This is a genomic window from Bifidobacterium catenulatum subsp. kashiwanohense JCM 15439 = DSM 21854 (genome assembly GCF_001042615.1).
In the GTDB taxonomy this organism is placed as follows: domain Bacteria; phylum Actinomycetota; class Actinomycetes; order Actinomycetales; family Bifidobacteriaceae; genus Bifidobacterium; species Bifidobacterium catenulatum.
Genome location: NZ_AP012327.1, coordinates 1038085 through 1153427, shown reverse-complemented (window position 1 = coordinate 1153427; position 115343 = coordinate 1038085). Strand labels below are relative to the sequence as shown.

Annotated in this window: 109 protein-coding genes, 4 tRNA genes, 1 pseudogene and 2 riboswitches (2 of these 116 only partly in view); of the genes and pseudogenes, 21 read left to right on the top strand and 93 right to left on the bottom strand. The window is 59.4% G+C overall.

The window, feature by feature from the left end:
* The 3 genes from BBKW_RS04995 to mobC form a co-directional block, all read left to right on the top strand.
* Positions 1-425: the 3' portion of a ribbon-helix-helix domain-containing protein gene (locus tag BBKW_RS04995; protein WP_034255043.1), read on the top strand. The gene continues 7 nt to the left of window position 1, outside the view; the window shows 425 of its 432 coding nt (coding positions 8-432); the start codon falls outside the window, past its left edge; the stop codon is at positions 423-425.
* Positions 426-518: 93 nt separating this feature from the next.
* Positions 519-725 carry a hypothetical protein gene (locus BBKW_RS04990; protein WP_231858523.1) on the top strand — a complete coding sequence of 69 codons (207 nt, stop codon included), beginning with the start codon at positions 519-521 and terminating at the stop codon, positions 723-725.
* 12 nt (positions 726-737) lie between these two features.
* Positions 738-1181: a plasmid mobilization relaxosome protein MobC gene (gene mobC, locus BBKW_RS04985; protein WP_012471833.1), complete on the top strand. Its 444-nt coding sequence runs from the start codon at positions 738-740 to the stop codon at positions 1179-1181.
* On the opposite strand, the gene BBKW_RS04980 is transcribed toward mobC, so the two are convergent.
* From BBKW_RS04980 to BBKW_RS04970, 3 genes are all read right to left on the bottom strand, one after another.
* A complete protein-coding gene (locus tag BBKW_RS04980; protein ID WP_007057143.1) occupies positions 1143-2411 on the bottom strand; it encodes a type II restriction endonuclease in 1269 nt (422 codons plus the stop codon). The genes mobC and BBKW_RS04980 overlap by 39 nt on opposite strands.
* 45 nt (positions 2412-2456) lie before the next feature.
* Complete coding sequence (gene dcm / locus BBKW_RS04975) at positions 2457-3428, bottom strand: DNA (cytosine-5-)-methyltransferase (protein ID WP_007057142.1); 972 nt, start codon at positions 3426-3428, stop codon at positions 2457-2459.
* Positions 3429-3556: 128 nt separating this feature from the next.
* Complete coding sequence (locus BBKW_RS04970; RefSeq protein WP_033501929.1) at positions 3557-4339, bottom strand: Fic family protein; 783 nt, start codon at positions 4337-4339, stop codon at positions 3557-3559.
* Between the two features lie 117 nt (positions 4340-4456).
* Here BBKW_RS04970 and BBKW_RS10720 point away from each other — a divergent pair, with 117 nt between their 5' ends.
* Complete coding sequence (locus BBKW_RS10720) at positions 4457-5764, top strand: hypothetical protein (protein WP_033501930.1); 1308 nt, start codon at positions 4457-4459, stop codon at positions 5762-5764.
* A gap of 19 nt (positions 5765-5783) precedes the next feature.
* Here the strand turns inward: BBKW_RS10720 and BBKW_RS04960 are convergent, their stop codons facing one another.
* The 17 genes from BBKW_RS04960 to BBKW_RS04880 all read right to left on the bottom strand — a co-directional run bounded on the left by BBKW_RS04960 (position 5784) and on the right by BBKW_RS04880 (position 26748).
* Complete coding sequence (locus BBKW_RS04960; RefSeq protein ID WP_033501931.1) at positions 5784-7067, bottom strand: HipA domain-containing protein; 1284 nt, start codon at positions 7065-7067, stop codon at positions 5784-5786.
* Positions 7064-7378 (bottom strand): hypothetical protein, encoded by a 315-nt coding sequence (locus tag BBKW_RS10715; RefSeq protein ID WP_007056064.1) that lies wholly within the window; start codon positions 7376-7378, stop codon positions 7064-7066. Before BBKW_RS10715 ends, BBKW_RS04960 begins: the two co-directional genes overlap by 4 nt.
* Before the next feature lie 102 nt (positions 7379-7480).
* Positions 7481-8614, bottom strand: a complete 1134-nt coding sequence (locus BBKW_RS04950) for a hypothetical protein (protein WP_033501932.1) — start codon at positions 8612-8614, stop codon at positions 7481-7483.
* Entirely contained in the window at positions 8601-9554 is a 954-nt protein-coding gene (locus BBKW_RS04945) for a DUF4913 domain-containing protein (RefSeq protein ID WP_033501933.1), read from the bottom strand. The genes BBKW_RS04950 and BBKW_RS04945 overlap by 14 nt, the downstream gene beginning before the upstream one ends.
* The gene (locus BBKW_RS04940; RefSeq protein ID WP_033501934.1) at positions 9554-11362 is read right to left on the bottom strand and encodes a type IV secretory system conjugative DNA transfer family protein; all 1809 of its coding nucleotides are present in this window, start codon (positions 11360-11362) and stop codon (positions 9554-9556) included. The genes BBKW_RS04945 and BBKW_RS04940 overlap by 1 nt, the downstream gene beginning before the upstream one ends.
* An 81-nt stretch (positions 11363-11443) precedes the next feature.
* A complete protein-coding gene (locus BBKW_RS04935) occupies positions 11444-12085 on the bottom strand; it encodes a hypothetical protein (protein WP_033501935.1) in 642 nt (213 codons plus the stop codon).
* 101 nt (positions 12086-12186) lie between these two features.
* Positions 12187-13221, bottom strand: coding sequence for a hypothetical protein (locus BBKW_RS04930; RefSeq protein WP_033501936.1), 1035 nt, complete (start codon positions 13219-13221; stop codon positions 12187-12189).
* A gap of 104 nt (positions 13222-13325) precedes the next feature.
* A complete protein-coding gene (locus BBKW_RS04925; protein WP_033501937.1) occupies positions 13326-13805 on the bottom strand; it encodes a hypothetical protein in 480 nt (159 codons plus the stop codon).
* Between the two features lie 10 nt (positions 13806-13815).
* Positions 13816-14166 (bottom strand): hypothetical protein, encoded by a 351-nt coding sequence (locus BBKW_RS10710; RefSeq protein WP_033501938.1) that lies wholly within the window; start codon positions 14164-14166, stop codon positions 13816-13818.
* A 14-nt stretch (positions 14167-14180) separates the two neighbouring features.
* The gene (locus BBKW_RS04915) at positions 14181-15740 is read right to left on the bottom strand and encodes an ATPase (protein WP_081962307.1); all 1560 of its coding nucleotides are present in this window, start codon (positions 15738-15740) and stop codon (positions 14181-14183) included.
* A 53-nt stretch (positions 15741-15793) separates the two neighbouring features.
* Entirely contained in the window at positions 15794-17281 is a 1488-nt protein-coding gene (locus BBKW_RS04910) for an SCO6880 family protein (protein ID WP_033501939.1), read from the bottom strand.
* Positions 17282-17314: 33 nt separating this feature from the next.
* A complete protein-coding gene (locus BBKW_RS04905; protein ID WP_033501940.1) occupies positions 17315-19324 on the bottom strand; it encodes a proline-rich domain-containing protein in 2010 nt (669 codons plus the stop codon).
* Positions 19325-19332: 8 nt separating this feature from the next.
* The gene (locus tag BBKW_RS04900; RefSeq protein WP_033501941.1) at positions 19333-19635 is read right to left on the bottom strand and encodes a hypothetical protein; all 303 of its coding nucleotides are present in this window, start codon (positions 19633-19635) and stop codon (positions 19333-19335) included.
* A gap of 37 nt (positions 19636-19672) precedes the next feature.
* Positions 19673-20155, bottom strand: a complete 483-nt coding sequence (locus BBKW_RS10705; RefSeq protein ID WP_033501942.1) for a hypothetical protein — start codon at positions 20153-20155, stop codon at positions 19673-19675.
* Positions 20156-20168: 13 nt separating this feature from the next.
* Positions 20169-21389, bottom strand: coding sequence for a hypothetical protein (locus BBKW_RS10700; protein WP_033501943.1), 1221 nt, complete (start codon positions 21387-21389; stop codon positions 20169-20171).
* A complete protein-coding gene (locus BBKW_RS04885) occupies positions 21386-22024 on the bottom strand; it encodes a hypothetical protein (protein WP_016462873.1) in 639 nt (212 codons plus the stop codon). Before BBKW_RS04885 ends, BBKW_RS10700 begins: the two co-directional genes overlap by 4 nt.
* A 293-nt stretch (positions 22025-22317) precedes the next feature.
* The gene (locus BBKW_RS04880) at positions 22318-26748 is read right to left on the bottom strand and encodes an LPXTG cell wall anchor domain-containing protein (protein ID WP_231858522.1); all 4431 of its coding nucleotides are present in this window, start codon (positions 26746-26748) and stop codon (positions 22318-22320) included.
* A 45-nt stretch (positions 26749-26793) separates the two neighbouring features.
* Between BBKW_RS04880 and BBKW_RS10920 the strand changes: the two genes are divergently transcribed.
* Positions 26794-27138 carry a hypothetical protein gene (locus tag BBKW_RS10920; RefSeq protein ID WP_231858521.1) on the top strand — a complete coding sequence of 115 codons (345 nt, stop codon included), beginning with the start codon at positions 26794-26796 and terminating at the stop codon, positions 27136-27138.
* Between the two features lie 317 nt (positions 27139-27455).
* On the opposite strand, the gene BBKW_RS04875 is transcribed toward BBKW_RS10920, so the two are convergent.
* The 36 genes from BBKW_RS04875 to glmU all read right to left on the bottom strand — a co-directional run bounded on the left by BBKW_RS04875 (position 27456) and on the right by glmU (position 57408).
* On the bottom strand, positions 27456-28481 hold the full coding sequence (locus tag BBKW_RS04875; RefSeq protein ID WP_034255113.1) for an FIVAR domain-containing protein: 1026 nt from the start codon (positions 28479-28481) through the stop codon (positions 27456-27458).
* A gap of 76 nt (positions 28482-28557) precedes the next feature.
* A complete protein-coding gene (locus BBKW_RS04870; protein WP_034255111.1) occupies positions 28558-29595 on the bottom strand; it encodes a hypothetical protein in 1038 nt (345 codons plus the stop codon).
* Positions 29596-29636: 41 nt separating this feature from the next.
* Positions 29637-30521 (bottom strand): hypothetical protein, encoded by an 885-nt coding sequence (locus BBKW_RS04865; protein ID WP_016462866.1) that lies wholly within the window; start codon positions 30519-30521, stop codon positions 29637-29639.
* A 28-nt stretch (positions 30522-30549) separates the two neighbouring features.
* Positions 30550-30780: a hypothetical protein gene (locus BBKW_RS04860; protein WP_016462865.1), complete on the bottom strand. Its 231-nt coding sequence runs from the start codon at positions 30778-30780 to the stop codon at positions 30550-30552.
* Positions 30780-31034: a ribbon-helix-helix protein gene (locus BBKW_RS04855; protein ID WP_033501126.1), complete on the bottom strand. Its 255-nt coding sequence runs from the start codon at positions 31032-31034 to the stop codon at positions 30780-30782. Before BBKW_RS04855 ends, BBKW_RS04860 begins: the two co-directional genes overlap by 1 nt.
* Before the next feature lie 77 nt (positions 31035-31111).
* Entirely contained in the window at positions 31112-31705 is a 594-nt protein-coding gene (locus BBKW_RS04850; protein WP_016462864.1) for a ParA family protein, read from the bottom strand.
* A 132-nt stretch (positions 31706-31837) separates the two neighbouring features.
* Positions 31838-32206 (bottom strand): hypothetical protein, encoded by a 369-nt coding sequence (locus BBKW_RS04845; protein ID WP_016462863.1) that lies wholly within the window; start codon positions 32204-32206, stop codon positions 31838-31840.
* Positions 32203-32559 carry a hypothetical protein gene (locus BBKW_RS04840; protein ID WP_016462862.1) on the bottom strand — a complete coding sequence of 119 codons (357 nt, stop codon included), beginning with the start codon at positions 32557-32559 and terminating at the stop codon, positions 32203-32205. Before BBKW_RS04840 ends, BBKW_RS04845 begins: the two co-directional genes overlap by 4 nt.
* A 132-nt stretch (positions 32560-32691) precedes the next feature.
* Positions 32692-33168: a WhiB family transcriptional regulator gene (locus BBKW_RS04835; RefSeq protein WP_007052735.1), complete on the bottom strand. Its 477-nt coding sequence runs from the start codon at positions 33166-33168 to the stop codon at positions 32692-32694.
* Positions 33159-34529, bottom strand: a complete 1371-nt coding sequence (locus BBKW_RS04830) for a helix-turn-helix domain-containing protein (RefSeq protein ID WP_033501127.1) — start codon at positions 34527-34529, stop codon at positions 33159-33161. The genes BBKW_RS04835 and BBKW_RS04830 overlap by 10 nt, the downstream gene beginning before the upstream one ends.
* A complete protein-coding gene (locus BBKW_RS04825) occupies positions 34526-34726 on the bottom strand; it encodes a hypothetical protein (RefSeq protein ID WP_016462859.1) in 201 nt (66 codons plus the stop codon). Before BBKW_RS04825 ends, BBKW_RS04830 begins: the two co-directional genes overlap by 4 nt.
* Complete coding sequence (locus BBKW_RS10785; RefSeq protein ID WP_165501538.1) at positions 34713-34877, bottom strand: hypothetical protein; 165 nt, start codon at positions 34875-34877, stop codon at positions 34713-34715. Before BBKW_RS10785 ends, BBKW_RS04825 begins: the two co-directional genes overlap by 14 nt.
* Entirely contained in the window at positions 34874-35020 is a 147-nt protein-coding gene (locus tag BBKW_RS10695; RefSeq protein ID WP_022527636.1) for a hypothetical protein, read from the bottom strand. Before BBKW_RS10695 ends, BBKW_RS10785 begins: the two co-directional genes overlap by 4 nt.
* Positions 35008-35391: a hypothetical protein gene (locus tag BBKW_RS10690; protein ID WP_033501128.1), complete on the bottom strand. Its 384-nt coding sequence runs from the start codon at positions 35389-35391 to the stop codon at positions 35008-35010. The genes BBKW_RS10695 and BBKW_RS10690 overlap by 13 nt, the downstream gene beginning before the upstream one ends.
* Positions 35388-35729 carry a hypothetical protein gene (locus BBKW_RS04815; RefSeq protein ID WP_033501129.1) on the bottom strand — a complete coding sequence of 114 codons (342 nt, stop codon included), beginning with the start codon at positions 35727-35729 and terminating at the stop codon, positions 35388-35390. The genes BBKW_RS10690 and BBKW_RS04815 overlap by 4 nt, the downstream gene beginning before the upstream one ends.
* Before the next feature lie 132 nt (positions 35730-35861).
* Positions 35862-36104, bottom strand: a complete 243-nt coding sequence (locus BBKW_RS04810) for a helix-turn-helix domain-containing protein (protein WP_007054321.1) — start codon at positions 36102-36104, stop codon at positions 35862-35864.
* Between the two features lie 469 nt (positions 36105-36573).
* A tRNA-Asn gene (locus BBKW_RS04805) sits at positions 36574-36646 on the bottom strand.
* 117 nt (positions 36647-36763) lie between these two features.
* Positions 36764-37807: a tRNA (adenosine(37)-N6)-threonylcarbamoyltransferase complex transferase subunit TsaD gene (gene tsaD, locus BBKW_RS04800; protein WP_033501130.1), complete on the bottom strand. Its 1044-nt coding sequence runs from the start codon at positions 37805-37807 to the stop codon at positions 36764-36766.
* A 49-nt stretch (positions 37808-37856) separates the two neighbouring features.
* Complete coding sequence (gene rimI / locus BBKW_RS04795) at positions 37857-38417, bottom strand: ribosomal protein S18-alanine N-acetyltransferase (RefSeq protein ID WP_033501131.1); 561 nt, start codon at positions 38415-38417, stop codon at positions 37857-37859.
* Positions 38418-38426: 9 nt separating this feature from the next.
* On the bottom strand, positions 38427-39236 hold the full coding sequence (gene tsaB / locus BBKW_RS04790) for a tRNA (adenosine(37)-N6)-threonylcarbamoyltransferase complex dimerization subunit type 1 TsaB (protein ID WP_033501132.1): 810 nt from the start codon (positions 39234-39236) through the stop codon (positions 38427-38429).
* Positions 39237-39310: 74 nt separating this feature from the next.
* On the bottom strand, positions 39311-39937 hold the full coding sequence (tsaE, locus tag BBKW_RS04785) for a tRNA (adenosine(37)-N6)-threonylcarbamoyltransferase complex ATPase subunit type 1 TsaE (RefSeq protein ID WP_048349512.1): 627 nt from the start codon (positions 39935-39937) through the stop codon (positions 39311-39313).
* Position 39938: 1 nt separating this feature from the next.
* Positions 39939-40913: a DNA polymerase III subunit delta gene (gene holA / locus BBKW_RS04780; RefSeq protein WP_033501133.1), complete on the bottom strand. Its 975-nt coding sequence runs from the start codon at positions 40911-40913 to the stop codon at positions 39939-39941.
* A 33-nt stretch (positions 40914-40946) separates the two neighbouring features.
* Complete coding sequence (locus BBKW_RS04775) at positions 40947-42698, bottom strand: ComEC/Rec2 family competence protein (RefSeq protein WP_033501240.1); 1752 nt, start codon at positions 42696-42698, stop codon at positions 40947-40949.
* Positions 42695-43471: a ComEA family DNA-binding protein gene (locus BBKW_RS10835; protein WP_193786587.1), complete on the bottom strand. Its 777-nt coding sequence runs from the start codon at positions 43469-43471 to the stop codon at positions 42695-42697. The genes BBKW_RS04775 and BBKW_RS10835 overlap by 4 nt, the downstream gene beginning before the upstream one ends.
* A gap of 165 nt (positions 43472-43636) precedes the next feature.
* Positions 43637-46609: a leucine--tRNA ligase gene (gene leuS / locus BBKW_RS04765; protein ID WP_033501134.1), complete on the bottom strand. Its 2973-nt coding sequence runs from the start codon at positions 46607-46609 to the stop codon at positions 43637-43639.
* Positions 46610-46703: 94 nt separating this feature from the next.
* Complete coding sequence (locus BBKW_RS04760) at positions 46704-47561, bottom strand: transporter substrate-binding domain-containing protein (RefSeq protein WP_033501135.1); 858 nt, start codon at positions 47559-47561, stop codon at positions 46704-46706.
* A gap of 20 nt (positions 47562-47581) precedes the next feature.
* Positions 47582-48532 (bottom strand): magnesium transporter CorA family protein, encoded by a 951-nt coding sequence (locus BBKW_RS04755; RefSeq protein WP_003834895.1) that lies wholly within the window; start codon positions 48530-48532, stop codon positions 47582-47584.
* Positions 48533-48775: 243 nt separating this feature from the next.
* A complete protein-coding gene (locus BBKW_RS04750; RefSeq protein WP_081962274.1) occupies positions 48776-49558 on the bottom strand; it encodes a histidine phosphatase family protein in 783 nt (260 codons plus the stop codon).
* On the bottom strand, positions 49491-50435 hold the full coding sequence (locus BBKW_RS10115; protein WP_228429086.1) for a class C sortase: 945 nt from the start codon (positions 50433-50435) through the stop codon (positions 49491-49493). Before BBKW_RS10115 ends, BBKW_RS04750 begins: the two co-directional genes overlap by 68 nt.
* Positions 50436-50543: 108 nt before the next feature.
* Positions 50544-52223, bottom strand: a complete 1680-nt coding sequence (locus tag BBKW_RS04740; protein WP_033501138.1) for an isopeptide-forming domain-containing fimbrial protein — start codon at positions 52221-52223, stop codon at positions 50544-50546.
* 316 nt (positions 52224-52539) lie between these two features.
* Positions 52540-52944, bottom strand: coding sequence for a pyridoxamine 5'-phosphate oxidase family protein (locus BBKW_RS04735; protein WP_033501139.1), 405 nt, complete (start codon positions 52942-52944; stop codon positions 52540-52542).
* Positions 52945-53335: 391 nt separating this feature from the next.
* A tRNA-Ala gene (locus BBKW_RS04730) sits at positions 53336-53408 on the bottom strand.
* Positions 53409-53559: 151 nt separating this feature from the next.
* Positions 53560-54675: a hypothetical protein gene (locus BBKW_RS04725; protein ID WP_033501140.1), complete on the bottom strand. Its 1116-nt coding sequence runs from the start codon at positions 54673-54675 to the stop codon at positions 53560-53562.
* A 102-nt stretch (positions 54676-54777) separates the two neighbouring features.
* Positions 54778-55509 carry a histidine phosphatase family protein gene (locus BBKW_RS04720; protein WP_033501242.1) on the bottom strand — a complete coding sequence of 244 codons (732 nt, stop codon included), beginning with the start codon at positions 55507-55509 and terminating at the stop codon, positions 54778-54780.
* A 106-nt stretch (positions 55510-55615) separates the two neighbouring features.
* Positions 55616-56023 (bottom strand): ribosome silencing factor, encoded by a 408-nt coding sequence (gene rsfS / locus BBKW_RS04715; RefSeq protein ID WP_128832400.1) that lies wholly within the window; start codon positions 56021-56023, stop codon positions 55616-55618.
* 2 nt (positions 56024-56025) lie between these two features.
* Entirely contained in the window at positions 56026-57408 is a 1383-nt protein-coding gene (glmU, locus tag BBKW_RS04710) for a bifunctional UDP-N-acetylglucosamine diphosphorylase/glucosamine-1-phosphate N-acetyltransferase GlmU (RefSeq protein ID WP_033501142.1), read from the bottom strand.
* A 401-nt stretch (positions 57409-57809) separates the two neighbouring features.
* On the opposite strand from glmU, the gene BBKW_RS10915 reads away from it, so the two are divergent.
* A complete protein-coding gene (locus tag BBKW_RS10915; RefSeq protein ID WP_033501143.1) occupies positions 57810-58052 on the top strand; it encodes a cation:dicarboxylate symporter family transporter in 243 nt (80 codons plus the stop codon).
* Here BBKW_RS10915 and BBKW_RS11315 read toward each other — a convergent pair.
* The 4 genes from BBKW_RS11315 to BBKW_RS04685 form a co-directional block, all read right to left on the bottom strand.
* Positions 58049-58279, bottom strand: a complete 231-nt coding sequence (locus BBKW_RS11315) for a hypothetical protein (protein WP_048349511.1) — start codon at positions 58277-58279, stop codon at positions 58049-58051. The two genes, BBKW_RS10915 and BBKW_RS11315, sit on opposite strands and share 4 nt — an antisense overlap.
* A 166-nt stretch (positions 58280-58445) precedes the next feature.
* A complete protein-coding gene (locus BBKW_RS04695) occupies positions 58446-58856 on the bottom strand; it encodes a helix-turn-helix domain-containing protein (protein ID WP_033501144.1) in 411 nt (136 codons plus the stop codon).
* A gap of 159 nt (positions 58857-59015) precedes the next feature.
* Entirely contained in the window at positions 59016-59606 is a 591-nt protein-coding gene (locus BBKW_RS04690) for a 3'-5' exonuclease (RefSeq protein ID WP_033501145.1), read from the bottom strand.
* Between the two features lie 150 nt (positions 59607-59756).
* Positions 59757-60875 carry a GuaB3 family IMP dehydrogenase-related protein gene (locus BBKW_RS04685; protein WP_033501244.1) on the bottom strand — a complete coding sequence of 373 codons (1119 nt, stop codon included), beginning with the start codon at positions 60873-60875 and terminating at the stop codon, positions 59757-59759.
* 147 nt (positions 60876-61022) lie between these two features.
* On the opposite strand from BBKW_RS04685, the gene BBKW_RS04680 reads away from it, so the two are divergent.
* A complete protein-coding gene (locus BBKW_RS04680; protein ID WP_003834925.1) occupies positions 61023-62243 on the top strand; it encodes an NADP-dependent isocitrate dehydrogenase in 1221 nt (406 codons plus the stop codon).
* 156 nt (positions 62244-62399) lie between these two features.
* Positions 62400-63932 carry a substrate-binding domain-containing protein gene (locus tag BBKW_RS04675; RefSeq protein WP_033501146.1) on the top strand — a complete coding sequence of 511 codons (1533 nt, stop codon included), beginning with the start codon at positions 62400-62402 and terminating at the stop codon, positions 63930-63932.
* A gap of 141 nt (positions 63933-64073) precedes the next feature.
* Here the strand turns inward: BBKW_RS04675 and BBKW_RS04670 are convergent, their stop codons facing one another.
* Entirely contained in the window at positions 64074-65888 is a 1815-nt protein-coding gene (locus tag BBKW_RS04670; RefSeq protein WP_033501147.1) for an AMP-dependent synthetase/ligase, read from the bottom strand.
* A gap of 118 nt (positions 65889-66006) precedes the next feature.
* On the bottom strand, positions 66007-66618 hold the full coding sequence (locus tag BBKW_RS04665; RefSeq protein ID WP_033501148.1) for a M23 family metallopeptidase: 612 nt from the start codon (positions 66616-66618) through the stop codon (positions 66007-66009).
* Between the two features lie 174 nt (positions 66619-66792).
* Between BBKW_RS04665 and BBKW_RS04660 the strand changes: the two genes are divergently transcribed.
* Positions 66793-67170, top strand: coding sequence for a transcriptional regulator (locus tag BBKW_RS04660; RefSeq protein WP_193786588.1), 378 nt, complete (start codon positions 66793-66795; stop codon positions 67168-67170).
* Between the two features lie 33 nt (positions 67171-67203).
* On the opposite strand, the gene BBKW_RS04655 is transcribed toward BBKW_RS04660, so the two are convergent.
* From BBKW_RS04655 to BBKW_RS04645, 3 genes are all read right to left on the bottom strand, one after another.
* Positions 67204-67279: transfer RNA gene (locus BBKW_RS04655), tRNA-Asn, on the bottom strand.
* Positions 67280-67337: 58 nt separating this feature from the next.
* A tRNA-Asn gene (locus tag BBKW_RS04650) sits at positions 67338-67410 on the bottom strand.
* A gap of 98 nt (positions 67411-67508) precedes the next feature.
* Positions 67509-68210 carry an ABC transporter ATP-binding protein gene (locus BBKW_RS04645; RefSeq protein WP_033501149.1) on the bottom strand — a complete coding sequence of 234 codons (702 nt, stop codon included), beginning with the start codon at positions 68208-68210 and terminating at the stop codon, positions 67509-67511.
* 92 nt (positions 68211-68302) lie between these two features.
* Here BBKW_RS04645 and BBKW_RS04640 point away from each other — a divergent pair, with 92 nt between their 5' ends.
* Together BBKW_RS04640 and BBKW_RS04635 are read left to right on the top strand one after the other, a co-directional pair.
* Positions 68303-70084 (top strand): bifunctional ADP-dependent NAD(P)H-hydrate dehydratase/NAD(P)H-hydrate epimerase, encoded by a 1782-nt coding sequence (locus BBKW_RS04640; RefSeq protein WP_033501150.1) that lies wholly within the window; start codon positions 68303-68305, stop codon positions 70082-70084.
* 93 nt (positions 70085-70177) lie between these two features.
* Positions 70178-70813 (top strand): HAD family hydrolase, encoded by a 636-nt coding sequence (locus BBKW_RS04635; protein WP_033501151.1) that lies wholly within the window; start codon positions 70178-70180, stop codon positions 70811-70813.
* 222 nt (positions 70814-71035) lie between these two features.
* On the opposite strand, the gene BBKW_RS04630 is transcribed toward BBKW_RS04635, so the two are convergent.
* The 3 genes from BBKW_RS04630 to BBKW_RS04620 all read right to left on the bottom strand — a co-directional run bounded on the left by BBKW_RS04630 (position 71036) and on the right by BBKW_RS04620 (position 73049).
* Entirely contained in the window at positions 71036-71812 is a 777-nt protein-coding gene (locus tag BBKW_RS04630) for an SdpI family protein (protein WP_033501152.1), read from the bottom strand.
* 11 nt (positions 71813-71823) lie between these two features.
* Positions 71824-72126: an autorepressor SdpR family transcription factor gene (locus BBKW_RS04625; protein ID WP_033501153.1), complete on the bottom strand. Its 303-nt coding sequence runs from the start codon at positions 72124-72126 to the stop codon at positions 71824-71826.
* Positions 72127-72419: 293 nt separating this feature from the next.
* Positions 72420-73049: a sugar O-acetyltransferase gene (locus BBKW_RS04620; RefSeq protein ID WP_033501154.1), complete on the bottom strand. Its 630-nt coding sequence runs from the start codon at positions 73047-73049 to the stop codon at positions 72420-72422.
* A 293-nt stretch (positions 73050-73342) separates the two neighbouring features.
* Between BBKW_RS04620 and BBKW_RS04615 the strand changes: the two are divergent.
* Both BBKW_RS04615 and BBKW_RS04610 read left to right on the top strand, forming a co-directional pair.
* Positions 73343-73801, top strand: a pseudogene (locus tag BBKW_RS04615) (uroporphyrinogen decarboxylase/cobalamine-independent methonine synthase family protein); the annotation flags it as partial.
* Between the two features lie 34 nt (positions 73802-73835).
* Entirely contained in the window at positions 73836-74321 is a 486-nt protein-coding gene (locus BBKW_RS04610) for an arsenate reductase/protein-tyrosine-phosphatase family protein (RefSeq protein WP_331709052.1), read from the top strand.
* A 329-nt stretch (positions 74322-74650) separates the two neighbouring features.
* On the opposite strand, the gene BBKW_RS04605 is transcribed toward BBKW_RS04610, so the two are convergent.
* On the bottom strand, positions 74651-75196 hold the full coding sequence (locus BBKW_RS04605) for a GNAT family N-acetyltransferase (protein WP_081962269.1): 546 nt from the start codon (positions 75194-75196) through the stop codon (positions 74651-74653).
* Between the two features lie 194 nt (positions 75197-75390).
* Positions 75391-75493, top strand: a riboswitch (TPP riboswitch).
* 201 nt (positions 75494-75694) lie between these two features.
* Here BBKW_RS04605 and thiC point away from each other — a divergent pair.
* On the top strand, positions 75695-78337 hold the full coding sequence (gene thiC / locus BBKW_RS04600) for a phosphomethylpyrimidine synthase ThiC (protein ID WP_128832402.1): 2643 nt from the start codon (positions 75695-75697) through the stop codon (positions 78335-78337).
* Positions 78338-78656: 319 nt separating this feature from the next.
* Positions 78657-79580, top strand: coding sequence for a LysR family transcriptional regulator (locus BBKW_RS04590; protein ID WP_033501158.1), 924 nt, complete (start codon positions 78657-78659; stop codon positions 79578-79580).
* Between the two features lie 128 nt (positions 79581-79708).
* On the opposite strand, the gene pyrE is transcribed toward BBKW_RS04590, so the two are convergent.
* The 12 genes from pyrE to BBKW_RS04530 all read right to left on the bottom strand — a co-directional run bounded on the left by pyrE (position 79709) and on the right by BBKW_RS04530 (position 93784).
* Positions 79709-80404 carry an orotate phosphoribosyltransferase gene (gene pyrE, locus BBKW_RS04585; protein ID WP_033501159.1) on the bottom strand — a complete coding sequence of 232 codons (696 nt, stop codon included), beginning with the start codon at positions 80402-80404 and terminating at the stop codon, positions 79709-79711.
* A gap of 28 nt (positions 80405-80432) precedes the next feature.
* Entirely contained in the window at positions 80433-81383 is a 951-nt protein-coding gene (locus tag BBKW_RS04580; protein ID WP_033501160.1) for a dihydroorotate dehydrogenase, read from the bottom strand.
* Between the two features lies 1 nt (position 81384).
* Positions 81385-82203 (bottom strand): dihydroorotate dehydrogenase electron transfer subunit, encoded by an 819-nt coding sequence (locus BBKW_RS04575; RefSeq protein ID WP_033501161.1) that lies wholly within the window; start codon positions 82201-82203, stop codon positions 81385-81387.
* 70 nt (positions 82204-82273) lie between these two features.
* A complete protein-coding gene (pyrF, locus tag BBKW_RS04570) occupies positions 82274-83236 on the bottom strand; it encodes an orotidine-5'-phosphate decarboxylase (protein ID WP_033501162.1) in 963 nt (320 codons plus the stop codon).
* Positions 83236-84654: a dihydroorotase gene (locus tag BBKW_RS04565; RefSeq protein WP_033501163.1), complete on the bottom strand. Its 1419-nt coding sequence runs from the start codon at positions 84652-84654 to the stop codon at positions 83236-83238. The genes pyrF and BBKW_RS04565 overlap by 1 nt, the downstream gene beginning before the upstream one ends.
* A 3-nt stretch (positions 84655-84657) precedes the next feature.
* The gene (locus BBKW_RS04560; protein ID WP_003834948.1) at positions 84658-85083 is read right to left on the bottom strand and encodes an aspartate carbamoyltransferase regulatory subunit; all 426 of its coding nucleotides are present in this window, start codon (positions 85081-85083) and stop codon (positions 84658-84660) included.
* On the bottom strand, positions 85083-86096 hold the full coding sequence (gene pyrB / locus BBKW_RS04555) for an aspartate carbamoyltransferase (protein ID WP_003834949.1): 1014 nt from the start codon (positions 86094-86096) through the stop codon (positions 85083-85085). The genes BBKW_RS04560 and pyrB overlap by 1 nt, the downstream gene beginning before the upstream one ends.
* A gap of 109 nt (positions 86097-86205) precedes the next feature.
* Positions 86206-89301: a bifunctional [glutamine synthetase] adenylyltransferase/[glutamine synthetase]-adenylyl-L-tyrosine phosphorylase gene (locus BBKW_RS04550; protein ID WP_162198774.1), complete on the bottom strand. Its 3096-nt coding sequence runs from the start codon at positions 89299-89301 to the stop codon at positions 86206-86208.
* Positions 89222-89650, bottom strand: a complete 429-nt coding sequence (locus BBKW_RS10910; RefSeq protein ID WP_070097855.1) for a hypothetical protein — start codon at positions 89648-89650, stop codon at positions 89222-89224. Before BBKW_RS10910 ends, BBKW_RS04550 begins: the two co-directional genes overlap by 80 nt.
* A gap of 100 nt (positions 89651-89750) precedes the next feature.
* Positions 89751-90968: a multiple monosaccharide ABC transporter permease gene (mmsB, locus tag BBKW_RS04540; protein WP_033501165.1), complete on the bottom strand. Its 1218-nt coding sequence runs from the start codon at positions 90966-90968 to the stop codon at positions 89751-89753.
* Positions 90965-92521: a sugar ABC transporter ATP-binding protein gene (locus BBKW_RS04535; protein ID WP_033501166.1), complete on the bottom strand. Its 1557-nt coding sequence runs from the start codon at positions 92519-92521 to the stop codon at positions 90965-90967. Before BBKW_RS04535 ends, mmsB begins: the two co-directional genes overlap by 4 nt.
* Before the next feature lie 81 nt (positions 92522-92602).
* A complete protein-coding gene (locus tag BBKW_RS04530; protein ID WP_033501167.1) occupies positions 92603-93784 on the bottom strand; it encodes a substrate-binding domain-containing protein in 1182 nt (393 codons plus the stop codon).
* Positions 93785-94028: 244 nt separating this feature from the next.
* Here BBKW_RS04530 and BBKW_RS04525 point away from each other — a divergent pair, with 244 nt between their 5' ends.
* The 3 genes from BBKW_RS04525 (at position 94029) to BBKW_RS04515 (ending at position 96507) form a co-directional block, all read left to right on the top strand.
* Positions 94029-95198, top strand: a complete 1170-nt coding sequence (locus tag BBKW_RS04525; RefSeq protein WP_033501168.1) for an ROK family transcriptional regulator — start codon at positions 94029-94031, stop codon at positions 95196-95198.
* Between the two features lie 42 nt (positions 95199-95240).
* A complete protein-coding gene (locus BBKW_RS04520) occupies positions 95241-96083 on the top strand; it encodes an ATP-binding cassette domain-containing protein (protein WP_033501169.1) in 843 nt (280 codons plus the stop codon).
* Between the two features lie 85 nt (positions 96084-96168).
* Complete coding sequence (locus BBKW_RS04515) at positions 96169-96507, top strand: hypothetical protein (protein WP_033501170.1); 339 nt, start codon at positions 96169-96171, stop codon at positions 96505-96507.
* 135 nt (positions 96508-96642) lie between these two features.
* Here the strand turns inward: BBKW_RS04515 and BBKW_RS04510 are convergent, their stop codons facing one another.
* From BBKW_RS04510 to gltB, 12 genes are all read right to left on the bottom strand, one after another.
* Positions 96643-96963, bottom strand: coding sequence for a hypothetical protein (locus BBKW_RS04510; RefSeq protein ID WP_033501171.1), 321 nt, complete (start codon positions 96961-96963; stop codon positions 96643-96645).
* Positions 96964-97045: 82 nt separating this feature from the next.
* Positions 97046-97885, bottom strand: coding sequence for a methylenetetrahydrofolate reductase [NAD(P)H] (gene metF / locus BBKW_RS04505; protein WP_033501172.1), 840 nt, complete (start codon positions 97883-97885; stop codon positions 97046-97048).
* Between the two features lie 29 nt (positions 97886-97914).
* Positions 97915-100221, bottom strand: a complete 2307-nt coding sequence (gene metE / locus BBKW_RS04500; protein WP_033501173.1) for a 5-methyltetrahydropteroyltriglutamate--homocysteine S-methyltransferase — start codon at positions 100219-100221, stop codon at positions 97915-97917.
* A gap of 160 nt (positions 100222-100381) precedes the next feature.
* Entirely contained in the window at positions 100382-100939 is a 558-nt protein-coding gene (locus BBKW_RS04495) for a SixA phosphatase family protein (protein ID WP_033501174.1), read from the bottom strand.
* 88 nt (positions 100940-101027) lie between these two features.
* Positions 101028-102083 (bottom strand): tRNA (adenine-N1)-methyltransferase, encoded by a 1056-nt coding sequence (locus tag BBKW_RS04490; protein ID WP_033501248.1) that lies wholly within the window; start codon positions 102081-102083, stop codon positions 101028-101030.
* A gap of 110 nt (positions 102084-102193) precedes the next feature.
* A complete protein-coding gene (locus BBKW_RS04485; protein ID WP_048349510.1) occupies positions 102194-103045 on the bottom strand; it encodes an ABC transporter ATP-binding protein in 852 nt (283 codons plus the stop codon).
* Positions 103046-103149: 104 nt separating this feature from the next.
* On the bottom strand, positions 103150-104406 hold the full coding sequence (gene glgA / locus BBKW_RS04480; RefSeq protein WP_033501175.1) for a glycogen synthase: 1257 nt from the start codon (positions 104404-104406) through the stop codon (positions 103150-103152).
* 355 nt (positions 104407-104761) lie between these two features.
* Positions 104762-105160, bottom strand: coding sequence for an SRPBCC family protein (locus BBKW_RS04470; protein ID WP_033501176.1), 399 nt, complete (start codon positions 105158-105160; stop codon positions 104762-104764).
* 1 nt (position 105161) lies between these two features.
* Positions 105162-105380, bottom strand: coding sequence for a hypothetical protein (locus tag BBKW_RS10685; protein WP_128832399.1), 219 nt, complete (start codon positions 105378-105380; stop codon positions 105162-105164).
* A 62-nt stretch (positions 105381-105442) separates the two neighbouring features.
* Positions 105443-105904: a Yip1 family protein gene (locus BBKW_RS04465; protein WP_033501177.1), complete on the bottom strand. Its 462-nt coding sequence runs from the start codon at positions 105902-105904 to the stop codon at positions 105443-105445.
* Between the two features lie 186 nt (positions 105905-106090).
* Positions 106091-107638 (bottom strand): glutamate synthase subunit beta, encoded by a 1548-nt coding sequence (locus BBKW_RS04460; protein ID WP_033501178.1) that lies wholly within the window; start codon positions 107636-107638, stop codon positions 106091-106093.
* Between the two features lies 1 nt (position 107639).
* Positions 107640-112211, bottom strand: a complete 4572-nt coding sequence (gene gltB, locus BBKW_RS04455; protein ID WP_033501179.1) for a glutamate synthase large subunit — start codon at positions 112209-112211, stop codon at positions 107640-107642.
* Between the two features lie 214 nt (positions 112212-112425).
* A riboswitch (TPP riboswitch) is annotated at positions 112426-112531 on the top strand.
* Positions 112532-112597: 66 nt separating this feature from the next.
* On the opposite strand from gltB, the gene BBKW_RS04450 reads away from it, so the two are divergent.
* The 3 genes from BBKW_RS04450 to BBKW_RS04440 all read left to right on the top strand — a co-directional run.
* Positions 112598-113944, top strand: a complete 1347-nt coding sequence (locus BBKW_RS04450) for a solute carrier family 23 protein (protein WP_081962270.1) — start codon at positions 112598-112600, stop codon at positions 113942-113944.
* 66 nt (positions 113945-114010) lie between these two features.
* Positions 114011-115126: a LuxE/PaaK family acyltransferase gene (locus tag BBKW_RS04445; RefSeq protein WP_414835671.1), complete on the top strand. Its 1116-nt coding sequence runs from the start codon at positions 114011-114013 to the stop codon at positions 115124-115126.
* Positions 115123-115343, top strand: the 5' end (the start) of a protein-coding gene (locus BBKW_RS04440; protein ID WP_033501181.1) for an acyl-CoA reductase. The gene runs 1279 nt beyond the window's last position; only the first 221 of its 1500 coding nucleotides appear in the window; the start codon lies at positions 115123-115125; the stop codon falls past the right edge of the window. Before BBKW_RS04445 ends, BBKW_RS04440 begins: the two co-directional genes overlap by 4 nt.

Here is a 115343-nt window from a genome sequence, read left to right as displayed (position 1 = left end):
GATACAGCCACGCCTTCCGGGTCCTCATGGACCGGGAGCTGTTCAATCTGCTTGCCGAGGCCTCCGCCAAGACGGGCATACCCAAATCCCGTTTCGTGAGATACGCCATCCAGCCGTTCAGCTACACGGAACTCGCCCCCGGCACCACCGATTGGAACGACGTGTACCGCACCGACCCCGACCCCGAACATCCGCTGAAGCAGGGACGCCAGCTCAATGTCATGTTCACCGGCGACGAATACGAGATGCTGTGCCGGGCCGCGTTCAAGCTGGGCATCGCGCGCAGCGCATGGGTGCGGGAACGGGTGTACGCGCTCCTCTGCCGCTCCTATGCGGACGAGCTCTCCCCGCTCACGGACGCGAGCATCCGCGACAACGCGACGATGCTCCTCAAGGAGCTCAAGACGAAGGATGCGGGAAGATGACATTCCAAAAAAAGGAAGAGCCCCTTCCCATTCGTGGAAGAAGGCATCACCCCGAACGATCATCCACCCTCATGCGTTTTCCTATGCGCTCGTATGGATATATCCATGGACATCCACATGGACACGTCTATGGACACCCACATGGATATGTCCATGGACATCCACATGGAGATGCCCATCAAATCGAAGGTAAGCAAGCTAGACGGATTGTATATACAATCCGAGCCCGCAGCCTCCCGCGCCCTGCGGCGCTGGAGCAACAACCCGAGTGCCGAAGGCCTGATAATCAATGATCCATGAGAGGAGGAAACGATGGCGAGGAAAAGACGGTGCAGGCAAAACGGTCCACGCGAAAAGGCGGTGCTGATCCGCGTCGATGACGACGAGAAACGGATGCTCCAGGATGCCGCGCGGCGACGCGGCCAGACCGTCTCCCTCACCGTCATCGAGGCGGTGAAGCTGTTGGAGGGAAGCCTGTACGTCGAGGAGGAGGAACATGATTCGCCCACCGTCCAGGCGCTCAGGGATATCGAATACCAGCTGCGCCGCATCGGCCGCAACGTCAACCAGATCGCGCACAACGCGAACAGGGAGATGAACGCGACCATCGAGGACGAGGCATCGGCGTCCTACGCCGTCCGGCAATGCCGGGAGCTGATCGACCATCTCGATGCCGTCATCGGGCAGTCCGGGGGAGTGCCTGATGACGCGAACCGGTCAGAGGAGGGTCAGGCTTTGCGGACGGTCCGCTTGTAGTCCTTGGATTTCTTCGATGAACCGGGAGAACGTCATGGTTTCTCCCTGGATCAGGTCGTCATAGGATTCCTTGACTACCTTGGGCATGACCAGGTGGATGTGCAGTTCATCGAGTTGGGCGAGCTTGGGATGGGTCACGTCGCCGGGAGTCAGGGTGAACAGGTGTTTGTCCCTGATCCGGTTGGCTTCGTCGGCGACCTGGCGGAAACGATCCTTGATGGAGGTTTTCGAGGCGAGCATACGCAGCTGTTCCTCGGGGAACGCCGGATCCTCGTAGGCGGCTTGCGAGGGGAACAGGAAATCGGGTTTCTTTCCGTTTTCCGTCTTGGCCTGTGCCTCGTATTCGATGCCGCGCGCGTCGAGGATGTGGGCGATGTGGATTTCGAGGACCTTGCCTGCGCGGCTCATGCGCCGGTTGCGCACGGAGGTGTAGAACGAAGTGAACGAGTCAACGTCGATGACGCCATCCGATACGAATGGCGCGGCATCGTAGTCGTGTTGGATGACCGCCCGTTCATAGAGTTTGAACAGCAGGTAGCTGCGGTCGTAGTATTCGATCACCACGTCGTCAGGGTCATCGTGCGTGGGGTCCACGTCCGTCAAGGAGGATTGGGAGAAGGCCGCGAACTCCTCGTTGCTGGGGAACCTGTATCCCCATCTGCCGATCATCTCGGGGAGATACGTGTCATCCCGCACTTCGACGTTGATGCCGAGAGCTTCGAAGATCTGCGCGCCGAAGGCGTCCAGCTCACGTTCCGTGTTGTCGTGGAAGCGGAACGCGCCCTCCTGTTCGTCGTCGATGCCGAAGAGCCATTTGGCTTGGGCTTCGGCCGTGCTGTCATGCTGTGCGATGATGATCAGCAGGCGATTGTCCCTGAGCATACCGAAGCACATGAGGTCGCCGGGGCGGGCCATGCGGATTGGTTCGCAGTCCTTGTAGTAGAGACGCCATTCGGCGCTGCGGTTCGGGTTGTTGCGCCGTGCGTCGTACCATGTGGTTTCGAGGTCGGCGACCGCCGGTGCGTCGTCGTCGCTCAGGTACATGAGCGCGGTGGGTATGCCGTGCCCTTGTGAGGCTCTGCGGTCCTCGCCGGTGCCGAGCAGTCTTCTGAGCGCGTCGTTGCCGCCGAACTCGTGCTGGTTGCTGCTGTTGGCGTCGATATCGACGGCCGATAGTTTCTTGGCCGCGACCGGGCCGATGTAGTCGCCGATTCTTCCGTAATCGCTCATAATCCATGAGCATAGACCAATCGGACAGGGAACGCCTCGGGCGAATCAGTCGGACAGGTAGGGTTTCATCGCCTCGCCTATGGCTCGGATGACCGGCACTGCGACCGAGTTGCCGAACTGCCGGTATGCCTGCGTGTCTGATACCGGGATACTGAACGAATCCGGGTAGCCCATCAGTCGCGCGCATTCGCGCGGGGTTAGCCTTCGAGGGTTCTTTCCCTCGCCGCGTGAGACCAGTATCTCGCTGCCGTCCTTTCCGTACCGCGCGCTCAACGTGCGCGTGTGGTCGGTGGCGGCATCGACCATGCCATATCCGAAACCGTTGCCTGCGGCCTCGTGCTTCTTCTTGTAGTTCTGGAGGTACGTCCACAGCTTGTCGCTCAGAACATATTTGTCGGGAACCTGGGAGGCGGGCAGGAGGATGCTGCCGACGTTGCCGTGCGCGATGGGCTTCACGTCATCGAACGTGAACCCGTTCTCCTCGCGAAAGCCCACGATGTACGTGCGTTCCCTGTGCTGGGGGACGAAGCCCGCCGCGTCGATCAGCTTGTAGGTGACGTGGTATCCAAGGTCTTCGGTCAGCACGGAATATATCGTCTTGAACGTGCGCCCACGGTCGTGCGAGAGCAGGTTCTTCACGTTCTCCAGGAGGAACGCCTTCGGCTGCTTCGCCTTGATGATTCTCGCCACGTCGAAGAACAGTGTGCCTTGGGTCTTGTCCTCGAAGCCGGTGGGACGGCCCATGCTCTGTTTCTTGGAGACGCCGGCGATGGAGAACGGCTGGCACGGGAATCCCGCGAGCAGCAGGTCGATGTCGGGAACGTCATGCTCGTCGACCTTGGTGATGTCGCCGGCCACGGGATTCTCGTCGTGCCAGTTCGCCTCATAGGTCTGCACGCTGTACTTGTTCCACTCGGACGAATACACCACGTGCGCGGCATCGCCCAGCGCCTGCACCATTCCCATGCGGATGCCGCCGATGCCGGCGAACAAATCCGCTATCCTGATCTCACTCATACGGTTCCTCCGATTCCCGAGAAACCCAGGATAGCACATGAGAAGGGCGCGGCCCGACACCCCGCGAAATCATCGCGTAAATAATCCCGTGGCGTTCGGGAGCAAACTTCCCCCGGACGCCACGACCGTCACCTCAGTAAGCCGGAACCTCCATCGAGGCCGTCGAGGGGAACACCGGGCACGATGCCCATCCCGTTCACGGCATCATTCGTCTTTTCCACGACCCCAGACGATTGGGCCAAAGTCAGCCCGCCGGGCACATGGCCGACGGCGTTCTGTGAGAGCCAATCGGAGAGCCGGGAGTAGTCGCCCGTCTCGTAGTATCGCAGGAGCATAGAGACGAACTGCGCCTTGTCTTCGGGAGGGATCGAGAAGATGCCGATGCCGTCGTGTATGAGCTGGTGGTTGGCAACCATCAGCGCGGTGCGCTTGTTGCCGTCCGAAAACCATTGTCCCCGCGTGACCGCGCCGAACAGCAGCATCGCAGTGTCCTCCCCTTCTGACTCCTCCAGGATGCCGCGAACCCTTTCCTGTGAGGACTCGACGGCGGGGATCTCCGGCACCCATCCCGTGCCGCCGATCCTCACGCCGTATTCACGCAAGCGGCCGGCGTCGCGCACGAGGCCTTCGCCGATGATGCGGTTGTATTCGCGGATGTACTGCCAATCGACTGGATAGTCGATGTTCTCGAGCAGGAACCTCCACGCGCGCTTGATGTTGTTCACCGTGACTATATCGTCCACGCTCATACCCTCGGGCGCGCGCCCGTCGAAGATCTCCTGCGTGTCGGGGAAGGTGACGCCATCAACCTCGATCTTGGCGGTGCGCCAGATCGAATCGACCAGCAGCCGCTTCGCCAGTTCCACGGCCGTGCGCCTATCCGTCGTCGTATCGTTCTTCACCGGTTCCATCAAAGCTCCTTATCCGTTTCCGATAATTCTATCGAAGTGGCCGTGCCGGCAAAGGGCGCATATCTCTCATAGACGCCATGCGCCGCCGTGCCGGGCGTGCGGGCGGAGAATCATCGTATGATACCGAATATCGTCAGGGGTTCGGACCCGGCCGGCCTGGTGCGCTACCTGTTCGGCAAGGGACGGCGCAATGAACACACCGACCAGCATCTCGTGTGCGCGAGCGGCGACATGTTTCCCTCGTTTGACATGGATGGCAGGCCGGCGGCGTCGTATGCGGAGATAGGCCGCAGGTTCGACCGACGCTACCGCGTCAGGGAACGCAAGGACGATCCGTTCCCGCCCGACATGCGAGGCAAGGACAATCCCGAACGAGAGCATGGCAGGAAGCGCGTGTGGCACTGCTCGCTCGCCATCAAGGCCGGCCAGGGCATACTGACCGATCAGGAATGGGAGGCCGTCATCCGCGATTATCTGACGCGCATGAACATCATCGACGGCGACGACGATCAGGGCGTCACGTGGCTCGCGGTCCGCCACGGACTGTCCGCCAACGGCAACGACCACGTGCACATCATGGTGCAGCTCGCCGCCGACGACGGATGGATCAACCCGTACCACGACCGGATCAACGCGCAGAGATCATGCAGGCGGATGGAGAAGACGCGCCCCGAACTGGTCGGGCTCGCACGCTCCGATACCGGCACGCGCGTCAGCTGGCAGTACGGGCAATGGCGTCAATGGGCCGAATGGAAGGCGCGGAACGGGTACGGCGACGACGAGGGATGGGAGGCGTTGGACGGCAAAGCGAGGAGCCGGCTCGTCACGGCGGTCGCCGCCTCCACGATGCCGCGCCAGTATGTCGGCCGGATCGTGGAGGCGTGCGCCAAGGCGTCGCGCAGCGAGGACGAGTTCATACGCCGCGTGCGCAGGGAAGGCTTCTCCATCGACCCCAGGCTGCGCAAGGGAACCGCCAAAGACTCGTTCACCGACCCCGGCCAGGTGGTCGGCTACAGGATCACGTGGCATAGCACGGACGGGTGGACGGAACGGTTCAACGCCTTCGAGCTCGGCGACGACATGCGATTGAAACGACTGCGCGACGACTGGGCGGACGATGCCAGAAGCCGCAGCCTCGCCGTCCAGGAATGGCGCGCCGCGATGGAGAACCGCCCGCCCTTCCTCGATGACGGACGAGAAAGACACCCCGAGAATCTGTCCACGCATGACATGGAACGCCTCGTATCCGAAGCGTTCTGCATCGCCGCCAGTCTCAACAACGCGGCGGACGGCGACGAATACCGGGCAGCGATGCGCGAGGGCCTGCACACGTTCGACATGCTGCGCGAACGCTACGGAATCGCGCCGGAATACGGTCTATGGAGCATGGTCGCCTCTGACGGGGAGAACCGGCCCCGCCGTTAGGACGCTTCCCGGAAAAAGCTCAGATGGTACGGCCCGAGGAGGGAAAACCGAGCGAATCGGGCAAAGCCGATGCTGGATCGGGAGAGTTCGCCGGCTCGTCTCCCGGCATGATCGGCTCGATGGACTCGTTCGCCTTCGTCCAGCACGCGTTCAGGCGATCGGCCATCCGCGCGTCCAGGCCCTCGCAGGATTCGGATATGCCGGCGAGGACCTTCCCCGCCATACGCCGGGCCATATCCGCCACCCTCGAACCATCGAGACCGTGACGTGTCGCCAGATCCTCCCAATCCTGGGGCGTGGTGTGCTCCGCGAAGGCGTGATCCTCGTTCAACGGCATGGTGAGTTCCCAGTTGAACTCGGGCCAATACCTGGTGGCGACCGCATCATACTGGGGAGACAGGCGTATCCCCGATGCGGGGTCGAGGATCAGGGAATAGTTCTTCGCATGTGCGTCGCTGTTGGCGGACGACGTGTTGAAGGCCAGCCTTTCGAGCCACCGGTAGGACAGGGAACCCGACGCGTCGATGCGTTGCAGGAGATCCAGGCAGTCGTCGGCCGACGGATCGTATTTGTCGCGGGTCGGCAATCCCAACGCTTGCAGGAAGTCCTCTTGCCGCAGTCGGACGATTCGGCCTTCCTCCAGGCGACGGTCGAACCGTTCCACGATATAGGCCGTCTTGTGCTGCGCCGTGATCTCGCCGCGTGCCGGTGTGTCGATGCCGCACAGTTCCGACAATCGCATCGTCGCCAGTTCCACCTTGGTCGCCTCGGGAAGATCATGGGGCTTCGGTTTGACGATGTGGGTGGAGGGCAGCATCATATCCGGCCAATACCACTTGCCGTCCACGCGGGACAGTGTGAACTTGCCCTGCGCCCCTCCCAAGGAGAACCGGCAGTGGCTGTCCTCGTCCCACCAGTAGTTCCTGGTCCGCTCGATGCGGTCGATTTCGTTGGCTATCTGGGAATCGGAGATCAGACGAAGCGTCGGCGATGGGATTGGAGGTTCCGGGGAGAGGGAGAACACCAGTCCGCCGGTGGCGTCAACCCGGTCCAGCAGATCGAAGACGCCGGCCGAGGAGGCATTCAGGTGCTCACGCATGGCCTGGCGGACGTTCGGATTGTCGGGCAATAGATTGTCCAGGAAGTTACGCGGTGCCTGGTCTCTCCATCCGCCGGTTCGGGGCAGGCTCAGACTGATCGGCAGACCCTCGTTCGCGTCGTACGCGAACGATATGCGCTCCTCGTCGTCTTCCGAGAACACGCCCACATGATGCCCGTTCTCCCAGGCGTGCAGTTCCCTCACAGCAGTCTCCCCGCGTAGGCGGACGGCAGCGTTTCGGTGCGGATGTGCAGCAGGTCGAACATCCTGTACACGTAGCGGATGGAGGTCAGACCGGTCTCCACGAGCTCTTCGGCGCTTGAGAGGGGAACCCCGGCTCTCCTGGCGAGTTCGGCGGCGTCGAGACCCATGACGGACATGCGTTCGCGCACGCAACGGCGGACCGACGAGGTGTCGGGGAAGAACCGCGCCGGGTTCTCCTCCTTCTCGTCGGGAAGACCCTTGTAGGCGGTCAGGGCATCATATTTCGACAGATCCAACGTCACGTGTGCCATGCTCGTCCTTTCCGGTTCCGAAAGCCGTTGACACCATGATACGGCCATCCGATGCCGGCGCACCCCACGAACCTCATGGCAAGGGGTGCGCCGGCATCGGCGTCAGCGTGCGTTGCCGTTGGTCTCGGGTTGCAGGATCTGCGGCGTCGAGACGTTGGCCTGGTCGGGTATCGGCTGGTCCGTGGGGTTCATGGAGGATTCCATGGCGGGACTGTATTCGCCGAACGGGTCGGGCCCGTTCCATTCCTCGGGTTCGTTCAGGTCGAGTGGCATTTCCTCGTATCCGTCGGGCTCCCCGGTCGTCAGGTCGCCGCCTCCCGTGGTCTCGGGCTCGGGTTCGGATGCCGGTTTGCGTTCATCGGCGGCGGGTTTCGTATGAGCCTTCACGGGCGCGGTGGTTCCGATGATGGGTGCGGCGTCAGCGTTCTCGGTGCGTTCGACCTCGCTTATGGTGCTGGGCTCGTCTCCTGTGGCCTTGTTGTCCGCGTGCGAGGATTCCGGCAGGCCCTGGTCCTTGAGGAAGCTGATCCGGGAGGCGGCGTCGTCCACGCCGTTGACCGGCGCGCACATCACGGCGTCAACGATCCTGTCGTGGTCGTAGCCCGTCCATTGGCCGGTGAGCCGCGAGTCCACGAAGAACGTGGCGTCGTCGCCGTGCGCGGCCTGGAACGCCTGCGCGTCCTCCACCCGTTGCAGGTCCACGGGCACGCCGGCCGTGTTGAAGGCGTTCAGGGTGGCCTGCAACGCGGGCGACTGGTCGGTGTAGGTGATGTTCACGTGGTTGGTCAATTGGTCGGCTGCGGCGTCGATGTGCGTTTCCGGGTGGCGTTTCGACCATTCGTCCTTCAGCCGGGCCTTCGCCTCGATGATCTGCCTGCGGAAGCCGGGGTCGTTGCCCTCCAGTTGGTCGGCGACCATCCATCCTTGCAAGAGGGACGAGTCGCGCATCTTCCTCCAGCCGTCGCCGTCGGCAAGCACGGTCGCGTTCAGGGTGGACTCGAACCCCTTGTTGAGGCGTTCCCTGTTGTCCATCTCCCATTGTTCGAGGCGGATGGCCTGCTGCTGCCGTCTGGTCTGCTCGTAGCGTTCGTTCTGGACGGCGCGTTCGGCGCGTTCCCTGCGTCGCGCGCGGTCGCCGCTCAGCTCGTTGTGCAGGGTGCGCAGCTGCTGGGCGACGCTGTTCCAGCTCTGGACCATGATCTGGTCGAAGCCGTCCTCGGGATCAGATTGAGCCATTGTTTCTCCTCCTTGTTGGCGTGATGGTGGTTTCCTTGTTTTCCTTGCCGCCTGCGGCGGGGACCGACAACGTTTCCAGGATCGGTTCGCGCCATGCCCGGTTCGGGCGTTCGCAGGGCAGCGGTTCGCCCTTCCTGGTGAGATTCTGCTTGCAGTCGAGGCTGGCGACGATGCCACGGTCCTTGTCGAACACGCGGTCGAGCATCGACGCCGCCTGTATGTAGAAGATCATCATCTGGCCGGGTGCCTTGCGCGAGTTCTCATAGGCGCGCCACATGGCGTCGAGCGGGAACACGAGCGCCGGATAGCGCCACCAGTCGCTCACCCATTGCATGTTCACGCTCGCGCTCTGGTGGTAGCAGAACACGTTGGCCACGAACCTTTCCACGAACGCGGCGAGGTTCGGATAGTAGGTCTCGCTGCGCCGCATTCGCGCTCCGAACTGGCCTGACACGTCCCTGGCCCGCGCGGGATCGAGGTCGCCGGATTCGTCCCGGCCGAGATCCGTCTTCCCCTCCTGCGCGGGCGGCATACGGGTGTCGGATTCCTCCGCACCGGCCTTTGGAGGGGTGTCGTCACGGTCCGTTGCATCTTCCGGCGGTTTCTCGTAGCCGTTGCCGGTTTCCCCGGCATCGGCCGGAATCCCCGATCGGATGGGTTCCGCCGCGCGCCGGCCGGCCGGCATCACGGGTGCGGTCGGCGTCGGCTCGCCTTGGCCCGGCATGGTTTCCTCCTCGATCTCCTTGTCCTCGGGGATGTGCGGCGCTTCGGGGTTAGGCAGTCCCTTGCCGTAAGGCACGCCCTTCTCCTCCAGGATGGCGCGGGTGAACAGTTCCAGCCATCCGCAGTCCGATGACAGCAGGGTCCTGGCGGCACCGACCGCGCGCTCCCATTCCTCCCCATCAGGGCCGGACGTGGTGTTCGACGTGTGTTCGCTCATTATGCGGCCTTTCTCTGCTCGTCTCGGGCTTTCGCCTTGGCCTGCGCCAGGGCGTCGGCCCATTGCCTGTTGCCCGTCCATGGCAGGGTCTTGACGATCTGCGCCCGGGATTGGGATGCGAGCAGCAGCGCGCGTCCGACGGGCCATTCGGTCAGGTCGGAAACGTCGAGGATGTTCTCCTTCTGGATCGAGTTGTTCACGCTGCGCCGTCCGGTGCCGTCGATGTTGACGCTGCCGCGCACGATCTCCCTCTGGCCCACCAGCTGGCTGATCTCGCCGAGGAACTTCGCGTCCTTGATGCCGCCCAGGTACACGGTGATGTTCGCGTTGTTGAACAGCGAGCCGAAGTTCGTCTCGCCGAACGCGGCCCTGCCCTGGTCGGGGTTCTGCCAGATCGTCATGATCGGGATGCCCGCCGAACCGAAATACGAGTACACGTCCGCCAGTTCGGGCCAGCGGCAGATGTTCGCGGCCTCGTCCAGCACGCAGCACAACGGGACCGGCAGACGGCGGTTGTTGCCGGTGAACTCGGATTGGGCGCGTTGGAACGCGGTGAACGCCACCACCGCCGTCAGGCTCGCGGTCAACGCGGTCGAGGGCCGGCCCTGCGCCGAAAGCAGGTACAGGGTGTCCTCGCTCGTGGCGAACTCGTAGGGATCGAACAGGCCGCGCCGCTCGTCGATGTTCCCATTCGCATCCCGGTGCGGGTCGATCCAGTCGATGATCTCGGGGTCCGCGAGGAACGCGACCATGGTCTGAAGGCTGCCGAACACGCCGCTTCGGGTTTCCGGCGTCAGCGCGATCACGCTGGACACACGCGAGGCGATGCCCGCGTAGCGCGGGTATTCGCTCAGGATGTCGGCCGGCGACGTGTCGCGCTCGTTGGAGCACCACCTGAACACGTCGGACACGGAACGGCCTCCCAGATGCGCGGCGAACAGGTAGTCGGCGAGCTGCTGGGCGGCGGTGCCGGGGAAGAAGTCGTCGCCGCCGGTCTGCGGCTGGCCCGACGCGTAACGCCAGCAGTCGGCGATGCGTTTCGCGTCGGCGATGGACTGCACCGACGCGATCAGGTCCCACACCCACGGCGCGCTCTTCCGGTTCGGGTCCGCGATGCGTTCGGGGTCGAACGTCCATATCCGGCCGTTCGGATGGTCGAGCCTGCGGATCGGGGCGGTCACGTCGAGGATATCGCCCTTGTTCGAGGTCGCCAGGCACGGGCCCGGAGCCGAGAGCACGGCCGGGATCGCGTAGCACAGGGACTTGCCGGAACGCGGGCCCGCCAAAACGATAGCCATGTCCTCCCAACTGGTGTACATCGACGTGTTGTCCACGATGTTGAGCCCCAGCGGATAGCCCGGCGACATGCCCTTTCGCCAGTGGTCCGCTTCTATGAGCCTTGACGCCATGGCCTCGGCGCGCTGGCGCGTCACCTTCTCCACGGCCTCGCCATGGCCCATCGCCGGCGCGTACACGTCCACGCGGGTGCGTGCCTTGGCACCGGTGGCCCACGGCACGGCCTTGCTGGCGATCAGCCACGCGCCCACGCCGCACACCACGGCCAGCACGACGAGCACGGCCACGGCCAGCGCCCACTGGCCCGCGGTCAGCGACCATTGGCCGGAGACCAGGTACAGGAGCGCGAAGATCTGGAAGGGATGCCCCGCATGGGAGCACACGAGGGCGAACACCGTGAGGATCAGGAACACCGCGACGATGATCGCCAGTTCGATCTTGCGGCTGGGACGGACCGTGCCGCCCAGATCCTTCACTCGGTTCGATTGCAGTTTCGGATCGACGTCGGCCAAGATTCATTTCTCCTTTCAAGCATCGACGGCGGAACCGATGGAAGCGGTCCCGCCGTCGATGCGCCAGGGCTTGCGTCATGGCTAGCGGACGTTGCCCGTCGTGAAATCGGATGGGGCGGAAAGGAAATCCGGTGCCGCAGGGTCCGCCGGAGCGGGAGCCGCGCCCGGCGTCGGATAGCCCGACAGCGGGTCGAAGGGCTCGCCGTTGAAAGTGCGGGGAACGCCGTCGCCAACGTATTCGCCGCGCGAGGCGTCAACCTGGTCCGTCCATGGATCCGTTCGCCCGGCATCGGCCACGGCACCGGCCTGTTCCTTGTCCTGGCGTTTGCGTTCGCGGGCGAGCTGGATGCGCCGGGACACGATGGAATCGATCTGCATGGAATCGCCGATCACGACCGGACGTGCGTATGCCTTGCCGTCCTTCTGGCTGATGAAGGCGTCGGGATCGCCCATGCGGCCGGTCGCCACCACGGCGTCGCCCTGGCGGAAATCCATGCCGTGCAGGAGCTCGGCAGCCTGGCCCCAGAATTTCACGGTGGTTCTCACCGGGCCGAGCGGATTGTCCGTATAGCTGCCGTCCTTCTGACGGACTCGCGGGCGGTCCTCATACACGGTGGCGCGCAGGTACGCCGAGCTCGTGGTGCCGTCCGCGTCGGCTTTCGCCGGCCAGTAATCGGGGTTCGCGGCGAGGAGACCGCGAACCACTTGCATTGACTGTGGCATGATGATGGTCCTTTCATTCGGGGAATACCAGCGCCTTCAATGGCGGCGGCGACTCCCATCATCCGGCCGGACCGGTGGCCTCGCGGGGCACGGCGTCTACGTCAGCGCCCCAAATGCCCGCCGTTCTCCCACACGTTCGCCGCCTCCATGGCGGGATCGGTTTCCGGCAGACGGTCGAGCACGCTTGACGCGAACCGATCCGAGGCGTCGTAGCCGATGGCCTGTTCGGCGAGTTCCCGCGCCTTCTCACCGTCGCCCATGGCGAGGCTGAGCATGGCCTTCAGGCCGATGATCCGGTAGCAGGCGTCCGTCGGCGCGTTCGCCTCCAACGGGCCGAGGATCCCCATCGCCATGCCGATGCGCGCCGGATCGGGCGTGGTGCCGTTGTCGATCAGCCGGGAAAACAGCAGGTCGGTGTTCACCATGCCGTCCGGCGTATTGATGCGTTCGCGCAATGCCGGAAGGGACAGGGGAGCGTTCTCGGCCAGTATGTCGCTGGCGATCATCATGCACGTTGATTCGGGCGCGAACTGCATCATCACGCCCAATACGGCGAGCCGGTTCGCGTCGGACGACCATTCGCCCGTGGAGCGTTGTTCGGCCATGAGCTTCGACCAGTCGTAGGCTGCCGCGTTGCGCCAGGTGGTGCGCACATGTTCCGAGAATCCGTCGTAGGTCATGCCCGAGTCCAGATATTCGTGCGTGGCTGCGGTGATCAGCTCGTCCAACGGCGGTTCGTCCGTATCGGCGGCTGTGGCCTCGCTCTCCACGATGAACGGGATGCGGGGCCCTTCGGAGACCAGGCCGTCCGTTTCCTCCGGCCGCTCCCCGTTGATGCGGTCCGCTTCCATGCGGTCCACTTCGCCGGCGAACCATTCGGAGCCCGCGAAACAGGTGCCGTCCATCGAGGAGAGCACCGGCTGGAGAATGGATGCCAGCTCGTCGTACACGGCATCGGGATTCCCTAGGTCTTCGACGGTTTCCGTCATCTCGTTGTATTCGATGATGCGGTTCGCCAGCCGCACGGCACCGTCATCGGGTCGAACGTCGTCATACGATTCGCCCCAATGCTCGATCCATCCGATCATCGTCTCCCGTGTGATCCGCTCTTCGGCACCGGTGTTCTCCAAAGGCATGTTCGGCTCCTTGACAATCCTCGGCGGCAACCCGCTGTCCCCGCCATGACCCCGATCATCAGTCCAAGGCCATGGCGGGGTGGGGCATGGCGTCTACAGGGTCCTTACAGGTTTCGTCCCGTGCGGCCGGTCAGGTCGTCCACGAGGCCGAGGAGTTCCGGTTCGGGCCAGATGGAGTTGGCGAAAAGGCAGTCGTCCGTCAGGGACCGGTCCTTGAATATGGTTCGCGCGTCCTCCCGGATCGAGGCCAGCGAGCCGCCGGCGATCATGCCGGTGAGGTCCTGTGTGCAGTACAGGTCGTATGGCGTGAACCCTTTGCCGTTCCAATCGATGTGATGGGTGATCGAATACTCGCATTCGTTCCAGTGCTCCACCCATGGAAGGGCGTGGTCGCCTTCACGGGTGACGACCGAGTAGCGGAACCAGCCCTCGGGAACCTGTATGGCATCGCCGTCATACGGGTCCGTCAGGGAATCGAGGTAGCCGGCGACGATGGATTCGCCGGCATGGAATTCCGCGTACCATGCGAGGTCGGGATTGCGCAGCGCGGCGTGCAGCGAGTCGAGCAGTGCGGCGTCGTTCACCGTGGTCCTTTCACCGGTTTTCCGTTTCCGGCAGGAAGCCGGTGTCGTCGTATATTCTGAACGTTTCGACGGCGTGCGCGACCCGCGCCCTCGATTCGCCATAGGTGGCGGAATCGACCGTCTCACGCCATACGGGTTCACGGGTTTCCGCATTGCCGTACGGCTTGGGCTCGGTGGGGGTTATCGACATTTCGAAGTCCCATGAGGATGCGCCGTGCTCGGCGGGGCGGAAGTCGAGCGTGCTGCGGTTGCCCGTCAGCCGCAGCAGCCGGGATCGCTCGCCGAGCCGGTCGGAGAGTGATGCGGAGCGTGCCACGGTGCGGATCATGCGTTTCATGCCGGTGGCGAGGCGGTCTGTCATCGCAGGGTTCCCTTCTAGGCGTGCCATTTGAGGTTCGTATCGTTGAACCCGCTTTTTTCGAGCGGGCACATCTCCACGTTGATGGGGATTCCGGGCAGTCCTCCCAGTTTGATCAGGAAACGGCCCAGACCCTTGTGCGAGGCATCGGAACCGAAGTTGACCGGGGTGGCCCAATCCTCCAGCATGTCCTCCTCGCGCCGGGATACGGGCAGTCCGCATTCGCCGCGCAGGTATCGGTCCACCTCGATGCGGCTCAAAGCGCCCAGCACCTTGATCTCGCTGCGTTCCACGAAGCCGCGCGCCTTGGTGTTCTGCGCCGGGGTCTCCATGCACATCAGGTCCTTGAACGTGTGCGTGATCATGATCTGGCCTACGCCCCACTGCCTGTTCAGACGGGTGAGCAGGTCGAGCTTTTCGACCATGAGGGGGCTGGCGCGCAAAGCGCGGTGCATCTCGTCCATGATGATCACGTGGTTGCGCCGGGGCTGCAATCCCTCCTCGGCGAGCACGTCGGCGGCGTTCTTCGCGGCGAACGCGCTCGTCCACGTGGTCGCCAGCACGGCGGCGACCACATCGTCGCCCGACTGGGCCAGGGCGCTGATGTCGAAGTCCACGGGCCTGGACAGGTCGATGCGCGCGGTGGTCTGGTCGCCGAACAGACGGCCGAACTTCGTCATGCGGTTCGAGAACCCGTGCAGGTCGGCCAGAAGGCCGCGAACCTGCGCCCTGTAGAGCTCGTCGTTTTCCGGGTCGTCCCAGACCGCCGCCATACGCACCTCGTCGGGCCCTTCCCTCAGCAGGTCTCGCAGGTCCGCGATGACGGGAGGCTGCGGATCGCCGCCATGCCGGTCGTGGAGCACGCGCACGGCCACGGAAAGGATATCGGATTCGCGTGCGGTCACGCCCCTGGCACCGCCCACGTCGTCGGCCTCGCGGCCGGTGCGCATGATCGTCAAAAGCACCTCCATGAGCGCGGCGCGCGTGTCGTTGTAGTAGTCCGTGAGGTCCTTGCGCGCCTCGCCCTCCAAGCGTTGCAGCGCATAATGGAGGTCGCCGGGGTCCAGGGGGTTGACCACGCCGATGCCCGCTCCCAGCCGGATGACCTGGCCGCCGAGCATGTTGACCAGTGAGGCGTAGTCGGGCTTCAGATCGCCGGGGATGATCGCGTTCATGCCCAGGGCGCTCAGTCCCAGCACCTCGCGGCGCACGAACGTGCTCTTGCCGATGGCCGGCAGGCCGAGAAGGAACATGCTCGGCTGTTTGATGATGCCGGCCTTGAACCAGCTGATCGGGTCGCAGCACACGCCGGCACCCGTCATCAGGCTCCGCCCGACCGGCACCCCCTCGGCCGGCAGGGCCATGTCGGTGCCGAACGGCCAGAACCCGCCGCACACCTGGTTCGACGTGCCGAAGAACTCGTCGATCGTGGGCATCAGGGCCGCATAGCCGCCTCCACGCGATCTTCTTCCACGCCACGGCACCGGGGGCACGGGCTCGTCCGGTTTGGCCTTCAACGGTGTGAGCAGCATTGATTCCATGCGAGCCACGGGGTCCGTGGCCGTGGCGCTCGGCATGGTTCCCTTCCGTTTCGACGGCTTCCATGGCATCGGCATCATGTGTCCTCCGTTCAGGACAGGAGCCGGCCGAGGGGGCCGGCTGGAGTGTATGATCTGACGTTCAATCCAAGGGGCAGGCTTGCGGCGAATCCCGTGTCCTGTGCCCCGTAGCAGGGGCGCAGGTCGATCTTCGCGCCGCCTGCGGCCTGTTCCACGGCGCGTGACGCGGCTTCGAGCCGTTGGCTTTCCTGTTCGCCCCTGGACACGGTGACGGTGACGAGCATCCCGAAGAACACCATGACCGCACCCTGGTTCGTTGCGACGGCCTGGCGGTTGGCCTTGCCGATCTGGCTCATGGACCTCACCGTGGCCCGTTTCTCCTGGCTGACCTGGTTCGCGGCCTTCTGCCTGTTCTGCTCGGCCATGAACATCGTCTTGTCGGGCGGCAGCATCCGGTAGAGCACGGTCACTCGCTTGCGGTCGCAGTCCGCCAACGGGGAAAGCAGCCGGGTGAGCGTGTCGGCGGTCACGTTGCTTTTCGGCGGATCCACCATCTCCCATGTGCGGCTCAAACCGGAATCATGCGCGTAATGGCTCCAGCCGGCCTCGTGCATGAGCGGTCCGCAATCCTCCCAGGCGATGTACGGCGGCTCGTCGGATTCCTCGATCGTCTCCTGAGCGGCCGGATCGTAGGCGACGCGGACCATGCGCGTGATCTCCTCCATGCCCAGGGCCCTCGCGGCACCGCCTCCCGCCTGCGCTATCTGCTCGCGGATCGAGGGCAGCAGCAGGCTTATGCGACGCGCGGCCTCCCCGGCCTCCAGGTATTTGCCGTTACGGTCGGTGTAGCGGAAAGTCAAGGTGAGCGTCACATCGTTGGAAGCGCCGCCGGCCGCGTACTGGTCCATGATCTGCGCCATGGCGCGCGCGGCCAGCTCGGGAGCGTCCCTGACGATGCGTCTGCTCAACGTGCGGCGGAACCTCACGCCGGAATCGGGTGCCGTGTCCACGGTCACGGCCAATTGGGTGACACCGGCCTCGGAGGCGAGCGATTCCATGAGCCCGGCCCACGAGGCCACGTACGAATCCTCCACGTCGTCGTCGGCGAGGCTCGCGCCCTGCGGCTGGCATGACAGGAGCAGCGAGTATTCGCCGGTGTGCGAATGCCGCACCAGGCAGAACTCGCCGCCCAGCCCGTCCAGGGCGGAGGTCAGGCCCACCCGTGAGAGGATGCCCGGAAGCATGGCCTCGCCGCCGTCGATCGGCGCGAGCAGGCCGGAACGATACAGGTTAGCGCCGGAACGCTGCGCGGCCATCCACGTGCGTTTCTCCACGGTGCGATCCACCATGTTGCGGTGCTCGCGGTCGCGGATCGCCAACACGAGGATGACGCCCATGCCGACCACGAGGATCGCGATGGCCGCGACCACGCTCGCCATGCTGACCAGCAGCGTGCAGGTCAGCACTCCCATGCCCGCTATCGTCAGCGGGATGCCGATGTTGCGGATGCCGCCCGGCATCGGCCGCATCCAATCGCCGTATGTCGTGTTCGACGCCATGGCTGTCCGAATCTCCTTAACAAAACGTATGCGTCAGAATGTCTTGCCCTTGCGAGTGGTCGAGCGGTCGGCACCGTCCGGGGCGCCCTCGCGGGCGAACCCGCCGGCGTCGCCGTTCGCCCCCTGCGGCCTGTTGCCGCCTGACGGGTCGGGTGATGCGCCATCGGGTGCCGGTGGAACCGGGCTCCCCACACCATTGCCGTTCGCTCCCTGCGGCTTGCCGTCGCTAGCCTTGCGGTTCGCTCCCTGCGGCTTGTCGCCGGTGTTCTGCGGTTCGTCGCCCGTGGGATTGCCGTCCAGCGGCTTGGCTTGCTTGCCGCCGCCGTTCGCTCCCTGCGGCTTTCCGCCGTTTCGGCCGAGCCCGGAAAGCAGTCCGGCCAGGCCGCGACCGGCACCGGGTTTGGCACCGTCCGGTGACGCTTCGCCGCGTCCGTCGCCGCCGCCTTTCCTGCCGCCCTTGCCTCCTGCGGCCTTGCGCACGCCGGCACCGGCCAAAGCGACTCCCATGCCGAGTATGGAGGGCAGGATTCCGCCGCCGCCACCGCCGACCGAGGATTGCACTGCGGGCACGATCACGCGGATCATGGCGGGAAGGAGGATGATGACGCTCAGGGTGAGCATCAACGTTATGGCCTGGCTGTCGTCGCCGGGGCCGGCCGTGGCCATGATCGCCGAGCCGGTCGCCATGACCAGTGCGGCGACGGGCTTGTAGGCCAGGAACGCGGCCAGCCAGCCGATTGTCTTGGCGAAAGCCTGCTTGCCCGATTCCATCCAGCTCATCGCGGCCCACATGGGTGCCACGCCCACGAGGATCGGCAGCATCCCGGCGCGGAAGTAGGCGAATATCTTGCTGATCAGCCCGCAGATCCACATCACGACGGTGAGCACGATGGCGACGGGCGCGCCCAAGTTGAAGAACGAGCTCGCGGCCAGGCTTTTCGATTCCCATGCGTCGCTCATCATGCCGGACGCGGATCTGAGCACGGCGGCGGTCCACGTGTCGAACGTGGCCTGGAACGTGTTGACCAGTCCGGCAAGGCACACGGCGCTCAGGATCGCCCACATGAAGGCCTTGCCCAATGGGATAAGGTCGCGGCCCTCCTGTTGGGTGACGAGCTTCCAGCCGGCGGCGATCACGCCGCACACGGCCGCGATGATCAGGAACGGGTCAACCTGCATGCGGATGTAGTCCGACAGGAAGAACGTGGTGCCGCCGCCCGGCGTCCAGGACGGCAGGCCCGGATTGCCGCCGGACGAGCGGGAGAAGAACGTGAGCGCGATGCTCGCGCACGAGGAGCCGAGCAGCACGCCGAGCAGTATCCAGCCGATGCGGTCGAGCAGACGGCCCTCGCCGCCCTGGCCGATGTTCCACACGATGCGCGCGCTCAGCACGATCAGGCTGATCGCGGCGGCAGCAATGAGCACGCCCTGCGCGATGCGCAGGTACCGGTTCACCGGCGTGAACCATGAATCGTAGTCCGGCGTGGCGTTCGCCTGCAACGTTGATACCGTGTCGTTCGCGGCGACCAGCGTGTTGCGGCTGGTGGACAGCCATTCGATCGTGGAATCCGACTGCACCTGGTACATGTTCCACAGGGTCTTCTCCAGCCAGGAGAGCTTGCGCTGCTTCTGGCACGAGGAATCCTTGTACTCCCATTTGCCCTCGTCGGGCGACTCCTCCTGGTACGTGTTCTCCAACGCATCGCATTGCAGGTTCGGTGCGGCCCGGAACTGGACGCGCGCATGCTTCTTGAGCTCCTTGTCGGTCGGATTCGCGGACACCATTCCGGCACGCACCCAGCCGGCCCGGTACTTGCCGATGACCCATTGGATCTGGCTGGGGCCGATCAGGTCGCCGAGCCTGCCTTCGGGTATCTTCATCACGTAGGTGGTCTGGGTGTCGCTGATCTGCTTGTCTCCGAACGTGAGCTCCTTGCTGAACGATCCGAAGTCGGGTCCGCCGCAGGCGGCGAGGCCCATGAGGCAGGCGAGGGCGAGCAGCAGCGCGCACAGGCGCTGCCGTATGCGTCGAATCCCTTCCATGGCTTTTCTCAGCAGCTTGCGGTGACGGACAGGCCGAGTGCGGCGAGGATGGCGACAGCGCCCGCCCCGAGGAAGATGCCGATCACCCAGTTGACGAGCTTGTCGAACGTGTCGTCGCGGTCCGGCACGCCGTCGCCCTGCTGGCGCAGGATGTGCACGCCGATGCGCACCAGCGCGACCACGCCGATCACCAGGCTCAGCGCCTTCACCCAGCCCAGGGCGGTGGATACCGGCCCCGAGAATCCCGGAGGCAGGCACGGGGTCGGGTCGGAAAGGGTCTCGGCGAGGATCATGTATGTTTCATGCAGCATTGGGTTGTTCCTTTCGTGTTAGGTTCATGCACCATCGTCAGCCGACATGGGCCGTGGCGCGGGGCATGGCGTCTACGTCCCTGACAAGCCGTGAGTACGCGGCCGGATAACGCCGGGGAAACCCGTCGAGCTCAAGCCCTTTGATATGGGGCAGCCGCCACACGCGGACGGCGGATGACAGTTGGATGCGCGCCGCCACCAAAGGCCGGGGCACGCGGGGCACGGGGTCGGTGATGGCCGCGCCCAACAGGATCGATGCGCCGAACAGTCCGGCCGACTGGTCGGCGAGCAGCGCGCGCAACGATTCGAGGCCGCGCCCCGTGCCCATGGCGCACAGGATGATGCGCGAGGGCATGGAGGGATCCTGGCTGACCGGCAGCGCGCGGCCGGCGTCGGCGAAACGTTCCGGATCCGAATGGCGGATCGTGGTGCATCCGGCACCGCCGTGCGCGCCCACCAGCCACACGCGGTCGGTGACGGGTGCCGTGAACGCCGGGATCAACGTGGTCAGTTGTGGCATGGTGTTGGTCCTTTCATAGGCTCGGGTCGGTGCCGGGCAGTTGCGAGGGGTCCGGGTTCGCGGGCACCGACCAGCCCGGAGACGCGGAACCGCCGGTCGAGCCGGCGGAACCGCCGGAGGGATGGTATCCGCCGCCCGTCGGGCCGGAACCCGAGCCCGAAGCGGAGCCGGAGGGCATGTACGAGTACTGTTGCGGTGCCGGCGTGCTCTGCTCCTGCGCCTGCGCCGCAGCCGCTGCGGCCTCCTCCTGCGCTTTCCTTTCCTCGTCGGCCTTGGTCTTCGCGTCGATGGAGGCGGTCACCTTGTCCATGGCGTCGGTGATGGCCTTCTCGTCGCGCTTGTCGATTGAGGCGCGCAGCAGGGCGCGAGAATATTCGTCCTGCACCTTGCCTTCGGAGGAGGAATACAATCGTTCGCCCTGTTCGACCGTATGGGCCAGCCGTGAGGCGAACACCGCCTCCACCGCTTTCCTCACCCGTGCGAGCCGTTTGGCGTTCCGCTTCTCCGTGGATCGCAGCGTGCTCGTGGTGGCCTGCGCCGTTTCCGTGCCGCCTGCGCATGTGGGGATCCGTTCGCCTGCGGCGTATCGTTCGGACAGGTCGTTGAGGGTTTCCAGGGTTTCCGGGTCGGCGAGCTTGTCGGCCGTGACCGCTTTCGCCTGTGCGAGCCGGTCGCCGTCGAGATATTCGGCCAGCTTCCGTTCGGCTTTCTTCGCCGCTGCGCGCGCGGCGGCGCAGTCCGCCGTCGCCTGTTCCAGCTCGCGCGCGGCCGTGGCGGATTCATGCGATTCCCACGCGGACATGCCGGCGACCGTGACGCAGGCCGCGAGCAGGATGCCGCCCGCGGTCGTGGCCATGCGCCTCCATTCGCGCACGGGCATGGCGGCATCCTGTTCGCCGACCGGCGTGAGGTCGATCGTGTCGGCGAGATCGGCCGGCTCCACGGCACCGCCGACGTGCTGCGGTTCCGATGCCGGAGCACCGGCCGGGATATCATTCCCCACCGGATTCGAGGCCGATGGCAGCGGGCCGATCTCCCACGGATCGACGGCCGTGTTCGCCCGGACTTCGCTTCCGGCGTCGTCCACGCATCGCGCATCCGGCTCCGCTTCGGGCTCGGGTTCGGGTTCGGCCGGTGGCCGGCGTTCCGGTTCCTGTGCCGGTTCGATGGCGACGGCGGTGCCGGCGGCGACCATGGGGCCGATCTCCCATGGGTCCGTGCCGGAGGTGTTCATCGGTTCGGGAAGAGGCGCTGGCGGAGGCTCGGGCGGTCCGGCGCGGTGGCGGCCATGCCGTCGGCGGCGTCGGCCTGCCGTTCGCGCAGCTGCCGCTGTTCCATGACCCATGCGGGATGCTGGCCGTGCTCGTGCGCGTCCATGAGGCAGCGCGTGACCTCGCCCTCGGGCGAAACCGCCGCGAGCCGGCCCAGATGGCCGGTGAACGCGGCTTCGGGATCGCCCTGCATGAAGCTCATGTACGCGGCCGCCTCAAGCATGCCCTCCCTTCGCGCGGAATCCGGGATGCTGTTGGACAGCCGCCACAGCAGTGCGGGTATGTCCTGGTGGAACTCGCTGTTGGCTATCTCGCGCACGTTGTAGTCGGCCTGGTACCACGGTTTGACCTGGCCCGAGGCGAACAGGGGTATGGCGCGCGGATCATGCTCGGCGACCATGAGGAAACGGGCGCGCTCCAGGCCCGGCGATATCAGCTTCGCGCACACGGCGTCGCGCAGCCCCGTGTCGCCGGACAGCGACGCCAGCAGCCCCGCCGTGGCATGGTCCTTTTCCGCGTCCGCGCCGATGCGGTATTGTCCGGCGCGCAGCGAGTCGAGAAAATCGAATACGGCCAATGCGGTTTGCCTGTCAGCCATGTGCAACCTCCAGAGGAATGATGATGGTGCGAACAATGTCAGAGTCGATGATGCGCCGGGTCGCGGGCCGCTGCGGGGCGCACCGTCTACAGGCCCCATCGGGAGCACGGCTCCACGGGTCCACGGGTTCCGGGCATGGGAAAGGCCCTCCGCCGGGAGAGGCTGGCGAAGGGCCTGGGGGTTCGCACGCCGCCCGGGGCACGGGATTCGGAAGGTATGCCCCTTTCCGGCATGTGAAGTCAATGGAGGGCGTTCCGGCCGTCATCGGACGACGAGGCCGGAACGCCTCGGGGTCACTTGCCCGCGTTCACGGCCGTGTGGCGGCCGGAACCCTGTGCGCGGTGGCGCTTGCGGAACACGAGCAGGGAGCCGCCGGCGAGCAGCACCGCCAGGGCGCCGCCGGCAAGGCCGAGCACGGCCGTGCCGGTGGAGGCCAACGGCTTGGCACGGTATCCGTTCCAGTCGTCGGTGTTGCTGGCGGTCTGGGTGTCGGCGCACAGCTGCTTGCCGTCGATCTCGGTCACGTCGCCGGTGGAGTATTCCGGATCGGTGTCTTCGCCGGACTCGTCGTTGAACGGGTCGCCGTTGGACGGCGCGCATTCCACGAGCGGGGTGCCGGTGACGATGGCGCGATCCGTGTGGGTATCGCCTTCCTTGACGCCCTTGAGCGTGCCGGTCACGCTGACCGATTCGCCCGGCTTGAGCACCAGGGTGTCCCAGTCGGCGGGATAGGTGAGCGAATCCATGTCCACGTGCGCGTCGCCGACGATGGTGGAGTCGTCGAGGTTCAGGTCGCTTGCCTTGAACCATGCGCCGTCGCCGGTGGCCGGGTCGGTCTTGGAGGTGTTGGTGATGATGAACGTGATGCCGATGTTGTCGGCGTCCATCTTCAGCGCCTGCTTCGGGTCGTCGCGGTCCGCCTGCTCCTGGCCGTCCTGCTTGAGGGTCGGGGTATCGACCTTTTCGAGGTGGATGCTCGGGGTCATGTCCGGGGTCTTGGTGACGACCTTGTTGGATTCGCGCGGCTGGCCGTTGATGGTCTCGGTCCACGTGTTGGGCACCTCGTCGGCCACGGCGATGCGCTTGCACTGGAGGTAGAGCACCCAGCCGGCCTCGTGCTCGTTGTCGGCGCTCACCAGGTCGAGGTAGGCCTGGGTCGCGTTGACCGTGACCTTGCCGTTGCCGTCGGCGTCCACGGCGAACAGGTTGCCGCCGAACTTCGAGGAGTCGAAGCCGCTGCCCGCGATCTTCTCGCCCCTGGCCGCGAGCACCTGGCCGTCCCTGTACAAATCACGCGAGGCGTAGACGGCCCAGTTGCCCAGGTACTGGTCGTACTCGGTGGCCAGCTGGTCCGTGCCGCCCCAGTCCGTGACGGTCTGGTAGGCGCGGTCCGGGGGCAGGATGCTGGAATCCAGTCGGTAGAGGAACGTGTGGTTCAGATACACGCTCTTGCCGTCGATGCTGTCGCCGCCGACCTGCACGGTCACGTCCTTGGTCGGGTTGATCTCCTTCAGCGGGTTGGTGACGGTGTTGGTCTTGTCGCGCTTGTCGTTCGTGACCTGCGTGGCGGTGTTCTCCACCGTGTGGCCGTCCTTGACCTTGGTGACGGTCATCGGCATGACCACCTGGTAGGTGTGGCCCAGCAGCGACTGGTCGATGCTCGGGTCCTTCAGCGGGTCGTAATCCTTGTCGGACTTCTCGCTGTACGCCTTCAGGTCGCCGGGCTGCGGGTCGCCCTTCACGGTCTCGCCGGTCGCGGGGATCTGGGTGTCCACGGTTTTGGCGAAGGCGTAGAGCACGCCGTCCTTGTCCTGGATGTTGAACTCGCCGGTGCGGTCCCTGCCGGTCTCGTCAAGGATCTCCACGTGCTTCGCGTCGAGGGTCAGGTACTCCTGGTCGTAGTCGTCCGTCATGCCCAGTCGCCATACCTTGTAGGCGGTGTCGGTGAGCCTGGAGGCGTCGATGTTGACGCGGTAGTACACCTTGTCGCCCAGCAGCGCGGTCTTGCCGTCGATGTTGATGGTCGGGTCCTTCTGCGTGTCCTGCTTGGAGGGCTTGATGACCGGCGGCTCGTTCTCGACCTTGTTGGACGGGGTGACGCCGTTGTTGACGGTCAGCGCGGCCTTGTTGCCGACGGTCTTGTCGGTCGGCGCGTCCTCGTTCACCTTGGCCTCGAAGCGCAGCAGCACGCGCGGGTTGGAGCCGGCCTTCCAGTTGGCGGCAACCCAGTCCTTGGCGAACGTGGCCTCGAACGAGTGGTTGGCTTCGTCCCACTGCACCTTGTAGGCGCTCTTCGGGATGATGCCGCCGGTTCCCAGGTCGGTGATCTCCAGGGTCTGCTTGTTCGCGGTGGTGTACTCGGAATAGGTGTCGCTCAGCTTGATGGCGGTCACCGAATATGCCTGGTCCGCAGGGATCCGCGGGTCCACGCGCACGGTGTATTCCACGGTCTGGCCGGGGAACACGGTCTTGGTGTCGATGCTGGACTGGTCGCCGCCCTGGGAGGATTCGGCGATGACCTGCTTGTGGATCGGGGGCACGGTCACGCAGATCTTCGGCGTGTTGGTGTCCACCGTGCTGCCGCCGACCGTCTGGCCGCCCTTGTTGTCGAGGTCGTCGCCCTTCGGGTCCACGCACGTGTTGAGCTCGTCGCCCTCGGACTTGCCGTAGGATTCGAGCAGCTTCACGGTGTCGAAGTTCACGTCGAACGGGATCACGACGCTGATCTGCTTCGCGGTCTTCAGATCCTTCTGCGCGGCCTCGTAGGAGTCCTTCGCGCTGACCGTGACCTTGGTGCCCTCGGCGGTGATGTCGAACTGGTCGGTCACGTCCCTGCCGGTCTTGTTCAGGTCGTTGACGCTGGCGTTGGCCTCGTCGGCGGTGTCCTGCTCGTAGACCTTGATGTTGGAGGTGTCCTTCAGGTCGAGGATGCTATCGACGTTGGCGAAGTCGTCGGCCCACGCGATCTCGGGCACGCGGCCCAATCCGGTGGGCAGGGTGCCGGAGATGACCGCCGCCACCTCGTCGCCGAGACGGTAGTACTTGTCGTCGCCGCCCACCTTGTCGCTCTTGGTCGGATCGACGGTCAGCTGCCACTTGCCGTCAACCTTCATGGCCCACGCCTTGTTGGGGTTGGGCGTCCACACGAACACCGGCGGCTCGTTGGTCGGTCGGGTCTCGTTGTTCCACTTCTCGTACGCCTTGTTGGTCAGCTGGATCTTCTTGCCCTCGGTGGCACCCTTTTTGATGGTGCCCGTCAGGTAGAACCTGACCTTGCTCGCGCTGTTCCTGAACATCGTCTTCGCGATGTAGGCGGACTTCGCGGTGGCGGTCGCGGTCCCGGCCTTCCGGTCGATCGCGATGGTGAAGTTCGCGGTCTCGTCCTTGCCGTCAACGAACACCTTGCCGGACTTCCAGTCGATCCACTGGTTCGAACCGGTCAGATCATCGGTGATGGAATAGGATGCCAGCGGGTTGAGCAGGTGCGCGGGGATGCTGCCGTTGACGACCACGCCCACCTGGTCGCCCACGAGGAACGTCTTCTGATCGACGCCCTGCTGGTTGGTCCATTTCCTGTCCTCGGCCACGAGAGCGCCGGACTCGTCCAGCACCCACACCTTGTCCGGGGTCGGCGTGACCTTGCCCACGCTGTCGCTGTTGCCGGTCTGGCAGTCGGCCAGGCTGCCGGTGCCGTTGTCTCCGTTCCAGCACGCCACGGAACCGTCGTTGATCTCGTAGTCGCCGCCGGTGGGCTTGGCCGACTGTGGCACGTTCAGCGTGTAGAGGCCGGAATGCGGGGCGGTGGCGTGCGCCTTGACCACGCGCTTGCCATCGATGGAATCGTCGATGGAAATGTCCGCCGGCACGATGTTGCCGTTCGCGTCGGTCACGGTCACCTTGCTCACGTCGTCCTGCTCGGTGCCGCCGATCACCACGTCCCTGGTGTCGATCGTGTCGTAGATCCAGAACTTGCCGGAGGCGTTGGAATGCGCCTTGATGTGCGCCGTGTACAGCGAGCCGGACGCGATGGAGTCGTTGCCGTCCCGCACCGTGTCGCCGGCCCCGTTGGTCAGCCATTTCTCGGGCGGGGTGGTGGTCTTCTCGCCGGACTCCTTGCCGTCGTTCTCTCCCTTGTGGGAGACCGCCTCGGCCATGTCGCCCTGCTTCGCCACGTCAACGTCCCACCAGCGCTTGCCCGCAGGCCACGACTCCCACGAGGCGTCCATGTCCTTGAAGGACGCGCTCACTGTGGCGCTGCCCTTGTTGGATGCGGTGAACTGCTTCGCCACCGTCTTCTCGGTGCCGTCAATGCCACGCCAGTGCAGGGTCGCGGTGCCGTTCACGTTCTCGGTCTTCGACCCGTCGCTGGACAGGGTGATCACATCCGAGGCGTCCTTGGTGTCGCCCGCCTGGCCCGACATCTCCGCAGCCTGCGTGCTCACGCTCAGATGATAGGTCGGTGGTGCCGGCTGGTACTTGTCCAGCACGATCACCACGATCGAAGGCTTCGAGGAGGCCTCCACGTTGCGACGCATGATCGCATCAACACTGTTCGACGGATCATCTGAGAATGGGGTTGCGGTGCCATATTCCTGAGTGCCCGCATAGTAGTACTTGTATGGCGCTACATATGTGTTCCAGTTGTCGTACCAGCCGCCGGGTAAAGAGGGCGAATAGTAACCGGTGCCGTTGTAGATGAAGCTGCGGCCTGAGATGTAGGGCACCGCGCCGACCGCGACCACTCGGCAGTCACCATCGCCCTCGCCGGGATGTCGCTGCCGGAAACCGGTCTCGCATTCCGTGCGGGCCTGGTCCAATGCGGCCTGCGCCTTCGTGACGCCATCGCCCTGCAACGCGACGCCGGCATTGTTCATGGCGGCGCGCACCGAATCAAGACTCGTGGCCGGACCCCACGAACCACTGGTGTCGTCCTTGTACTGCCAGAATTGCAATACGTCCATGTTTCCGCCCGCGCCGGGCTGGTTGCCGCCGCCACCGCCCGCGAACGCGGTCGATGCGACGACGCCGCCGGCACCAAGCGTGGCGATCGCAGCCACCGCCGCGACGCCGGCCTTCATCATCTTCCTGCCAAAGTTCAAATGAACCTCCGTTAACATTGTCTGTTCATCCCCTCCCCTCAAACTTTCCGGTCATGGCCCCGCCGCCTTTTTTCAAGGGGTGGCGGGGCTTCCGACCGCAGGAATAACGGGAGGTAGCCGCCGGTTGGCCCGGCAGCCACCAACAAGCCTCACAGACGACACGCCGAACCACGGAGCATGGCGTCTACAAAAATCCGGAAGTATTTCCCGGCAACACGGGCACACGGGAATGCGGGGACACGGGTTCACGGGGAAATGGGTTTCCTTTGCGAAATCCATGGAAAAGGCCCGTACCGGTTTCCCGATACGAGCCATAATCAGCCAATCGTCAATCAGTGATGGTAGTAGCCATCATCCTTGCCGGTGCAGCTATTGCCGCAGCCGTAAGAGCCGTTGAGGTTCGGCTTCGGGGCGGAGCCGCCGGCCGGGCCGGAGCCGGACGTGGAGCCGGAGCCGGTGCCGCCCGATGTGGTGCCACGGTATGTGTTGGAGCCGGAAGCGGAGCCTTCCGTGCGCCTGTACGCGCCGCCGGAGTAGGAGGAGCCGCCGTTGTAGGCGGATCGGGCCTGCGCCTGAGCCTGGGCGGCCGCTGCGGCGGCTTGCGCATCCGCGTCCGTCTTTGCCTGGACGCTCGCGTTCACGCCATTGATGGCATCCTCCACCGTCTTGCGCGCCCCGTCGATCTTCGCCGGATCGTTCCCGTCCTTCAGCCCGTTCGCCGCGTCGATAGCGTTCGACAATGCGTCGCGGGTGGCGTTGTCCGCGACCTTGCCGTCCGAATCCGCGAGCAGCCTCGACGCCTCGTCCAGCTTCGCCGTCAGATTCGTTTTCGCGGTTTCCAGCCTCTTCGCTGCCTTGGATTCGGTGACGGCCCTCACCGCCTTCGACAGGCTCTTCTCGTGGGTCCCGTACCAGTCGGCCTGTTCATTGAGCTTCACGGTGGCGGCATCCAGTCCTTGCGCGTCTTCGGCCACGCAGCCCTCGTATTCGGGTGCCATGGCCTTGAGCTCCTTGCCCAAGGATTCGACGGTCTTCGAGTCCTCGACCTGTTCGGCCTTGACGGCGGCGGCATCGGCGGCATCGCCGTTGAGCAGCGCGTTGTATTCGTTGGCATTGTTGCGCACGGTGTCGGCGGCGGCGGCGCACGTTTCCTTCGCCTGCGCGAGCTTCGCGCCGCTGTACGTGTTCCAGCCGATGATGCCGGCCACGACCAGCACGACCGCGCAGATGGCGGCGATCAGGGGCAGCAGCCACTTCGGCCGTTTCCTTTCACCCGTGCTTGGCTCCGTGATGTTCTTGGCGGGTGTTTCTACGGTTTCGAGGATTTCCATCTTGTCGTTCTCGTTTTCGGGGTTCATTGTCGTTCTCCTTGTTTTGATTGGATTGTGGCCCGCACCGGTTTCCCGGTGCGGGCCACAAACAGCCAATCATCAATCAGTGCTGAATAGGCGGCAACGATGCACAACCATCTACGCATGTGCCGATGCCGTGTCCGCCGTTGAGGTTTGGTCTTGTGGTGGAGGCAGAGCCGCCGGTCGAACCGGAACCGGAGTTCGAACCGGATCCGCCCGATGTGGTGCCTCGGTATGCGTTGGAGCCACCTGTGCCTGTGCGCCTGTACGTGTTGCCGGAGTACGACGAGCCGCCGCTGTAGGTGGATTGGGCTTGCGCCTGAGCCGCAGCGGCAGCGGCAGCTGCGGCGGCGGCTTGCGCATCCGCGTCCGTCTTGGCCTGGACGCTCGCGTTCACGCCGTTGATGGCATCCTCCAGCGTTTTGTGCGCCTTGTCGATTTTCGTGGCGTCGTTCGCGTCCTTGAGCTTGTTCGCCGCGTCAATCGCATTGGTCAGGGTCTCGCGGGTGGCGTTGTCTTGCACCTTGCCATCCGAATCCGTGAGCAGTTTCGATGCCTCGTCCAGCTTCGCCTTGAGGTTCGCCTTCGCGTCATCCAGCCTCTTCGAGTCCTTGGATTCGGTGACGGCCTTCACCGCCTTCGATAGGCTCTTCTCGTGGGCCTTGTACCAGTCGGCCTGTTCGCCCAGCTTCACGGTGGCGGCATCCAGTCCTTGCGCGTTTTCGGCCACGCAGCCCTCGTATTCGGGTGCCGAGGCCTTGAGCTCCTTGCCCAAGGATTCGACGGTCTTCGAGTCCTTGACCTGTTCGGCCTTGATGGCGGCGGCATCGGCGGCATCGCCGTTGAGCAGCGCGTTGTATTCGTTGGCATTGTTGCGCACGCCGTCGGCGGCGGTGGCGCACGCCTCCTTCGCTTCCGCGAGCTTCGCGCCACGGTACATGTTCCAGCCGACGACTCCCGCCACGACCAGCACAACCGCGCAGACGACGGCGATCAGGGGCAGCAGCCACTTCGGCCGCCTCCTTCCGTCCACGCCGCCACGGGCCTCCGCAACGTTTGCGGCAGCGGTTTCGACGGGTTCGAGGGCTTCCGTTTTGTCGATCTCGTTCTCGGGGTTCATTGTCGTTCTCCTTGTTTTGATTGTCGTCTCAATTTCGTCTCTCATCGCAGCGTCTCCCGCGCGATGTCGAGCAGCCGCCCGTCACGGCCGGGTTGGGCGTCCGCTGTGTGGGAGAGCCAGTCCTGATCGACGTCGAGGGTCAGGTCATCGAAGGCCTGTTGCCCGTCGTCGCGGCCCAGCAGGCCGCGTAGCCTGAACGTCTCGTTCATGTGCTGTCCGTCCCATTCGATGCGCCGGGCGTACAGCAGGAAATCCAGAGTAAGGAACCCCGGCCCGGCCTTGTCCACCTGCACGTACCGGGAGCGCGCCGGCGCGAGCCTCACCTGCGGCACGCCTTTCAGCCGTTCGTGCAACGGACTGCCCGGCACGATGTAGCGTTTGACCAGGTTCTGTCCGCCGGCCGCGAAGAACAGCATCTGCGGCAGATTGCCGTAGGTCGCGTCGTAATAGCGCCATCCCTGGTCGTCCCGCCATCTGCGAAGCATGTCACGGGCGGCCCCCGGCCCCAGATGGATGCCGGAGAACCGTTCCCACGCCAGCGTCACCCGGTCGAACTCGCCGCGCATGAGACCATACAGGGCCCGCCCGGTCGGATCCTTCGAATGACGTCTCGCTCGGGTGTCCGTCCGATGGTTCGGATCCGCATACGGGCAGTGCAGGTAGGCGTCCTCGTCGTAGCGGCACAGGCCCGGCACGTCGCCCCGGTGGTGCCGCCCGTAGGGCCGGCGCGCACGGCTTTCCTCCTGCCGGCGGAACAGACCGACGATCTGGATGGGATTGTCGCACAGCGGGCACACCGCGTAGTAGGACGGCCCCGTGTCGCCGTCACGACGCCACGGGGCCACGCCGCCGGTGCACCCCATGTATGACTCCTGGCTGATCACGATGCTTTCCGCCCTTCCCGGCCATGCCTTGAACACATCCATAGTCGGCCCCCCTCGCCGCGCATCGTCGTCATTGATACCTCCTGTTGATATTAACCCACCAATCCGCCGGCAGCTCGGGCACCGCGCCCTCGCGTTCGGCGAACGCGAGGCACGCGAGCACCGTGCGCAATCCCAACGGGAACTCCCGCCGTCCCTGACGCATCAGGAACGTCCAGTCCTCCACGCAGTCCTCGCAATCCGAATGATCCATGATCCCGCGACGGGCCAGCACGGCCCGCTCCTCGATGTCATCCGTCATCATCCACTCCTTCTTCCGTCTTGCTTCGCCTCGGCCCTTGCATCCGCCGCGTCGAGGGGCGGGCAGTCATGTTCGATCCATGCCGTGAGCATGTCGCGGATGGTGGTGCCGCGTCGCACGGCCTCGGCCTTGAACCGTTTCTTGAGCATGGGGTCGAGCTCCACCGTGATCTTGGGCAGCTTGACCGGTTTCTTGTAGTCTGTGAGCGTCGATGCCAGCATGTTCCTGGTGGTCATCGGCTTGTTGATCTCCATGATGTCGTTCCTTTCCGTGTTCCCGTATCCACGGGTTTGCGTGGATACGGGATTGCGGGTTTTCGGTTTTGCGGGTGTCATGCGGCGAATGCGTCGCTGAGTTCCCTGGCGATCAGTCCGTAGCCCGAAGCGGACGGGAACCGCCCCTCGTCCGATGCGAGGCGCATGGCCTCCTTGTACGGGATGGTCTCTTGGCATCGGGCCAGTCCGTTCTCGGCCAGGAACTCCTCGGCGTGCCTGAGGCTGCGCGTGCCGTAGCGGGTCTGGGTCAACAACACCGAGGAGGGCTTGTTGATCTGCCGGATGGTCTCCAGCATGCGTTCCAGGTCGATGGGTCCGGTGGTGGTGACGAGCAGCACGAGGTCGGCCGCGTCCACCGCCGCCTCCACCAGATCGGTCTGCAAGGGAGGTGTGTCGATCAGCACCCATTCCTCCTCGGCGGGTGCGGCGACGGTGAAACGGTTGACCACCTCCACCGGGAACGGCAGGGGCCGGCCGGCCGATTCGGCCTTGTGCGCCCACAGGGTCGCCGCGCCGGACGGGTCGGCGTCACGTACCGTCACCGTGCGGCCGAGGCGAGTGAGCGCTTCGGCGGTGCCGATGGCGCTGGTGGTCTTTCCCACCCCGCCCTTGAGGTTGACGAAGGCCACGGTTTTCGTGTTCGTGTTCATTTTGCATTGTTCCTTTCACTGGTTTTCCGGCTTCCCGTGTCCACGGGTGGCCGGTTTCCTGTAAATACGGGTTTCCGTGATGATTCGGCCTCATGGGCCGGATCGGTGGTTTCGGTTGGTCGGAATGTTGGTTTATTGGTTTGCCGTTTTGCTTTCGGGAGTGGGAATGCGCCCCTCGGCGAGGTGCCGTTTGGCGGCGTTGATGACCGTGCCGGTCATGTCGGGGGATGCGTCCCAGCGGCGGCGTTCGCCGTTCCTGGCGGTGGCCTCGAACCTGACGGCCACGTACTGTTCCCGACAGTCGCCGGCATCGATGGTGATGGTGGCGGGCATGGCCGTTATCACGCCGCCAAGCGCATACACCTCCAATCGTTTGATGGTCCTGGCCGTTCCGTCCTTGGAGGGCGACGGCGCGAACTCGCGGCCGAACCTGGCCTCCGGGATCGCGCCGCGCGCCGCGTTCTCGATCACGTTCGCCAGCTTTGCGGACAGCGTCTTCATCGTTCGCCTCCTTCGTTTGCCGCGTCGATGACCGCCACCACCACGTGACGTTCCCAGTCCTCGCGTGATGCAAAGGCTTCGCCGCAGTTGCACACGTACTCGCCGTGTCCCTTGGCCGTGTCGAAGAAGCAGGAGGGCGCGCAGTCCGCGGTGTGGAAGGCAAATTCGGCACGGGCCCGTTCCAGTCCCGCGACCGTCTCCTTTTCGACGGCGGCGGGATCGACGCCCTTCAGCGCCTGGCTGAGATTGCGGCGCGCCTGGCCGGCGGTCATGCCTGTGTAGGACAGCACGTATGGCTCGGGGCTGAAGCAGGTGACTTTCAGACTGCATTCATGCAATGCTTCCACGCTCATGGTTTTTTCCTTTCAATGGTTTTCCGGCTTCCCGTGTCCACGGGTGCACGGTTCCACGGTTTGCCGCGTATACGGGTTTCCGGAATGGTTCGTCCTTATGGGGCCGGACCGGTTATCTGTATCGGATTGTCTTCAGAAGAGGGTGTCCTGCAAGGGCGGGGTGTGTGTGGCGGCGGCCGGGGCCTTCGCCTTGCCGGTCGAGCGTGTGGTGGCGCGCCATCGTTGCTGGCGTGCGTTGCGCTGCTCGGTCTTGCGGCGTTTGCATTCGCGTTCGCGTGCCGCCGCCACGATCTCGGGGTTCTCGCGGATGTACCGGGCGAGCCGCCGTTCGGCGGTCGGGTCGTCGGGGTCGAACCGGAATCCGGCCTCCTGCGCGGTCTTCAGCACCTGGCGTCGGGCCCTCAACGGCAGTCCGCCGTAGATGCCGTACTGGTCCCGGACCATGATGCCGAACGCGAGGCATTCGGCCCTGACCGGGCAGGCCTCGCAGATCCGCACCGCCGCGCGGCGCAGCTCGTATTGGGTTCGCTGGTTGGGCAGGTCGTCGGGCCCCCACATGCGGTCCGACCACGAGTCGGGGAAATCCGCGCATTCGCCTTTCAGGAACATGCCGGCACCTCCTTCGGCCCACGGCCGCCGATGAAGCCGACACGTCCGGATGCCGGCCCGGTCTCGGCCGGCTTCCGCTGCCCGAAGCCGTCGTCCTTCTCCCTGGATTCCGCGTCCAGGAAGGCGCGGCCCGCCCGCAATGCCTCCAGCACTGCATTGCGTTCGCCTTCGGCATCGTTCGCGGGGACGCGCTTCAGCAGCCGGCGCAGGGTGCGTGGTGCCTCGAACCCGTCATTGCCCGCATCGAAGTCGTAAGGGTCGAGCAGTTTCCACACGCGCCGGTCCAGGTTGTCGGGGATGCCGTAGTTCGGCACCTTCGGCGTGGATTCCGCGCTCGGCGTCTGCGCTGTTTCGCCCTTGTCGGCGAGGATGCCGTGTTCGGCGAGCAGGCGACGCCCGTGGGGGTCGTCGGCCATCTGGAGGCATACCTGGTCCCAGTGCCGTGCGAGGGAGCGGGGGCCGGTGAGCGTGCGACGCCAGAAACCGTCATACGGTTTGCCGGAAGCGTCGCCCTTGTCGGTCTTGGAAGGCGGCAGCGACGCCCATTCGGTCACGGCCAGCACCAGCGGCATGCCGTGGCGGGCGATCAGCCGTCGGGCGGCGTCGAGTTCGCGTTTGCCGGGCCGGGCCAACGGTTCGGGCACCGGCATCGACGGCATGGCGCGCAGCCCGTCCGCCATCGTGCGGCACACCGCCTCCGCGTCGGAACCGGCCCCGGCGGATTCGCTGCTTGGGGGTTCGGCTCCGGCGGCGTCGGCCCATGAACCGTCCTCGCGGATTCCGTCATCGTCCGGGGAGGTCTCTCCGCTTGCGGGGAGATGCCCCGTAGGGGCAGAGGGGTTATTACGTACTAGGGACGTACTGTGGCTCACCAGGTGAGCTGGGGGTGGGGTCACAGCTGTGAACCGTGGTTCACCCGTGAGCTGGGGTTTTCCCGTGTCCCCGTCGCCATAACCACGGTCCACATGTGAGCCGGGGTTTCCCTTCGCCCTGTTTTCCGTGGAAGGCCGTCCGCCTCGGGTCGAGTCGATGTCGTTCGAGTCGAAGAAGTCGGGGTCGAGCTCCAGACGGTTCCCTAGGCACAGGTCCCACACGACGGGCCGGTGCCACTCGCTGAAATGCCCGGCCTGGCGTTGGTCGCCGCGACGGATCAGCCCGTTCGCTTCCAGCCATGACAGGTGGCGTTTGACCGTGCTCACGCTGCACTTGCACCACGCGGCCAGCTTCCTGTGCGTCGGATGCGCGTTGCGCCCCTCGTCGTCGGCCACGTTCGCCAGACACATCAGCACGCGAGCGGCACCGTTGTGCCTGGCGTCCACGGGCGCGAACCTGAGCGCCCAATCGACCGCGTTCACGCTCATGCGGCACCCCCTCGGCGGGAGTCTTGCAGACGTGCGCGCAGCATGGGCACGCGCGGCACGGGAACGTCGAGCATCATCGACAGGTAGAAGTCGTGGCTGCCGTCCGACGGGCAGGCCGCCAACAGGCCCGAAACGGACCCATGGGGCGGGAAGCCGCCATGACGCCCGGCACGCTCAAGCGTTTCATGCGCTCTCATGGCTCTCCTCACTCACGGAACCGGCCGACTCCTCACGCCAACGGGCCTCAAGCATGTCGCGGCGCGTGGCCGCGCGGCACAGGGCGAACGTCAGCAGATAGGACGCGGCGAAAACGAAAACGACGGCGATCACGAGTATGAGGTGCATCATCGGCCCGCCCCCATTGATCGCGCGAGGGAGGCCAGCAGACGGACCACGAGAAGCACGATGCCGACGGCCAGACGCAGGAACGGCAACAGCAGACCGAAACAGGCCACCGCAAGCACCACGAACAGCAGGATCACCAATTCCACCACTCATCACCCCCGCTCACCGAAGGATGCCTGAGCATCGAGAACGCCGCGTCATCGCCGCTGAGGGCCTCCACGTCGCGCATCAACGCGTCGATCTCGTCGGACACCATGCCCGCACCGGCCTCGTAGCCGCGATTGAACACGCAATCCGACGGACCGCCATGGATCAGGCCACGGTTCACCGTCCGCGCGGGCGACGAAGCGTTCCGCACGTCACGAAGCGCGTCACGCCGGCCGATCAGATAGGCGACCGCCATGACCTCCCTCACGGTCATCGACGCATCCACGGACAGGGACAACAGGGACATATAGTCCCGGAAATTCGAGCGCTCCTCGTTATCGAGGGAACGCGCGCCAACGGTCATGGTCATTGCCTCACCTCCGCGTGAAGGGACCAGAAAGCGAAATCCCAGGCATCACGCGAGTTACGGTCGCACCAGCAACCCACACAAGCCAGGCCGCAGGCCACCGGCACCAAAGCGAATCCCGGCAGAAGCAGATTCCTCGCGGCAAGCAGAATCGCCAGAAAAACCACGCACGACAACGCGGCCAGCGTCCAAGCGGCAAGACCCGCCAGCTCGTAGCGCCGGGCAGAACGCCGCCAATACAGGGATTCGGAAAATGTAGACGCCATGCACCGCGAACCATTCACGGGGGCGTTACCATCAAAATCAGAAGTCGGCACAGCGACTTCGGTTACACTAGACATTTGTGCAGCCTCCATAATCTAAAAGGCAATGCGAACGATTCAAAAGTTTGGCGACTCGGGAATCGTTCAACATTGGATGTGTTGCATACGCCCGGTTTCGATGCTCCAAATCGAGACTGGGCTTTTCCTTTATCAGACAGACACCTCCTCGTGATCACGAACAGATTCAGCAAACTTGGCTTCATAGGGAACCAAGTCCTGAACAAAATCTGACGAGAGACCGTAAACATCTCGTAGACGGCGACAATCGTCGAATTGCCAGCAGGTCTTCAGGTTGACCTTCTGGCTGATGCTTGGCTGAGATTGATTCAGCTGCTTAGCGAGCTGGGCATACGATATGCCATGCTCTCTGAGCCATCGCTTCATATTCGACATATTAGCTTCCTTCAACTGCTTAGCTTATCTAAGCAGAACCATACTACTTAGCTTGACTAAGCGCAAACGAAGCCCTATACTGCGTGTTAAGACTATTATCCTTAGCAATTTAGGGGAGAATATTATGACGATGGTTGACCCCGTACTCGTCGCCAGCCAGTTTGACGAGGATGAAGCAGAGGCAATTCTGCGATACAACATCCGCAAGTATTTAAAGGCAAATCGAGTATCCCAGAACTCCCTTATGAATGTGCTCAACATCACATCAGGAGCTGTCTCTCAGCTCATGACAGGCCGCACGCATTTCAAATATGGACAAGTTGCAGCAATTGCCAACTATTTGCATGTGTCTATGGACGATCTTTCAAACGCGACACAGTTCAATGAGGATAGAAACTTCCTTGAGCGCATGAAGAAAGAATACTCAGGCAGCAAAAAGGCCTCGAATCAATCCGAGGCCTTCAATGAGCTCCTGCGGCTGGGCTTGAACCAGCGACCGTCCGATTAACAGTCGGATGCTCTGCCAACTGAGCTACGCAGGAATGCACTGTGCACAAGATGAAGATATTACACCAAAACTTGTGGATTGCAAATCTTCAGCGTGTCACATGTGTGTTTCGGGTTGCAAAACGTTTCCACACGACGATTTCGCCCCAATCTCACATGGAGATCTTCGTCAACGGCATGGCCGAATCGATGGCGAAGTCGGGGTGTGACGGAGCCACTCCAGCTTCGACTAGGTTGACGCCCAGCATGGCTACCATGGCGCCGTTGTCGGTGCACAGTTTGAGCTGCGGCACACGCACCTCTACCCCATGCTCGACTCCGACTTCCAACAGTTTGGCGCGAAGCTGCGAATTCGCGGAGAAGCCACCTCCTACAATCAACGTCTTCGAATCGTACTGCTCGCAGCCGCGCATCGCCTTCTTGGCGAGCACGGTCGCCACGGAATCCGCCAACGACGCGCACACGTCATCAACGGGAATCTCATTGCCTTGCGCCTGCTGTTCCTCGATCCAACGCGCGACGGCCGTTTTCACGCCGGAGAAACTGAAATCGTACGGATGCTGCTGGCCCGCTTTGCCTTGGGTGAGCCCTTGCGGAACTTTGATGGCATGTGGGTCACCCAATTGCGCATGACGGTCGATATGCGGACCGCCCGGATATGGGAAGCCCAGCAGGCGGGCGATCTTGTCGAAGCATTCGCCGGCTGCATCATCAAGCGTGGTGCCGACCACGTCAATATGGCGCGCGACATCCTCAACATGCAGCAGGGACGTGTGTCCGCCGGACACGATCAAGGCGAGCGTGTCTTCGGGAAACGGGCCGAACTGCAGCTGCGTGACCGCAATATGCCCGATCACATGGTTGATGCCGTAAATTGGCTTGTTCGCCGCCCAGGCAAGAGATTTCGCGCCGGACACGCCAACGGCGAGGCATCCAGCAAGTCCAGGACCCGCGGACACGGCGATCGCATCGACGTCAGACAACGTCATGTTCGCGTCGGCCAACGCCTTGGAAACGCATGGCACGAACGCTTCGGCGTGGGCGCGTGACGCAATTTCTGGAATCACACCCCCGTAACGCGCGTGCTCATCCATGGAGGATGCGACGACGTTGGAAATCAGGGTGCGCCCCTGCACTACCGCGGCCGCGGTCTCGTCGCAGGTGGACTCGATGCCGAGTACAATTGGTTCGCTCATTGCTGCTCCGTTTACTGCTTTGCTTACTGTTCCGTTTAGTTGTTCTGTTTTATTGTTCCGTTGCTGCGAAGCCGACGATCCTCGGCTTAAGTTCAAGGCTCATGGTGTACGCGTCGATGCCTTCGGGCTGGTAGTAGCGTTTACGCAAGCCCATTCTGGCAAAACCGAACCGTTCGTACAACGCTAAGGCCGGAGTATTGTCGACGCGCACTTCAAGCAACATGCGTTGCGCCCCCTGCTCGCGCGCCCGCGCAATCAACGCTTCCATCAATGAAGCCGCGATTCCCTGACGTTGAAACTGCCTACCGACGCCGATCGTCATGATCTCAGCATCGTCGCCGTCATACCAGAAACCGGCATACCCGCGCACGACAGGCTGTTTTTCGGCAGTATCGGCCGCAGCCGATTCATCGACAACTGGCCCGTCTGCTGCAGCGCAATCCACAATCCCGCAATCATCAATATCGAACAGATACGTGCGTGCCGGCGCGCGGAATTCCTGACGGATCGACTGCTCGCTCCACGCTCCCCTGCTGAACAGGTCAGCTTCCAAAGCGGCCATCTGTGGCACAACGATTTCCTCGTCGATGTTCGTATGGTCAACGATCATGCCGTACCATCACTCCGTACGTTCTGCACCGGCATGGTTGAGCACATGCTTCAACGGGTTCGGCACCGACACGTCCGGCCTGCGCAGATACAACGGTTCGATCGGCTCCGGATTCGCCAAAGACTGTTGCGAAGTGGCGAAGGCCGCGAAACGCTCCAGTCCAGACGTGCCCTCGTCAAGCAGCGCATGGTCGCTCACCATGCCGCCTTCGGGAAGACTTGCCCACGATTGCGCGTATTTCGCCGCTCCATGGCCGATGACATCGACCACATATTCCACGTTCGTATCTGACTGACGAAGCTGTTCCAGCACTTCGTTAACACGGTTCACGATCGATTCGGGATAGTCGATATCCATGTCAATCAGGGTTTTCGCACAGCTGTTTTCAACGTTTGCATCATGGTCTTCGCCTGCGCTGCCACCGACCTCATAGCCGCTGCCATCTAACAATGTGAAATACAGCTGCTTGCGTCGCGCATCGTTCACGGCGAGCGTCAGATGATGGCGGCCATCATGCTCCGCGTTGCGTACGAGCACCTGCGGGGAAAGCACATTCTGCCCGATGAGCCGCGCACCGGTGGCGAAGGCGAGCGCTTTGGCTGCGACGATTCCCGCGCGCAGTCCGGTGAAGGGTGCAGGTCCGATGCCGACGATGATACGGTCGATGTTTTCCGGTTTGAGGCCGGCTTGTTCGACGGTTGTGGCGATGTTCACCTGTAGTTTTTCGACGTGGGTGCGTGAGTCGGTTTCAACGATGGGGTCGTGTCCGACCATGCCGACGGTTGAGCCGTATGAAGTGTCGATCACCAGTGTCTGCATTTTGTGGAAACTCCTTGTGCCAAGCTGGGAACTACTGTACAACCGATGCTGGAATCATGGTTGTTGGCTGTGTTTTAGCGTTTGTTGCGTGCGATGTCGAAGGTTTGCCAGGATTCGCCGACGGGAATGAAGGTTACGGTACGTACGCCGTTGCTGGTGAGTTCGCGGCTGGCCGTATTGGCCGTTGTGCCTGTGCCGGCGGTGTTGAGTGGCCGGTCGATGTGGATTTCGAGGCGTTCCGGTGCGAGCGCGGCAGCCATCTGTTCGCCCCATTCCATGAGGATGATGGTGTTGTCGCTGGGGTCTTCGAGTTCTTCGTCGAGTCCGAGGGATTCGAGTTCGTCGAGTAGGTGTTCGACGGCGTTTTGGCCTGGGGCGTAGGCGTTGCCGCCGAGTCGGTAGGCGTCGACGTGTATGAGGTGGGCGGAGTTGCCGCCTTGGAATTGGCCTTTGAGTTCGCGTGCGATGGTGAAGGTTGGCGAGACGATGGGTTCGCTGATGTTGAGTCCTGCGCCGAAGCCTTGTGCGAAGGTGGTTTTTCCTGCGCCGAGTGGCCCTGAGAGGAGTATGACGTCTCCGCCGTGGGTGAGGTGTGCGACGTGTTTGCCGAGATCGCGCATGGCTTCGCCGGTTGTTGCTTCGACGGTGATGGTTTTGGCGGTGCCGCTGGCCGCGCTGTTGTTGGTGTTGTCCTCGTTCATGTTAGTTGGTTCGTCCTTTGTTGCTGATTAGTTCGATGGATCGTTCCAGCGCGTAGACAGGGTCCGATCCGTTGGTTTTGCTTTGTTCGTCGGCCCATGCGAGCATTTGGATGCATCGTCTCATGCCGTCGGAGGTCCATCCGGAGAGCTGTCTGGTGGCGTTTTTCAGTACCCATGAATTGGTTTTCGCTTCCGCTTCGCTGATGGTGCCGGAGCGTACGGCTGAGGCTTTGGCCATGGTGCGTAGTTTCATGGCGAGCGCTCCGATGAGTGCGATTGGCGCGGTGCCTTGTTCGACCGAGGCGCGCATGGCGATGATGGCGTCGGCTGAGCGTCCGGAGAGTGCGAGGTCGGCCACGCGGAAGCCGTCTACTTGGGGGTTGGCGGTGAGGTATTGGTTGACGCGTTGCAATGTTATGGGATTGTCGTCGAAGTCGAAGCAGAGTTGGCCTGCCATGGCTGCGAGTTCGCCGGTTTTGTCGCCGAGTACGGCTACGAGTTGCTGCGCGGCCATGGGTTCGATGCGTCGGTTGCGTCGTTCGAAGCATTGTATGGTGAAGTTGAGTTTTGCGTCGGCTTTTTTGAGGTCGGCCACAGCTTCTTTGACTGCTCCGGCTTTGGTGAGTTGGTCGATGAGTCGTTTGCCTTTGACGCCGCCTTCATGTTGGCAGATGACGATGCTGGCTTCGGTTGGATTGTTGACGGCTTGCTTGCAGTAGGCAACCATGGTTTCGCCGAGTCTGTCGTCGGCGTTTTGCAGGTTGGATACGATGACGATTGATCGTTCGGATAGGAGTGATGGGCTTACCGCTTCGTCGAAGGCGTAATGATCGGCGTTGGTTGCGTCGAGTTCGATGGTTTCCGCGTCGGGGTGTTTGCATTGCGCTTGGTGGCGCAGGTCGCGTACGGTTTGCTCGTTGAGGTACGGGTCGCCTCCATAGATGAGGTGGAAGGTTGCTGCGGATGGTTTCGGCATAGTATTCAATCTCGCTGTATCGGTGGACAAGATTCATTTGTTCCATTTCATGGTTTTGAGCGCGTTGTGGGTTCGTTCGCCCCATGCTTTCGCCCGTTCGATGGGATTGCGCATGAGGCGTCGGCCCGGCAGGTTTGGTTCCGGTGTTGTGATGCGGGTGAAGAGTGTGCCGGCAAGTCGTGCGGCCGCGTATCCGACGATTTCGACGACGATGATCAGCAGTGCGCCGCCCGCGCCTCCGGTCCATGGAATGGTGGCTCGGTCTCCTGACCCGAGGTTGAGGGCCATGAGTTCCATAATGGCGGTGCCCCAGGAGGCGAGGCTGGCGAATATGAATCCCAGATTGGGTAGTATCCATGAGATGGCGAGGCTGGCGAGTCCGGCAAGTGTGGAAAAGCCCACGAAGGGTGCGATGACCAGATTGGCCGGAATGGAGTAGACGGGCAGTTCTGGTTCGATGAGCACTTGAATCGGCAGGGTGAACAGTTGCGCGGCTATGGTCATGCCCATGGTTTGCGCGATGAACGACGGCATGATCGGCGTGAGCCATGCGCTTAACGGCCCTGCGAACAGTACGATGCCGAGTACGGCTGTGCATGATAATGCGAATCCGAAACTGCGTGACATGTGCGGATTGGCCATGAGCATGCCCAAAGTGGTCCAGTTGAGGGCGGCCAAAGCCTGTGTTCTCCGCCCGAGGAACAGGAAGCCCGCTCCGGCCAAACCCATCAGCAGGGCGCGTGACACCGAATCGGAGGGGAACACACACATTGCCAGCATGATGTATGACATGCCGATGGCGATGGCCGTGACGCGCCTTGGTAGTAGCAGGAACGAGCAGGCGGTGCGCACTATGGTGGCGACGACCGCGAGATGCCCTCCGCTGACTGCCATCAGATGCAGTATGCCCGAACGTTGGAAGGCGTTTTCAAGCAGATTGGCGTATGTGGAATCAATGCCGGTGCCGGTTTTGCCATTGCCGCTGTCTGGAGGAATGTAATCCTGTCCGAGAATGCCTAATGTCAGTCCGGGAACAAGTACTTTCCCTTGGTCGGAAAGCCGTGACGTCTGTTCGAAAAACGCCTGCTGCATCATGTCGATCACGCGCAATGCGGGATTGGGCGCCCGTATGCGTTCCACGGAGGCGATGTCCGTCAGCCATAGCGGCATGGTACCGTATTGCGATATGGCGAGCGTGCCCCGCATCCGGTATTCGCCGCCTTGTTTGAGTGTGCCGCAGTCCGGCCGGTCCGCATAGATGCGCACCCGCATCATGCTTGGTTGCGTGACCTGGCTTGCCGTGATTGTCGAAATCGTCGCATCGATCTGGCAATCATTCGCACGTCTGTTCGAATTCACTGCGGGGGATGTCGTACGTACCAGTGTTACAACGTCGCTTTCGCCGCTTCTGGCCGCGTACGAGGCCGCATCCCTCCATTGCAATACGTCGTAGGTCAACGCGGAAGACGCGCATGCCATCGCCGCGACCACGCATACGATAATGCTGAAATGCCGTGCCGCGACCGCCCGCCGCACGCCAACCGGCAGGCGCAGGATAGGCAATCGCATAAACGGCAATCCCAACAATCCCAATAATGCCAGCAATGGCACAGACAACACTAAAACGAGCGGCAGCATGCCGAGTCTGCCTTCCTGCTCGACGCAGTAGTCGAATCCCGCATGTGCGGCCAGACTCGCCGCCCACCCGCACAGGGTGGCTGGCAGCAGACGCCAATCCCTGCTCCCCTGCTCCCTATTCCGCCATTCGAACGTGTTTCCTCTCATCGTGCGCACACTTGGTCTCGGAATTTCGCCAGCGTTTTCTCGCCGATGCCTTTGACTTCCAACAATTGGTCGACATTGTCGAAACGGCCGATCTGATTGCGGTAGTCGATGATGCGCTGCGCGGTCACCGGGCCTACGCCTTTCAAGGTTTGCAGTTCGTTGGATCCGGCGGTGTTGATATTCAACAGACCGTCAGTCGGATCGGAAGGTTCCGTTGGTTCGGATGTTTGCTTGTTCTGGCCGTTTTGTTCCATGGAAGGCTGCTGGTTTGGTGTTGTTGCCGCGGATGACGCCCCGTCTTTCGTGGTTCCGTTCGCCTGAGATTGTTTGGATTGCGTGATCTGCGTCTGTTGGAGTGCGCTGTAGTGGATGGCCTGTTGCACAAGCATGGTCAGACTTGCACACAGCGCGCATGACAGGGTGAGTATGGCGATGACCGCGTGGATTGGCTGAAAGACGAGTCGTGGACGATCACGTTTGGGCCCGTCCTGTTCCGTCGGCGTGTCGGCAGGTTTGACTCCGGCCAGATCCCGCAATGAGGGTTTCGCAGGCTCCGACGTTTGTTCACGGGATATTTCAGGCGTTGCAGTTGCCGCGATTGCCACAGATGCTTCAGGGATTGCGGGAGGGACATGTTCGCTGCGAATGTTTTGCCCGCGCGCGTTCCTTTCATGCGTTTCGGGCATGCCAAGTCCACGCAGCCGCCGCGTGGCCGGCGATGTGATCTCGGCCTGCCTGTTCCGCCTGTTTGGCGGGGTAATAGTAATGCCCATGCATCCAAATTGGAGGATGCATGGGCATGCTGTCCAGTCGAAACGGCCCCTGTGGTCGGAGGATGCAAGTTATCCACATATTCGGCGTGTCGTCTTCTGCGGGAACGGTTCACATCCTGTTGGAAACCTTGTCAGCGGCCGTTGGTTCCGAAAGTTTTCGAAATATCATTCCGCGGGAACGATGGACACGATCTTCGGAGCCTTGACGATGACCTTGCGCGGTTCCTTGCCGCCCAAACGGTCGGCGACGACTTCCAACGCCATCTTCTCAAGTTCCTTCGGATCGATGTCGGGCGAAACCTCAAGCTTGGCACGAACCTTGCCCTTGATCTGCACGACCGCGGTGACGGTGTCCTGTCCGACATAGCGTTCATCAGCCTTCGGCCATTCGGCGTGTGCCAGCGACTCGCCGTGTCCGAGCTTGTTCCACAGTTCCTCGCAAACGTGCGGGGCAATCGGGGAAAGCATCAGAATCAGCGGTTCAACGGCTGCGCGTGGCACCTCGTTGAGGCTGGTCAAGTGGTTGTTGAGCACGATGAGCTTGGCGATGGCCGTGTTCGGACGCATCGCTTCCATTTCCACGGTCACGTCGGCGATCGTGTTGTTCAGCAGTTTCAGAGTCTTCGTGTCGAGTTCGCCATCGGTGACGTGCACTTCGCCGGTGTTCTCGTCGACGACGTTACGCCACAGGCGCTGCAGGAAACGCATGGATCCGACCACGTTGCGCGTGTTCCACGGGCGGGATTCGGCCAGCGGGCCCATGCCCATCTCATACAGGCGGAAGGTGTCGGCACCGTAGTTCGAGTACATGTCGTCCGGCGTGATGATGTTCTTCAGACTCTTGCCCATCTTGCCGAACTCACGGTTGGCGCGTTCTCCGTTCCAAGTGAAAGTCGGCTCACCATTGGCATCGGCCGGGCCTTCCACCACTTCGGCGGCCGGCACGTACTGGCCACGGTCATCGGTGTAGGCGTACGCCTGGATCATGCCTTGGTTGAACAGTTTGTGGAATGGTTCCGCGGAATCGACGAAACCGAGGTCGAACAGCACCTTGTGCCAGAAACGGGAGTACAGCAAATGCAACACGGCATGTTCCACACCACCGATGTACAGATCCACACCGCCGGACTTGCCGGTGGTCTCATTGTGGTTCGGGCCCATCCAATAGTCAAACTCGCTCTTCTCGACCATGTGTTCGGTGTCGGTCGGGTCGAGGTAGCGCATGTAGTACCAGCAGGAGCCGGCCCAGTTTGGCATCGTGTTGGTGTCGCGATAGTAGGTCTTCTTGCCGTCGCCCAAGTCGAGTTCGACCTTCACCCAATCCTCGTTGCGGCTCAGCGGAGCTTCAGGATTGGATTCGGCGTCTTCCGGATCGAAAGTCTTCGGACTATAGTCCGGCACATCCGGCAGGTTGATCGGCAACTGGTCGTCCGGCAGCAGATGCGGAGTACCGTCCTCGCCATAAACGATTGGGAACGGTTCGCCCCAATAACGCTGACGGCTGAACAGCCAGTCACGCAGACGGTAGCTGACCGTGCCCTTGCCGACACCGGCCTTTTCCAGCCATGCGTTCACCTTGTCGATGGCCTCGTCCACACGAAGGCCGTTGAGGTTCAACGCGTCGCCCTTGGCGCGGGTGGCGTCCACGGAGGAGTTGATGACGATGCCGTCGTGGGAGATGAACGGCGCCTTGCCTTCATAGTTGGCCAGATCGTCGCCGGATTCGGCCAGCGGCTGCACGGTGTAGATGACCGGCAGGCCGAACTTGACCGCGAAATCGTAATCACGCTGGTCGCCACCCGGCACGGCCATGATGGCACCGGTGCCGTAGTCCATGAGCACGTAATCCGCGGTGAACAGCGGCAGCTTGGCTCCGGTGATTGGGTTGATGGCGTACAGGCCGGTGAACAGGCCGGTCTTCTCGCCAGCCTCGTCAACACGGTCCTTGGCGGTCTTGGCTTCCGCAGCCAAGCGGTAGGCCTTCACCGCCTCGACCGGAGTGGCATAGCCGCCCTTCCAGTCTTCCGGAGTCTCGGCCGGCCATTCGGCGGGAACGTCTTCGAGCATGTGATGTTCCGGAGAGACCACGGCGAACGTGGTGCCGAACAGGGTGTCGGGACGGGTGGTGTAGATCTCCATGTCTTTGACGCCGTTCGGGGTTTCGACCTCGAAATGCACGGAAGCGCCGTGGGATTCGCCGATCCAATTTCGCTGCATAAGCTTGACCTTCTCCGGCCAGTCGATGCCATCAAGATCTTCGATCAGACGGTGGCCGTATGCGGTGATGCGCATGGACCATTGGCGCAGCTCGCGCTGGAACACCGGGAAGTTACCGCGTTCGGACTTGCCTTCGGCGGTGACCTCCTCGTTGGCGAGCACCGTGCCCAGGCCCGGGCACCAGTTCACCGGGGACTTGGAGATGTAGGCCAAACGGAAGTCGTTGAGCACGTCAGCCTGCTCGGCTTCGCTCAGGTCTCCCCACTGCTTGCCCGCGAATCCCGGAATCTCACGCTCGCCGGATTCGAACTGCTCCATCAGCGTGCTGATTGGTCGTGCGCAGCCCCTGGAACCAGACGGATTAGTGGCATCCTCGTCGTACCAGGAATCATAGATTCGGGAGAAGATCCACTGGGTCCAACGCACGTAGCCCGGATCGATGGTGGCGAAAGAACGACGGTTGTCGAAGCTCAGGCCCATGCGGTGCAGCTGGCGACGCATGTTGGCGATGTTCTGCTCGGTAGTGATGCGCGGATGCTGGCCGGTCTGGACCGCATACTGCTCGGCCGGCAGGCCGAAGGCGTCATAGCCCATGGCGTGCAGCACGTTCTCGCCCTTCATACGATGGTAGCGGCTGACCACATCGGTGGCAAGGTAGCCCAACGGGTGACCCACATGCAGACCCTTGCCCGACGGATACGGGAACATGTCCATCGCGAAATACGACGGGCGTCCTTCGGCGTTGCGTCCCTTGCCGTCCTTCAGATCGCCATTGACGTTGGCAGCCCAGAAAGTGCCTTCGTCATCCCAAATCTTCTGCCATTTTTCCTCAATGCCCTGAGCCAGATCCGCATTGTAACGGAACGACGGCTCGGCTGGTTCGTTCGACTGCGCCTGCGCGCTTTTCTCAATGTCACTCATAATGCATGAAACTAGCCGCGCAACTGGACACTTCGCAAAGCGTCAATCATTATGCAAGAAGCGTTTCGCAAAGCGTCACGCAAGGTGAGGCCCGTCAGCCTTCCGACGCCGCTGAGCGCGTTATCGCGGGAGGGTTGATCGACATGTCAGGAACGTAGCCAATCGACTGTTTCATCTCGTCCATGGCCTGCTTCCACGAGCCGTCGTCCATCATGGACTGCAATGCGGCGTCGACCTGTTCGGCAAGCGTGGATTGGCCGGGTTTGACCGCGATCGCATACGAGCGTTCGCCGAACGTTTCGCCCACGACCTTAAGGTACCCGCCTCCCCTGTTGGATGCGAGGCCCGCCGCTATGGCGTCGTCGGCCGCAATGGCGTCCGCCTGCCCAATCATCAATGCCGTTTCGCACTGCGGATACGTGTCGCGTTCGCTCACGGTCACATCTTCCGCAAGATTTCGCACGCTATCGGCGGGCATTCCGTCTTTGGCCACACATACCGTTTTTCCGGCAAGATCGTCGATTCCGGTGATGGTTCCCGCACTGTCGGAACGCACCAGCAATGCCGCATGCACGGTCAAATACGGTCCTGCAAGCTCAACCTCACCATCCTGAACGTCATCAGCGGCGAAAGCATCAACCACCATGTCCACAGTGCCGTCTTCAAGCGACGAAACGCGCGTCGACGGCAGCACCTGTTTGAACACGATCTGTTTTTGCGCGAATCCCAACGTGTTCGCCACGTATTGCGCCACGGAAATATCGAAGCCCGAATATTCTCCCCCATGCATAAAACCCAATCCCGGCTGGTCCGCGGCCACGCCAATCGCAATGGTCGGCCCTTGCGCAAGACCATTGGTGACAACGGAAATGGAAGTGCCGCACGCGCTCGTGCCCAATACGACCGAAGCGGCGCATACCAGCGCCGCGATATTTCGTGACAGACGTGACATACGCGCGATTCTACGCGATTCTACTTGAACATGCGTGAACGTGTCAGGAACCAGGTGACAATGGCCGAAACGACCAGCGAGATTCCGATGATCACGGCGAAGCCCCACGGCTTGTCTGTCAACGGCATGCCAAGCATACCCTCCTGGAAGTTCATGCCGTACATCGAGAAGATCAATGTCGGAATCGACAGCGTGATGGAGATAATCGTGAAGATGCGCATCACGTTGTTCAGATTGTTCGACACGATCGACGCGAACGCATCGGTCATGTTGGCTAGAACGCCGCTGTAGATATTGGCCATCTCGATAGCCTGCTTGTTTTCGGTGATGACGTCGTCGAGCAGATCCTCGTCTTCCGGATACTGCTTGATGCGCGGCAGCGTGGTCAGCTTTTCCATCACGATTTCGTTCGACTTAAGCGACGTGGTGAAGTAGACCAACGTCTTGCTCAATTCGAGCAGCATGAGGATTTCACGATTCTGCATGGAATGGCGCAGTTTGAGTTCGAGCTTGTCGCTTTCACGGTCGATGATGCGCAGATACCGCAGATACATGGTGGCGTTGCGGTACAGGATCTGCAGGATGAAACGCGTTTTCATATACGTGTTGAAACCGCGAATCGTGCCTTCCATGAACGGGTGCAGCACCGGAGTGTCCTGCATACAGACGGTGATGATGGCCGACTGCGTGATGATGATCGACAACGGGATGGTCTCGTACCAGTCTCGCCCGCCACGCTCCTCGACGGTTGGAATGTCGACGATGATCATCGTGTAATCGTCTTCCACATCCACACGGGACCGTTCCTCGTCATCAAGCGGGGCGCGCAAGTCGGCAAGATCGACGCCGGTTTCCATGGAAACGTTGGCAAGCTCCACATCGGTCGGATCCGAAAGGCATAACCAGGACCCGTTTTCGGGTTTTTGGATCTGCTCCACCTGGCCGTTAATCGTTCTGAACATTCTCAACATGTCTCTCACCCGCCTTTCGCGCTTTCCAACGTTCTATCGCTGTACGGCAGCCCGAATACAACGTCTCCTACAATCAGTCTTTTGGGACCGTTCTTGGACCATTCGGGCAAACAACCTTATTTAGAATAGTCCAACCTTGGGAGCTAGCCGACCACGAGCCGGAGATTTCATCGAGAATTCATGTTCGCCGCATGCGCCCACAGTGAGCAACGGCCACCGTGGGCTACCGCATGCCACTGCATATCACTGCATGATGGGCTTCCACAACGGCATGTTCGGGCCGCGCAATTCCTTCGGACCGTTCTCCCAGTCCGTAAGCGCGGCGATGGCCGGGCCTTGGTTGAAGGCGTCGAGCTTCCACTGCCATGTGTCAGGTTCGGCGGGGCCACGGCTTGCATCGACGCCCATCCGCGTCCAGAAGGCGTTGCGCATGGCGCCGAGATTGTTGAGATCATCCGGATCCATGTCGAGCAATACGGCGACGGTGGCCACGATCCATGATCCGTGGCCGACGGCGAGCAGCGTGGTTGGCGCGGAATCGCCGGCATGCTTGGCGATGATGCTTCGGATGGCTTGGGCACCACGCTGGCCGGTATGCCGACGGCTTTCGACGCCATGCTTGGTTTCTCCTCCGGTGTGGGCGCGCCATGAATGGTAGTCTTCGGCGTACTGTTCGAGAATCTCCTCACGGGTCATGCCCTCCCATTCGCCGAAGCTGCGTTCGCGCAGACGCGGGTCGAGAGCTACGTCAAGTCCGAGAAGGTCGGCGATGGCGTGGGCGGTCTGTTGGGCGCGGAAAAGGTCCGACGACACGACGACCATGCATCGGCTTGCGGCCGGCGCCTCGTTGATTTCGTTGAGATCGGCGAGATACGCGCCCTCGTACGCGGGTTGGGCAAGTTCGTCATTATGGTCGGCGAGGTGCGCGATTTTCGCCCAATAGTATGTTCTGGCGAGTTCATAAGCGCTTTGGTCGGCCTGCCACCTGCCGACGATGTCGAGGGGAATGTCGATTTGGCCTTGCAGACGTCTTGCGAGATTGTAGGCGGTGCGTCCGTGGCGTAGGAACAATACTTCGTCGATCATGCATCTCATTGTAACTGTGGCGTGCGAGCGCGATGATGATTGCCCATACGGTGGTGAGTGCGAACGCTGTGATGGCGAGTGTTCCGTCGGTGAGGCAGCCTGTTTCGTGCGGGCATTCGTCGTGGTTTGGGATGCGTGTTCCTGTGACGAGGAGTCGGTGTGTGTTGATGCCGTATGGGGTGCAGGTCATGAGCGTGGCTCGATCGGCGGTGTTGTCGTGCTTGTTTATCCAAGTGAAATCGTCGGGGGTGATGGTGCGGATGGTTTGCACTTGGTAGGTGAGGGTTTCACCGAGGGTGGTGATGGTGAATTCATCGCCTTCTCGGGCTTGGTCGAGTTTGGTGAACATGAGTTTGTCGGCGAGGCCTCGGTGTGCGGTGATGACGGTGTGGGTTCCTGCTCCCCCGATTGGCAGGGATGTTCCCGCCCAGTGTCCGGCGCCGAGGGCGAGTGCTTGTTCGCTTGTTCCGTGGCGTATGGGTAGGTTGATGCCGAGTTTTGGGTAGTTGATGGTTGCCATGACGTCGCTGGGTGGGATGACGAGTTGTTGGTTGTATTCGATGAGGGTTTGTGTTGGGGTTTCATATTTTGTCTGGTTGTCGGTTGGGCTGTCTGCCGGATCGTCGGTTTGAGGTTCGGTTCGGTTGGCGAGGCGTGCGTTGTAGAGTTTCGCCTGCCGTTTGCTTTCTTGGATTGCCGTGTCTGTGGTGTTGGCGACGGTGGCTGCGTACGCTTTGACGCTGGCTGCTTGTTGGATGTTGTCTTCGGTGCGCATGATCAGGGGGATGCTGATGATGAGTGCCGTTGCGGTGAGCATGGCGGTTCCCACACACCATCGGATGATGTTGTGTGTTACCGACGTGTTTTTGTGTCGGGGTTTGCCGTGTGTGGGAACCGTCATGTGTTTCCTATCGTTGGATGCCGGTTAGCGGTCGTCGGCTGATTTGCACATGCGCAGCATTACGATGCCTCCTATGAAGAGGAGCGCTGCGATGCTGAAAAGCATGGTCAATCCTGCCGCGCCGGTCAACGGTATTTCGGTGATGGTGCGGATATTGGTGACGACCACGGTGTGGCTGTCACCTTTTTTGATGAGGTTGTTGGGGTCGGATTTGACGTCGATGCTCCACGTCATGGTGGCGTCATCAACGTTGACGGTGACGACCGCGCTGGGCAGCATGAGCGACGAGTAGTTTTGGGGCGCTTGTGTTTCGGTGATGGTGTATTCGCCTTTGAGTCCTTGGATTTTGGTTTCTCCGGCTTCGAACGTGGTGGTGGTTGTGGTGTCGCCGCTGGTGGCGAGGCGGTAGTTGCCGTTGCCGAGTGACACGAGTTTCAAAGGTGTTTTGTCGCTGGTACCTTGGGCGATGGTGAATTTCGCGCCGGTGAGCTTTTGGTTTTTGGCGTCGACCTTGCGCAATGCGATTTCGCCGGTGCAGACTTTGACCTCGTTGCCGGGTTGGTTGTTGTGGTCCTTCCATGCATTGGGGTTGTGGGAGTATTCTAGGTTGATGGAGTTGACGTTGCAGGGGCTTCCGATGACTGCGTTGCCGTTGAGGCGGGCCGTGTAGGTGATGGTGATCGTCGCGCCGACCGGTAGGGCTGCCTTTGATGCGTCCGAGGCGAGGATGTCTCCGTTGATGCCGAACAGCCAGCTGATGGTTTTGCCGTTGACGTTTTCCTTGTAGAACGTGCTTGCCAATGCTTTGCCGCCGACGGTGATTGAAGTGAGCGAACCATAGTCGAGGCCTGTGCCGAGCGTGTCGTTCAACGCGAGATAGTAGTGGTCGTAGCCTGTCCAGTTGGGAATTTTCTGCGTCACGCGGTAGGTCAGATTCTTGCCTATCGCTTCGGATGCGCTGTCTTTCCACGTGCTGCCGACGTTGACTTTTTTATCGGGTGTTTCCACGCTGGATACCTTGTAGATCACCTGTCCGAGTGTCAAGGTCGTGCCACTGGCCGTGCGCAGTTGGCTGATGCCGTTGACCGCGGTGCCGTTCATCATCATGATGGACGCGGTTGTTTTGACGGCGGTTCCGCCGCTTGGCGTGGTTGTTGCCGGCGTACGATCCACGATGGCGTAGATTCCCGGCACGAGCACGTTGTCGGTCGACATGGTGGTTTTGTCTTGGCTGAGCGTGGCGACCGCCGTTCCCTCCTGTTTGGCGAAGTTGGTTTGTTTGGCGAGGCTATTGCAGAAGTTGCGTAGCTTTCCGCTCCACGGATCGCTGCGTGAGTCGGTCAGATTCTTCACCACCCACACCATCGGATCGTTTTTGCCGTTGACGGTGAGGTTCGCGTCGGTGGCTCCGGCTGTTTTGGCCGCCGCGGTGATGTCTGACGTCAATGCTGTGTTCGTGGTCAGATCGTAGCCGACGATCGTGTTGCCGTCCGCGCTTGCCACAGTGTATGTGGCGAGTTGGATGGCGCGGAGATCCTTGCCTTCAAGGCTTTCCCCGTTGCTTGCTTTCACGCTCATGGACTGTTTGACATCCAAATCGGCCAATTGTGGAGCAGCTTGGGCCGTGCTCGGCATGGCGAGGGTCAACATCGCGCCAATGGCGAGGAATGCTGCACATCGGCGATGTATGGTGCGTTGTGTCATGGTTCACCTTCTTTGGTTGTTGGTTGTCGCATAGACGTCTTCGCTTATGCGTGCAGACCAGCATGGCAGAAACCAATATTCACCCGCCATCTCCGTAAGAAAATCTGTGGATAAGTGGATGAGCGAACACTTATCCACACTTATCCACAACCCACGCATGCAGCTGCCGTATAGGAATCCCTGATCGAACCGCTGCGAACGATATGCTGCAGATTCGCGATCTTTCGTTCCGATAACAGCGAACCGCAGACCGGACATGCTGTCCCCTCTGCGGTTCGCTGTTATTGTCGTTTCGACTGGTTCAGTATGGAACTGATCAGTCCTTGACGATGGTTTTGCCTGCCGTAGCGCCCGGGGTGAGATCCTGAATTTCCGTGATCTCCAAAACCGGAATGGTCACCGGCTTTTTCGTGCCACGTTCCTCGGCGACCTTGACCTGCTCATCATAGATCGCATCGTCGGAATGGAGTACGACGTTGCCGCGGAAGCGGTAGCCTCTCTTCTGTTCAAGATTGGCGACTGCGACGACCAGATCGCTGCCGTCAAGCAGGTTACGGTATGTTTGGCCCGCGGTGCGCTCGTGGTAGCCGATATGGTTGCTGTCGATGATGAACATGCTCATTTTCGGTCCGAGATTAACCTGACCTTCTTTGCTGATGGTGGCCACCCATGCGAGGTTGCTGTTGAGGAATTCCTTCATCTCATCGGTGAGATCTGCCATGATGCCGTCCTTTCGTTTGCATGCCCATGGAATGCGGACATACTTTCAGATTACGGCAAGAAACCCCACAACGCATGTTCGCCCAACGTGAATAACATCACATACGAGTTCCATCTGAAACCGAATTTAGGAGAGATAGCACCTGTTCCGCACTTTGCTATGAACCGCACCCCGATTGTTGGACTGAAGAAATACAGATTCGATGATTGGAGGTGCGGTTCATTTGGACCATACCCCTATGTTTTTATGAGACACGTTCAGGTATACATTTTATTGGTTTTTTGGATTTCTGTAGACTTTTGGCATCGCTGCCGTAGGGCTTGAAATCGTTGGAATTCCGCTGGTTTGAGTATGAAAAAAGGTTTCCGGAAATCACCGGAAACCCTGACTGTGGAGCTAAGGGGATTCGAACCCCTGACCCTCTCCATGCCATGGAGATGCGCTACCAGCTGCGCCATAGCCCCGAAGTCTGCCCTGCAGACCTCGTATAAGATACATCACAGACATGAACCATGCAACTTCCGGCGTGTCGCCCGCATTGGGAAATCGCCATATGTAATCTGCCATACGCAATCACACTAGGCGGGCGACATGGAAGGTGCGACACCAGTAACGCTAGTTACTGCTTGCACCTCCTGTCGAACCGGCAGTACCGTCGGTGGATCCCGATGTGCCAGTACTTGTCGATCCGTCAGTGCCACTACTTCCAGTTCCCGATGATGAACCATCACCAGTGGTGCCGGACGTGCCGCCGTTCGAGCCGGTACCGTTGGACGAGTCCGTTCCGGTCTGGCTGGGACCGTTGCTGGAATTATCAGATGACGATCCACTGTTTCCGGACGTGGAACCATTGGTGGTATTGCTTGACGTGCCATTGGAAGTGGACGAGTCGGTGGAACCACTGGTAGTCTTGTCGCTGCCGCCCGTGGTGGTTCCATCATTCGAGTCCGTGGAATCGGACTTGGGCTTCTGCACAGGAGCCTGCTCATTACCGGATCCGGAATCGCCAGTGCTTTCATACGAAGGCACGACCTTCTCATGCACCACGTTACGCACCACGGTATCCGTTCCCTGACCGCCGGTGAAAGCGAGAATCAATCCCGCACTCACTCCAACACCAACCAGAGCGCTGACGAATGCGATGATCACCGGAGCGTATTTGCTATGCAACCAATTCGAGGAACGACGCCCCGCATGCTGCACTTGGACATCGCGCGCACTACGAGTAGTGGATTTTCCGCTGGCGATGCTAGGGCTACCAATGCCACGATGCCCGTTCGGGAATACGGAGGTCTCCCCTGCTCCGGCAATATCACCAAGCGCGCGGGTAGCGTCCCCATCCTCCTGCTCGGAGGAAATGACGCGCGGCGAGATGGACGGTGCTACCGCAGACGCATCATCGGACGATACCATCGTGGCATCCAATGCAACAGGAGACGATCCGATAATCCTCGTCTCGTCACCCTTCGTGGAAGAGCCAAGCACTTGCGTTTCATCCGCAGCCGCATCACTACTTGACGGTAACGGCACGGCCTGTTGAATCTTCTCCCCCGACGCCTTTAAAACGTTCTTGTACACCTGCGTGGCCACCGCGGAAACAACCGAGCCCGCAGCCACGCCAATCACCGATCCTGCGATACCGATTTTCGCAGAAAGCAGGAATGACGTGACCGCCGCCAGCGCGCCCGCGCAAATCGACGAAAAAGAGATTCCCTTAAAAAAGTTTTTCACAAGCCATGACGATAGCTAATTTCGCTATGAAAGTACTGGCGATTCTGTGAAAAGCTTGAAAAAACAGCGACCAGCCATCACGTGATGACGCTTACAGACTGGCTACAGATTGGGATGCTCCCATTCCTCGGAATCGGCAATGGCGGGACCATGGTTGTAATCCATCAAACGCCAACGCAATGTGGAACCGACCTCCAATGGAATGAGCCGCACCCAGTGAGCGTTGCGCATCGACAAAATGTCGGCGAAATCGCCATGCACATCCGCCATTCCCAGAAGCGTCTGCAACGTTTGGGAAATCCATGCACCATGCGAGAACACGTACAGATCCGTGTCGGATCCGGCACGGAACGCCCAATCGTTCAATGCCTCAACGCCACGACGTCCCACCTCTTCCTTGGGTTCCGCACCGTATTTAAGTTCACCGCCGCGGAACTCGGCCCAAGAACGATAGTCTTCCGGATACCGTTGCGCAAGCTCCTCGACGGGAATGCCCTCCCAGTCTCCGAAGCTGCGTTCGCGCACGCGGGCGTCCGGATACACCTCCAGCCCGAGCGGATCGGCAAAGGCATGCGCCGTGGCAGAGGCACGCCCCAAATCAGAGCATACGACCAGCCGGTTCGGAATATCGGGGCGACGGTCAACATACAGTTCACGCAATGCGACCGCTGTTTGGCGAACCTGCCACTGGCCGACTTCGTCGAGGGGAATGTCGATCTGGCCTTGCAGACGATGTTGCGCATTGTAGGCGGTGCGCCCGTGACGCACCAGCGTGATGGCGTGCACATGTTCCGGTACTGCGCTGTTATGCTCAAGTTCGACGTTTCGAGGCATGCTGCTGTCCTCCGTTGCTTTCTCGATTATGGAATTGGCGAATACCATTTCACTTGATATGAAAACATGCCTTCCGCATCCAAACGTGAAGGCATGTTCGTACGTGTTATTCCGCGGTCTCCGTGGTCTTTTCGTCGGAGGTTTCAGGATGTTCGAGCTGCAGGTCGATGCTTGGGCAATCCTTCCACAGGCGTTCGAGACGGTAGAAGTCGCGGGATTCCTGATGCATGACGTGAATCACGAAATCACCGTAATCAAGCAGCACCCACTGTCCTTCGGTCAGGCCTTCACGGGAACGCGGCTGGCGCTTTCCGCTTTTGAGATACAGGTCCTTTTCGATTTCTTCGGCGACGGCCAGCACCTGACGTTCGTTCGAAGCGGTGGCGATGAGCATCGCATCGGTGATGGCCAATGGTTCGGTGACGTCGAAGGCTACGAGGTCAGTGGCCTTCATACGGTCAGCCGCGGCTGCGGCGATGCGGATGGCGTCGATGGAATCTTGTACTGCCGGCATATTCAGCGCTCCCATTCGGGCTTCCAGCCCTCTACTACATGTTGTGTGTTTTCGGAATAGACCATGGAATCGTCCGGAACGTCGTGGCGAACCACGGAACCAGCGCCAGTAGTGACACCGCTGCCGACTTCGACAGGAGCCACGAACAGGTTGCCGGCACCGACGTGCACGTTTGATCCGATGGTGGTGTGGTGCTTGTGCACGCCATCATAGTTGGCGGTGATGGTACCGCCGCCGATGTTGGTATGCTCGCCCAAGTCGGCGTCGCCCACATAGCTCAGATGCGGCACCTTGGTGCCGTTGCCGATGTGTGCCTTCTTCATTTCCACGAAGGCGCCGGCCTTGGATTCTTCACCAAGATCGTTGCCCGGGCGCAGGTACGTCCACGGGCCGATGTTGGCGGCACGGCCAATGTGACTCTCCTGCACGCGGGAACGCTCCACACGGGCGTCAGCATCGATGACCGCGCTGATAAGCGTCGTGTATGGACCGACCTGCGCACCCTCGCCAATCACCGTGTTGCCTTCGAGGAAGCATCCGGGAAGGATCACGGCATCACGTTCGATGCGTACGTCATCTTCGATCCACGTGGTCTCAGGGTCGAGAATGGTCACGCCTTCACGCATCCAACGCTCGCAGACGCGCTTGTTGTGGGCTTTGGCAAGCGCCGCAAGCTGCACGCGGTCGTTGACGCCTTCGACGCTCAACGGGTCGGGGGCAGCGAACGCGCCGACGGCACCGTTGGCTTTGGCGGTTTCGAGCGCGTCGGTCAGGTAAAACTCGCCCTGAGCATTGTTGGATTTGAGGTTGGCGATCGCTTCATCCAGCAGCTTGGCGTCGAACACGTAGACGGACGTGTTCACCTCGTGCACGGCCAGTTCGCTGCTGTTGGCGTCCTTCTGTTCCACAATGCGTAGCACGTTGCCTTCGCTGTCGCGAATGATGCGGCCATAGCCGGTAGGATCGTCAAGAATGGTAGTGAGCACGGTGGCGCCATTGCCGCTTTGCTCATGGAAGGCAAGCAACTGGTTCAACGTGTCGGCGTCGAGCAACGGCATATCTGAGGCTGCGATCAGCACCGAGCCGTCAAGCCCGCCTTGCCCCTTCAACTGCGTCATGGCGCACTGCACGGCTCGTCCGGTGCCGGGAATGTCATCCTGGTTGACAATGGTGACACGCTCATTGTAGGAGCGGGCCGCTTCGGCGACTCGTTCCGCCTGGTAGTGTACGACCACGGCCAACGTTTCAGGGTCGAGCGCTGCCACGGAATCCATCACACGGTTCAAAAACGTCTTTCCAGCCAAAGTGTGCAACACTTTCGGCTTGTTGGAACGCATGCGGGTACCCTCACCCGCCGCAAGAATAATCGCGGCGCTTAATGCCATGTCTAATCTCCAATTCCTCAGGACCTAACAAATTCAGACGCGAAGCCAGTTATCCGACGCCCCATATTAAAACGAGCCCTCCCTAAAACGCAAAACAACCACGTCTTGGAGCGACTTGCGGAACACTGGAAGGTCAGCCTGTACACCTTGGAATGACTGCCGTCTGATAAACGACTATAGAAAACGGCAATAGCCACAAGGTGTTGCGCCGAAGAGTGAGCGGATAGATTGATATCCGACATGAACGTGGGGGTATCTCACGTAACGCATCATCATTCTTGGGAGGGGAATAACAATGATGTCAAATATCTCATACGATTGGATCGTGCTCGGCGTAGCCGCGATCCTGCTCGCCGTCCTATCGTTCCTCAAACGTAAAAAATGCAGAGTTTACTACACGCGTGCTGCTTGCAACGGTATTCGGCATCATTTTGGGAATTGCTTTCAAAGGCCATACCGATTATGTCGGTGCGGTGGGTTCCATCTGGTCCAATGCAATTACCGCACTGGTGGTTCCGCTGCTGCTGTTCAGCATTATCTCCAGCATCACGAACCTTGGAGAATCCATACGCTTAAAGAATATTGGTCGAAAACCGTGTTCTTCCTGCTACTTAACACCGCGACGGCTTCGCTGCTTACGCTAATCCTGGCACAAGCGTTCCAGCTGGGGCGTGGTTTCCACTACACCTTGCCGAGCGATTACAAACAACATGACGTTCCTGTCGTTCTCGACAACAAGGAGCTGTCGCAGATTCAGTAGCAGGAATACCGCAACGAACAGAAGCAACAACCAACCAATACAGAAATGATAGACAAGTGACTTGTCACTGGCACGAATCCTGTTACCTTTAGATTTTTCCCATACTTTCATATAAACTCCTTTCTTCGGACATAAGAAAAGCAGTCAATCATGTAGACTGACTGCTTTGTGAATATAAGTATTGAATTGTAAAACTGGAAATTGTCAAACACTTTTTCTTTAATGCTATCTTTATTCGCATGCCGAATACTTGAAACAACTATAGCTAAAACAGTGCTTATTCCTTACGCTGTCTGTATATTTTCTCTCTAATAAAAATTCTCAATTCAAAGAACAGCATAAATAGCGTAGCAACCAAAAAACCAATCATCAATATTTTATGGCAGATTACAAAATAAACAATATACGCTACGATAGCCACCAAGTATACAATCATCAAAATGTGCCACTTTTTAGCGGAACTATCAGTAATTATTTTACTTTTTACGGCAACATCATCCTTAATCAGCTCGTCCAAACTCAATCCAAATTCATCGCTAATCGCTATTAGATTAGCAATATCGGGAATACCTTTATTAGTTTCCCATTTTGTAATTGCTTGTCTTGATACATTTAGTCTTTCAGCAAGCTGCTCCTGTGAAAGACCTGCCTGCTTTCTGCATTCTTTGATTTTGTCTCCTAAATTCATTTTTAAGTCCTCCTTATTATTTGATAGACTCATTATAATGATTTTCAAGTTTTTAACAAGAAACCGCCATTTACAATGCCTGCTACAATACGTAGCAGACATTGTGTACGATTACTTTACAAATGAACAAATGCGATCTTTACTTTCGACGTTAGGCTGTCAGAGCATGCCGAGCAGCTCGGCCTCGTCACGCATGGCGCGATACAGCATCCACTCCTGCCTTGCGTCGGACAATGCGCGGTGCTCCTCCATGTCGGCGATGTGGTAGTCGACGATGAGGGTGGAAACCTTGTGGGTTCGTTTTTCCGGATGCAGCCGACGGCTGAGGTCCAACGTGTCGACGAAATGATGCGCGAAACGCGCGTCCCGCTCCGCGTAAGCGAGCTGTACAGCATTGTCGAGGAACGACATGTCGAAGGACGCATTGTGCGCCATGACCACGGCCGTGTCCGAACACCAGCGTGCGAATTCATCCATGACTTCACGCACATCCGGTTTGCCGAGCAGCATGCCATCGTCGATTCCCGTCAAACCAGTGATTCTTGACGGGATGTGTTCGAACGGGTTGATGAGCTGGTCGAATTCGTCGACCAGCTCATCGTTGTGAATTTTGACCGCACCGATCTCAATGAGCCTGGCGCCTTTGCGCACGCTCAATCCGGTTGTTTCCGTATCGATCACGATGTAATCCGTGAATCGTCCGGACAACGGGTCCAAACGTCGGGGATCGCCACTTCTACGCGCTGCCATTCATCTCACCTCCGCTACTTCCATTTGCGATGTATAACTTAATCATTCCAACCTGACTTTCTTAGCCGGGGAAACATAACAAAAAAAGATCCTGCAGCATGACACTGCAGGATCAATGAACCGTTATTCAGGCTTTACCGCAAAGCTCGTTCAGCGGGTCGGAGCGACCGTGACTGGGCAACGCTGGAAGCTCTTGAGATCGACATAACCGGTGGTCGCCATGGCACGACGGAGCGCGCCAATGTAATTGGTGGTGCCGTCCGCATTGTGGCTGGGGCCGAACATGATATCTTCCAGGGTGCCGACGGTGCCGACATTCGTGCGGAAGCCGCGCGGAAGCGTCTGGTGACGGGCCTCGGCACCCCAATGCATGCCCTTGCCTGGAGCTTCCTCAGCACGAGCCAGCGGGGAGCCAAGCATCACGGCATCGGCACCAAGCGCGAACGCCTTGATGAAGCTGCCGGAGTCGCCCATGCCGCCATCGGCGATCACTTGGACGTAACGGCCGCCGGATTCGTCCATGTAGTCACGGCGTGCTTCCGCCACATCTGCGATGGCGGTGGCCATCGGAGCGTGGACACCGATGGTGTTGCGGTTCGCGGATACCGCGCCGCCACCGAAGCCGACAAGCACGCCGGCCGCGCCGGTACGCATCAGATGCAAAGCAGCGGTATAGTTGGCGGCGCCACCGACGATGACGGGCACATCCAAATCGTAGATGAACTTCTTCAGGTTCAACGGCTCGTGATCCTGGGAGACATGCTCGGCGGAAACAACCGTGCCACGGATGACGAACAGGTCGACGCCCGCTTCGAGCACGGTCGAATAATAGTCCTGCGTGCGTTGCGGGGATAGTGCGCCCGCAACGGTGACGCCGGCATCGCGAATCTCATGCAGACGCTCGACAATGAGCTCCGGCTTGATCGGCTCGGCGTAGATCTGCTGAATGCGCTCGGTCGCGCGTTCGGCCGGCAGCTCGGCGATTTCGTCGAGCAGCGGCTGCGGATCGTCGTAGCGGGTCCACAAGCCTTCGAGGTCGAGCACACCGAGCGCGCCCATCTTGCCCATGGCGATGGCGGTGGCCGGGCTGGTCACCGAATCCATCGGCGCGCCGATGACCGGCACATCGAATTCATAAGCGTCAACCTGCCAAGAAGTGGACACATCCTGCGGATCGCGAGTACGACGGGAGGGAACGATGGAAACGTCGTCCAGAGAGTATGCCAGACGGCCCTTCTTGCCCAAACCGATTTCAATTTCCTGAGACATGTTCTCAAGGCTAATGCTCAGCAATGACAGTACGCAAGAGCGTGTCACCCGCCATCGCCCAGTTTTTTTGGACATTAACAGGTATCGTTAACACGTTCGTTATAAGACAGGAGTTTATCACCTTCAATCCCGACAGGAGGGCAACACATGGCCAAAATCAAGGTCGAAGGCAAGGTCGTCGAACTCGACGGCGACGAAATGACCCGCGTCATCTGGAAAGACATCAAGAATCGCCTGATCCTTCCATACCTCGACGTGGATCTCGAATATTACGATCTCGGCATCGAAAACCGCGATGCCACCGACGATCAGGTGACCGTCGACGCGGCGAAGGCCATCCAGCGTGAACATGTCGGCGTAAAGTGCGCCACCATCACACCGGACGAGGCACGTGTCAAGGAATTCGGCCTAAAGAAGATGTGGAAATCCCCCAATGGCACCATCCGCAATATTCTCGGCGGAACCATTTTCCGCGAGCCGATCGTGATGAGCAACGTCCCGCGCCTGGTTCCCGGCTGGACCAAGCCGATCGTAGTAGCCCGCCATGCGTTCGGCGACCAGTATAAGGCCACTGATTTCAAGGTTCCTGGGGCAGGCACGCTCACCGTCACCTTCACTCCGGAAGATGGTTCCGAGCCGATCGAGCATGTTGTGTACAACTATGGCGCCGACGGCGGCGTGGCCCAGGTGCAGTACAACGTGAACGATTCCATCCGTGGTTTCGCCCGCGCCTGCTTTAACTATGGTCTAATGCGCGGCTATCCGGTATATCTTTCCACCAAGAACACGATTCTCAAGGCCTACGACGGCCAGTTCAAGGATACGTTCGCCGAAGTGTTCGAAAACGAATACAAAGACAAGTACGCCGCAGCGGGCCTGACCTATGAGCATCGTCTGATCGACGACATGGTGGCCAGCTCCCTCAAGTGGCATGGCGGCTACATTTGGGCCTGCAAGAACTATGATGGCGACGTGCAGTCCGATTCCGTAGCGCAAGGCTTCGGATCTCTCGGCCTCATGACCTCCGTGCTCATGACCCCTGACGGCCAGACCGTCGAGGCCGAGGCCGCACACGGCACTGTGACCCGCCACTATCGCCGCTGGCAGAAGGGCGAGAAGACCTCCACCAATCCGATCGCATCGATTTTCGCTTGGACCGGCGGTCTCAAGCACCGCGCCGACTTGGATAACACTCCGGAAGTCAAGTATTTCGCCGAAACATTGGAGAAGGTCATCGTGTCTACCGTTGAAGGCGGCCAGATGACCAAGGATCTCGCCATGCTCGTTGGTCCGGATCAGGCTTGGCTTGACACCGAAGGCTTCATGAACGCTTTGGACGAGAATCTCGCCAAGGCTCTGGCCGAATGATCCTTAGCCGAATAACCTTTGGCTGAACGGCCAGCAGCAGGCTCAAAGGGCTGGATATGTATGGTTCACACGCATATCCAGCCCTTTTTGACGTCCAGATATTACAATCAGAGCTCAGCATAGGAATCATCATTCGATTTTCATGAAGGAAACGGCATGACACTGCACCGCACGACCGTAACGAAACGTCTGTTCGCACTGTTGGCATCGACCTCGCTCATCATGGCCATGGGCGCCTGCTCATCCGACAATGAAACGCAATCGCATGAAGCGGGCTCCACCGGCACCACCACTACCGTCGATGCCGGCAACGTGGTGATCTTCACCCCTTCGGATGGCATCACCATCTCCCAGCAGACGCCTTTGAGCAAGTGGGAAAAAATAGTGCCGGAAATAGTCTCATCTTTGAAAGACAACGACGTCAAAGGCTCCAACATCACCGTCAAAACGGCGTCGAGCCTCGACAAGCAAAGCCAAAGCGTGCAGGATTATGTGGTGAACCACGTCAACGGCACCGGCGATGATGCGGATTCCTCAGACAAAACCACTCTGGTAGTGGCGCCGGTGGCCGACACCACCGAATCCGACCGCCAGTATGGAGACTACGCGTCGCACGCCATCACATGGAATGGGAACTCCTCCGACGAAGACGCCCAGGACTATGCCCAATCCGCGGAACGCTTGGTTTCCGCATTGCAGCTCGCTCAAAACGAGGGCATGAAAGTCGTGTTAGTGTCAAACACGCTGCAGGGTTTCACTCCGGATGTGTACGCACCGATGACCACGGCCGAGCAAGTCGGCCAACTGCAGGCCAAGCAGCTGGTCAGCAAGCTTGAACTCGATAAAACCAGCTCCGACAATCCGAAGCATATCGAAGTGCTACTCCCCTACGATGCCGCCGATGAAAGCGGTGACACAGCAGACGCGACTTTCGCGCAAGACGTGTTCAAAGGTATTTGGTCGGTGCTTGGACCGTATTTCAAAGACGGGAAGGTCGTTTCCCCGTCCGGCACGCTGACCTCGTCGAGCACGGAATCCGATTGGGTGTCTGTGGCGTTCGATGCGGCGAAAAGCGAGCGGGTCAAATCCACGCTCGCCGAACGTCTTGGCATGGACAAGGACACATCGCGTCATACCCGCATCGACGGTATCATCTCCTGCAATGATTATGTGGCCGGTTATGTTTCCGAAGAGCTCAATGATCTTGGATACACCGGTTCGGCAGCCGACATCAACCCATCCATCACCATTTCCGGCATCGTAGACAATATCACCGGCAAGAAAGACTTGAAAAAACAGTCCGTTCCCGATCCTGCGCAGGCGCCTGAATCCGATGACGGCGATTCCGATACGGAGGATACCAGCGATTCCCTTGACGAGCAGAACTCGCAATGGCCGATCATCACTGGTTACGGCGCCTACGTCAGCTCCATACCGAATATCGTGAACGGCAAACAGTGGATGACCGCTTTGGAAAATCGCAAGACCTTGGCATCCGACATCGCACAGACCTGCGTGCAGCTTAACACGTCGGGCAAGCTTGCGAAGCTGACGTTCGTCTCATCCGTCGCCATGGAAAACAAGAAAGTGCCGACCATCCAAGAAGAAGCGCTTGCGGTCAGCGCCAGCAATCTGAAGAAAACACTGATCGAACCGGGATATATCTCGCTCGCCGAAGCAGGCTTGTAAACCGGCAACAAGGTAATCCGGATTATCAGGCATAGGAAATCCGACAAGAGATAGAAAAAGATGGCTTCCGTCGAACCGCTGTGACGGAAGCCATCTTTTTTATGTTGAGGCCGGCGCGTTCCTACCGCTGATCATCGCATTTTACTTGTTCTTCGGAACGTAGATGACGGTGTCGATCAGCGTACGGTAATGGTCAACCACCGCCTGACGGCGTGCCTTCATGCTCGGCGTGACCAAGCCGTTTTCTTCGGTGAACTCGTCCGGCACGATTTCGAACTTACGGATTGATTCGGCACGGGATGCGAGCTCGTTGGCTTTGTTGACGGCACGTTCCACTTCGGCGCGCACGATCGGATTGCGGGAGGCCTCCTCGAGGGATGCCGCGTATTCCGCGCCCTTCGACGCAAGCCATGCGTTCGTTTCGCCAAGATCCAACGAAATGATGGCCGCTATGAACGGCTTGCGGTCGCCGATCATCACGCATTGGCTCACCACGGGCGACGTCATGATCGATGCCTCCATTTCGCATGGGGAGACGTTCTTGCCGCCGGCGGTGATGATGAGGTCCTTCTTACGTCCGACGATAGAGACGAAGCCTTCGTCGTCGATGGAACCAAGATCACCGGTATGCAGCCACCCGTTGACGATCTGCTGCCCGGTGACGTCGGGATTGTTGTGGTAGCCGGCGCATACGGCCGGGCTCTTGATGCACAGTTCGCCTTCCTCGTCGACGCCCATGGTCACGCCCTGCAGTGGCAGTCCGATGGTGCCAATCCTGTATCCGGAGGTCGGATTGACGCTTGACGGAGCGCAGGTTTCGGTCATGCCGTAGCCTTCCAGCAGCGGTAGTCCGATGCCATTGAAGAAATGCGCGATGGATGAATCAAGCGGAGCGCCTCCGGAAACCGCGTATTCCACATGACCGCCGAACACGTCCATGATCGAGGAGTACACCAGCTTGTTGTACAACGCATGCTTGAGATTCAAGACAACCGGAATGTCTTCGCCTGACTGCTGTGCGTGCGACCAACCGCGCGCCGTCTGTGTGGCACCTGCGAAAATACGTCCTTTGAGGCCGGTGCCGGCCTTCTGCGACGCCGCATTGTAAATCTTTTCGAAGATACGCGGCACGGCAAGGATGAACGTCGGCTTGAACGCCTTGAGATCAGCCAGGATCGTCTTCAGGTTGCCGGACAGACCAAGCGAAACATTGCCGGCGAAGCAGAAGAACTGCATGTAGCGGGCGAACACATGTGCCAACGGAAGGAACAGCAGCAGACGACGGTTCGGCTTCATCGCGATATCAGGCATGGAGTTGATGCCGGAATAGGTGATGAACACGAAATTGGAGTGGGTGAGCTCAATGCCTTTCGGCGTGCCGGTGGAACCGGAGGTGTACACGATGGTGGCGAGGTCCGAGCCTTTGACCGCATGTTCGCGCTCTTGGAATTCGGCGTCGGACACGGCATGACCGTATTCGATCATCGTGTCAATCGCGTCAAGCCCGATGACATAGATGTCGCCAAGATTGGAGCATTCGCTTCTGATGGATTCGATCTTGTCGCGTTGCGCGTCATCTTCAGCGAACGCCATTTTGACGTTGGCATCGTTGAAGATCATTTTAACCTGCGCAGGCGAATTCGTCTCGTATACGGGGACGGTGAGCGCGCCAATCGACATGATCGCCACGTCAAGCGCAGTCCACTGCCAGCAGGTGTGAGAGATGATGGACACCGAGTCACCAGGCATGATGCCCTGGGCAATCAGGCCTTTGGCGATGGCGATGACCTTGTCTCGAAACTCGGTGGCGCTGAACGACGCCCACTCGCCATGCTCATTCTTGTATTCCACCAAGGAATCGTTCGGAGTACGGTTCACTCGTTCCTCAAGCACCGAGAAAATATTTTTGTCTGTGTCAATATGCTGTTCCAAAGGCCGCGTGTATTCCTTGTACATGGCATTTCTCCCCTGCGTAATCGTCGTACATGCAGCATCATAGCCTGAGAGCTTCACTTTTTTCGGCGAGGCCACGACGTATGGACAAAATCGATGGTTCTGTCGCCCCCCCCCTGTTTCACAGGACTTTCAATCCGATTCGCACCGTACGGGTTTTGCTTTCCGGATCGGTATATTGTCGTCCTTCCGATTTGATTCCCCAATGCAGGCACTGATCGTCGCAATGGTCGGATTCGCCCTCCACACGCGCGAAACGCTCCCCTTGCGCAACATGTGCGCCGACATCGCGTTCCGTCTTGGCTGGTTCGAACGTCGAGGTCAGTCCGGAAAGGCTGCCTCCATGCCGTATGGTGACCACGGCTTTGCCTCCCACGCTGCCACTGAAGGCGATCACGCCGTCTGCAGGTGCGACGACGGCTTCCTGTTGGTCGGCGAGCAAGTCGACGCCCCGATGCCCTGGAAGCCACTGTTGTTTCGGCGCGTCATACTTGCCAACTACCTGCGCGCCGTTCAACGGCCATCGCATCAGGGCTACGCAGGATTCGGACGTGTCGCCCGAATTCGTGTTCGCATATGTCGGTTCAGCCGACCATAGACAGCACACGAGCAGTATGACGCACGCCAACGCGCATACGATCATGATTTGGCGCAGCTGCTGGCGGATGCGTTTCTTTTCCTCCTGGACTATTCTGCTTCGTCGGATTCGTTGACGATATTCATGTTCGTTCATGATGGCTCCTTCGCGTTGCTGCATTGCTGTGTCGCTTTGTTGATTTGTTGCGTTGCGCGGCGGTGAATTGCCAGCATGACAGTATGTGATTGGATTGTCCAGCCGAAACGGCCCTGTGGTCGGAGGATGAGTTATCCACAGTCTCCGGGCATGTCGCGACATACGATGGAACGCATGAGCGATAACACGTCACAGCGCAAAGCGTTGCAGCAGCTGGAAGGCGAGTCCGATTACGATCGGATCACCTACTATCAGAAGCCTTTTATGGTGCTGTGGGCGGCCGTGCAGGAAGCATCAAGCGAATTGCAGGAAGATTACGCTCTCTCCCCCGAGCTGGCGCAGCTGTGGGTTGCCGAGCAGCTTCGCAAGGTGTCGGACTCGCTGGTGGATCGTCTTGCAGAAACGGCTTTGGCCCATGGCGAATCGAAATCGAATGTAGCGCGTGCGGCCGGCGCGAGTCCCGCCAACGTCTTGCGACGCTTCCCTCGACTCAAAGCCGATGGGTCGCACGAGCGTACGCTGATCGACGACGTGCTTGACTCATTAGAGTAACAAAGAAGCCCTTGATTTCCAAGGGCTTCCATATGGCTCCTGCGACTGGGCTTGAACCAGTGACCGTCCGATTAACAGTCGGATGCTCTGCCAACTGAGCTACGCAGGAATGTCTTTCCCGTTTTAAAAGTCTTTTCCGAAAAAATCAGAAAACACCTAAAACTGCGCTCCTGCGACTGGGCTTGAACCAGTGACCGTCCGATTAACAGTCGGATGCTCTGCCAACTGAGCTACGCAGGAATGTGCTTCCTGTACGGAATTGCTTCCGTGCACAAGTCACATATATTACACGCTTCACACGTCTTCGCAAATCGAGTGTCGCACCGCGTGTCGCGATATCACCATTCAAGTTCCGCGATGCCCATCGGATGCTCGTTGACATCGACGGCAGTGACCTTGCCATCATGCATGCGGATCACACGGTCCGCAATCGGCGCGATCGCCGAATTGTGGGTCACGATCACCACGGTTGCGCCTTTCTTACGGCTCATGTCCTGCAGAATCTGCAGCACCTGCTTGCCGGTGTTGTAGTCCAACGCGCCTGTCGGCTCGTCGCACAGCAGGATCTTCGGATTCTTCGCAACGGCTCGGGCGATGGCCACGCGCTGCTGTTCACCGCCGGAAAGCTGCGCGGGAAAATTGTCGACACGATCGCCGAGACCGACGTCTTCCAACACTTTGACGGCATCCTGCGCGTCGGAAACGATCTGCGAGGCGAGTTCGACGTTTTCCTTCGCGGTCAAATTCGCCACTAGATTGTAGAACTGGAACACGAAACCGATATCCGTTCTACGGTAGGCCGTCAACTGTTTCGGAGAGTAGTTGGAAATGTCGCGCCCGTCGATGACCACGCTGCCTTCGGAATTCGTGTCCATGCCGCCCAGAATGTTGAGTACCGTCGACTTGCCTGCGCCCGACGCGCCCAGAATGATGGCCAGTTCGCCCTTTTCAATGCCGAAGCTCACATCATCGTTCGCGGTGATGGTGGTAGAACCCATTTGGTAACGCTTGTAACTGTGCCGCATTTCGATATATGCCATTTTGGTCTCCATTCCACGCCGAAAATCCCTGACTCCCAATATTACGACTACAGTAGGGATTGTTGCTCATAAACGACGAGGAAGGGAACGTTATGAACATCGCCGACGACGCCGACCGTTTGCAAACACTGCTGTACAGTGCCTACGACTCCGATACCGTGCGCGACATGGAACGTCCGCTGCTTGACGACGGCGTGCCGCTAATGCGCATGGCCGCCTCGGCAGCGGCCCACGTGACCATGACGCTGCTCGACGACGAGGATCTCACCATCGAAGATGCGCGCGTGACCCTGCTTGTGGGCGCGGGAGACAATGGCGGCGACGGCCTGTACGCCGGCGCGGAATTAGCGAACGAAGGCGCGCACGTTACTGCGATCGCCGTGGGCCGCTCCCTGCACGAGGAGGCTTTCAGCGCGTTCGCGCACGCCGGAGGCCGCGTTCTCGCACTCGACCCCGCCGCCGAAATCCCCGGATGCACCACGGGCTTCTCCGCAGGGGAAGCCGGAGAACGGCTGCAGGCCGCAGTAGAGTACGCCCAAGGTTCCCATGTGATCATCGACGCGATGACCGGCATTGGCGTAAGCGGCGCGTTGCGTGGCATCGCAGGCGCCATCGCATCCTCCTTGGGATTCGATGGCGAACTACCCGACAGGCCCGCCTTGCCGAACAATGAACCCTCCTCCGATCTGCCGCTTGTCGTGGCAATCGACACACCGTCCGGCGTTGGCGTGAATGATGGTTCGCTGCCGGGACCGTATATTCCGGCCGACGTTACAGTAACATTCGGCGCGATGAAGCCGTGCGCGATGGTGCCGCCCGCCTCGTATGCATGCGGACACCTCACTTTGGTCGATTTCGGTTTCGATATCGATGATTGCGTTCCCGCGACCGAAATGACGGACGGCGATTTCGTAACGGATTCGATCCGTCTGCCGCAGCTTTCGGACGGCAAATATTCACGCGGAGTGGTCGGCTTAGTGACAGGTTCCGCACGTTACCTAGGTGCGGCCGTGTTGTCTTCCGTTGCCGCCGCACGAACCAACACAGGCATGGTGCGTTATCTTGGCCCACAACGCGCGCAGGATATGGTGCTTTCCTCGTTGCCTGAGGCGGTGATCGGCAAGGGACGCGTCCAATCGTGGGTGGTTGGCTCCGGCGTTCCCACAGGCGATGACGAAGCGTCCGACTCCGACTTCCAGCGCAAAACCATAGCCGCGCTGCTGAAGCACTATGCACTGCCGCAAGAAACCGACCTTGGCGACGATGCCGACGCCAGGCATGCGAGCGCACTGGATATGCCACCAATCGTGGTGGACGCCGGAGCCTTGGATTTACTACCAGATAAGGTGCCGCCTCAGGTGGTCGTCACCCCGCACGCCGGAGAGCTGGCCCGCATGCTGACTCGGCTGGGCAAAAACGAAGTCGGTGTCGACGAGGTGCGGGCGCAGCCGCTTGCCTGCGCCCGCAAACTCCGTGAGCTGACCGGTGCGACCGTGCTACTGAAGGGCGCGGTGACCATGGTGGTGGGCGCTGATGGCGAGAGTAATGAGCGTGTGATTCTTTCCGGTCGCGCACCGGCATGGATGTCTACCGCAGGATCGGGTGACGTGCTCGCCGGCATGTTGGGAGCCCTGCTCGCGCAGCAGGACGACATGCTTGCTAAGGATCCGGCATTGGTTCCCGAGGTCGTGGCTGCCGGCGCCTACATGCATGGTCTTGCGGGAGCAATCGCATCGCAATCCGAACAGCGCGGATGGCATCGTCCGCAAATCTACGGTCATTCCAAAAAGCAGCATTTCGGAGAAATCGGCCATCCAATCATCGCCAGCGATATTATCGACAGTATTCAGCCCGCATTTTTACAATTACTTTAATTGTGCAACACAATTTACTGAATACCAGCCCCAACGTCGGTTACTTTGCGTTACACTGACGTTGCCAATCCGTATTTTGCAGGAAGGATTCTCATGACCTCCCCCAGTGCCAACGTCACCGATGTGGTCTTTGATTTTTGCGGCGTGCTCATCGACTGGCAGACGCGCGCATGCCTTGAAGGCAGGTACCCCCAAGTAGTCGTGGACCGTATTTGCGCAGATAATGATCCGTGCGGTTTCTACGATTATGAGGATCGTATGGACCATGGCGAAGATTTCGAAGACATTTATCCCGACGTGGTACGCGAGCAGGGTGAGGAAATCGCTGAAATCTTCCGCGATTACATCGAACGCTATGGCGATGCGCTCCCCCGCATGATTCCGAATATGGAACAGCTGCTTCGCGATTTGAAGGCTGCAGGCTACGGCGTGTGGGGGTTGACGAATTGGTCGCACGAGACGTTCCATTTTGCTTTCGAACGATTCCCTCAGCTGGAGGAGTTGTTGCAGGGCACGGTGGTGTCTGGTGTGGAGAAGATGCACAAGCCAAATGCCGACATCTACGAACTGGCACTGAGCCGTTTCAATCTCAGGCCGGAATCCAGCGTGTTCTTCGACGACACCGCGAAGAACGTCACTGGCGCACAGGCCGTGGGCATGCATGCGTTCCGCTTTACTAACGCCGATCAAGCTCGCCGCGATCTGAAATCTTTGGGCATGGATTTCTGACTTTTTTCAAAACGAACACTTGAATTAGCAAAGAGGGCGGATCGCACGCATGTGAACCGCCCTCGACCATTGGACTGAAGAAATTCAGATTCGATTCCTTCACTGTTTGCAATTGGTTCTCCTGAGTCCGTTCATTAAACTTTTCCAGATTGCCAACGGTGTTTGTCAACGTTGCATATCGACTGGTTGCGTCGGAGCGTCAGCGTCCCAGTTGCTTTAACGTCACTGCGAATTCCGGCTGCGGCGGAACAACAGGTAGCTGTACACATAGGGAACGAGCGCTGCGCCAACCGCTATCGTCACAATAATTGCAGCCATGAGCATGTCGCCCACAGGCACGACAGAGCTGACAACGCCCGCTACGACCAATAACACTCCCAACACCATGAAAGAGATGCCACCTACACGCTGCGTACGCTTCCAATTGTTCTCATCAGCCAAAGCCCAAGGCGTTCTGATGCCGAAAGTGTAATTCTGGCGCATGCGCGGAAGGTAATTGCCTAAGCCGACGAACAGCGCTCCCAGCACCACGCTGACGATAAGTCCAACAGGACCACCAGTAGCCGGGATCACACCGAATGCGGTGGCTTCGGTGAACCATGTGACACCGCACATGATGAGCGTGAACGCAATGACAAATCCACGATACAGTCCGCTGGACTTCATGTAGTTTTCTCCCTTGGGATCCATCTTCGGAATGACGAGGAAAAGTCCCAAGCACAGCAACGGCAATACATCAAGAATCAACGTTACGACACGCGGACCGTAGCCATTGACCGAACCATCGGCACCCCAGTGAATCGGCACGTTTTCGGGAAGCCGACTGTAACAAGCAAGATGTGCGATGATGTTGACTACACACAGTGCAACGAGCGTAATGCACAGATTGCGTCCGATCGGGGCGATCTTCTCCCTCGAATCAGTCTTGTTCTTGTCTTCGGCATTGTTGATGTTGTTATCGAAAGCTTTTTTGGAATCGTTCAAGTTGTTCCCGCGCATAAGACCCTCCTTTATTTATTGCCTGTTTGATCATTCGCTTGATTGACGTTTCCGTCGCTGTCCATGAATCCCATGAACCATCCGATCAGATCCTGCATCACCGTGGTGTTGAGACTGTAGATGATGTTCTGCCCGTGCCGTTCGTCGGTTACCAGTCCCGCGGTTTTCAACGTGGTCAGATGGTGGCTGATCGACGGTTTGCTCATGTTGAATTGTTCCGCGAGTTCACCAGCCGTCATGTCACATTCGCGCAGTAATTCCAAAATGCGCCGTCGCGTGGGATCGGAGAGCGCCTTGAATCCCTCTCCCGCCATGCATTCCTCCTTCACTTCGCAATGTTTAAACATTTTCTTATTTAGATAATTATCTAACTATCTACTGCGGACATGTATGCGTTACGTTTCGCGCGTTATGGTGGGAAGCATGATTGATTGGAGCAGCTAGGACTGAGTTTTCACAGAAAAAGGCGCGCCTTGCCCGTGTGGTGGAGCAATGGTGCGCCCGGCATCTCGCTTGACAGTCGCAAATTATGGAATCGTGGATCTGTCATAACGACCAGTTCACGATGATTCGACCTGTTTTAACGGTTGGTCGATAGTGATATGTTTTACTGCTTTTGGTCATAGGGCGGGTTGATCATGCGGTCACGCCAATAGTAGACGTCATCATGCTCGCCGATTTCTCGATACACCTTGCATGGCTGTCCGAATGCGACCACATTAGCGGGAATGTCCTTGATAACCAGCGAGCATGCGCCAATCACCGAATTGTCACCAATGGTGACGCCGGGAAGCACGGTAACGTTGGCGCCCAACCACACATTACGGCCGATGACGACCGGCATCGAATACTGTGTGACCTTCTCGCGCAGGTCAGGACGAATCGGATGGCCGGTGGTAATGATAGTGCAGTTCGGGCCGATCATGGTATGTTCGCCGATATGCACTTCACCATCATCAACCAGCGTGAGGTTGAAATTGGCGTAAGCATGCGCACTGAAATACGTGTTGCATCCCCAATTGGCATGCAACGGCGGTTCGATATAGGCTTCCTCGCCGAATTCGCCAAGCAGTTGGCGTGCGATTTCGTTGCGTTGCGTCATTTGGCTGGGGCGGGTTGCGTTGAAGTCGTGCAGCAGTTCCATCTGTTCCTTCTGCGCTTTGATCATCTCTTCGTCATCGCAGGTGTAGATCAGCCCGGAATTCATGGTGTCAAGCACTCGTTGCGACACAGTCATGGCAGCCTCCTTGCAGTCGTTCATGTCCATTGCGATTATATACGAACACAACGCAACTCATGCCGTGATTCCGCATGCCTTTCGCGACTCTCTGCACAATCATTGAACGCACGTCTGCCAATATCGGCACGCCATGCAGCGTCATTCTTTTTTATTTCAGCATTGAAAACTCTGCTGCGGATGGACGGAAGTACATTGTCAACCAGGCGGATGGAATGCGTCGCGTTCGTGGGTGGTGGGATAGCATACTGTTGGTTTTGTCGTTTTGATTGTTAATTGCAAGTCAATAGTCACAGGAGAATCTCGACGTGATTAACGCGGTGATCGCAGACCAGCCTGACGACCTGGTGATCAACACTCATATCTGCCGCGGTAACTTCCATTCCACATGGCTGTCATCCGGCGGTTACGCTCCGGTCGCAGCCAAGCTGTTCGGCGAAGAGAACGTGGACGCCTACTATCTGGAGTTCGACGACGACCGTTCCGGTGACTTCGCACCACTGGCTGAGGTTTCCGACGATAAGCAGGTTGTTCTTGGCCTCGTCACCTCCAAGAGGCCAGAACTGGAAAATCCGGAAACAATCAAGGCTCGCATCTACGAAGCGGCCCAGTATGTACCGTTGGAGCGTCTGTGCCTTTCCACCCAATGCGGTTTTGCTTCCACAGAGGAAGGCAACAAGCTCACTGAGGAGCAGCAGTGGGCTAAGATCGCACTCGTAAGATCCATCGCCGAAGAAGTCTGGGGCGAATAATCCAAGCCAATACCCGGTACGACCAGCTTATGCCATGGTCGTACCGGGCATTGTGCTATTCGATGATGTGGACGCAGAGCATTGGGCGAAACATATAATACGGAACGCCAATCGTGAAATCATAACATCGCAGACAGGGGAAGCTATGAGAAAAGCGGCTTTTATTTGCGTGCATAATTCATGCCGCAGCCAGATTGCCGAAGCGTTGGGAAAGCATTTACACGGAACCGATTTTGATTTTTATTCCGCAGGTGTGGAAACCAAGCCGCAGATCAATCAGGATGCCGTACGACTCATGAAAGAGCTTTACGGCATCGACATGGAGAAAACGCAATACTCCAAACTGATTTCGGATATTCCAAAACCTGATATCGCGATTTCCATGGGCTGCGACGTGGAATGCCCCTATATCGGCAAGGCTTTCGACGATAATTGGAATCTGCCAGATCCAACCGGGCAAAACGATAAGGCTTTCATTGACGTCATCCGTCGCATCGAAGAAAACATCATGAAGCTCTAAAGGGTCTTGACCAGCATCCGTTCGACGCCAACCAAGACCCTTCCAAAGCATTTTAGGCGAGCACCATCGTATTGCGATGAAGGTGTCGGCATAGTCGTGCGAATGGTCGGCGACTTCCATGGCACTAACCATGCCTCCCTGGCTGCATCTCATGAGGAACAGGTGCTTTTGGTCGGCAAATGATAGTTCGCGTATGCCTGATACGACCATTTGCAGATCGGCTTGTTCGGTGAGTACCGACATGTCGAGCATGCCGCCGTATTGAACGCCCTTTCACCACATTGAAACATCACCCAGTTTGCCTGTTGCAGCCTTGGCTTCTGGCACAATCAGCGGGCAGCCAAAGTTTGCCAGCGTGATTTGGTAAGAATATTCACGTGCCCGACACGCACCTCATGCATAAGAGGCACCGGCACCTCATCACACGTGTGATGATAGACAAAACCAACCTTCTCCTGCACCCGCTTCGACTTCAGATTGCCGTCATAATAGCCGGACCAAATCACACTCATACCAAGATCAACAAAACCATGACGGATAATCTCTCTGGCTGCCTCCGGCATATAACCCCTCCCCCAGAAAGGCTTGCCCAACCAGTAACCCAACTCACACTCATCATCACGATCCGTCATATCCGTATGACCATTAAGCTTTAACTCAATCGAACCAATGGGGCTATTGCTGCCGCGCTCGCAAATCGCGTAGCATTCCTTGCCATTGAGCACATGACGAATCGTATTGAGACTTTCTTCTTTCGATCGGTGTGCGGGCCAGCCCGCGATAGGCCCGATATCCGGATCTTTCGCGTAGGCGTACAAGCTTTCCGCATCTGTTTCCGCCCAAGTCCTCAATGTCAGCCGTTCCGTTTCCAACATGTAGTCATTCCCTTTCACACGCAATGCATTGAATTGAAGTATAGCTTGGCCCCTGCAAGGAGAGTTTCGCTGTGAGCTTCGCGGCGGGGTGTGACACGAATGAAGGCGATGCATGCGAAAGGGACGACTGTCCTAACTCTCCTGCGGGCTTCGATAAAAGTTACGTCCAGTGCAGGGCGTAGATTCATAGCCAATACATAAAGCAGGGGGGCTCCCCAACGGAGCTGAGATAGGCGAGTGCCTGACCCTTTGAACCTGTTGGTTAACACCATCGTAGGGAGCGGAGAATGAGTGCCACAGCACACACGCATTGTCAGCGTCAATTGACATCCGTAAGAGTCAACGCAACAGGCGCGTCGACCAAACAGCCTGCATCGCGAAATCATCGATCGTAATTTCGTTTTCTATCCCGTGTATCCAAGAATACGGGCGTGTCAGTATACCCATTTATTGACGAAATCAATTTTTCCCAACCCAAAACAGCATAATCAAGGGGGAATCATGAACAATTATCCATATGCGTCGATGCGAGACAGCTTCGACCTGAGTGCCTATCTTGTGGTAGGACCACAGGATTGCAAAGGCCGACCGATCACCGACGTTGTCGATGATGCGTTGCGCGGGGGCGCAAGCTTCATCCAACTTCGCGCCAAAGACGCTGATGCGAAAGATCTTACCGACATGGCGCGTGATATCGCGCAAATCATCGAAGACAACAATAAGTCGGATTCCGTGGCATTCGTGATTGACGACCGTGTGGACGTGGTCTGGCAGGCCCGCAGCAAAGGCATCAAGGTCGACGGCGTGCACATCGGACAGACCGATATGGAACCACGCGAAGCCCGTGCACTGCTTGGCGAAGATGCCATCGTGGGATTGTCGGCGGAAACGGAAAGCCTGGTCAAACTCATCAACGAATTGCCCGACGGCTGCATCGACTATATCGGTGCGGCACCGTTGCATGTTTCCGTCACCAAGCCGGAAGCGTCCGTAGGCGGCAATGACGGTTCCGGTCGCACGCTTGACGAAGAGCAGATCAACACCATTTGTTCAGCCAGTGGTTTTCCGGTAGTGGTAGGCGGTGGCGTGACCGCAGATGATATGGAGATGCTGGCACATTCAAAGGCGGCAGGCTGGTTCGTGGTGTCCGCGATTGCAGGAGCCGATGATCCGGAAGCCACAACCCGCGATATGGTAACGCGTTGGAAAGCCGTACGTGGCGACACGAAGCACGGATACGCACCGCGCATGAAAGCCCAGAACACAGCGGAAATCAGCCCTGACAACACAGCCGACGGCGCATCCGGCGAAAAGAAGTTCACCAATGCGAAGGAAGCCAAGGCCGCATCCAAGCTCGCCAAGCAACAGCGCGTCGACATTGCCGCACGCGATTCCAAGCAGCGAGACAAAGCACATATTCGTAAAACCACGCCGGTACATTTCGAAAACGAATTCGGTTCCTACGATCTGCAAGTGCCGTACACCGAAATCAAACTGTCTGACACTCCTGGCGTCGGACCGAACGCACCATTCAAGGATTACAACACCGAAGGCCCGAAATGCGATCCGAAGGAAGGTCTCGCTCCCCTACGTTTGGACTGGATTCTTGACCGTGGAGACGTCGAGGAATATGAAGGACGTCGCCGTAATTTGGAAGATGACGGCAAACGCGCCATCAAACGTGGCAAGGCTTCCAAGGAATGGCGTGGCCGCCAGCATAAGCCGATGAAGGCCAAGGATCATCCGGTGACGCAAATGTGGTACGCGCGTCACAACATCATCACGCCGGAAATGCGCTATGTGGCGGAACGCGAACATTGCAGCGTGGAATTGGTGCGCAGCGAACTGGCCGCAGGACGTGCCGTCATGCCTTGCAATATCAACCATCCCGAAGCTGAGCCCATGATCATCGGCTCGAAGTTCCTCACCAAGCTCAACGCCAATATGGGCAATTCGGCGGTCACTTCGTCTATTGACGAGGAGGTGGAGAAGCTCACGTGGGCCACCAAATGGGGTGCCGACACTGTGATGGATCTGTCTACCGGCAACGACATTCACACCACTCGTGAATGGATTTTGCGCAACTCCCCCGTACCGATTGGCACCGTGCCAATGTATCAGGCGCTCGAAAAGGTGGAGGATGATGCTTCCAAGCTCAGCTGGGAACTGTTCCGCGACACGGTGATCGAACAGTGCGAACAGGGCGTGGACTATATGACGATTCATGCCGGTGTGCTGCTGCGTTTCGTGCCGTTGACGGCGAACCGTATGACAGGCATCGTTTCGCGTGGCGGTTCGATCATGGCTGAATGGTGTTTGCAGCATCATCAGGAAAGCTTCCTGTATACGCATTTCGATGAATTGTGCGAGATCTTCGCCAAGTACGATGTGGCGTTCTCACTGGGTGATGGACTTCGTCCGGGATCGCTTGCCGATGCGAACGATGCGGCACAGTTTGCCGAACTGATGACTTTGGGCGAGCTTACCCAACGTGCATGGGAACACGACGTACAGGTGATGATCGAAGGACCTGGCCATATTCCGTTCGACACCGTGCGCATGAACATTGAAATGGAAAAGGCGATCTGCAAGGACGCGCCGTTCTACACGCTTGGACCGCTCACCACTGACACCGCTCCTGGCTACGACCACATCACGTCGGCGATCGGCGGTGTGGAAATCGCCCGCTATGGTACTGCCATGCTGTGTTATGTGACGCCGAAGGAGCATCTTGGGTTGCCGAATAAGGACGATGTGAAGCAAGGTGTGATCGCATACAAGATCGCCTGCCATGCAGCTGATATTGCCAAGCATCATCCGCATGCCATCGACCGCGACAATGCCATGAGCAAGGCACGTTTCGAATTCCGTTGGCTCGACCAGTTCAATCTGAGCTACGATCCGGACACCGCCATCGCGTTCCATGATGATACTTTGCCGGCCGAGCCTGCGAAAATGGCGCATTTCTGTTCGATGTGCGGTCCGAAGTTCTGTTCCATGGCCATCAGCCAAAACATCCGCAAAAAATTCGGTAATGCCGAAGCACAGGAAAAGCTCGTCGCCGACGCGCAAACCATCGCTGCCGGTATGCAGGCCATGAGCGAGCGCTTCCGCGAGCAGGGCGGCCATCTGTACCAGTAGACCAAACTGTAGTAGGTTTTACGAAAGGGATTGCCTGGTGCGTAGAAGACCGGGCAATCCCTTTTTTGTTGCTTGTATGTCGATACGGAGCACTCCGATAGGGACACTCTTTTGCTTGTAAGCCTGACCCGTCAAGCCGACCTGCCTCCATTGGGCGAATATCTGACCGGTTTTGTCGAGCACGGCTTTGATGGTTTCCAACTGTGTGCGGGCCTCCTCAAGCTTTCGCATCCTCGATCTGCGCGATCGATAGTCCACTATCCAGACAAGAGGGTATAAGCACTCCCCCACAGTCAGCACATGGCTCTAACCTGAGTTTATGACTCTTCTTCAGCTGAAATATATTGTGAAAATCGTGGAATGCGGTTCCATGAACGAAGCCTCGCACGAACTGTACGTGTCACAACCCGCGTTGAGCTCGTCTGTGAAAGAACTCGAGAACGAGCTTGGCATCGAGATCTTCACCCGCTCGTCGCAAGGCATCGCCTTGACCGTGGACGGAGCGGAATTCCTCACCTATGCTCGCCAGGTGCTCGATCAGGCGTCGCTGCTCGAAGAACGTTACAAGAACGCGAAGCCACGCAAGCAGCTGTGCTCCGTGTCCACACAGCATTACATGTTCGCCGTCGAAGCGTTCGTGGAAATGATCAACTCCATCAAATCCGACGAATACGAGTTCACCATTCGTGAGACGCGCACCAAAGACATCATCAACCAAGTGACGAACATGCTTTCCGAAATCGGCATCATCTATCTGTCCGATTTCAACAAGGACGTGATCGGCAAGATGTTGCGCGAAAAGCATTTGGAATTCCATCCACTGTTCCGTGCCCCGTTGCATGTGTTCATTTCGCGCAACAATCCGCTGGCCGGCAAGAAGAAAGTCACGATGGACGACTTGAAGCCGTTCCCGTTCATCCAGTACGAGCAGGGCGAGGAGGGCAGCTTCTTCTTCGCCGAAGAGGCGGTCTGGCCGGAATACTCTCCCAAGCAGATCAACGTGACCGACCGTGCGACGATTCTGAACTTCATCATCGGTCTGAACGGCTATACCGTGTGCACCGGCATCGATAACGGCGATCTTAACAATGAGAAAATCGTGACCGTGCCGCTTGACACTGATGAGACCATGCTGGTCGGCTGGATCACGAACGAGCGTGCGAAGCTGTCGAAGGCCGCGGAAAACTATTTGGAGAAGCTCAAGTCGGTGGTGGCCGACCATGGATATAACCTGATCGACTGAGTGCACTCATCGACTGGATGCACTCTGCTATGAGATATGAAAAGTGCCTCGCACCGATGCTTTCGATTGGTGCGAGGCACTTTTTTACATGTGCGACTATAGGATCCTATACGGTTCACCTATGGAATTCAGGCGCCATACTGCTTCAGATAGGCGTCGGCAGCGGCCTTGATCTCGTCGGTCACGTACGCGGTGCCGTCAGCGGTTTCAATATGCTGGCCGGCTTCGAAGATCTCACGCACATTGGCGATGGCGAACACTGGGAAGCCGAACTCTGCTTCGACTGCCTTCACCGCGGACGTGTCGGAATCCTTGGTCTTTTCCATACGATCCACGGAAAGTACCAAGCCAACGACCTCCACATTCGCTTCGGCTTTGAGCTTGGGAATGACCTCGCGTACTGCGGTGCCTGCGGTCATCACATCGTCGACGAGCAGCACCTTCATACCGTCGGTCAGCTGGGTACCGACCATCATGCCGCCGTCGCCATGATCCTTCTTCTCCTTGCGGTCGAAGGTGTAGCCGACTTCCATACCGTGGTCGGAAGTCAGAGCGATTGCGGTGGAGACGCCCAGCGGAATGCCCTTGTAGGCAGGGCCGAAAATGGTGTCGATGTCGTCCGGCAGATTGCCTGCTTCGATTTCTGCCGCGATCTTCTCCGCATAGAATGCGCCGAGTGTGGCGATCTTACGGCCGTCGTTGAATGCGCCCGCATTGATGAAATACGGCGACTTGCGACCGGACTTCAGCGTGAACTCGCCGAATTTCAGTGCCTGTGCTTCCAGCAGGAACTTGGTAAAACGGTGATCGAGGGATTCAGTCATGTCATGCTCCTTTGATGAATAATCGAGGTCAGCGCCAAGTTTCGCCCTTGGCGAGCTTGTCTGCGAGTTCGGGGCGTGCGTCGAGTAGGTCGTCGAGTTCGCGGGCCACGCGCAATGGTGCGGTCGGTTCGAACAGTGCGGCCGCGCCGACTTCCACGGCGTTCGCTCCGGCATACAGGTATTCGAGCGCCTTCTCACCGGAATCGATGCCGCCGATGCCGATGATCGGAGTGTTCGGTAATGCGGAGCGGGTCTTCCACACGGCCACGAGTCCCATCGGCAGCACGGCCGGTCCGGAAACGCCGCCGGTCACATGGTCGATGATCGGCTCTCCAGTGCGAATGTTGATGCGCATGCCAAGCAGTGTGTTGATCATGCTCAGCGCGTCGGCGCCGCTTTCCACGGCCGCGCGGGCAGGCACGGTGATGTCGGTGACGTTCGGCGTGAGCTTGACAATCATCTTCTTGTCGGTGAGCTTACGCAGTCGGGTGATCAGACGGCTCAATGCCACCGGATCGGTGCCGACGCTCATACCTCCGGCGGACACGTTCGGGCAGCTCACGTTGATTTCCAGCATGTCGGCCGGCGAATCGTTCAGCTTAGACACGACTTCGACATAGTCGTCGTCACAGTGGCCGGCCACATTGGCGATGACCGTGGCGTTGATGGCCTTGAGCTTGGGCAGGTCGTCTTCCAAATAATGGTCCACGCCCGGGTTCTGCAAGCCGACCGCGTTGATGTTGCTGGATGGGCCTTCAGCGGTACGGATGCCAGGATTGCCTTCCCATGGCACCGGGGAGACACCCTTGGTGGTGACCGCGCCCAGTTGGCTCACGTCGTAGAACCAGCGGACCGCCGCATACTGGAAGGTGCCGGAAGCCGTGGCGACCGGATTCTTCCACGGCACGCCCGCCACCTGCGTGGGATGCTTCCATTCGTACGAACCGTACAGGTTCTCATGCTGGGTATCGTCGATCATCTCATTCACCCCATCCCAAACGTTCGCGAGTAAAGACCGGACCGTCGGAGCAGACCTTCAAACGTCCGTCCAACGTGTCGACCGTGCACAGCACGCAAGTGCCATAACCACAGCCCATGCGCTGTTCCAAACTCAGTTGGCATGCCATGTCACGCTTCGCGGCCCATGCGGCCACGGCTTTCATCATCGGTAGAGGTCCGCAGGTCAGAATCACCGGCTTAAGCTCGCCACCGAGCAGCTCGTCTTCGATACGGTCGAGCAGGGTAATCACATTGCCTTCGCTCTCGTCGATGCTGTACACCTTGTCGGCATACTTGCTCACATATTCGTCGCCGAAATGCACATTACGGTAGCCGAACACCGCGGTGCTGACCGCGCCTTCGACGCCGGCAATATGCTGCGCCGCATGCACGAGCGGAGGCACACCAAGGCCACCAGCCACCAGCACATAATTGGCCGGCTCCTTGGTTTTGAACGAATTGCCAAGCGGACCCATTACACGAATGGTGTCTCCCGGCTTCAGCTGCGCGAATTCGGCGGTGCCCTTGCCTACCACGGCGAACATGAGGCTGACTTCGTCGCCATCGATTTCGCAAACGCCGAACGGACGCGGCATCAGCTTGCTTGGATCGTTGGAATATACGTCAACGAATTGTGCTGGCCTTGCATGGCTGGCGATGTATTCGTCACGGAACGTCAAACGGTACACGCCGTCGGTCAGTTCCCGATTGTCAACGACCTCGACTTCATGCCGGCTCGGAAAAAAGCCTGCCGCAGTCGCCTCGGCAACGGTCGGAACGAACGTTGTTGCGGTGGTCATGAACTCCCTCTCTGTTACGTTCGATGGTTTGATGGTTGTTTTCAGATTGAACAGTTGGCCAGTCGGCAGGTCACGGCAGGACCGCACGCAGATTGTCACGCATGTCTTTGGCTGCTTCACGTGCCGATTCGGCGACCAGATCCAAAGCATCGTCGGCACTCATGGATTCGGAATACTTGCCGGACTTCTTCCATGCTCCGATAATGCCTCGGGACGAGTTGACGAGAGCGCCCATGCCGTCGCGGTCGAACATGCCAGCCACGCCCTGTGCGGTACCGCCCTGGGCACCGTAGCCCGGCACCAGGAAGAATGTGTGCGGCATGCGCGCACGCAATGCCTTGCCTTCCTCCGGGTGGGTGGCTCCGACCACCGCGCCAACGTGCGAATAGCCGTTCTTGCCAATGGTTTCGGCACCCCAACCTTCCACCAGATCGGCAACATGCTCGTATACGCGTTCGCCGGAGGCGAGTTCAAGTTCCTGCAGTTCGCTGCTGGATGGGTTGGAGGTGCGCACGAGCACGAAGATGTCTTTGTCGTTGGCGGTGGCGGCGTCGACGAACGGTGTGATGCCATCGGTGCCGAGGTATGGGTTCACGGTCACCGCATCCTCATGCCATGGATCGTAGGCGGTGTCGTCCAATCCTACACCGCTGAGGTGATGAGCATATGCGGCTGCAGTGGAGCCGATGTCTCCACGCTTGACGTCGCCGAGCACATACAATCCCCTCTGCTTGGCGTATTCGCAGGTCATGGTGTAAGCGTCGATGCCTGCCGGACCGAGTGCCTCATACATGGCGATCTGCGGTTTGACCGCGGGAACGATGTCTGCGACGGCGTCGATGATGGCGCGGTTGAATTCGAAGAAGGCCACGGAAAGCTGCATGGCAGGTGCTTCCGCCGGATCTTCAACCTGCTCGCTGATCTCCTCGGCGAAGCTGGCCACGATTTGCGCTGGCACGAGCGCTTCGGTCGGGTCAAGTCCTACAACGCTTGGATTCTGCTTGACTTCGATTGCTTCGATCAGGTGATCCATCAATCCTCCTTGTTAATACGGCTGAAGACCAGTTTCGAACCGATGATGGTGGCGAGCGGCCGGCCGGTGACCTGCCATCCGCCGAATGGGGTGTTACGAGCCGAGGAATGGAAGCGTTCGGGATCCACGGTCCATTTCTCGTCGATGTTGAGCACTACCAGATCCGCGCGGTCTTCTGCAGGAACCTTGCCGAGGTCCAGCACACGTTTGGTGTCGTCGTCTCCGGGGACGGCGTCTGCGTATTCGTCAAGCAACGCTGTGATGTCGGCCTTGATGTGACCCATAAGTTCTGCTGGCGCAGTCGACATGAGTTCAATCAAGCGTTCGTCGGAGATAAAGCCGCCGTCCACAAGAATCTTGTGGCATACGCCATACGCGCATTCAAGACCAATGATGCCGTTCGGAGCATCGAGGAAACCAAGGTCCTTCTCTTCCATGGTGTGCGGTGCATGGTCGGTGGCCAGCAGATCGACGGTGCCGTCAGCTACGGCTGCGATGGTTGCCTTGCGATCCTCTTCGGAGCGCAACGGCGGATTCATCTTGGCGAGCGTGCCGTATTTCAGCAACGCTTCATCGCACAATGCAACGTAGTGCGGTGCGGTTTCGCACGTGATCGGTAATCCTTCAGCTTTGGCCTTGCGAATCGCGTCGAAGGAAATCGCAGTGCTGACATGCTGGAAGTGCACGTGCACGCCGGTTTTGCGCGCCATCTCGATATCCCGTTCGACAATCTTCAGTTCGGTATCTTCGGGAATGCCGGGTACGCCCAGTTCTCGTGATACGGGACCTTCGTTGACCGCCCCGGTGTCGTGGTGTTCGCAATGCTCGATCAGGTACAAACCTGATTCCTTGACGTTGTCGAACACTTGGCCGAGGATTTCCGGTGTTACCGCGGAACCGTCATCGCTGATGGCAGTCACCGGGTGACACAGCTGGTAAGCGTCCTTGTTGCCGTCATCGTGTTCAGGTAGGTAACCGATCCAGTCGGCCACATCGGTCGCCTCCTTGCCTACACGCCCTTTGGAAGCGCATACGCACAGGTCATAACGCACCGGCAAGGTCACATCATGGGCTTGTTCGTAATGCTGCAAATAGTCGATGACCGTGTCGAAACCGGCATCGAGCACTTCGCTGGCGCCCGGTTCCCCCGCCGTCACCTTCACGCCATCCATAGCGGGAACGGTGTTCGGCATAATGAGCACGTTCGTGTATCCGCCAGAGGCGGCGGCCGCGCAGCCGGAAACCATGGATTCCTTGTAGGTCTGGCCCGGATCGCGGAAGTGGACGTGGGGATCTTCGAATCCCGGGGCGATGGTCATGGACGAAGCGTCCACCGTTTCATCAGTGTCGGATGGGACGATCAGGTCGATGACTTCGCCGGTGTTCCAAACCTTGATGTCGTGAAGGGTGAGGGTCATGGATCAGAACTTCGCTTCCTCGTCGCAGTAGTCGCAGCGGTATTCCTGACGGTCGGAGTGCACCAGGTGGAACATCTGCACGGCCGGCTCGGTGGTAGTCACGCAGCGCGGGTTCACGCATTTGATGATATTGACCACATGTTCCGGCAGTGTAGGCTGCTTTTTCTCTACGATTTTACCGCCGCGCACAATGCCGACGGTTGCGGTGCGTGCCACAAGGCCAAGCACGTCAAGGTCGATGGTTTCGGCTTCCTCTTCACTTTCGATCTTGATGATGTCTTTGGTGCCGAACATGTGGCTGTCGGTGTTCATGATCAGCGCGAGCTTGGTCTTAGCCGGATCAATTTTCAGGTATTCGAGCACTTTGAGCGCGGTGCCGGCAGGCACATGGTCGATGATGATGCCATTCTGAATGCTGGTGACTTCCATCAGGCCGCAACCTCCTTGGATTCAAGCGGTTCGTATCCCGGCAGTTCGTCTCCAACCACCGAGCTTTCCAATGCCATGCGCATGAGCATGCCGTTCTTGACCTGTTCGAAGTAGGCGGCGCGTGGGTCGTCATCCACTTCAACGGCAATTTCGTTGACTCGCGGCAACGGGTGCAGCACAGCCATGTCTTTTTTGGCGTAAGCCATCTTGGCTTCGTCGAGAATGTAAGTGTCGCGCAGTCGCAGATAGTCGTCTTCGTTGAAGAATCGTTCCTTCTGCACGCGGGTCATGTACAGCACGTCGAGATCGCCGATCACGGAAACGAGATCCTTGACTTCCGTGTAAGAGCAGGAGTCGGTGGCGTTGATACGGTCGAGCACGTACTGGGGGGTCTTGAGCTCGTCCGGGCTGACCAACACGAAGTTCACATTGCCGAAACGGCACAGGGTTTCGATCAGGGAGTGTACGGTACGACCGAAGGTAAGATCGCCGCACAGACCGACGGTCAGATTGTTCACGCGACCGAAGCGCGACTGCAGCGTCGCCAAATCGGCCAAGGTCTGCGTGGGGTGCATGTGTCCACCGTCGCCGGCATTGATGACCGGTACGGAAGCCGCGCGGGACGCCACAAGAGCAGCGCCTTCCTTCGGGTGGCGGATCGCCACCACGTCTACGTAGTTGGACACGGTTTTCAGAGTGTCCGAAATGGTTTCACCCTTGGTCACGGAAGCGAGCTGGGCGCCAGCGAAGCCGATCACCTTGCCGCCAAGTCGGAGCATGGCGGTTTCAAAGCTCAGACGCGTACGGGTGCTGGGCTCATAAAACAAAGTGGCGAGCACCCTGCCGTCGCAGGCGTGCGCCACTTCTTTACGATGAGAATCAATGTACTGCGCCTTGTGGAGTAATTCCTGAATCTGGCGAATGGAAAGGTCATCCAATGTGATGACGCTTTTTCCGACCATCGGCGTTTCAACCGCCTGTTCGAGTACTGAAGACAACGGCTCACCTTTCATGCAACTTGTGGTTGAAGGTGGCCACTCGAAGTGACCTAGCCAACTATAGCCTGAAATGCAGACCCCATCAGTTCACCGCGTGTTCATGAAGCATGCTTCAACGGCAGCGTCACGAAAGACCGTAGAAGATACGTTCCGTTACGTCGCGGGCTTTGCGCATTACTGCAAGCAGATCGTTTTCGAAATGCTGGCCGCGATTCGCGTCGTAACCGAGATACACGGCGATACCTCCCAACGAATATGAATCGTCCGGCAGAATATCTGCCTGATTGACGCGTCCGCTCCACAAATAGCTGCCGTTGCGCGCGGCGGTGCACATGCGCCATGCCTTACGCAACACCACGGCGTCGCCGGCGGAGATCAGCTTGCGATGTTCCAGCTCGTCCAATGCCTGCAATGTGCCGTTGACGCGCAGGTTGGCGTTGTCTCCCGCATGCTGCAATTGCAACAGTTGAATCGTCCACTCAACATCCGATAGTCCACCCTTGCCGAGTTTCAGATGGCGATCCCTGCGTACGCCGCGCGGCAAACGTTCGGCTTCCATACGTGCCTTGAGCTTGCGGATTTCAGCAATCTGCGTTTCCGTAAGATCGATCTTCGGATATCTAAGCGGATCAGCGATGTTCATCAGGAAGTCCTCGGCGAGCGCCGCGTCGCCTGCTGCGTACCGGGCGCGTAGCAGTGCCTGGTGTTCCCATGTGCTTGCCCAGGATCGGTAATATTCCTCGCAGGATGCGTAGGAACGTACGAGTGGTCCGTTTTTGCCTTCAGGCCTCAAGTCCATGTCGAGTTCGATTTTTGGTTCGAATGTGGTTGGGCCCTGCAGGATCGCGCGCAGGTCTTCCTGTACTTTGCGTGCGAAGAGGTTGGCTTGGGTGTCGTCGGCGCCTTCGGCTGGCCGGTAGATGATGATCACGTCGGCGTCGGAGCTGAAGTTGACTTCCCTGCCGCCGTAGCGTCCCATGCCGATGATGGCGATTGCGGCGGGCGCTTGTTCGAGCTGCATGTCGTTGATGCGATGCCGGATGGCCCATTGCAGTGAGGCTTCGATGGCTGCGTCGTATACGTCGGTCATGCCGGCGAGCGATGCTTCATCGTCGATCACGCCGCTCATCCATGAGAGGCCGATGCGTTCGATTTCGTGTCTGCGCATGGCTCGGATGGAGTTGGCAAAGTCGTTAATGTTGCCGGCATTGCGTTCGAGCGTTGCCTTGGTTTGGATATTGAGGCTCTCTCGCGAGCGTGGTTGCAGGGATTCGTCGTTGCCGAGCCAAGTGACGGATTCGACGGATTTGTTGAGCGCGTCTCCGAGGAATCGTGAGTTGGATAGTACGTGACATAGGCGTTGTGCCGCTGATGGCGAGTCGCGTAGGAATCCGAGGTATTCGCTTTCGGAACCGAAATTTTCTTCGAGTTTGCGCCAGTTGAGCAGCCCCATGTCTGGATTCTGCCCTTCGCCGAGCCATTGCAATACCGCGGGCAGCAGGATGCGGTTGATTTTCGCGGCTCGGGAGATGCCTGCGGTAAGTGCGGTGACGTGGCGCATAGCCGCGTCGGCATCGGCGAATCCGATGGATTCGAATCGTTCCTGCGTGGCTTTCGTGGACAGTTCCACCTGTTCGTCGTCGAGTCCCGCGTTGATGGGCAGCATGGGCCTGTAATAGATGTCCATGTGCAAGTGGCGTACTTCGCGACGCGTCTCATCATATTTGTTGACGAGTTCTTCGGGATGCAAGTGGAACGCGCGTGCGAGTCGTCGTAGTTCGATATTTTGGTTCAGCTTGTCGATGGTGATGTCTCGTTTGAGTTCAAGGCCTCCCACGCTGGCTTTGCCGAGGTCCGGGAACAGGTGGGTGCGCTTGAGCGCCCACATTTGCTGTCGGTGTTCCAGCACTCGTTCGAATCGGTAGTCCCATGAGAGTTTTTTGGCTTGTTTGCGTGAGACGTATCCACCTTCGGCCAAGGCTTGCAGGGATTCGAGTGTGGAGCTGGTACGCAATGCCTCGTCGGAGCGCCCATGCACGAGTTGAAGCATCTGCACGGTGAATTCAACGTCGCGCAGGCCTCCCCTGCCGAGTTTGATTTCGCGGTCTTTGAGCGGGTTGGGGATAAGATCTTCGACACGTTTGCGCATCTGCTGACAGTCGTAGACGAAGTTGTCTCGTTTGGATGCGGTCCAGACGAACGGTCGGGTCATGCTCATATACGCTTGGCCGAGGTCAGAATCGCCGGCTACCGGGCGTGCTTTGAGCAGAGCTTGGAATTCCCAGTTTTCCGCCCATTGCTCATAATAGGCTTCATGGGATTCGAGCCGGCGTACCAGTGGACCATCCTTGCCTTCGGGGCGCAGTCCGCCGTCGATCTGCCAGAGAGTCGGTTCGGCGACGCCCATAATGACGGATTGGCATACGCGTTGCAGGGTGGTCGCCATTTTGGTTCCGACTCGGCTGAGCGTCATGCCGTTGGTGTCCGCGTCGGCGGGTTCCACCACGTAGATCAGGTCCACGTCGGATACATAGTTGAGCTCCTGTGCGCCCAGTTTGCCCATGCCGATGATGGCGAAACGCACATGTTCGCTGCCGTCCACTTCATGGCGTGCGATGGCGAGCGCGCCTTCAAGCGCCGCATCCGCCAGGTCGGAAAGTTCGGCGCTGATGCGCGGTTGGATTTCGATGGGATCGTTCGCCGTAGCGTCTTGCGCCATGATTGCGGCGAGTTGTTTGCGATAGGTTTTACGTAGCGCCGTCGCAGCCTCGGCAAGTGGCAGGCTTGCGGCCGGCATGGCATGGTCATTGGGATCGGCTCCTACCGATTTGAGCACATGCGCTCTGCGCTGTTCGTGATTGTAAAGATGGCTTTCGCAGGCATCATTGGCCGCGGCCTCCACGAGTTCGGGACGGAATCGCATGAGCTTGCCGAGGGCGTCAGAGACGCCGAGCACGGTGATGAGCCGTTCGAGCGCCGCCTCGTCGGGCACCATGGCGTCGAAGTCGCGCCCCTGGCTTTGCATCGCGTTGGTGATGTCGACGAAGTTGGAAAGCGCGCAGTCCGGGTCGCACGCCTTGGACAGGGCCTTGAGCATGCCAACCAGCCGTTCGTCGGACACGCCGTCGGCTTTGAGCCGATCAAGGTTCGCGCGTGCGTCGTCGAGGTTCTGCAGCCCGGTGCGGATCAGGTCCATGGCCGATGGATGGAAAGCGTTCATTGCGTTCATATCTAGCTAATGTACACGCCATGCCCCGTTCGGACGCGATTTCGGCCAATCTGCGACCACCTCCGCGTTTCACGATGGACATGTCATCGACGATGCTCCTTCGTGGTCCCGCATCGTGGGACGTCGCCGCCTGATCGCCGTCCTTCGTGTTCCAGCCAACGACGGCGCAACGGGCGCACCAGCCGATCACGACGAGCAAACACAGCGAGAAAACGATGGTAGACCAGTCGAGCAACGAGCCGTCGGCCTGTGCCTGCATCAGCGACTGGGCAAGCCAGATCACGCAGGCGAGGCAGGTGAGCGCATAGAGACGGGCGGTGGAATGCGTATTCAGTCGCATGGGGATTCCTTTTCTTTCGACAATGAGCACGGGACGGGCGGATGGGGGTCCGCATCGCCGCGATGCGGACCCCCATCCGCCGGAGGGGATTCGGAACAGATCAGCTCTTCTTGCGCTTGGACATGATATCCACGGCGACGGCCAGTAGGAGCACAAGACCCTTGATGGTCTTCACCACGGCGGTGTCCACACCCATGATCGACAGACCCTGGTTGATGACGCCCATCACGAATGCGCCGACCACTGCCCCCGGAATCGTGCCGATACCGCCGGTGACGGCCGTACCGCCGATGAAGCAGGCAGCGATGGCGTCCATTTCGAACTCCATGCCGGCCTGTGCGGTCGCGGAGGCCAGACGGGACAGCATGCAGACCGCGGCGACAGCGGAGAGGAAGCCCATATGGACGAACAGCAGGAAGTCGACGCGCTTGGTGTTGATACCGGAGAGGATGGCTGCCTTGCGATTGCCGCCGACGGCGTAGACGTGACGACCGAACACGGTCCGGGTCAGGATGAAGTTGTAGGCGAGCACGAGCACGCCGACGATGACGAGCATAATCGGGATGCCGCCCTGTTCCGCGTTGCCCGAAGAGGCCAGCAGATAGGTGACGAACGCAATGACCACGGCCGCGAGGACGATCTTGAGGATAGTCAAGTTCATCGGTTCGGGCACCAATCCGACCTTCTCGACGCGCTTGCGCTTGCGCAGCTGGGAGAAGGCGTAGCCGACGATGCACAGCACGCCGACGACAAGGGTCAGACCATCGAACGGCCCCCAGAACCCCAAGATGTTCGGCAGATAGTCACGGGCGATGCCACGGAAGGCATTGGAGGTGATCGGCACGGATTCGCCGACAATCACGGTGGCGAGCCCTCGGAACATCAGCATACCGGCCAAGGTAGTGATGAAGCCCGGGATACCCACGTAGGCCACCCAGAATCCCTGCCAGACGCCAACGATGAGGCCGACGATGAGGGAGAGGAGGATAGCAAGCATCCAGTTCATGCCTGCGCGCTCCATCAGCAGGGCACAGACGCCGCCGATGAAGGCGACCAACGAACCGACAGACAAGTCGATGTGGGTGGCGATGATGACCATCACCATGCCGATGGCGAGGATAATCACATAGGCGTTCTGCTGGATTAGCGACACGAAGCTGTTCGGCTTGAGCAGCACACCTCCAGTGAGGATCTCGAAGGCGATGACGATCACGAGCAATGCGCCGACGATGCCGTATTGGCGGGCGTTGTTGCCGATAGTGGCCAGCAGGCTGACCTTCTCTTTCTTCTGTGCAGATGTTGCGGTTGCGGCGCTCATCGGGCGTCCACCTTCCTTTCCTTGGTCATTCCCTTCATCAAGTATTCCTGAGTGAATCCATTCTTCTCGACGTTGTCGGTGACGACGCCGTAACTTACGGTGTAGATGCGGTCGCAGATGCCGATGAGTTCCGGCAGCTCGGAGGAGATCACAATGACGGCCTTACCGGCGTCGGCCAGCTGGTCGATAATCTCGTAGATCTCGTATTTGGCGCCGACGTCGATGCCTCGGGTCGGTTCGTCGAGGATGAGGATGTCCGGCTGGGAGATCACCCATTTGGCGAGTACGACCTTCTGCTGGTTGCCGCCGGAAAGCGTGCCGACGTTCACATCGATGTCATGACATTTGATGTGGAAGTCCTTGCGGTACTCTTCCACCTCCTTGCGTTCGATGTTATCGTCCATCACACCGTGCCGGCTCATCTTCTTCAGCGAGGCGAGCGAGGCGTTCTCACGGATGTTCTGCAACAGGTTTAGGCCGTATACCTTGCGATCTTCGGTAGCGTAGGCGATTCCGGCGTCGATGGCGGCCTGCACGCTCGGCAGGTTGACCTTCCTGCCTTTGACGTACACGTTGCCTGAGATGTTCGAGCCATAGGACCGTCCGAACACGCTCATAGCCAACTCGGTGCGGCCGGCACCCATCAGCCCCGCGAGCCCGACGATCTCGCCGGCGCGCACGTTGATGTTCGCGTGGTCCACGATCACGCGCTCGACGTCGAGCGGATGATGCACGGTCCAATCCTCGATGCGCAGATATTCCTCGCCCGGCTTGTTAGAGGGATGATCCGGATACAAGTTGTGCAGCGGGCGACCGACCATCTTGCGGATCAGCTCGTCCTGATCGAGTGGTGTCTCCGGCGTCACGTACATCTGTCCGACGGTGGAGCCGTCACGAATAATGGTGACGTTATCGGCGATGGCGGCGACCTCGTTGAGCTTGTGCGTGATAATGATGCTAGTCACGCCCTGCTCGTCGCGCAGCTGGCGCACCAGACCGAGCAGATGGGCGGAGTCCTCGTCGTTCAGGGCCGCGGTGGGCTCGTCGAGGATGAGCAGTTTCACGTCCTTGCTCAGAGCCTTGGCGATTTCGACGAGCTGCTGCTTGCCGACACCGATGTCCATGATCCTGGTGTCCGGATCCTCCGGGAGGCCCACGCGATCCAACAGCTTTCTGGCCTCGGCGCGGGTCCGGTCCCAGTCGACGACGCCGGCCCTGGCCCGCTCGTTGCCCATGAAGATGTTCTCGGCGATGGACAGGAACGGGCTCAGCGCCAGCTCCTGATGGATGATCACGATGCCATCGGCCTCGGAGTCATTGATCGTGCGGAATCTGCATTCCTTGCCGTCGAAGACGATCCTTCCGCTGTAGCTGCCGTATGGATACACACCGGAAAGCACGTTCATCAACGTCGATTTGCCCGCGCCGTTCTCGCCGCAGATGGCGTGGATCTCGCCACGGCCCACCTCCAGATTCACGTCGGTCAGGGCCTTGACCGGTCCGAACGTCTTGGTGATGTTCTCCATCATCAGAATGGTGTCTGTTTGGGACATTTCATCACTCCTCATATTGTGTTGCGAGGGGATGGGGCACACGCCACGACGGCCGTGTGCTCCATCCGTCGAACCGTCGCGTCACTTGATCTGATCCTCGAGCAGCGTGCCCTTAGTCAGTTCGTTGAAGCGGCTCTGGGTCACGTAGTTCGCCTTCACCAAATCGGAGAGGTTGTCGATGGTGATGCCCTGCGGGTCAAGCAGCTTGGACGGCACGTCCAAGTTGCCGTTATTGAACTTGCCGTTGATGCCGGACACCTCCTTGCCCTCGGCGATCTCGATGATCATCTCCTCGACGGCGTTCGCGAGCTTGTTCACGTCCTTGAACACAGTCTCGCCCTGCTTGCCGTTAGCGATGTTGGCGATAGAGATCTCCATCGCGTCCTGGCCGGTGATGTACGGCCAGCTGTCGGTGCCGGGCTTCATATCCGGGCGCTTGGACTCGATGGCGTTGGCCACGCCTTGGGTGATACCGTCGTAGGGGCTGAGCACCGCGTCGAGTTTCTCGCCGTGCGCGTAAGTGGAGTCGAGGATGGATTCCATGTCCTTCTGGGCCTGCTCGGCCTTCCAAGACTGCACGCCGATCTTCTGCCAGATGTCCTCGGCCTTGTCGGAGGCCTTCACGCCGCCGCCGTGGTTGGATGGGTTGACGAGGATTCCCTTCTCGAAGTAGGGCTGGAGCAGATCCCATGCACCCTTGAAGAAGTATTTGGAATTATTGTCGTCCGGGGAGCCCGCGAACAGCTCGATGTTGAACGGGCCGGTGGCGCCTTCCTCCAACCCGAGTTTGTCAATCAGCCAGGTGGCCTCGAGTACACCAGTCTGCTCCAGCTGGAACGTGGCGTAGTAGTCGACCGCGTCGGTGTTCATGATCAGACGGTCGTAGGCGATGACCTTCGCGCCAGCGTCACGGGCCTTCTCGACGGCTGGGCCGACCGCGGTGCCGTCCTTGGAGGCGACCACGACGATCTTCGCATCGTTGTTGACCATGTTCTCGATGTCGGCGTTCTGTTGGGCGGGCTTGTCATCCGCGAACGACAGGATGACCTTGTACCCTCGCTTCTCAAGATTGGCCTTGAGGTTGTTGCCATCCTTGTTCCAGCGCTCCTCGGATTTGGTCGGCATCGAAATGCCGATGGTTGCGCCTTTCTCGATCTTGTCGCCGTCGCCGGACTGTCCGGTTCGACTGCCGCCACAGGCCGTGAGACCCGCGCACATCGCCACGCCCGCCACGACGGCGACGATCTTCTTGGTGAACTGCATGTATTCTCCTTCATCTTTGAGGGTGACGGAACGACCATTGTTCCGTTTGTGATCCGGACCGTTCCGGTTCATCTCATAGCATATGACTCTTGAGTTAAGTTGTCAAACTTATATTTGTTCTTAAACGTTATTTAAATTCATTTATCGAACATAAGAGCTGTATTATGCGCCTTTCGACGCGACACGCCGCAGGAAGAGCGCACACGGCCCCGGCGACCACCGCGTCGGACTACACTGGATAGCCATGGCAACACGACTTTTCGGCTCACAAACCTCCCTGCGCGAGGCAAACCGTGCCAACCTGCTGTCCAGCATCCACAAATTCGGCGCTATGACGCAGGTCGAACTCGCGGAGGTCACCAGCCTCTCCACCGCAACGGTCTCCACACTCGTCCACCAACTCGTCGACGAGGGACAGCTGGAGACGAAAAGCACCATACGCAACGGCCGCAGGGCTACCTTGGTCAGACTCGCCCACAATCAGGGTCTCGGCATCGGCCTGTGGATCGCGCAACGCGAACTGAAACTGGCCGTCGTCGATTTCGCGAAATCAATCATCGCGGAGCATATGCTGCCGCTTCCCCTCGGTCACAAGGCCGACACCACACTGGAACGCGCGATACAGCTCATCAACGAGACCATGACCAACATCGACGCTGATCCCGGGGAGATCGCCGGCATCGGCGTGGCCTTGGCCGCACCAGTCGCCATCGGCGACCACATGATCGCCATCCCCGGCGTCATGCCCGGGTGGGATGGCTTCGACATCGTCTCTCCGCTAAGCGCCACATTCAACACCCCCGTATATGTCGACAACGACGCAAACTACGCCGCCTACTGCGAATCACGCATGGGCGCAGCAATCGGCAAGCGCGACTTCGTCTATATCTCCACCAATGACAACGTAGGCGCGGGTATCGTTGCCGGCGGGGAGATCATGCACGGGGTGACCGGCCTGGCCGGCGAGATCGGCCATATCCAAGTCGATCCGCTCGGTGCGATCTGCTCCTGCGGCAATCGCGGATGCCTCAACACCATTGTCGCTGAGAACCGGCTGGTGCAACTGCTCAGCGTCACGCACGGCAACATGACGATGGACGACCTCGTGGCACAGGCGAACAACGGCGACCCCGGATGCCGCCGCATCATCGCTGACACGGCGGTGCGCATCGGGCAAGTGGCCGCCGACTTGTGCATCAGCATCGACCCGGAGGTCGTCGTGGTCGGAGGCAAACTCGCCATGGCCGGCGAGGTGTTTACTCAACCGTTCAATGAAGCGCTGCAGCGGCTGCTGTTCCCCGACGCGGTCATGCCAATCACGGTGCTGAGCTCCCCTCACCCGAGCGACAACTGCGCGCTGGGCGGCGCGCTCGCCGCCATCGGACATGCGATTCGCAACAGCATCGCAGCATAGACGAAACACCCATGAGGAAAGGGTCAAGGAAAGAGGGATGACATGAGGAACGCAAGTACACCTCCGTTGCTGCGACTGGAGGACATCTGCGTCAGATTCGGATTCGTCGAGGCGCTGAAATCGGTGAATCTGACCATCGACCGCAAAGAGGTCATCGCCATCGTGGGCGACAACGGCGCCGGCAAGTCCACACTGATGAAGGTAATCTCCGGTTTTCTGCAACCCGGATTCGGGCATATCTACCTCAACGGCGAACAGGTGACGATCCCCTCGATCCGGGAGGCGGACCGCATGGGCATCGCTTCCGTCTTCCAAGGTCAGGAACTCTGCGACAACCTCGATGTAGCTTCCAATCTTTTCCTCGGCAAGGAGATGCAGTCGGGCTGGGTTCGTGACGACGATATGATGAACACGCGAGCCCGTTCCGTGCTCGGAACGCTGAGCTCCGCGATCCGTGTGGGGTCCCCCATCACCTCGCTGTCGGTGGGGCAGCGTCAGACCGTGGCCATCGCCCGCACGCTACTCAACGACCCGCAGCTCATCCTGCTCGACGAGCCGACCGCCTCGCTGTCGGTGATGCAGGCCGCGGAGGTGCTGTCCTACATCAAACGGATACGTTCCGATGGCCGGTCGGTGGTGATGGTCTGTCATGACCTGCCGAACGTGTTCGCGGTGTCGGATCGCATCGTGGTCATCCGACAAGGACGTATCCGCGGCGTGTATTGCACCGCCAAGACCTCCTACGAGGAGATTATCGCGCAAATCGCTGGCGTTGACGCCGGACATGGGAGCGAGGGGATGACGGAGAACCCGAAATACGCCAACATGATCCATCAGCGCAAGCTCATCGACCGCACGATCAGCGCCGCTATGAATCTCGAATAGAAGGGGCGCATCGGCGCGCGCCGATGCGCTGCGGTAAACTGATACAATCGCATATCTTCATCGCCTGTTCCGGGAGGGAACGTTCATGAGCACTCAGGACATCATCATCTGCGTCGCCATCGCCATCGTATCCGTGGCGATTGGCCTGTTCTTCGGTTTCGTGCCGATGAAGACGGACAAGACCACCGAATCGCAGAACAAATATTCGCAATTCCTCGGCATCATCGCCGTGGGACTAACCATCCTGCTGATCTTCGCCAAGCAGAATCTCGCCTCGTGGGTGGCGATTTTCGCAATGATTGCGGGTTGGGCCGTCGCCAAGACCCCGCCGCTGCACCGCTGGGTACTTCACCGCTTCCCGTGGTTCGAGCCCGCCAAGCCGAAGACACCGTTGAAGAGTGCGAGGAGTACCAAGAAGAAGTAGAAGTCCCAACCGTGACGTCGGATAGAATGATCTTGCGTAATATCCGATGCAACAGGCCTCCCTCGGCGTCACGTATATGACGTTCCACCATCCCGGCGGAACACAATCGCAGCGCGGAGAACAGGCGGATAATCCTCAGAACAGCGGCTGCACGTTACGCCGGACGTGACGGGTGACGCCGAGCACGGTGATCAGTCGTACGAAAGAGTTCTCGTCGGCGATGATGTTGGTGAAATCCTTGCCTTGGCTTTGCATCACTTTGATGATGTCTACCAGGTTGCTGAGTGCGACGTCAGGATCGCACGCTTTTTCCAGCGTTGTCAGCAGCAGTCGCATTCTGTCATCGTCAATGCCGTCATTGTGCAGCTCATCGAACAATGTGCGAGCTTTGTCGAAATCTTGCAGCCCTGCTCGAATCAGATCGAGCGCTCCGAACTTGTGTTGCATGGAAGTCATGGTTTCTATAGCAACCGTATAAAACCAGGGGCGGTTGCGAAATACCCGCAACCGCCCCTGATGTTTGTTGCATCGCCTGAAATCAGACGAAGAATGGTTTGACGTTGGACCAAATACGTCGGCTGACGCATGGATGGTTCATCGTATACAGGTGCACACCGTCGACGCCCCGCGCTACCAAATCGCAGATCTGCTCGGATGCGTAAGCGATACCCGCCTCTTTAAGCAAAGCCTTGTCGCTTCCCCATTTATCGAGCATGATGCCGAGTTTTTCGGGAATCTTCGACTGACATTTGCTCGACATGTTCAACACCGATTTCGCGTTCATGACTGGCATGATGCCCGCTTCGATCGGCACGTCGATGCCTGCAGTCCTCGCTTTGTCGAGGAATCTCAGGAAGTCCTCGTTATCGTAGAACAGTTGCGAGATCAGGTGTGTCACGCCGGCGTCGACTTTCTTTTTGAGATTGTCGATGTCTTCTTCCAGTGTTGCCGCCTGCGGATGCTTTTCCGGATAGCAGGCGCCGTAGATCTTCATGCCCGGACGCTGCTGGCGGATGTACGCGGCCAGATCGCTGGCATGTTCGAACACTCCTGCCGGTTCGGCACCGTCGATGCGGTCGCCACGTAAGGCGAGTACACCGGAGACTTTGGCCTGTTCGAACATGTCGAGCGCCTGGTCGACGTCATCCTTGTTCAGATATTGTGCGGTTAGATGGGCCACACTGGGGATGCCGTATTCACTCACGGTGTGGGCGATGCGCGCTGTCAGCGTACGGTCGGATGATTTGCCGGTGCCGTAGGTGACGGAAATGAAATCGGGGTCCAACCCCTGCAGGCCATCCAACGTGTCGCAGATGGTACCCACAGGGGAGGTTCGCTTTGGAGGGAACACCTCGAGCGAGAACATTGGCGAATGCATGGCTGTTGTCTTGTTCCTAACGTTTCGCCTTACTTGGCCAGCTTGGCACGCACAGCCTGGGCTGCGGCCACGAGGTTTTCGAGGCTTGGCCAGGTTTCGGCGTTGCCGCGTGTCTTCAAACCGCAGTCGGGGTTGATCCACACCTTTTCGACGTCCATCTTCTTGAGGATTTCGTAGATGCGTTCCTCGATTTCAGCTTCGGACGGGATGCGCGGCGAGTGGATGTCGTAGACGCCCGGACCAGCTTCGGTTTCGAAGTTGGCGTCGTGAATGGCGTCGAGCACCACAAGATCACCGCGGGAGGCTTCGAAGGAGATCACGTCGGCGTCCATAGCGTCGATGTCGGTGATGATGTCGTTGAACTCCGAGTAGCACATATGGGTGTGGATCTGCGTGGTCGGCTTGACCGCGGAGTGCACCAGTCGGAATGCCGGAATGGCCCAGTCGAGGTACTTCTTGTGCCAGTCGGTCTTCCTGAGCGGCAGCTTTTCACGCAGGGCGGCCTCGTCGATCTGGATGACCTTGATGCCAGCGGCTTCGAGGTCGAGCACTTCGTCGCGGATGGCGAGAGCCAGCTGCTGGGTCTGCTGCTCGTGGGTGATGTCCTCGCGCGGCCAGGACCAGTTGAGAATGGTGACCGGGCCGGTGAGCATGCCCTTCATCACATGGCTGGTGCGGGACTGAGCGTAGGCGCTCCATTCCACGGTGATCGGGTTGGCGCGGGACACATCGCCCCATACGATCGGGGGCTTCACGCAGCGGGTACCGTAAGACTGCACCCAAGCGTTCTTGGTGAACAGGAAACCGTTGAGGTTCTGGCCGAAGTATTCGACCATGTCGTTGCGTTCGAATTCACCATGCACAAGCACGTCGAGGCCGATCTGCTCCTGATGCTTGATGCAGGCGTCAATCTGCGCCTTCATGTATTCGTCGTATTCTGCCTTGGTGATTTCGCCCTTGCGCAGCCTGGCGCGTTCGGCGCGCACTTCCTTGGTTTGCGGGAAGGATCCGATGGTGGTGGTCGGCAGCAATGGCAGGTTCAACGCCTCACGCTGTGCCTTCTGACGTTCGGCGCGTGCCGGCTGGCGTACGAAGTCCGCGTCGGTCAGGGCTGCGAGACGTTCCGCCACGTTCTTGTCGGCGGCGACGCGGGTACCGTCAAACAGTGCCTGGTTGGCGGCCAACGCTTCGGATGCCTTCTTGGCTTCTTCGCCGGCGTCGGCAAGGACCGCGATGTCGTGCAGTTCGCCGAGCTTTTCAACGGCGAAGGCGAAATGTTTGCGCACGTCGTCGACGAGACCGTCCTCACCTTCGGTGCTGAACGGCACGTGCAGCAGGGAGCTTGCGGTGGAGACGGCTACGTTGTCGGTGACCTTCTTCAGCGCGTCGACGAGGCCGAGGCTGACGGCGTAATCGTTGCGCCAGATGTTGCGACCGTTGACCACGCCGGCGAAGATGGTGGTGTTTTCTGCGACGCCAAACTTTTCAACAGCAGCAAGATTCTCGTCCTTGCCTTCGTTGAGATCGAGTCCGATGCCGTCGAAGGCGAGCAGGTTGACGGTCTCATACACGTCGGCGATGTGGCCGAAGTAGGTGTTGAGCAGCACCTTGATCTTGCCATCGCGTGCGGGCAGGATCTTGGCGTATAGGCTCTTGAATAGTTCGACGTCGCCCGGTTCCTTGTCGAGCACGAGATACGGTTCGTCAATCTGGATCCATTCGGCACCCAGTTCGGCGAACTTGGCCACGACCTCGGCGTAGACGGCGGCGACCGCGTTGATCAGGCCCTTATCGTATTCGAGTTCTTCGGCCTGCGGGTTGCGGGCGAGCTTGAGGAAAGTGTACGGGCCGATGAACACCGGCTTGGTGGTGATGCCGAGCGCCTTCGCCTCGTTGAACTCGTCGAACGGCTTGGTGCTGTTGAGCTTGATGTCGGTGACTTCATCGACTTCCGGCACCAGGTAGTGGTAGTTGGTGGTGAACCACTTCTTCATCGGCAACGCGGTAACGTCGCCCTTGTCTCCCTGGTAGCCGCGGCCCATGGCGAACAGCGTCTCCTCGGGATTGTCGAAGGCGAGACGCTGGTAGCGCTGCGGAATGACGTTCAGCAGGATGGCGGTGTCGAGCATTTGGTCGTAATAGCTGAAGTCGTTGCTCGGAATCAGGTCGATTCCTGCTGCCTGCTGCAACTTCCAATGCTTGGCACGCAGCTCCTTGGCGGTGGCGCGCACGTCGTCAAGTGCGGCGGCACCCTTCCAATAGGCTTCGATAATCTTCTTCAGCTCGCGGTTCTGGCCGATGCGCGGGAAACCGGAGACGGAAGTGAGAGCGGACATGAATCCTCCATCTGATATAAACAATGCAACCCGCTCAAGCTATCACAAAACACCTTGCTATAAGGCATTAAGAAAACTTGAGTGTCGTTATAAGCACGGTTTATATCAGTTGGCGCAACAACGTTTCATGCCTCTCAACATCATGACGATTGCAAAGGAATTATTCAAAATCCTTGGCCGTCAGCAATGCGATGAGTTCGCCACTGTGCAGCTGCCATTGGTTGAATGGCTCGTTCGATCCGAACACGGCGAGCGAAGCCGGCGACATGCCCAGATTCAGCAAGTCGAGCAGCGTCGCATCCGATTCGGAGCTCGCCAGCCACTGGCATGCGATCGACACGGTGGGCTCATGGCCGAGCACCAACAATTCGCGATGCTTTTCCTTGGTCTGGGCAAGCTCGTCGAACACGGACTGCACCCCACCCTCATACAGACTCTGGCGATAGTCGACCTTCGGATCGTCGCCAAATACCTTGAGCATGCGGTCGCATGTCTGCCTTGCTCTAGTGGCGCTGGAGCAAGCGATACGTGTCGGCACCATTTTGTGCGCGGCCAAGCCTTTGGCGACGGCCTTCGCCTGCTTGCGTCCCTTGTCGGTCAGTTCGCGCCCAACGTCGCCGCCGTCACCGAACGGTTCGGTCTTGGCGTGGCGCATCACCAGCAGCACGTATTTGTAATCCCTGGCTTTCTTCGCAACCTTCTTGAGGCTCGTTCCCATGGACGAATGCTCCAATCCTTAACGATCTGGTGCGCGTCAACGCAACGCACATAACTATTGTCTCAGAACAACTGCAAGAAACACCGTATCAATCGCCGATAGCCTCGACCTGAGCGTCAAGATCGCGCAGCACTTTGCGCAGTTTACGGTCGGAAATATCACGTAATTCAAGGTCTTCGAGCTGTTCGGCACGTTCTTCAGCACTCAGGGAATCGATATCCGTGGTCGTGTCTTTCGTGGCGCGGTCGCGTTTGCGCAACGCCTGGAATCCCGGAGCCATCGCACGGGATACCATGAGGAAACCGGTGTGCCCGATCATCTGATGGTCGGGGCGGATCGCCAAACCCTGCGCCTTCCAGTCACGTTCCAGCGTTTCCTGGATGTCCGGTTCCGTCCAGCAGCCGGCTTCGCGCAACGCCTCCGCCATACGACTCAGCTGCGTGGTGGTGGTCACGTACGCCACAAGCACGCCTCCGGGGGCGATCACTCGATACGCCTGTTCAAGCCGGTTCCAAGGGTCGAGCATGTCAAGCATGATGCGGTCGAAGGAATGCTCCGGCAACGTGGCCGCCACCGAGTCGAAATCTCCAGTTTTCAAATCCCACCAAGCAGGGCGGCCTCCGAAATAGACCGTGGCGTTCGCTTCGGCCACGCGGGCGAATTCCGACCGCATCTCGATGGTGGTCAGCCGGCCGGACTCACTCACCGCGTCCAGCAGGTTGATGCTCATGGCGCCAGATCCGGCTCCGGATTCCAGCACGTTCATGCCGGAACGGATGTCGCCCAACTGAATTACCTGGGCAATGTCCTTCGGATACATGATCTGCGCGCCTCGAGGCATCGACAGTACATAGTCGGCCAGCCTCGGACGCATTACCGCGAACTGCCATCCACCGATGGCGCGCGTACCCTTCCAAGGCTTGTTGGCGTCGCGTTCCGGATGGTCCTGGTTGATCTGGGTCTCGCGTTTGGCGCTCACCGTAACCACCACGGATCCCTCCAGCTGCCCAATCACGTCGTCGTGCAGAATGATGCCATGCGAGGTCTGCGTCACGCCACCAGACACCAGCTGGTCGGTGATCTTATTGGATCTGCGATCCGTGAACTGCACTTTCTCGCCCGTCGTCAACGGTCCTCGACGCATCAATCGCTCCTTCATTGCAAACATGGATTCCATCATTGCGACAGCACGGTCAAGACCCGCCTGTCTGGCGCTATTCATGCTACAGCATGTTCCGCCATGCAAAGCGCCAGTTACAGCGCGTACGCGTTCCAGCGCCCGTTCATGTGTGTCACCTCGAGCTTCAGGCCGAACACCTCGCTTAAGCGCGCGGACGTGAAGCCATGTTCCAAGTCGCCCGTGTACACGATGGTTCCGGGGGCCGGATCGTTGCCTGCCACATTGTCGGCATAAGCATCGGCTTCGTTGCCGGTGATTCTACCCATGATCGCCACATGGTCGAATCCCTGCGGAATCTCCTCAAGACGATGCGTCACCAATACCACGGCACGGTCTGATTGTTCGGCACCGACCCTGCTCAACGCACGAAGCGCGATCTCACGACCACCCAGGTCGAGTCCTGTGGTCGGTTCGTCCAGAATCAGCAAATCCGGATCGGCCATCAGCGCACGGCAGATCAGCACGCGCGTACGTTCGCCTTCCGAAAGCTTGAACATCATCTTGCCTTCGAGGTATTCGATGCCGAATTCGCGCATCAGGGAGCGCGCCTTGGCATAATCTTCGTCGGTGTAAGTGTCGCGCCAACGGCCGGTGGTCGCGGTCAATGCGGTCACGATGGCGTCGAGCGGATCTTCCTGAGACGGGAATGCACGGCTCAGTTCCGCGGAGCTCAAACCGATGCGGTTACGGTAGGAGAACACGTCCACTTTCCCGAGACGGTTGCCAAGAATGTCGACGGTACCTTCCGACGGGAAGCCTCTGGTACTCATCATCTGAACCAGGCTTGATTTGCCGATGCCGTTAGGACCGAACAGCACCCATTTCTCACCTTTGTTGATTTCCAAATTGACCTTAGTGAGAATCACGCGCTTACGACGACGGAATTCCACGTCAGTGAGTTTCAGCGCGATGTTCTTTTCCGACATTCTTCCTCCCCTGCCATTGTTCAGATTGCAGTCATGAAAACGCCTTCCGCCAGAATAATGCGTCCGGAGGAAGGCGTTCACGTATCGTCTACGTAGAGAACGGGCTATTCGGCGGCTTTGCTCTGCTCAGCAAGCACGTTCTCATAAACCTTGACGGTCTTGTCGGCGATCGACTCCCAGCTGAAGTTGTCGCGTGCGCGTTCGTATCCGGCCTGACCCATCTGCTTCGCCTTTTCAGGGTCGGCCATGATGCGGTTGATGGCGTCGGCCATATCGTGCACGAACTTGTCCGGACTGGTCGGGGTACCAGTACCGTCGTGCAACTGGTCGACGGGCACGAGGTAACCGGTTTCACCGTCGACGACGACTTCGGGAATACCGCCGGTCGCGGAGGCCACCACGGGCAGACCGCAGGCCATGGCTTCAAGGTTCACGATGCCGAGCGGCTCGTAGATGGACGGGCAGATGAACGCGTCGCAACCGTGTTCGAGCGCGTTAAGTTCCGGCTTCGGCAGCATCTCTTCGATCCAGATGATGTTGCCGCGCTCCTCATCAAGCTTGGCGAACGCGGTTTTGACCTCGTTCATGATTTCCGGAGTGTCGGGTGCGCCGGCGCACAGCACGACCTGGATGCCCGGATCGACGAAATGCAACGCCTGCAGCAGGTACGGCAAACCCTTCTGTCTAGTGATGCGACCGACGAACAGGAGTGTGGGCTTATTACGGTCGATGTTGTAACGTTCGAACACCTTCCAGCCCGGATCGTCGTCAGCCGGAGTTTCGAACTGGCTCATGGTGATGCCGTTGTGCACCACGACCACCTTGTCGGGATCAAGATTCGGATATGCGGACAGGATGTCCTCGCGCATGCCGGCGGATACGGCGATGACGCGGTCGGCGTGCTCGTATGCGTCACGTTCAGCCCACGAGCTCAGGTCGTAGCCGCCGCCCAACTGCTCACGCTTCCATGGGCGGAACGGTTCGAGGGAATGCGCGGTGATGACCAGCGGCGTTCCGTGCAGCATCTTGGCGAGGTAGCCGGCTAGGCACACGTACCATGTGTGGGCGTGGATGATGTCGGCGTCCACGTCGTTGGCGATCTGCAAGTCGACGCCGAATGTTTTCAACGCGCCATTCGCCTCTTGGAGTTCCCTGGGAACGTCGTACCCGATGACCTTAAGCGACCCTTTAGGATCGTCACCCGGAATCTTGGGGATCTCATCCTCGGCACGCGGTCCATCAAACGCACGGACCGTCACATCCACGCGTTCCGCCAGAACTTTGGAAAGCTCCTCCGCGTGCACGCCTGCGCCGCCGTACACTTTGGGCGGATATTCACGGGAAAGAATCTCAACCTTCATATTTGTGCTCTCCTCTTCGAGTCAGGCAGTTGTTCCACCACTACTGTAAGGCAAATTTCCAAGGAAACGCCTGATTGTTTCGTTCGTGTCACAAAGTTCTGCATCTTTTCTGAAATATCACTAAAAGTGAGTGTCTTAGAATTGAATAGGAATACTGAAAGCAGCCTCGCTTCGTGATAATGAGTATTCTACAACCCAAAAGCTAATTTGTTTGATTTTTCAAGTCCTTTTTTATAACTTTCTCAATATAGCAGTAGATACATCAATACAATTTTCTGTGGGAATACCCATTTTCACAATATTGGTTTTATATTTCTCGGAAGCCTCTGCTTTTAGGTATTCAACAATTTCAATGCTATTCATCTGCTAATGCTTTTCCTAAATCACGCACATAAGTTGATTGCTGCTTTTTCAAGTAGGTCTTGACAAAGGGCTTTAATAAAAACTTTTTTGCAGAAACATTTTCTGTAAAATCAATTTCTACATATCCATTTTTAGGCTTGAATATTCCTACCCAGTGTCCTTTCATGTTTTTATTTTCCATATCAAATTCCCACCGTTCAAGCGGCTTACATACGGTTATTGTAAATGTGGTAGCAATACCTGTTTTAGAATATTCTATGAACGTAGTATCATTAACGACCTCTATTTTGTCAATGTCGCTGCGCCATGAATAATCAGTAAGAGAAGTTACTATTGCCCATACATTTTCAATGGTTGTTGGAAAAGTTGCTTTGATGTTAGAAATCGCCATATTATTCCTCCTTTTTAGGCTGTATTGATAGCCAATATTCATTTTCTGCATTATTTAGATTAGCCTGCATGTAATGTATTATATCCAGTGCATTTCCATATTCAAAACCAGAAAAAGGAAGCCATTCTGTAATGATACGTCGTTCTAAGTACTGCAAGGAAATATTCGTACCACTTCCTGTAAACCAAGAACGAATAGTACTATCATTTGTGACTCGCATGTAAAAGCGGGGCTGCATCCGATGGAAAGATGCAGCCCCGCTTTATGTTCATCGCCTTACTATCAGACGGCCGTACCATTCTGATCGAGGTTCGGATTATGCTTCGGGTTACCCGCCGTGAAGAACAGGCTAAGCACACCGACCGCAAAGACAATGGAAACGGTTGCGATGAGCCACATCGGATGCGATGGCAGCCACATGACTACAAGGAATGCGATTGCGGACAATGCGATCAGCGCCCAGCTGGCCACGCGGAACCACTGGCGCATGGAATGCGGCGCTTTGAACATCTTCGGATTTGTGTAATCCGGATTGGTGGTCAGCAGGCTTTCGTTTTCCACGACGCTGCCGCCGGTCGGTTTCCATGGACCGTCGGTGCCGTCCTGCAGGCGACGGGACTTCTCTTGAAGCTGGTATTCGTCAAGCATGCCGGAACGGCTACGGCCTCTGGTCTGGTCGTACTGTTGGGGCACTCCCCTGCGGTTCTGTTTGGCTTGGGCACGTCGTTCGGCGCGATTTGGCATTGGTGCACTCCTTTGTTACGTGTTGCTGCATGCTACTTTAGCGTATACCGGACCTGTATGCCGTCTGTTTTTCCACACTTCAGTCATATCGATTCAAGAAAAACATTGCCCATAGGAAAAGTGGCCTTCATCCGCATTCCGATGGATACGGATGAAGGCCACTTGAATCTTGGTGTCGCCGTCGAATCAGCGCGGCAGCATCATCGGCCTTTTGGAAGCCACGATGGGGGCCGGCAGTTCAGTGGCACCGGTGAGATATTCATCCACGGCAGCCGCGCAGGAGCGGCCCTCGGAGATGGCCCATACCACGAGGCTCTGGCCGCGTCCGGCGTCGCCGCAGGCGAATACGCCATCCTGGCTGGTGGCGAACTTGTCGTTGCGTGCCACATTGCCACGCCCATCGAGGTCGACAGGCAGCTGGTCCACGAGCGTGCTGGTGTCCGGATGCAGGAAGCCGACGGAGATGAGCACCAGGTCGGCCGGGATCACGCGTTCAGTGCCCGGCTGGCGGGTGAACGGGCCGTTTTCGCCGGGTGCCACGTTCACGACCTTGAGGCCGGTCACATGTCCGTTCTCGTCGGCCACGAAGCCTTCGGTGGCGGCGGAGTGTTCCACCTTCACCTTAGCCTGTTCCTCTTCGGTGCCGACGAAGTTCACGGAATCCGTACTGTACACGTATTCGGCGCACTGGGTTTCGAAGCCTTCCTCCATGGAGGAGGTCTTCTGGTACAGGCGTGCGAAAGTCGGCCACGGTTGGTTGGACGGGCGTTCGCTTGGTTCCTGCGGCATGATCTGCAGCACGGTGACGTCCTTGGCGCCTTGACGGATGGACGTGCCCAAGCAGTCGGATCCGGTATCGCCGCCGCCGATGATCACGACGTGCTTGCCTTCGGCGGTGATGCCATTGACTGGCTTAACGCCGTAGACGCGGCGGGTCGCGTCAGGCAGGAACTCCATGGCGAAGTGGATGCCTTTGAGTTCGCGGCCCGGAATCTTCATGTCGCGTGGCACGGTGGAGCCGATGGCGACGACCACGGCATCGTAGCGGGAGCGCAGGTCATCCCAGGAGATGTCTTTGCCGATCTCCACGCCGGTACGGAACACGGTGCCTTCGGCCTCCATCTGTTCCACACGGCGGTCGATGAGTCGCTTGTCGAGTTTGAAGTTCGGGATGCCGTAGCGCATCAGACCGCCGATGGCGTCATCACGCTCGTATACGACCACGGTGTGGCCGGCGCGGGTAAGCTGCTGGGCGCATGCCAGACCGGATGGGCCGGAGCCGACCACGGCGACGGTCTGGTCGGTCAGACGCTGTGGAGGCAACGGCTTGACGTAGTCAAGCTCCCATGCCTGGTCGATGATCGTGCACTCGTCGTTCTTGATCATGGTCGGCGGCTGGTGGATGCCTAGCACGCAGGCGGCCTCGCACAGCGCAGGACAGATGCGGCCGGTGACCTCAGGGAAGTTGTTCGTCTCGGACAGGCGGTTGTACGCGTCCTCCCACTTCTCCTGGCGGACCAGATCGTTGAATTCTGGAATGATGTTGCCCAACGGGCAGCCGTTCATGCAGAACGGCGTGCCGCAATCCATGCATCGGGCCGCCTGCTCGGTGGTCCAAGGTTGCAGGCCGGATTCGGCGTGGACGTCGAACCAATCCTTGATTCGCTCCTCGACGGGGCGTTCGGCCAGTTCGCGACGGGTACGGACCTTCAGGAATCCACGTGGATCTCCCATGTCAGCGCGCTCCTTCCATAACCTGCTCGTACACCTGTTCCCAGACGCCGGGCGTATTGAAATCGATATTGTTCTCTTCGGCGTTCTTCATCGCCTTCTGCATGGCGAGGAAGTGCTTCGGCACGATGTGTGTGAATCGCCTGGATGCATTCTTCCAGTCGGCGAGCAGTCCGGCTGCGAATGCAGAGCCGGTCTCTTCCGCGTGCTGCTTGACCAGGCCATACACGATTTCGTCCGACTCACTGTCGAGCGGTTCGAACAACAGTGCGCCGTTGGTGGCGGCTGCCGGGTTGACCTGCTTCATGTCGAGATCGAGCACGTACACGTGTCCGCCGGAGAAGCCTGCGCCGAGGTTACGGCCCGTGGTGCCGAGAATCACGACGGTGCCGCCGGTCATGTATTCGCATCCGTGGTCACCGACGCCTTCCACCACGAAGGTGGCACCGCCGTTGCGCACGCCGAAACGTTCGCCGGCGCGTCCCGCCACAAACATCTGGCCGGAGGTAGCACCAAAACCGGTGACATTGCCTGCGATCACGTTCTTATGCGGATCAAAGGTGATGCACGCTTCCGGACGCACGACCATGCGTCCGCCGGACAGTCCCTTACCCGCGTAGTCGTTGACTTCGCCGTATATGCGGATGGTTTCGCCGCGCGGAATGAACGCGCCGATGGACTGGCCGCCTGCACCGTGGAAGGTCATGTCGATGGTGTCATCCGGCAGACCTTCCTCACCGTAGCGCTTGGTGATCTCGTAGCCGACCATGGTGCCGAGCGTACGGTACACGTTGCGGATCGGCATCTCGATGCGCACCGGCTCCTTCTTCTCGAGGGCCGGCTGCGCAAGCTCGATGAGCTTGTTGTCAAGCGCTTTGTCGAGTTCGTGGTTCTGCTCGATGGTCTGATGCAGGATGGTTCCCGGAACCGGTCCCGGCTGCATGAGCACGTTGCTCAAATCGATGCCGTCGGACTTCCAACGCTTGATCGCTTCGTTCTGGTCGAGGCATTCGACATGGCCGACGGCCTCCTCCAAGGTGCGGAAGCCAAGCTGTGCGAGTAGCTCGCGTACTTCCTCGGCGATGAACATGAAGAAGTTGATGACGTGCTCCGGCTTGCCTTTGAAACGTGCGCGCAGCTCGGGGTCCTGGGTGGCGATGCCCTGCGGGCAGGTGTTCTTCTGGCAGGCACGCATCATGACACAACCTTCGACGATCAACGCCGCGGTGGCGAAGCCGAATTCCTCGGCGCCAAGCAGGGCTGCGATCACCACGTCACGGCCGGTCTTGAGCTCGCCATCGCATTGCACGGTGATACGCGAACGCAGGCCGTTGAGTACGAGCGTCTGCTGGGTTTCGGACAGGCCGATCTCCCATGGGGTGCCAGCGTGTTTGATAGCGTTGAGCGGAGCCGCGCCAGTACCACCGTCGTAACCGGAAATCAGCACCACGTCGGCATGGCACTTGGCGACGCCGGCCGCGATGGTGCCGACGCCGAATTCGGAGACGAGCTTGACGTGGACGCGGGCCTTCGGATTCGCCATCTTCGCATCGTTGATCAGCTGCTTCAGATCCTCGATGGAATAGATGTCATGGTGCGGCGGCGGAGAGATGAGCTCGACGCCCGGGGTCGCGTGACGGACCTTGGCGATCCACGGCGGGACCTTGGCTCCCGGAAGGTGGCCGCCTTCGCCCGGCTTGGCACCTTGGGCAAGCTTGATCTGCAGATCGGTGGCATGCACCAGATAGTCGCTAGTCACACCGAAACGCGCCGATGCGATCTGCTTGATCTTGCTGTAACGCAGCGGATCGTTGATGCGGTCTTCGGATTCTCCGCCTTCGCCGGAGTTGGAACGTGCGCCGATGGTGTTCATGGCGATGGCGAGGGTCTCGTGCGCCTCCTGGGAGATGGATCCGTAGCTCATGGCGCCGGTGGAGAAACGCTTGACGATCTCGCTGGCCGGTTCGACCTCGCTGATGTCAATCGGTTTGCGATTGGACTTGAACTTCATCAGACCGCGCAGCGTCATCAGACGGTTGGAGGTGTCATTGATGTGCGCCGAATACTTCTTGAACATGTCGTAATCGCCACGCTGGGTGGATTGCTGCAGCAAGAAGATGGCCTCAGGATCGTTGAGGTGGTCCTCGCCGGTACGACGCCACTTGTATTCGCCGCCGGTACGCAGGTTGCGGTGCGGGCGTGCGGTCCACTGCGACGGGTAAGCAACGCGGTGACGGATGGCGACCTCTTCGGCCAGCTCGTCGAGTCCGACGCCGCCGACGCGGGAGGTGGTACCGGTGAAGTATTCGTTGATGACGTCCTTATTCAGGCCGATGGCTTCGAACAGCTGCGCGCCACGGTAGCTCATGATGGTGGAGACGCCCATCTTGGCCATGATCTTGAGCACGCCGGTGGACAGCGCGTTGGTCAGATTCTTCACCGCGGTTTCGGCATCGACGTTGAGATAGCCCTTGCGAGACAAGTCTTCAACGGATTCGAACGCCAGATACGGGTTGACGGCCGCCGCACCGTAGGCGATCAGCAGAGCGACATGGTGGATCTCACGCACATCTCCGGCCTCGACGACCATGGAGATCTGGGTGCGCGTGTGCCTGCGCAACAGATGGTGCTGCACCGCGGAGGTGAGCAGCAGCGACGGGATCGGCCCCCACGTGTAGTTGGAGTCGCGATCGGAGAGCACGAGGAAGTTGGATCCGTTTTCGATGGCTTCGTCGACTTCCTGGAAGATCTCATCGAGACGTTCCTTCAGAGCCTTGCCGCCGCCTGCGACCTGGTAGAGGCCCTTGACGACGAACGGCTTGTAGTAGCTGCCGAGGATCTTGGCTCGGTCAAGGCGCTTGAGCTGCGCCATTTCGTCGGAGTTGAGCACCGGTAGTGGGATGAGGATCTTCTTGGCGTGCAGTTCGGAATCGGCCAGCAGGTTCGGCTCGGGGCCGATGGCGGACTCGAGGCAGGTCACGATCTTTTCGCGTTCCCAGTCGAGCGGCGGGTTGGTGACCTGCGCGAACTTTTGGGTGAAGTAGTCGAACAGCATGCGGCTGCGGGAAGAGAGCGCGGCCATAGGCGCGTCGTTGCCCATGGATCCGAGTGGTTCCTTGCCGGTGTTGGCCATAGGGGCGAGCAGCAGCTTCAGATCCTCTTCGGTGTAGCCGAATGCGCGCTGGCGGCGCTGCACGGACTGGCCGGAGTGGTTGACATGCTCTCGCTTGGGCAGCTGGCTCATCTCGACGGTGTTGCCTTCGACCCACTGGCGGTACGGATGCTGGGATGCGAGGGACTTTTTGATTTCTTCGTCGGGAATGATGCGGCCTTCGTTGGTGTCGACGAGGAACATCTTGCCCGGCTCCAAGCGGCCCTTGGATACGATGTGCTCTTCGGCGTTCTCTGGAAGTACGCCGGTTTCGGATGCGAGCACGATATAGCCGTCGTCGGTGAGCTGCCAGCGACCGGGGCGGAAGCCGTTGCGGTCGAGCAGCGCACCGACCTGGGTGCCGTCGGTGAAGATGATGTGCGCCGGACCGTCCCATGGTTCGATCAGCGTGTTGTTGTACTCGTAGAACGCCCTGACGTCGGGATCAAGCTGGTCGTTCTTCTCCCATGCCGGCGGCAGCATCATGGAGATGGCATGTGGCATGGAACGGCCGGACAGGTGCAACAGTTCGAGGCATTCGTCAAACGTGCCGGAATCGGAGTAGCCTGGGGTCGCGATCGGCAGTAGCGGCTTGAATTCGCCGAGCAGCTCGGAGCTCAGGCGGCCTTCACGTGCGGACAGCCAGTTGCGGTTGCCTTGGATTGTGTTGATCTCGCCGTTGTGGGCCAGCTGGCGGAACGGCTGTGCGAGTGGCCAGCTCGGGAACGTGTTGGTGGAGAAGCGGGAGTGCACGATGGCGATCTTCGCCTTCATGCGCTCATCGGAAAGGTCCAGAAAGAAGGGCTTGAGCTGCATGGTGGTGAGCATGCCCTTGTAGGTGATGGTACGTGCGGACAGGGACGCGAAGTAGATGCCCACCTCATGTTCCACGCGCTTGCGGATGCGGAACGTCTTGCGGTCCAGTTCGATGCCGGCGAGCTGTCCTTCAGGGTCGGCCACGACCAGCGTCTTGAACGCGGGCATGCTGGCGAGCGCCTGTAGTCCGAGTCCGTCCGGGTTGGTGGGTACGACGCGCCATGCGAGTACTTCAAGGCCTTCTTCGCGCACGATTTTGGCGATAGTCTGCTCTTGCTGGCCGGAGGTGGCGATGTCACGGTCGAGGAACGCGATGCCGGCCGCGTAATGGCCTTCTTCGGGCAATTCCACGCCTGCAGTGGCGCGCATGAACTCGTCTGGCATGCTCATGAGGATGCCTGCGCCGTCACCGGTGTTCTCCTCGGCGCCGACCGCACCACGGTGATTGAGGTTGACGAGCACTTCGATGGCATCGTCGATGATCTTGCGTTCCGGGCGCTTGTTGAGGGTGGTGACCATACCCACGCCGCAGGCGTCGTGCTCGACGCCGGGATCGTACATACCTTGGGAATCATGGATCGTGAGATCTAACGGGGCGTGGAAAGTCACCGAAACCACCTTCAATGTTTTTGGGCAAGAAAAGTCTTGCGGTTCTTTAATGCGTGGTTTAGAATACCGCGCCCCTGTATCAAACACGTTTCATGTGTCCATATAACGAATACCCAAAAAAGTCAAGACTGTTTTTCTTGGGAAAATATGGAGGATGTGTGGTGGTTCGTGGCGGTTGCCGGTATCGATGCGTGTCGTTATGCTGGTGGTTGTCCGAAGAGTACAGGGGAGCCGATTTGTGGCTGAGATGGGCTGTTTGTCCGAACCCTTATGACCTGAACAGGGTAATGCCTGCGTAGGAATGTTACGAACGGTGCGCGTGCGCGTCTCCTCTGTGCCGACGGCTGGGTTCGGCCGTCTGTGTTATGGAAGAGAAGGGATTTGGTGTGTCCGATGCGTCGCAGGTGCCTGAGCAGCTTGGTTCGGGTTCGAAGAAGTTGACTCCGAAGAATGTTCTGCTGGGTTTGCAACATGTGTTGGTGTCCAATGTGTGGCTTGACCCGGTGTTTGTGGCTGGTGCCATTGGTTTGCCGTTGGCATTGTCGTCGAATATGGTGAATGCCATTTTCATTGTGTCTGGTTTGGTCACGTTGATTCAGGCCACGAGATTAGTGCGTCTGCCGATTGTACAGGGGCCGTCCGCCGCGTTCGATGCGTTGATGATCGCTGCGGGCACTGCTGGTTCGTTGGCTGCCGCAGGCACGTCGATTTTTGTCAGTTCGCTGATTTTTCTGGTGTTGTGTCTGACTCGTGTGATTGAGAAGATGCGTTTTCTGTTCGCGCCGATGGTGTCGGGCGTGATTATTTTTCTGGTTGGCGTTTCGCTGTCGAGTTTCACGTTGAGTGAGTTTCTTGGTGGCGCTCCCGGCGATGATGGTTTCGCCAATCCGAAGACGCTGGCCGTGTCTATCGTGACTTGCGCACTCGTGGTGGTGCTTTCGCAGTTCGGCAAGGGTATGGTCAGGGCGCTTTCCTATCTGATTGCTCTGGCTGCCGGCACTGTGCTTTCGATGGTGTTTGGCATGGCTGATTTTTCCGCTGTCTCGTCGAAGCCTTGGTTCGGTCTTCCTCAGATCATGCCGTATGGTGGTTTTGATTTTGACTCCGCGGTGTTCGTGCCGTTCTTCATCGCGTATATGGTTGCGATTATGGAGGCGCTTGGCGTATATCAGGCAGCCAGCGAGATTCAGGGCGTCAAGCTTGAAGATCGTCAGGTTCGCTATGGTTTGGCGGGCGAAGCGGCCGGTTCCGCGGTCTCTTCGCTGATCGGCGGTTTCACCACTACCGCGTATCCGCAGAATGTCGCGTTGCTCAAGGTCACGGATGAGGGCAAGACCCGTACTCGCGTGCCGGTGATCATTGCCGGCGTGGTATTTGTGGTTCTTGGTTTCATTCCGAAGGCCGGCGCGGTGTTGTCGCTGATTCCGTCCCCTGTGATCGGCGGCATTTTCCTGCCGGCAGCGGCAAGCCTAATCAGCACGGGCTTCAATACGCTGCGCAAGGTGGAGTCGAACGACCATTCACAGGCGGTCATTGGATTGTCCCTGCTGTTGGGCATCGCGCTGCCGAGCGCGTTGAGCGGCTTGGAGGGCGGCGCTCACGTGTTCTTCTCCAATTCGATTCTAGTCGGAGCGTTCTGTGTGGTAATTCTCAAGGCGCTGCTGATCGACCTGCCGAATCTGATCAATCGTCGTAAAGGAAACAGCGACGCTGAAATTCCGTCGCAGATCTGATTTGCTTTCGAATATCAGTATCGTTTATAGAAAGTTTTATGGAAAGGAATACCGCATATGACATCGATGTCGTTGGGCGCCGACGCGCAGGAAGTCAAGGCAAACGTGCTTGAGTTCATCGAAAAGTATGGTTGCGAGATCGCTCCGGATAAGGCGTTCGACGCACTTGCACGTAAGATTTTCGCTTTCCAGTTCGCTCATAACATGCAGTATCGCGCGTATTGCATGTCTCGCAGAGTGACCCCGCAGACATTGTCGGAGTGGATGGATATTCCGCCGATGCCGGTGGATGGGTTCAAGATGCTGACGCTCACTTCGGTGCCTGAGGATGATTGCGAGGCAGTGTTCATGACCAGCGGCACTACGCATCCGGGTCAGCGTGGACGCAACTATCATCCCGATCTTGAGGTGTGGGATGCGTCAATGATCGGCCCGTTCCGTCATTTCATCATGCCTGACCGTGAGCGCATGCGTATCGCGGTGCTCTCCCCTGCCTGGGAGATGAATCATAATGGTTCGTTGGCCCGCTATCTGACTCGTGCGGTGGAGCAGTGCGGCAGCGAAGGCAGCGGCTTCTTCTTCCATGAGGATGGCCTGGACTTCGCTGGTGTGGAAAAGTTCCTTGATCAGGCGGTGGCGGACGGCGAGCCGGTGATGCTGATGGGCGCTTCGTCCGCGTATCTGTATCTGCTCGACTATCTTGTCGAGCGGGGCAAAACCTACGCGTTGGCGAAGGATTCGCGTGTTTTCGATACCGGTGGTTTCAAGAGTACGAAAACCGATATGACCGTCGATGATTTGTATGCGAAGTTCTTTGAGGTGTTCGGCGTCGCACGCACGCATTGCGTGAACATGTACGGTATGACGGAGTTGAGTTCGCAGATATACGATCAGAATCTGCTGTCGTACTATACGGATGGTTCGTCGAACTATCTGAAGGCGACGCCGTCGTGGGTTCGTTCCGTGTTCCTTGATCCGGCAACGCTCACACCTGTCGCCGATGGCGAGCAGGGGGTGATCTCGCATTACGATTTGGCGAATTGGAATTCCTGTCTGGCGATTCTGACCGAAGATCTTGGTGTGCGCACCGATTCCGGTTACGAGCTCAATGGTCGTGCGAAGGGTGCGGAGGCACGTGGTTGCTCCATCGCCGTCGATGAGGTGATGGCGGCGAACGCATGAGCATCATCGATATTTTCCATACGCCGCGCGGTTTCGTGTTTCAAGATTTCGAAACGCGCGACATCATCACCAATCATGGTGAGGTCACGTTACGATATCCGGTGCTCACTGCGGAAATAATCCGTGATTTGTGCGGGACAGTACGTCGCAATCGGCTGCAGACACTGTCGGTATATTCCGTCGAACGCATTGTGGATGTTATCGGTAAGGCTGTGGA

What these genes read in the sequence shown, in the direction of transcription:
- BBKW_RS04740 (WP_033501138.1), bottom strand. Translation starts at nt 52,223, where the DNA reads ATGACACAACGCACCATACATCGCCGATGTGCAGCATTCCTCGCCATT.
- rimI (WP_033501131.1), bottom strand. Translation starts at nt 38,417, where the DNA reads ATGATCGTTGACCATACGAACATCGACGAGGAAATCGTTGTGCCACAG.
- BBKW_RS04565 (WP_033501163.1), bottom strand. Translation starts at nt 84,654, where the DNA reads ATGACCCTCACCCTTCACGACATCAAGGTTTGGAACACCGGCGAAGTC.
- BBKW_RS04525 (WP_033501168.1), top strand. Translation starts at nt 94,029, where the DNA reads ATGGCAACACGACTTTTCGGCTCACAAACCTCCCTGCGCGAGGCAAAC.
- BBKW_RS04695 (WP_033501144.1), bottom strand. Translation starts at nt 58,856, where the DNA reads ATGAATTTAGGAGACAAAATCAAAGAATGCAGAAAGCAGGCAGGTCTT.
- BBKW_RS04760 (WP_033501135.1), bottom strand. Translation starts at nt 47,561, where the DNA reads ATGTCACGTCTGTCACGAAATATCGCGGCGCTGGTATGCGCCGCTTCG.
- BBKW_RS04460 (WP_033501178.1), bottom strand. Translation starts at nt 107,638, where the DNA reads ATGGGAGATCCACGTGGATTCCTGAAGGTCCGTACCCGTCGCGAACTG.
- BBKW_RS04990 (WP_231858523.1), top strand. Translation starts at nt 519, where the DNA reads ATGGATATATCCATGGACATCCACATGGACACGTCTATGGACACCCAC.
- pyrE (WP_033501159.1), bottom strand. Translation starts at nt 80,404, where the DNA reads ATGACTGAATCCCTCGATCACCGTTTTACCAAGTTCCTGCTGGAAGCA.
- metF (WP_033501172.1), bottom strand. Translation starts at nt 97,885, where the DNA reads ATGCATTCGCCAATGTTCTCGCTCGAGGTGTTCCCTCCAAAGCGAACC.
- BBKW_RS04980 (WP_007057143.1), bottom strand. Translation starts at nt 2,411, where the DNA reads ATGAGCGATTACGGAAGAATCGGCGACTACATCGGCCCGGTCGCGGCC.
- BBKW_RS04675 (WP_033501146.1), top strand. Translation starts at nt 62,400, where the DNA reads ATGACACTGCACCGCACGACCGTAACGAAACGTCTGTTCGCACTGTTG.
- BBKW_RS04620 (WP_033501154.1), bottom strand. Translation starts at nt 73,049, where the DNA reads ATGACTGTGTCGCAACGAGTGCTTGACACCATGAATTCCGGGCTGATC.
- BBKW_RS04905 (WP_033501940.1), bottom strand. Translation starts at nt 19,324, where the DNA reads ATGGAAGGGATTCGACGCATACGGCAGCGCCTGTGCGCGCTGCTGCTC.
- glmU (WP_033501142.1), bottom strand. Translation starts at nt 57,408, where the DNA reads ATGGCATTAAGCGCCGCGATTATTCTTGCGGCGGGTGAGGGTACCCGC.
- BBKW_RS04670 (WP_033501147.1), bottom strand. Translation starts at nt 65,888, where the DNA reads ATGTACAAGGAATACACGCGGCCTTTGGAACAGCATATTGACACAGAC.
- BBKW_RS04910 (WP_033501939.1), bottom strand. Translation starts at nt 17,281, where the DNA reads ATGGCGTCGAACACGACATACGGCGATTGGATGCGGCCGATGCCGGGC.
- BBKW_RS04915 (WP_081962307.1), bottom strand. Translation starts at nt 15,740, where the DNA reads ATGCCGAGCGCCACGGCCACGGACCCCGTGGCTCGCATGGAATCAATG.
- BBKW_RS04605 (WP_081962269.1), bottom strand. Translation starts at nt 75,196, where the DNA reads ATGTTGGAAACGGAACGGCTGACATTGAGGACTTGGGCGGAAACAGAT.
- BBKW_RS04530 (WP_033501167.1), bottom strand. Translation starts at nt 93,784, where the DNA reads ATGCAGTTCACCAAGAAGATCGTCGCCGTCGTGGCGGGCGTGGCGATG.
- BBKW_RS04835 (WP_007052735.1), bottom strand. Translation starts at nt 33,168, where the DNA reads ATGTTCCTGAAAGGCGAATGCGCGGATTTCCCCGACTCGTGGTCGGAC.
- BBKW_RS04815 (WP_033501129.1), bottom strand. Translation starts at nt 35,729, where the DNA reads ATGTCTAGTGTAACCGAAGTCGCTGTGCCGACTTCTGATTTTGATGGT.
- BBKW_RS04580 (WP_033501160.1), bottom strand. Translation starts at nt 81,383, where the DNA reads ATGATCGACGATACCCAGCATGAGAACCTGTACGGTTCGTACGAATGG.
- rsfS (WP_128832400.1), bottom strand. Translation starts at nt 56,023, where the DNA reads ATGCCGGCAGTACAAGATTCCATCGACGCCATCCGCATCGCCGCAGCC.
- BBKW_RS10710 (WP_033501938.1), bottom strand. Translation starts at nt 14,166, where the DNA reads ATGACAGACCGCCTCGCCACCGGCATGAAACGCATGATCCGCACCGTG.
- BBKW_RS04575 (WP_033501161.1), bottom strand. Translation starts at nt 82,203, where the DNA reads ATGACCACCGCAACAACGTTCGTTCCGACCGTTGCCGAGGCGACTGCG.
- BBKW_RS10785 (WP_165501538.1), bottom strand. Translation starts at nt 34,877, where the DNA reads ATGATGCACCTCATACTCGTGATCGCCGTCGTTTTCGTTTTCGCCGCG.
- BBKW_RS04855 (WP_033501126.1), bottom strand. Translation starts at nt 31,034, where the DNA reads ATGGAGATCAACAAGCCGATGACCACCAGGAACATGCTGGCATCGACG.
- tsaE (WP_048349512.1), bottom strand. Translation starts at nt 39,937, where the DNA reads ATGAACGAGGACAACACCAACAACAGCGCGGCCAGCGGCACCGCCAAA.
- BBKW_RS04885 (WP_016462873.1), bottom strand. Translation starts at nt 22,024, where the DNA reads ATGGCTGACAGGCAAACCGCATTGGCCGTATTCGATTTTCTCGACTCG.
- BBKW_RS04850 (WP_016462864.1), bottom strand. Translation starts at nt 31,705, where the DNA reads ATGAACACGAACACGAAAACCGTGGCCTTCGTCAACCTCAAGGGCGGG.
- BBKW_RS10115 (WP_228429086.1), bottom strand. Translation starts at nt 50,435, where the DNA reads ATGCTCACCGCAACGGCACTCATCATCAGCATCCCCCTGATCATGCGC.
- glgA (WP_033501175.1), bottom strand. Translation starts at nt 104,406, where the DNA reads ATGAAGGTTGAGATTCTTTCCCGTGAATATCCGCCCAAAGTGTACGGC.
- BBKW_RS04865 (WP_016462866.1), bottom strand. Translation starts at nt 30,521, where the DNA reads ATGGATGTGTTCAAGGCATGGCCGGGAAGGGCGGAAAGCATCGTGATC.
- BBKW_RS04550 (WP_162198774.1), bottom strand. Translation starts at nt 89,301, where the DNA reads ATGAACGCTTTCCATCCATCGGCCATGGACCTGATCCGCACCGGGCTG.
- BBKW_RS04690 (WP_033501145.1), bottom strand. Translation starts at nt 59,606, where the DNA reads ATGGCAGCGCGTAGAAGTGGCGATCCCCGACGTTTGGACCCGTTGTCC.
- BBKW_RS04490 (WP_033501248.1), bottom strand. Translation starts at nt 102,083, where the DNA reads ATGCGTCGAGGACCGTTGACGACGGGCGAGAAAGTGCAGTTCACGGAT.
- BBKW_RS04590 (WP_033501158.1), top strand. Translation starts at nt 78,657, where the DNA reads ATGACTCTTCTTCAGCTGAAATATATTGTGAAAATCGTGGAATGCGGT.
- holA (WP_033501133.1), bottom strand. Translation starts at nt 40,913, where the DNA reads ATGCCGAAACCATCCGCAGCAACCTTCCACCTCATCTATGGAGGCGAC.
- BBKW_RS04755 (WP_003834895.1), bottom strand. Translation starts at nt 48,532, where the DNA reads ATGTTGAGAATGTTCAGAACGATTAACGGCCAGGTGGAGCAGATCCAA.
- BBKW_RS04445 (WP_414835671.1), top strand. Translation starts at nt 114,011, where the DNA reads ATGTCGTTGGGCGCCGACGCGCAGGAAGTCAAGGCAAACGTGCTTGAG.
- BBKW_RS10705 (WP_033501942.1), bottom strand. Translation starts at nt 20,155, where the DNA reads ATGCCACAACTGACCACGTTGATCCCGGCGTTCACGGCACCCGTCACC.
- BBKW_RS04465 (WP_033501177.1), bottom strand. Translation starts at nt 105,904, where the DNA reads ATGCCAAATCGCGCCGAACGACGTGCCCAAGCCAAACAGAACCGCAGG.
- BBKW_RS11315 (WP_048349511.1), bottom strand. Translation starts at nt 58,279, where the DNA reads ATGAAAGTATGGGAAAAATCTAAAGGTAACAGGATTCGTGCCAGTGAC.
- BBKW_RS10910 (WP_070097855.1), bottom strand. Translation starts at nt 89,650, where the DNA reads ATGCGACTGAATACGCATTCCACCGCCCGTCTCTATGCGCTCACCTGC.
- BBKW_RS04665 (WP_033501148.1), bottom strand. Translation starts at nt 66,618, where the DNA reads ATGAACGAACATGAATATCGTCAACGAATCCGACGAAGCAGAATAGTC.
- BBKW_RS04640 (WP_033501150.1), top strand. Translation starts at nt 68,303, where the DNA reads ATGAACATCGCCGACGACGCCGACCGTTTGCAAACACTGCTGTACAGT.
- BBKW_RS10835 (WP_193786587.1), bottom strand. Translation starts at nt 43,471, where the DNA reads ATGGGCATTACTATTACCCCGCCAAACAGGCGGAACAGGCAGGCCGAG.
- pyrB (WP_003834949.1), bottom strand. Translation starts at nt 86,096, where the DNA reads ATGAAAGGTGAGCCGTTGTCTTCAGTACTCGAACAGGCGGTTGAAACG.
- BBKW_RS04645 (WP_033501149.1), bottom strand. Translation starts at nt 68,210, where the DNA reads ATGGCATATATCGAAATGCGGCACAGTTACAAGCGTTACCAAATGGGT.
- BBKW_RS10720 (WP_033501930.1), top strand. Translation starts at nt 4,457, where the DNA reads ATGATACCGAATATCGTCAGGGGTTCGGACCCGGCCGGCCTGGTGCGC.
- BBKW_RS04825 (WP_016462859.1), bottom strand. Translation starts at nt 34,726, where the DNA reads ATGAGAGCGCATGAAACGCTTGAGCGTGCCGGGCGTCATGGCGGCTTC.
- tsaD (WP_033501130.1), bottom strand. Translation starts at nt 37,807, where the DNA reads ATGAGCGAACCAATTGTACTCGGCATCGAGTCCACCTGCGACGAGACC.
- BBKW_RS10700 (WP_033501943.1), bottom strand. Translation starts at nt 21,389, where the DNA reads ATGAACACCTCCGGCACGGACCCATGGGAGATCGGCCCCATGGTCGCC.
- BBKW_RS04875 (WP_034255113.1), bottom strand. Translation starts at nt 28,481, where the DNA reads ATGAACCCCGAAAACGAGAACGACAAGATGGAAATCCTCGAAACCGTA.
- BBKW_RS04630 (WP_033501152.1), bottom strand. Translation starts at nt 71,812, where the DNA reads ATGCGCGGGAACAACTTGAACGATTCCAAAAAAGCTTTCGATAACAAC.
- BBKW_RS10685 (WP_128832399.1), bottom strand. Translation starts at nt 105,380, where the DNA reads ATGCGAGTCACAAATGATAGTACTATTCGTTCTTGGTTTACAGGAAGT.
- BBKW_RS10920 (WP_231858521.1), top strand. Translation starts at nt 26,794, where the DNA reads ATGTCGCTGCCGGAAACCGGTCTCGCATTCCGTGCGGGCCTGGTCCAA.
- BBKW_RS04840 (WP_016462862.1), bottom strand. Translation starts at nt 32,559, where the DNA reads ATGAGCGTGGAAGCATTGCATGAATGCAGTCTGAAAGTCACCTGCTTC.
- BBKW_RS04470 (WP_033501176.1), bottom strand. Translation starts at nt 105,160, where the DNA reads ATGGCGATTTCTAACATCAAAGCAACTTTTCCAACAACCATTGAAAAT.
- BBKW_RS04660 (WP_193786588.1), top strand. Translation starts at nt 66,793, where the DNA reads ATGAGCGATAACACGTCACAGCGCAAAGCGTTGCAGCAGCTGGAAGGC.
- BBKW_RS04495 (WP_033501174.1), bottom strand. Translation starts at nt 100,939, where the DNA reads ATGGGAACGAGCCTCAAGAAGGTTGCGAAGAAAGCCAGGGATTACAAA.
- dcm (WP_007057142.1), bottom strand. Translation starts at nt 3,428, where the DNA reads ATGAGTGAGATCAGGATAGCGGATTTGTTCGCCGGCATCGGCGGCATC.
- BBKW_RS04635 (WP_033501151.1), top strand. Translation starts at nt 70,178, where the DNA reads ATGACCTCCCCCAGTGCCAACGTCACCGATGTGGTCTTTGATTTTTGC.
- BBKW_RS04935 (WP_033501935.1), bottom strand. Translation starts at nt 12,085, where the DNA reads ATGCCACAGTCAATGCAAGTGGTTCGCGGTCTCCTCGCCGCGAACCCC.
- BBKW_RS04685 (WP_033501244.1), bottom strand. Translation starts at nt 60,875, where the DNA reads ATGTCTCAGGAAATTGAAATCGGTTTGGGCAAGAAGGGCCGTCTGGCA.
- BBKW_RS10690 (WP_033501128.1), bottom strand. Translation starts at nt 35,391, where the DNA reads ATGACCATGACCGTTGGCGCGCGTTCCCTCGATAACGAGGAGCGCTCG.
- tsaB (WP_033501132.1), bottom strand. Translation starts at nt 39,236, where the DNA reads ATGCAGACACTGGTGATCGACACTTCATACGGCTCAACCGTCGGCATG.
- BBKW_RS04970 (WP_033501929.1), bottom strand. Translation starts at nt 4,339, where the DNA reads ATGGAACCGGTGAAGAACGATACGACGACGGATAGGCGCACGGCCGTG.
- mobC (WP_012471833.1), top strand. Translation starts at nt 738, where the DNA reads ATGGCGAGGAAAAGACGGTGCAGGCAAAACGGTCCACGCGAAAAGGCG.
- BBKW_RS04680 (WP_003834925.1), top strand. Translation starts at nt 61,023, where the DNA reads ATGGCCAAAATCAAGGTCGAAGGCAAGGTCGTCGAACTCGACGGCGAC.
- BBKW_RS04720 (WP_033501242.1), bottom strand. Translation starts at nt 55,509, where the DNA reads ATGCCTCGAAACGTCGAACTTGAGCATAACAGCGCAGTACCGGAACAT.
- BBKW_RS04845 (WP_016462863.1), bottom strand. Translation starts at nt 32,206, where the DNA reads ATGAAGACGCTGTCCGCAAAGCTGGCGAACGTGATCGAGAACGCGGCG.
- leuS (WP_033501134.1), bottom strand. Translation starts at nt 46,609, where the DNA reads ATGAGTGACATTGAGAAAAGCGCGCAGGCGCAGTCGAACGAACCAGCC.
- BBKW_RS04485 (WP_048349510.1), bottom strand. Translation starts at nt 103,045, where the DNA reads ATGTCGGAAAAGAACATCGCGCTGAAACTCACTGACGTGGAATTCCGT.
- BBKW_RS04945 (WP_033501933.1), bottom strand. Translation starts at nt 9,554, where the DNA reads ATGAGCGAACACACGTCGAACACCACGTCCGGCCCTGATGGGGAGGAA.
- BBKW_RS04515 (WP_033501170.1), top strand. Translation starts at nt 96,169, where the DNA reads ATGAGCACTCAGGACATCATCATCTGCGTCGCCATCGCCATCGTATCC.
- BBKW_RS04830 (WP_033501127.1), bottom strand. Translation starts at nt 34,529, where the DNA reads ATGAGCGTGAACGCGGTCGATTGGGCGCTCAGGTTCGCGCCCGTGGAC.
- BBKW_RS04775 (WP_033501240.1), bottom strand. Translation starts at nt 42,698, where the DNA reads ATGAGAGGAAACACGTTCGAATGGCGGAATAGGGAGCAGGGGAGCAGG.
- pyrF (WP_033501162.1), bottom strand. Translation starts at nt 83,236, where the DNA reads ATGGATCACCTGATCGAAGCAATCGAAGTCAAGCAGAATCCAAGCGTT.
- BBKW_RS04870 (WP_034255111.1), bottom strand. Translation starts at nt 29,595, where the DNA reads ATGAACCCCGAGAACGAGATCGACAAAACGGAAGCCCTCGAACCCGTC.
- BBKW_RS04510 (WP_033501171.1), bottom strand. Translation starts at nt 96,963, where the DNA reads ATGACTTCCATGCAACACAAGTTCGGAGCGCTCGATCTGATTCGAGCA.
- BBKW_RS04610 (WP_331709052.1), top strand. Translation starts at nt 73,836, where the DNA reads ATGGTCGTACCGGGCATTGTGCTATTCGATGATGTGGACGCAGAGCAT.
- BBKW_RS04930 (WP_033501936.1), bottom strand. Translation starts at nt 13,221, where the DNA reads ATGCCTTTGGAGAACACCGGTGCCGAAGAGCGGATCACACGGGAGACG.
- BBKW_RS04625 (WP_033501153.1), bottom strand. Translation starts at nt 72,126, where the DNA reads ATGGCGGGAGAGGGATTCAAGGCGCTCTCCGATCCCACGCGACGGCGC.
- metE (WP_033501173.1), bottom strand. Translation starts at nt 100,221, where the DNA reads ATGTCCGCTCTCACTTCCGTCTCCGGTTTCCCGCGCATCGGCCAGAAC.
- BBKW_RS04735 (WP_033501139.1), bottom strand. Translation starts at nt 52,944, where the DNA reads ATGGCAGATCTCACCGATGAGATGAAGGAATTCCTCAACAGCAACCTC.
- mmsB (WP_033501165.1), bottom strand. Translation starts at nt 90,968, where the DNA reads ATGAGCGCCGCAACCGCAACATCTGCACAGAAGAAAGAGAAGGTCAGC.
- BBKW_RS04810 (WP_007054321.1), bottom strand. Translation starts at nt 36,104, where the DNA reads ATGTCGAATATGAAGCGATGGCTCAGAGAGCATGGCATATCGTATGCC.
- BBKW_RS04560 (WP_003834948.1), bottom strand. Translation starts at nt 85,083, where the DNA reads ATGGAAGTCACCAGCATTCAGAATGGCATCATCATCGACCATGTGCCT.
- BBKW_RS04520 (WP_033501169.1), top strand. Translation starts at nt 95,241, where the DNA reads ATGAGGAACGCAAGTACACCTCCGTTGCTGCGACTGGAGGACATCTGC.
- BBKW_RS04860 (WP_016462865.1), bottom strand. Translation starts at nt 30,780, where the DNA reads ATGACGGATGACATCGAGGAGCGGGCCGTGCTGGCCCGTCGCGGGATC.
- BBKW_RS04950 (WP_033501932.1), bottom strand. Translation starts at nt 8,614, where the DNA reads ATGGCTCAATCTGATCCCGAGGACGGCTTCGACCAGATCATGGTCCAG.
- BBKW_RS04900 (WP_033501941.1), bottom strand. Translation starts at nt 19,635, where the DNA reads ATGCTGCATGAAACATACATGATCCTCGCCGAGACCCTTTCCGACCCG.
- BBKW_RS04535 (WP_033501166.1), bottom strand. Translation starts at nt 92,521, where the DNA reads ATGTCCCAAACAGACACCATTCTGATGATGGAGAACATCACCAAGACG.
- BBKW_RS10715 (WP_007056064.1), bottom strand. Translation starts at nt 7,378, where the DNA reads ATGGCACACGTGACGTTGGATCTGTCGAAATATGATGCCCTGACCGCC.